Annotated in this window: 115 protein-coding genes, 3 tRNA genes and 2 pseudogenes (1 of these 120 only partly in view); 45 read left to right on the forward strand and 75 right to left on the reverse strand. The window is 53.0% G+C overall.

The window, feature by feature from the left end; translation table 11 throughout:
- The 10 genes from AB1K62_RS12730 to AB1K62_RS12775 form a co-directional block, all read right to left on the reverse strand.
- Positions 1 to 74 (reverse strand) — tRNA-Gly (locus AB1K62_RS12730).
- A gap of 268 nt (positions 75 to 342) precedes the next feature.
- Positions 343 to 927 carry a porin family protein gene (locus AB1K62_RS12735; RefSeq protein WP_367004062.1) on the reverse strand — a complete coding sequence of 195 codons (585 nt, stop codon included), beginning with the start codon at positions 925 to 927 and terminating at the stop codon, positions 343 to 345.
- 263 nt (positions 928 to 1,190) lie between these two features.
- Positions 1,191 to 2,723: a glycerol-3-phosphate dehydrogenase gene (gene glpD, locus AB1K62_RS12740; RefSeq protein ID WP_367004063.1), complete on the reverse strand. Its 1,533-nt coding sequence runs from the start codon at positions 2,721 to 2,723 to the stop codon at positions 1,191 to 1,193.
- Positions 2,724 to 2,874: 151 nt separating this feature from the next.
- Complete coding sequence (gene rplA, locus AB1K62_RS12745; RefSeq protein ID WP_367004064.1) at positions 2,875 to 3,576, reverse strand: 50S ribosomal protein L1; 702 nt, start codon at positions 3,574 to 3,576, stop codon at positions 2,875 to 2,877.
- A gap of 4 nt (positions 3,577 to 3,580) precedes the next feature.
- A complete protein-coding gene (gene rplK, locus AB1K62_RS12750) occupies positions 3,581 to 4,012 on the reverse strand; it encodes a 50S ribosomal protein L11 (protein ID WP_367004065.1) in 432 nt (143 codons plus the stop codon).
- 155 nt (positions 4,013 to 4,167) lie between these two features.
- Positions 4,168 to 4,701 carry a transcription termination/antitermination protein NusG gene (nusG, locus tag AB1K62_RS12755; RefSeq protein ID WP_332040943.1) on the reverse strand — a complete coding sequence of 178 codons (534 nt, stop codon included), beginning with the start codon at positions 4,699 to 4,701 and terminating at the stop codon, positions 4,168 to 4,170.
- Positions 4,702 to 4,735: 34 nt separating this feature from the next.
- Positions 4,736 to 4,939 (reverse strand): preprotein translocase subunit SecE, encoded by a 204-nt coding sequence (secE, locus tag AB1K62_RS12760; RefSeq protein ID WP_109354996.1) that lies wholly within the window; start codon positions 4,937 to 4,939, stop codon positions 4,736 to 4,738.
- 220 nt (positions 4,940 to 5,159) lie between these two features.
- Positions 5,160 to 6,059 carry a phytanoyl-CoA dioxygenase family protein gene (locus AB1K62_RS12765; protein ID WP_367004066.1) on the reverse strand — a complete coding sequence of 300 codons (900 nt, stop codon included), beginning with the start codon at positions 6,057 to 6,059 and terminating at the stop codon, positions 5,160 to 5,162.
- 88 nt (positions 6,060 to 6,147) lie between these two features.
- A complete protein-coding gene (locus AB1K62_RS12770; RefSeq protein WP_367004068.1) occupies positions 6,148 to 6,537 on the reverse strand; it encodes a VOC family protein in 390 nt (129 codons plus the stop codon).
- A gap of 26 nt (positions 6,538 to 6,563) precedes the next feature.
- A tRNA-Trp gene (locus AB1K62_RS12775) sits at positions 6,564 to 6,639 on the reverse strand.
- A 212-nt stretch (positions 6,640 to 6,851) separates the two neighbouring features.
- Here AB1K62_RS12775 and AB1K62_RS12780 point away from each other — a divergent pair.
- Positions 6,852 to 7,217, forward strand: coding sequence for a PilZ domain-containing protein (locus AB1K62_RS12780; RefSeq protein ID WP_367004070.1), 366 nt, complete (start codon positions 6,852 to 6,854; stop codon positions 7,215 to 7,217).
- A 75-nt stretch (positions 7,218 to 7,292) separates the two neighbouring features.
- On the forward strand, positions 7,293 to 7,865 hold the full coding sequence (locus tag AB1K62_RS12785; RefSeq protein ID WP_367004072.1) for a cupin domain-containing protein: 573 nt from the start codon (positions 7,293 to 7,295) through the stop codon (positions 7,863 to 7,865).
- Positions 7,866 to 7,930: 65 nt separating this feature from the next.
- Here AB1K62_RS12785 and AB1K62_RS12790 read toward each other — a convergent pair whose 3' ends face one another.
- Positions 7,931 to 9,151 (reverse strand): aromatic ring-hydroxylating dioxygenase subunit alpha, encoded by a 1,221-nt coding sequence (locus tag AB1K62_RS12790; protein WP_367004074.1) that lies wholly within the window; start codon positions 9,149 to 9,151, stop codon positions 7,931 to 7,933.
- Positions 9,152 to 9,299: 148 nt separating this feature from the next.
- A pseudogene (locus AB1K62_RS12795) lies at positions 9,300 to 9,647 on the reverse strand (YbaN family protein); the annotation flags it as partial.
- Between the two features lie 397 nt (positions 9,648 to 10,044).
- On the opposite strand from AB1K62_RS12795, the gene AB1K62_RS12800 reads away from it, so the two are divergent.
- A complete protein-coding gene (locus AB1K62_RS12800; protein ID WP_367004075.1) occupies positions 10,045 to 10,974 on the forward strand; it encodes a hydrogen peroxide-inducible genes activator in 930 nt (309 codons plus the stop codon).
- A pseudogene (aat, locus tag AB1K62_RS12805) lies at positions 10,961 to 11,629 on the forward strand (leucyl/phenylalanyl-tRNA--protein transferase); the annotation flags it as partial. The gene AB1K62_RS12800 and the pseudogene aat, both read left to right, overlap by 14 nt.
- Here the strand turns inward: aat and AB1K62_RS12810 are convergent.
- The 5 genes from AB1K62_RS12810 to AB1K62_RS12830 form a co-directional block, all read right to left on the reverse strand.
- On the reverse strand, positions 11,551 to 12,372 hold the full coding sequence (locus tag AB1K62_RS12810) for a DUF2155 domain-containing protein (protein WP_367004077.1): 822 nt from the start codon (positions 12,370 to 12,372) through the stop codon (positions 11,551 to 11,553). The pseudogene aat and the gene AB1K62_RS12810 sit on opposite strands and share 79 nt — an antisense overlap.
- A complete protein-coding gene (locus tag AB1K62_RS12815; protein ID WP_367004078.1) occupies positions 12,369 to 12,770 on the reverse strand; it encodes an NADH:ubiquinone oxidoreductase subunit NDUFA12 in 402 nt (133 codons plus the stop codon). The genes AB1K62_RS12810 and AB1K62_RS12815 overlap by 4 nt, the downstream gene beginning before the upstream one ends.
- A gap of 81 nt (positions 12,771 to 12,851) precedes the next feature.
- Positions 12,852 to 13,364, reverse strand: coding sequence for a DUF192 domain-containing protein (locus AB1K62_RS12820; protein ID WP_367004080.1), 513 nt, complete (start codon positions 13,362 to 13,364; stop codon positions 12,852 to 12,854).
- A 12-nt stretch (positions 13,365 to 13,376) separates the two neighbouring features.
- A complete protein-coding gene (locus AB1K62_RS12825; protein WP_367004082.1) occupies positions 13,377 to 14,117 on the reverse strand; it encodes a cold shock domain-containing protein in 741 nt (246 codons plus the stop codon).
- 142 nt (positions 14,118 to 14,259) lie between these two features.
- Positions 14,260 to 14,841 carry a regulatory protein RecX gene (locus AB1K62_RS12830; RefSeq protein ID WP_367004084.1) on the reverse strand — a complete coding sequence of 194 codons (582 nt, stop codon included), beginning with the start codon at positions 14,839 to 14,841 and terminating at the stop codon, positions 14,260 to 14,262.
- Between the two features lie 171 nt (positions 14,842 to 15,012).
- Here AB1K62_RS12830 and AB1K62_RS12835 point away from each other — a divergent pair, with 171 nt between their 5' ends.
- Positions 15,013 to 16,743 (forward strand): fatty acyl-AMP ligase, encoded by a 1,731-nt coding sequence (locus AB1K62_RS12835; RefSeq protein ID WP_367004085.1) that lies wholly within the window; start codon positions 15,013 to 15,015, stop codon positions 16,741 to 16,743.
- A gap of 113 nt (positions 16,744 to 16,856) precedes the next feature.
- On the forward strand, positions 16,857 to 19,229 hold the full coding sequence (locus tag AB1K62_RS12840) for an EAL domain-containing protein (RefSeq protein WP_367004087.1): 2,373 nt from the start codon (positions 16,857 to 16,859) through the stop codon (positions 19,227 to 19,229).
- Between the two features lie 42 nt (positions 19,230 to 19,271).
- Here the strand turns inward: AB1K62_RS12840 and arsC are convergent, their stop codons facing one another.
- Positions 19,272 to 19,622 carry an arsenate reductase (glutaredoxin) gene (gene arsC, locus AB1K62_RS12845; RefSeq protein ID WP_367004089.1) on the reverse strand — a complete coding sequence of 117 codons (351 nt, stop codon included), beginning with the start codon at positions 19,620 to 19,622 and terminating at the stop codon, positions 19,272 to 19,274.
- Between the two features lie 164 nt (positions 19,623 to 19,786).
- Here arsC and AB1K62_RS12850 point away from each other — a divergent pair, with 164 nt between their 5' ends.
- Positions 19,787 to 21,973 carry a TonB-dependent siderophore receptor gene (locus AB1K62_RS12850; RefSeq protein WP_367004091.1) on the forward strand — a complete coding sequence of 729 codons (2,187 nt, stop codon included), beginning with the start codon at positions 19,787 to 19,789 and terminating at the stop codon, positions 21,971 to 21,973.
- Between the two features lie 89 nt (positions 21,974 to 22,062).
- On the opposite strand, the gene AB1K62_RS12855 is transcribed toward AB1K62_RS12850, so the two are convergent.
- Positions 22,063 to 22,602, reverse strand: a complete 540-nt coding sequence (locus AB1K62_RS12855; RefSeq protein ID WP_367004092.1) for a (2Fe-2S)-binding protein — start codon at positions 22,600 to 22,602, stop codon at positions 22,063 to 22,065.
- Between the two features lie 429 nt (positions 22,603 to 23,031).
- The gene (locus AB1K62_RS12860; RefSeq protein WP_367004094.1) at positions 23,032 to 23,808 is read right to left on the reverse strand and encodes a class II aldolase/adducin family protein; all 777 of its coding nucleotides are present in this window, start codon (positions 23,806 to 23,808) and stop codon (positions 23,032 to 23,034) included.
- A 304-nt stretch (positions 23,809 to 24,112) separates the two neighbouring features.
- Here AB1K62_RS12860 and rpsU point away from each other — a divergent pair, with 304 nt between their 5' ends.
- Entirely contained in the window at positions 24,113 to 24,319 is a 207-nt protein-coding gene (gene rpsU, locus AB1K62_RS12865) for a 30S ribosomal protein S21 (RefSeq protein ID WP_367004096.1), read from the forward strand.
- A 95-nt stretch (positions 24,320 to 24,414) separates the two neighbouring features.
- The gene (locus AB1K62_RS12870; RefSeq protein ID WP_367004098.1) at positions 24,415 to 24,987 is read left to right on the forward strand and encodes an FKBP-type peptidyl-prolyl cis-trans isomerase; all 573 of its coding nucleotides are present in this window, start codon (positions 24,415 to 24,417) and stop codon (positions 24,985 to 24,987) included.
- 197 nt (positions 24,988 to 25,184) lie between these two features.
- On the opposite strand, the gene AB1K62_RS12875 is transcribed toward AB1K62_RS12870, so the two are convergent.
- Entirely contained in the window at positions 25,185 to 27,278 is a 2,094-nt protein-coding gene (locus AB1K62_RS12875; RefSeq protein ID WP_367004099.1) for a bifunctional (p)ppGpp synthetase/guanosine-3',5'-bis(diphosphate) 3'-pyrophosphohydrolase, read from the reverse strand.
- A 254-nt stretch (positions 27,279 to 27,532) separates the two neighbouring features.
- Between AB1K62_RS12875 and AB1K62_RS12880 the strand changes: the two genes are divergently transcribed.
- Positions 27,533 to 28,084: a helix-turn-helix domain-containing protein gene (locus AB1K62_RS12880; protein WP_367004100.1), complete on the forward strand. Its 552-nt coding sequence runs from the start codon at positions 27,533 to 27,535 to the stop codon at positions 28,082 to 28,084.
- Between the two features lie 29 nt (positions 28,085 to 28,113).
- Here AB1K62_RS12880 and AB1K62_RS12885 read toward each other — a convergent pair whose 3' ends face one another.
- Positions 28,114 to 28,695 carry an HD domain-containing protein gene (locus AB1K62_RS12885; protein WP_367004101.1) on the reverse strand — a complete coding sequence of 194 codons (582 nt, stop codon included), beginning with the start codon at positions 28,693 to 28,695 and terminating at the stop codon, positions 28,114 to 28,116.
- Between the two features lie 99 nt (positions 28,696 to 28,794).
- On the opposite strand from AB1K62_RS12885, the gene AB1K62_RS12890 reads away from it, so the two are divergent.
- Together AB1K62_RS12890 and AB1K62_RS12895 are read left to right on the forward strand one after the other, a co-directional pair.
- Positions 28,795 to 30,024 (forward strand): histidine kinase, encoded by a 1,230-nt coding sequence (locus tag AB1K62_RS12890; RefSeq protein ID WP_367004103.1) that lies wholly within the window; start codon positions 28,795 to 28,797, stop codon positions 30,022 to 30,024.
- On the forward strand, positions 30,021 to 30,821 hold the full coding sequence (locus AB1K62_RS12895) for a LytTR family DNA-binding domain-containing protein (protein WP_367004105.1): 801 nt from the start codon (positions 30,021 to 30,023) through the stop codon (positions 30,819 to 30,821). Before AB1K62_RS12890 ends, AB1K62_RS12895 begins: the two co-directional genes overlap by 4 nt.
- Positions 30,822 to 30,838: 17 nt before the next feature.
- On the opposite strand, the gene tadA is transcribed toward AB1K62_RS12895, so the two are convergent.
- Together tadA and AB1K62_RS12905 are read right to left on the reverse strand one after the other, a co-directional pair.
- Complete coding sequence (gene tadA, locus AB1K62_RS12900) at positions 30,839 to 31,291, reverse strand: tRNA adenosine(34) deaminase TadA (protein WP_367004106.1); 453 nt, start codon at positions 31,289 to 31,291, stop codon at positions 30,839 to 30,841.
- 57 nt (positions 31,292 to 31,348) lie between these two features.
- Positions 31,349 to 31,522: a YqaE/Pmp3 family membrane protein gene (locus AB1K62_RS12905; RefSeq protein WP_367004108.1), complete on the reverse strand. Its 174-nt coding sequence runs from the start codon at positions 31,520 to 31,522 to the stop codon at positions 31,349 to 31,351.
- Positions 31,523 to 31,684: 162 nt separating this feature from the next.
- Here AB1K62_RS12905 and rpmB point away from each other — a divergent pair, with 162 nt between their 5' ends.
- On the forward strand, positions 31,685 to 31,972 hold the full coding sequence (gene rpmB / locus AB1K62_RS12910) for a 50S ribosomal protein L28 (protein ID WP_367004110.1): 288 nt from the start codon (positions 31,685 to 31,687) through the stop codon (positions 31,970 to 31,972).
- 18 nt (positions 31,973 to 31,990) lie between these two features.
- On the opposite strand, the gene AB1K62_RS12915 is transcribed toward rpmB, so the two are convergent.
- Positions 31,991 to 33,079: an esterase-like activity of phytase family protein gene (locus tag AB1K62_RS12915; RefSeq protein WP_367004112.1), complete on the reverse strand. Its 1,089-nt coding sequence runs from the start codon at positions 33,077 to 33,079 to the stop codon at positions 31,991 to 31,993.
- Positions 33,080 to 33,180: 101 nt separating this feature from the next.
- Between AB1K62_RS12915 and AB1K62_RS12920 the strand changes: the two genes are divergently transcribed.
- From AB1K62_RS12920 to AB1K62_RS12935, 4 genes are all read left to right on the forward strand, one after another.
- Complete coding sequence (locus tag AB1K62_RS12920; RefSeq protein ID WP_367004114.1) at positions 33,181 to 33,888, forward strand: CoA transferase subunit A; 708 nt, start codon at positions 33,181 to 33,183, stop codon at positions 33,886 to 33,888.
- Complete coding sequence (locus AB1K62_RS12925; protein WP_367004116.1) at positions 33,885 to 34,538, forward strand: CoA transferase subunit B; 654 nt, start codon at positions 33,885 to 33,887, stop codon at positions 34,536 to 34,538. The genes AB1K62_RS12920 and AB1K62_RS12925 overlap by 4 nt, the downstream gene beginning before the upstream one ends.
- Positions 34,539 to 34,795: 257 nt before the next feature.
- On the forward strand, positions 34,796 to 35,197 hold the full coding sequence (locus tag AB1K62_RS12930) for a MucR family transcriptional regulator (protein WP_367004117.1): 402 nt from the start codon (positions 34,796 to 34,798) through the stop codon (positions 35,195 to 35,197).
- A 125-nt stretch (positions 35,198 to 35,322) separates the two neighbouring features.
- Complete coding sequence (locus AB1K62_RS12935) at positions 35,323 to 36,561, forward strand: MFS transporter (protein WP_367004119.1); 1,239 nt, start codon at positions 35,323 to 35,325, stop codon at positions 36,559 to 36,561.
- Here AB1K62_RS12935 and AB1K62_RS12940 read toward each other — a convergent pair.
- From AB1K62_RS12940 to AB1K62_RS12960, 5 genes are all read right to left on the reverse strand, one after another.
- On the reverse strand, positions 36,551 to 37,555 hold the full coding sequence (locus AB1K62_RS12940) for an NADP-dependent oxidoreductase (RefSeq protein ID WP_367004121.1): 1,005 nt from the start codon (positions 37,553 to 37,555) through the stop codon (positions 36,551 to 36,553). The two genes, AB1K62_RS12935 and AB1K62_RS12940, sit on opposite strands and share 11 nt — an antisense overlap.
- A gap of 30 nt (positions 37,556 to 37,585) precedes the next feature.
- Complete coding sequence (locus AB1K62_RS12945) at positions 37,586 to 38,713, reverse strand: MBL fold metallo-hydrolase (RefSeq protein WP_367004123.1); 1,128 nt, start codon at positions 38,711 to 38,713, stop codon at positions 37,586 to 37,588.
- 64 nt (positions 38,714 to 38,777) lie between these two features.
- Entirely contained in the window at positions 38,778 to 40,628 is a 1,851-nt protein-coding gene (locus AB1K62_RS12950; RefSeq protein ID WP_367004125.1) for a DUF885 domain-containing protein, read from the reverse strand.
- Positions 40,629 to 40,779: 151 nt separating this feature from the next.
- Positions 40,780 to 42,435, reverse strand: coding sequence for a chaperonin GroEL (groL, locus tag AB1K62_RS12955; protein WP_367004127.1), 1,656 nt, complete (start codon positions 42,433 to 42,435; stop codon positions 40,780 to 40,782).
- Positions 42,436 to 42,583: 148 nt separating this feature from the next.
- Positions 42,584 to 42,871 (reverse strand): co-chaperone GroES, encoded by a 288-nt coding sequence (locus AB1K62_RS12960; RefSeq protein ID WP_367004128.1) that lies wholly within the window; start codon positions 42,869 to 42,871, stop codon positions 42,584 to 42,586.
- Positions 42,872 to 43,264: 393 nt separating this feature from the next.
- On the opposite strand from AB1K62_RS12960, the gene sppA reads away from it, so the two are divergent.
- Positions 43,265 to 45,157, forward strand: a complete 1,893-nt coding sequence (sppA, locus tag AB1K62_RS12965; protein WP_367004129.1) for a signal peptide peptidase SppA — start codon at positions 43,265 to 43,267, stop codon at positions 45,155 to 45,157.
- On the opposite strand, the gene AB1K62_RS12970 is transcribed toward sppA, so the two are convergent.
- From AB1K62_RS12970 to mdh, 7 genes are all read right to left on the reverse strand, one after another.
- Positions 45,130 to 45,762 (reverse strand): trimeric intracellular cation channel family protein, encoded by a 633-nt coding sequence (locus tag AB1K62_RS12970; protein WP_367004130.1) that lies wholly within the window; start codon positions 45,760 to 45,762, stop codon positions 45,130 to 45,132. The two genes, sppA and AB1K62_RS12970, sit on opposite strands and share 28 nt — an antisense overlap.
- Positions 45,763 to 45,876: 114 nt before the next feature.
- Complete coding sequence (gene lpdA / locus AB1K62_RS12975) at positions 45,877 to 47,283, reverse strand: dihydrolipoyl dehydrogenase (protein WP_367004132.1); 1,407 nt, start codon at positions 47,281 to 47,283, stop codon at positions 45,877 to 45,879.
- Between the two features lie 48 nt (positions 47,284 to 47,331).
- The gene (locus tag AB1K62_RS12980) at positions 47,332 to 47,619 is read right to left on the reverse strand and encodes a GIY-YIG nuclease family protein (protein ID WP_367004133.1); all 288 of its coding nucleotides are present in this window, start codon (positions 47,617 to 47,619) and stop codon (positions 47,332 to 47,334) included.
- A 92-nt stretch (positions 47,620 to 47,711) separates the two neighbouring features.
- The gene (gene odhB / locus AB1K62_RS12985; RefSeq protein ID WP_367004135.1) at positions 47,712 to 48,974 is read right to left on the reverse strand and encodes a 2-oxoglutarate dehydrogenase complex dihydrolipoyllysine-residue succinyltransferase; all 1,263 of its coding nucleotides are present in this window, start codon (positions 48,972 to 48,974) and stop codon (positions 47,712 to 47,714) included.
- A 51-nt stretch (positions 48,975 to 49,025) separates the two neighbouring features.
- Positions 49,026 to 51,803, reverse strand: a complete 2,778-nt coding sequence (locus tag AB1K62_RS12990) for a 2-oxoglutarate dehydrogenase E1 component (protein ID WP_367004137.1) — start codon at positions 51,801 to 51,803, stop codon at positions 49,026 to 49,028.
- 57 nt (positions 51,804 to 51,860) lie between these two features.
- Positions 51,861 to 52,751, reverse strand: a complete 891-nt coding sequence (gene sucD, locus AB1K62_RS12995; RefSeq protein WP_367004139.1) for a succinate--CoA ligase subunit alpha — start codon at positions 52,749 to 52,751, stop codon at positions 51,861 to 51,863.
- A 50-nt stretch (positions 52,752 to 52,801) separates the two neighbouring features.
- Positions 52,802 to 53,764: a malate dehydrogenase gene (gene mdh / locus AB1K62_RS13000; protein ID WP_367004141.1), complete on the reverse strand. Its 963-nt coding sequence runs from the start codon at positions 53,762 to 53,764 to the stop codon at positions 52,802 to 52,804.
- Positions 53,765 to 54,348: 584 nt separating this feature from the next.
- Here mdh and AB1K62_RS13005 point away from each other — a divergent pair.
- The gene (locus AB1K62_RS13005) at positions 54,349 to 55,461 is read left to right on the forward strand and encodes a hypothetical protein (protein WP_367004143.1); all 1,113 of its coding nucleotides are present in this window, start codon (positions 54,349 to 54,351) and stop codon (positions 55,459 to 55,461) included.
- Positions 55,458 to 56,510, forward strand: a complete 1,053-nt coding sequence (locus AB1K62_RS13010) for a phosphotransferase (RefSeq protein ID WP_367004145.1) — start codon at positions 55,458 to 55,460, stop codon at positions 56,508 to 56,510. The genes AB1K62_RS13005 and AB1K62_RS13010 overlap by 4 nt, the downstream gene beginning before the upstream one ends.
- On the opposite strand, the gene zapE is transcribed toward AB1K62_RS13010, so the two are convergent.
- Genes zapE through AB1K62_RS13025 form a run of 3 tightly spaced genes read right to left on the reverse strand, consistent with a single transcriptional unit; the run spans position 56,507 to position 58,953 of the window.
- Complete coding sequence (gene zapE / locus AB1K62_RS13015) at positions 56,507 to 57,652, reverse strand: cell division protein ZapE (protein ID WP_367004146.1); 1,146 nt, start codon at positions 57,650 to 57,652, stop codon at positions 56,507 to 56,509. The two genes, AB1K62_RS13010 and zapE, sit on opposite strands and share 4 nt — an antisense overlap.
- Complete coding sequence (locus tag AB1K62_RS13020) at positions 57,649 to 58,167, reverse strand: PaaI family thioesterase (protein WP_367004147.1); 519 nt, start codon at positions 58,165 to 58,167, stop codon at positions 57,649 to 57,651. The genes zapE and AB1K62_RS13020 overlap by 4 nt, the downstream gene beginning before the upstream one ends.
- A gap of 3 nt (positions 58,168 to 58,170) precedes the next feature.
- A complete protein-coding gene (locus AB1K62_RS13025) occupies positions 58,171 to 58,953 on the reverse strand; it encodes a succinate dehydrogenase iron-sulfur subunit (protein ID WP_367004149.1) in 783 nt (260 codons plus the stop codon).
- Positions 58,954 to 59,176: 223 nt separating this feature from the next.
- Here AB1K62_RS13025 and AB1K62_RS13030 point away from each other — a divergent pair, with 223 nt between their 5' ends.
- A complete protein-coding gene (locus AB1K62_RS13030; protein WP_367004151.1) occupies positions 59,177 to 60,271 on the forward strand; it encodes a CDP-alcohol phosphatidyltransferase family protein in 1,095 nt (364 codons plus the stop codon).
- Here the strand turns inward: AB1K62_RS13030 and AB1K62_RS13035 are convergent.
- Both AB1K62_RS13035 and AB1K62_RS13040 read right to left on the reverse strand, forming a co-directional pair.
- Positions 60,268 to 61,437 carry a hypothetical protein gene (locus AB1K62_RS13035; protein ID WP_367004153.1) on the reverse strand — a complete coding sequence of 390 codons (1,170 nt, stop codon included), beginning with the start codon at positions 61,435 to 61,437 and terminating at the stop codon, positions 60,268 to 60,270. The genes AB1K62_RS13030 and AB1K62_RS13035 overlap by 4 nt on opposite strands.
- A complete protein-coding gene (locus AB1K62_RS13040) occupies positions 61,430 to 62,137 on the reverse strand; it encodes a phosphocholine cytidylyltransferase family protein (RefSeq protein WP_367004154.1) in 708 nt (235 codons plus the stop codon). The genes AB1K62_RS13035 and AB1K62_RS13040 overlap by 8 nt, the downstream gene beginning before the upstream one ends.
- 260 nt (positions 62,138 to 62,397) lie before the next feature.
- On the opposite strand from AB1K62_RS13040, the gene AB1K62_RS13045 reads away from it, so the two are divergent.
- Positions 62,398 to 63,729, forward strand: coding sequence for an oligosaccharide flippase family protein (locus AB1K62_RS13045; RefSeq protein ID WP_367004156.1), 1,332 nt, complete (start codon positions 62,398 to 62,400; stop codon positions 63,727 to 63,729).
- On the opposite strand, the gene AB1K62_RS13050 is transcribed toward AB1K62_RS13045, so the two are convergent.
- The 8 genes from AB1K62_RS13050 to AB1K62_RS13085 form a co-directional block, all read right to left on the reverse strand.
- Positions 63,726 to 64,520, reverse strand: coding sequence for an NTP transferase domain-containing protein (locus AB1K62_RS13050; RefSeq protein WP_367004158.1), 795 nt, complete (start codon positions 64,518 to 64,520; stop codon positions 63,726 to 63,728). The genes AB1K62_RS13045 and AB1K62_RS13050 overlap by 4 nt on opposite strands.
- On the reverse strand, positions 64,517 to 65,512 hold the full coding sequence (locus tag AB1K62_RS13055) for an alpha/beta hydrolase (RefSeq protein ID WP_367004160.1): 996 nt from the start codon (positions 65,510 to 65,512) through the stop codon (positions 64,517 to 64,519). Before AB1K62_RS13055 ends, AB1K62_RS13050 begins: the two co-directional genes overlap by 4 nt.
- Before the next feature lie 7 nt (positions 65,513 to 65,519).
- Positions 65,520 to 66,314 (reverse strand): hypothetical protein, encoded by a 795-nt coding sequence (locus AB1K62_RS13060; protein ID WP_367004162.1) that lies wholly within the window; start codon positions 66,312 to 66,314, stop codon positions 65,520 to 65,522.
- Between the two features lie 119 nt (positions 66,315 to 66,433).
- Positions 66,434 to 68,182 (reverse strand): amidohydrolase, encoded by a 1,749-nt coding sequence (locus AB1K62_RS13065; protein WP_367004163.1) that lies wholly within the window; start codon positions 68,180 to 68,182, stop codon positions 66,434 to 66,436.
- 189 nt (positions 68,183 to 68,371) lie between these two features.
- Positions 68,372 to 68,926: a 30S ribosomal protein S9 gene (rpsI, locus tag AB1K62_RS13070; protein WP_367004164.1), complete on the reverse strand. Its 555-nt coding sequence runs from the start codon at positions 68,924 to 68,926 to the stop codon at positions 68,372 to 68,374.
- Positions 68,926 to 69,405, reverse strand: coding sequence for a 50S ribosomal protein L13 (rplM, locus tag AB1K62_RS13075; protein WP_367004166.1), 480 nt, complete (start codon positions 69,403 to 69,405; stop codon positions 68,926 to 68,928). The genes rpsI and rplM overlap by 1 nt, the downstream gene beginning before the upstream one ends.
- Before the next feature lie 157 nt (positions 69,406 to 69,562).
- Complete coding sequence (cutA, locus tag AB1K62_RS13080; RefSeq protein WP_367004167.1) at positions 69,563 to 69,901, reverse strand: divalent-cation tolerance protein CutA; 339 nt, start codon at positions 69,899 to 69,901, stop codon at positions 69,563 to 69,565.
- Between the two features lie 30 nt (positions 69,902 to 69,931).
- Positions 69,932 to 71,002, reverse strand: a complete 1,071-nt coding sequence (locus tag AB1K62_RS13085; protein WP_367004169.1) for a COX15/CtaA family protein — start codon at positions 71,000 to 71,002, stop codon at positions 69,932 to 69,934.
- Positions 71,003 to 71,143: 141 nt separating this feature from the next.
- Here AB1K62_RS13085 and AB1K62_RS13090 point away from each other — a divergent pair, with 141 nt between their 5' ends.
- The 5 genes from AB1K62_RS13090 (at position 71,144) to dapD (ending at position 76,229) form a co-directional block, all read left to right on the forward strand.
- Positions 71,144 to 71,551 (forward strand): MerC domain-containing protein, encoded by a 408-nt coding sequence (locus AB1K62_RS13090; protein ID WP_367004171.1) that lies wholly within the window; start codon positions 71,144 to 71,146, stop codon positions 71,549 to 71,551.
- A 592-nt stretch (positions 71,552 to 72,143) separates the two neighbouring features.
- Positions 72,144 to 72,602 (forward strand): transcriptional repressor, encoded by a 459-nt coding sequence (locus tag AB1K62_RS13095; protein ID WP_367004172.1) that lies wholly within the window; start codon positions 72,144 to 72,146, stop codon positions 72,600 to 72,602.
- Positions 72,603 to 72,673: 71 nt separating this feature from the next.
- Positions 72,674 to 74,617 (forward strand): 1-deoxy-D-xylulose-5-phosphate synthase, encoded by a 1,944-nt coding sequence (gene dxs, locus AB1K62_RS13100; RefSeq protein WP_367004174.1) that lies wholly within the window; start codon positions 72,674 to 72,676, stop codon positions 74,615 to 74,617.
- An 86-nt stretch (positions 74,618 to 74,703) separates the two neighbouring features.
- The gene (locus AB1K62_RS13105; protein WP_367004175.1) at positions 74,704 to 75,396 is read left to right on the forward strand and encodes a pyrimidine 5'-nucleotidase; all 693 of its coding nucleotides are present in this window, start codon (positions 74,704 to 74,706) and stop codon (positions 75,394 to 75,396) included.
- Positions 75,393 to 76,229, forward strand: coding sequence for a 2,3,4,5-tetrahydropyridine-2,6-dicarboxylate N-succinyltransferase (gene dapD, locus AB1K62_RS13110; RefSeq protein WP_367004177.1), 837 nt, complete (start codon positions 75,393 to 75,395; stop codon positions 76,227 to 76,229). Before AB1K62_RS13105 ends, dapD begins: the two co-directional genes overlap by 4 nt.
- A gap of 44 nt (positions 76,230 to 76,273) precedes the next feature.
- On the opposite strand, the gene ruvB is transcribed toward dapD, so the two are convergent.
- The 8 genes from ruvB to AB1K62_RS13150 form a co-directional block, all read right to left on the reverse strand.
- Complete coding sequence (ruvB, locus tag AB1K62_RS13115; protein WP_367004178.1) at positions 76,274 to 77,314, reverse strand: Holliday junction branch migration DNA helicase RuvB; 1,041 nt, start codon at positions 77,312 to 77,314, stop codon at positions 76,274 to 76,276.
- 115 nt (positions 77,315 to 77,429) lie between these two features.
- Entirely contained in the window at positions 77,430 to 77,831 is a 402-nt protein-coding gene (locus AB1K62_RS13120; RefSeq protein ID WP_367004179.1) for a GFA family protein, read from the reverse strand.
- On the reverse strand, positions 77,828 to 78,430 hold the full coding sequence (ruvA, locus tag AB1K62_RS13125) for a Holliday junction branch migration protein RuvA (RefSeq protein WP_367004180.1): 603 nt from the start codon (positions 78,428 to 78,430) through the stop codon (positions 77,828 to 77,830). The genes AB1K62_RS13120 and ruvA overlap by 4 nt, the downstream gene beginning before the upstream one ends.
- Before the next feature lie 641 nt (positions 78,431 to 79,071).
- On the reverse strand, positions 79,072 to 79,539 hold the full coding sequence (gene ruvC / locus AB1K62_RS13130; RefSeq protein ID WP_367004181.1) for a crossover junction endodeoxyribonuclease RuvC: 468 nt from the start codon (positions 79,537 to 79,539) through the stop codon (positions 79,072 to 79,074).
- 106 nt (positions 79,540 to 79,645) lie between these two features.
- Positions 79,646 to 80,389 carry a YebC/PmpR family DNA-binding transcriptional regulator gene (locus AB1K62_RS13135; protein ID WP_367004183.1) on the reverse strand — a complete coding sequence of 248 codons (744 nt, stop codon included), beginning with the start codon at positions 80,387 to 80,389 and terminating at the stop codon, positions 79,646 to 79,648.
- A 36-nt stretch (positions 80,390 to 80,425) separates the two neighbouring features.
- Entirely contained in the window at positions 80,426 to 80,746 is a 321-nt protein-coding gene (locus tag AB1K62_RS13140; RefSeq protein ID WP_367004373.1) for a heavy metal-binding domain-containing protein, read from the reverse strand.
- 52 nt (positions 80,747 to 80,798) lie between these two features.
- On the reverse strand, positions 80,799 to 81,041 hold the full coding sequence (locus AB1K62_RS13145) for a DUF2312 domain-containing protein (protein ID WP_367004185.1): 243 nt from the start codon (positions 81,039 to 81,041) through the stop codon (positions 80,799 to 80,801).
- 48 nt (positions 81,042 to 81,089) lie between these two features.
- Positions 81,090 to 81,401, reverse strand: a complete 312-nt coding sequence (locus tag AB1K62_RS13150; RefSeq protein WP_367004186.1) for a DUF1244 domain-containing protein — start codon at positions 81,399 to 81,401, stop codon at positions 81,090 to 81,092.
- A 91-nt stretch (positions 81,402 to 81,492) separates the two neighbouring features.
- On the opposite strand from AB1K62_RS13150, the gene pyk reads away from it, so the two are divergent.
- Positions 81,493 to 82,944, forward strand: a complete 1,452-nt coding sequence (pyk, locus tag AB1K62_RS13155; RefSeq protein ID WP_367004188.1) for a pyruvate kinase — start codon at positions 81,493 to 81,495, stop codon at positions 82,942 to 82,944.
- 26 nt (positions 82,945 to 82,970) lie between these two features.
- Here the strand turns inward: pyk and AB1K62_RS13160 are convergent, their stop codons facing one another.
- Both AB1K62_RS13160 and AB1K62_RS13165 read right to left on the reverse strand, forming a co-directional pair.
- Entirely contained in the window at positions 82,971 to 84,356 is a 1,386-nt protein-coding gene (locus tag AB1K62_RS13160) for a putative O-glycosylation ligase, exosortase A system-associated (RefSeq protein ID WP_367004189.1), read from the reverse strand.
- Positions 84,349 to 84,540, reverse strand: a complete 192-nt coding sequence (locus AB1K62_RS13165) for a hypothetical protein (protein ID WP_367004190.1) — start codon at positions 84,538 to 84,540, stop codon at positions 84,349 to 84,351. Before AB1K62_RS13165 ends, AB1K62_RS13160 begins: the two co-directional genes overlap by 8 nt.
- A gap of 118 nt (positions 84,541 to 84,658) precedes the next feature.
- On the opposite strand from AB1K62_RS13165, the gene AB1K62_RS13170 reads away from it, so the two are divergent.
- Positions 84,659 to 85,888, forward strand: coding sequence for a TIGR04063 family PEP-CTERM/XrtA system glycosyltransferase (locus AB1K62_RS13170; protein WP_367004191.1), 1,230 nt, complete (start codon positions 84,659 to 84,661; stop codon positions 85,886 to 85,888).
- A 16-nt stretch (positions 85,889 to 85,904) separates the two neighbouring features.
- Positions 85,905 to 87,080, forward strand: a complete 1,176-nt coding sequence (locus tag AB1K62_RS13175) for a hypothetical protein (protein ID WP_367004192.1) — start codon at positions 85,905 to 85,907, stop codon at positions 87,078 to 87,080.
- Positions 87,081 to 87,108: 28 nt separating this feature from the next.
- Here AB1K62_RS13175 and AB1K62_RS13180 read toward each other — a convergent pair whose 3' ends face one another.
- Positions 87,109 to 87,498: a hypothetical protein gene (locus tag AB1K62_RS13180; protein WP_367004194.1), complete on the reverse strand. Its 390-nt coding sequence runs from the start codon at positions 87,496 to 87,498 to the stop codon at positions 87,109 to 87,111.
- On the reverse strand, positions 87,488 to 87,676 hold the full coding sequence (locus AB1K62_RS13185) for a hypothetical protein (protein ID WP_367004196.1): 189 nt from the start codon (positions 87,674 to 87,676) through the stop codon (positions 87,488 to 87,490). The genes AB1K62_RS13180 and AB1K62_RS13185 overlap by 11 nt, the downstream gene beginning before the upstream one ends.
- Positions 87,677 to 87,815: 139 nt before the next feature.
- On the opposite strand from AB1K62_RS13185, the gene AB1K62_RS13190 reads away from it, so the two are divergent.
- Positions 87,816 to 88,517 (forward strand): S24 family peptidase, encoded by a 702-nt coding sequence (locus AB1K62_RS13190; protein ID WP_367004198.1) that lies wholly within the window; start codon positions 87,816 to 87,818, stop codon positions 88,515 to 88,517.
- Between the two features lie 68 nt (positions 88,518 to 88,585).
- Positions 88,586 to 89,248, forward strand: a complete 663-nt coding sequence (locus AB1K62_RS13195) for an MBL fold metallo-hydrolase (RefSeq protein ID WP_367004200.1) — start codon at positions 88,586 to 88,588, stop codon at positions 89,246 to 89,248.
- A 21-nt stretch (positions 89,249 to 89,269) separates the two neighbouring features.
- On the opposite strand, the gene AB1K62_RS13200 is transcribed toward AB1K62_RS13195, so the two are convergent.
- From AB1K62_RS13200 to hisC, 3 genes are all read right to left on the reverse strand, one after another.
- Positions 89,270 to 89,416 (reverse strand): hypothetical protein, encoded by a 147-nt coding sequence (locus tag AB1K62_RS13200; RefSeq protein WP_367004201.1) that lies wholly within the window; start codon positions 89,414 to 89,416, stop codon positions 89,270 to 89,272.
- Positions 89,417 to 89,519: 103 nt separating this feature from the next.
- Positions 89,520 to 90,428 (reverse strand): prephenate/arogenate dehydrogenase family protein, encoded by a 909-nt coding sequence (locus AB1K62_RS13205; RefSeq protein WP_367004202.1) that lies wholly within the window; start codon positions 90,426 to 90,428, stop codon positions 89,520 to 89,522.
- Positions 90,428 to 91,534: a histidinol-phosphate transaminase gene (gene hisC, locus AB1K62_RS13210; RefSeq protein ID WP_367004203.1), complete on the reverse strand. Its 1,107-nt coding sequence runs from the start codon at positions 91,532 to 91,534 to the stop codon at positions 90,428 to 90,430. Before hisC ends, AB1K62_RS13205 begins: the two co-directional genes overlap by 1 nt.
- Before the next feature lie 123 nt (positions 91,535 to 91,657).
- Between hisC and AB1K62_RS13215 the strand changes: the two genes are divergently transcribed.
- Genes AB1K62_RS13215 through AB1K62_RS13230 form a run of 4 tightly spaced genes read left to right on the forward strand, consistent with a single transcriptional unit; the run spans position 91,658 to position 93,918 of the window.
- Positions 91,658 to 92,782 (forward strand): homoserine O-acetyltransferase, encoded by a 1,125-nt coding sequence (locus tag AB1K62_RS13215; protein WP_367004205.1) that lies wholly within the window; start codon positions 91,658 to 91,660, stop codon positions 92,780 to 92,782.
- The gene (metW, locus tag AB1K62_RS13220; protein WP_367004207.1) at positions 92,779 to 93,369 is read left to right on the forward strand and encodes a methionine biosynthesis protein MetW; all 591 of its coding nucleotides are present in this window, start codon (positions 92,779 to 92,781) and stop codon (positions 93,367 to 93,369) included. The genes AB1K62_RS13215 and metW overlap by 4 nt, the downstream gene beginning before the upstream one ends.
- Before the next feature lie 37 nt (positions 93,370 to 93,406).
- Complete coding sequence (locus AB1K62_RS13225; protein ID WP_367004208.1) at positions 93,407 to 93,655, forward strand: type II toxin-antitoxin system prevent-host-death family antitoxin; 249 nt, start codon at positions 93,407 to 93,409, stop codon at positions 93,653 to 93,655.
- Positions 93,652 to 93,918: a Txe/YoeB family addiction module toxin gene (locus AB1K62_RS13230; RefSeq protein WP_367004209.1), complete on the forward strand. Its 267-nt coding sequence runs from the start codon at positions 93,652 to 93,654 to the stop codon at positions 93,916 to 93,918. Before AB1K62_RS13225 ends, AB1K62_RS13230 begins: the two co-directional genes overlap by 4 nt.
- A gap of 61 nt (positions 93,919 to 93,979) precedes the next feature.
- Here AB1K62_RS13230 and AB1K62_RS13235 read toward each other — a convergent pair whose 3' ends face one another.
- The 7 genes from AB1K62_RS13235 to AB1K62_RS13265 form a co-directional block, all read right to left on the reverse strand.
- Positions 93,980 to 95,548 (reverse strand): peptide chain release factor 3, encoded by a 1,569-nt coding sequence (locus AB1K62_RS13235; RefSeq protein WP_367004210.1) that lies wholly within the window; start codon positions 95,546 to 95,548, stop codon positions 93,980 to 93,982.
- 36 nt (positions 95,549 to 95,584) lie between these two features.
- On the reverse strand, positions 95,585 to 97,975 hold the full coding sequence (gene pheT / locus AB1K62_RS13240) for a phenylalanine--tRNA ligase subunit beta (RefSeq protein WP_367004211.1): 2,391 nt from the start codon (positions 97,973 to 97,975) through the stop codon (positions 95,585 to 95,587).
- Positions 97,972 to 99,087, reverse strand: a complete 1,116-nt coding sequence (pheS, locus tag AB1K62_RS13245) for a phenylalanine--tRNA ligase subunit alpha (protein WP_367004213.1) — start codon at positions 99,085 to 99,087, stop codon at positions 97,972 to 97,974. Before pheS ends, pheT begins: the two co-directional genes overlap by 4 nt.
- Positions 99,088 to 99,225: 138 nt before the next feature.
- Positions 99,226 to 99,588 (reverse strand): 50S ribosomal protein L20, encoded by a 363-nt coding sequence (rplT, locus tag AB1K62_RS13250; protein WP_367004214.1) that lies wholly within the window; start codon positions 99,586 to 99,588, stop codon positions 99,226 to 99,228.
- A 36-nt stretch (positions 99,589 to 99,624) separates the two neighbouring features.
- Positions 99,625 to 99,828 carry a 50S ribosomal protein L35 gene (gene rpmI, locus AB1K62_RS13255; protein ID WP_066741203.1) on the reverse strand — a complete coding sequence of 68 codons (204 nt, stop codon included), beginning with the start codon at positions 99,826 to 99,828 and terminating at the stop codon, positions 99,625 to 99,627.
- Between the two features lie 129 nt (positions 99,829 to 99,957).
- The gene (hisN, locus tag AB1K62_RS13260; protein ID WP_367004215.1) at positions 99,958 to 100,737 is read right to left on the reverse strand and encodes a histidinol-phosphatase; all 780 of its coding nucleotides are present in this window, start codon (positions 100,735 to 100,737) and stop codon (positions 99,958 to 99,960) included.
- A gap of 28 nt (positions 100,738 to 100,765) precedes the next feature.
- Positions 100,766 to 101,701, reverse strand: a complete 936-nt coding sequence (locus AB1K62_RS13265; protein ID WP_367004217.1) for a ribose-phosphate pyrophosphokinase — start codon at positions 101,699 to 101,701, stop codon at positions 100,766 to 100,768.
- Between the two features lie 251 nt (positions 101,702 to 101,952).
- On the opposite strand from AB1K62_RS13265, the gene AB1K62_RS13270 reads away from it, so the two are divergent.
- The 5 genes from AB1K62_RS13270 to AB1K62_RS13290 all read left to right on the forward strand — a co-directional run bounded on the left by AB1K62_RS13270 (position 101,953) and on the right by AB1K62_RS13290 (position 107,128).
- Complete coding sequence (locus AB1K62_RS13270) at positions 101,953 to 103,620, forward strand: NAD+ synthase (protein WP_367004218.1); 1,668 nt, start codon at positions 101,953 to 101,955, stop codon at positions 103,618 to 103,620.
- Positions 103,621 to 103,649: 29 nt separating this feature from the next.
- A complete protein-coding gene (gltX, locus tag AB1K62_RS13275; RefSeq protein WP_367004219.1) occupies positions 103,650 to 104,987 on the forward strand; it encodes a glutamate--tRNA ligase in 1,338 nt (445 codons plus the stop codon).
- 105 nt (positions 104,988 to 105,092) lie between these two features.
- Positions 105,093 to 105,503, forward strand: a complete 411-nt coding sequence (locus AB1K62_RS13280; RefSeq protein ID WP_367004220.1) for a hypothetical protein — start codon at positions 105,093 to 105,095, stop codon at positions 105,501 to 105,503.
- Positions 105,497 to 106,474, forward strand: a complete 978-nt coding sequence (gene ribD, locus AB1K62_RS13285) for a bifunctional diaminohydroxyphosphoribosylaminopyrimidine deaminase/5-amino-6-(5-phosphoribosylamino)uracil reductase RibD (protein ID WP_367004221.1) — start codon at positions 105,497 to 105,499, stop codon at positions 106,472 to 106,474. Before AB1K62_RS13280 ends, ribD begins: the two co-directional genes overlap by 7 nt.
- Positions 106,475 to 106,516: 42 nt before the next feature.
- Positions 106,517 to 107,128 carry a riboflavin synthase gene (locus AB1K62_RS13290; RefSeq protein WP_367004223.1) on the forward strand — a complete coding sequence of 204 codons (612 nt, stop codon included), beginning with the start codon at positions 106,517 to 106,519 and terminating at the stop codon, positions 107,126 to 107,128.
- A gap of 146 nt (positions 107,129 to 107,274) precedes the next feature.
- Here AB1K62_RS13290 and AB1K62_RS13295 read toward each other — a convergent pair whose 3' ends face one another.
- Positions 107,275 to 108,126, reverse strand: a complete 852-nt coding sequence (locus AB1K62_RS13295) for a DUF1134 domain-containing protein (protein ID WP_367004375.1) — start codon at positions 108,124 to 108,126, stop codon at positions 107,275 to 107,277.
- Between the two features lie 307 nt (positions 108,127 to 108,433).
- Here AB1K62_RS13295 and AB1K62_RS13300 point away from each other — a divergent pair.
- Positions 108,434 to 108,525 (forward strand) — tRNA-Ser (locus AB1K62_RS13300).
- Positions 108,526 to 108,713: 188 nt separating this feature from the next.
- Here AB1K62_RS13300 and AB1K62_RS13305 read toward each other — a convergent pair.
- Positions 108,714 to 109,148, reverse strand: coding sequence for a thioesterase family protein (locus AB1K62_RS13305; RefSeq protein WP_367004224.1), 435 nt, complete (start codon positions 109,146 to 109,148; stop codon positions 108,714 to 108,716).
- A 66-nt stretch (positions 109,149 to 109,214) separates the two neighbouring features.
- The gene (locus tag AB1K62_RS13310; protein WP_367004225.1) at positions 109,215 to 110,348 is read right to left on the reverse strand and encodes a zinc-dependent alcohol dehydrogenase family protein; all 1,134 of its coding nucleotides are present in this window, start codon (positions 110,346 to 110,348) and stop codon (positions 109,215 to 109,217) included.
- 467 nt (positions 110,349 to 110,815) lie between these two features.
- On the opposite strand from AB1K62_RS13310, the gene AB1K62_RS13315 reads away from it, so the two are divergent.
- The 3 genes from AB1K62_RS13315 to AB1K62_RS13325 form a co-directional block, all read left to right on the forward strand.
- Positions 110,816 to 112,435 carry an FAD-dependent oxidoreductase gene (locus tag AB1K62_RS13315; RefSeq protein ID WP_367004227.1) on the forward strand — a complete coding sequence of 540 codons (1,620 nt, stop codon included), beginning with the start codon at positions 110,816 to 110,818 and terminating at the stop codon, positions 112,433 to 112,435.
- 44 nt (positions 112,436 to 112,479) lie between these two features.
- Positions 112,480 to 113,415 carry an NmrA family NAD(P)-binding protein gene (locus AB1K62_RS13320; RefSeq protein WP_367004228.1) on the forward strand — a complete coding sequence of 312 codons (936 nt, stop codon included), beginning with the start codon at positions 112,480 to 112,482 and terminating at the stop codon, positions 113,413 to 113,415.
- Positions 113,416 to 113,575: 160 nt separating this feature from the next.
- Positions 113,576 to 113,646, forward strand: the beginning of a protein-coding gene (locus AB1K62_RS13325) for a DUF1993 domain-containing protein (protein WP_367004229.1). It continues 454 nt past the right edge of the window; only the first 71 of its 525 coding nucleotides appear in the window; it begins with the start codon at positions 113,576 to 113,578; the stop codon falls past the right edge of the window.

Below are 113,646 nucleotides of genomic sequence, written 5' to 3' on the forward strand. Positions count from 1 at the left end.
TGGAGCGGGTGAAGGGAATCGAACCCTCGTCGTAAGCTTGGAAGGCTTCTGCTCTACCATTGAGCTACACCCGCAACACACTGAAAAACTAGAAATTTCTCTAATCAATCGGCTTGGTATACAGGTTGGCATAACCCCCCCTGTGCGATACGCTTGCCAAGTGCCACAATGATATGCACTTGGTCAACAGAGATTCGTATTATCTCCCATAGTTTCTCACAGAACCATCCTATAAACTTTTGGATTACCCAGTTTGCGGCGCGAATAGACGTTAAAGCTCTTTCCAAATAAAAAGGGCGACCCGTCTCCGGGCCGCCCTCATGTTCTCACAATAGGGAGAAATTAGAAGCGGAAAGCAACACCCGCTTTGATCTGGTTGTTTTTGATGACATCATCGTAATCTGCATAGTTATATTCCAAGCGAATGGACGCATTGGCTCCTACGCGGGTCTCGAGACCACCGCCCAGAACGAGCGCGTTCTCATGTGATGAGTCTTTGAAACCATTAAAGTTATATTTGAACCTGGTGTTCGCCCAGCCAGCTTTTGCATAAAGCCCTGTGCTGTCATTCAGCATCGCACCAAGGCGCGCGCTGGCACCATAGGTTTCTTTTGCCCGTACGGTAAGAGAATCCACGGTATTATCGTGGGTAGCCTTTGCACCGCTCAATGAAGCGTTGACTTCAACCCCAGCGAACATCGTGTCACCAAGAGGAATATCGTAGCCAGCATATACACCACCGACTGCACCGTTACCGCTGATACCATCATATTCATCACCTGTGACGAATAGGTCGGTATCTTGTCCTTCGTAATTGTCCAATCCCAATTGTACACCGACATATGGGCCTGAGAACGTTTGAGCGAGCGCAGGTGTAGCAGCTGTCATTGTGCCAAGAGCGGCGAGGGAGAGAATGATAGAACGCATTATACTAAATCCTTTATTAAATTACCCCGTCGTTGCGGGGACAAATCTTATTTAGGAAGCCGAACCTATCTCTTCTATGAACATAATCACACATTCAGAAATAGATAAAAAATGTGATATTTTTACAACAGATAGTATCACAGATAATCATGCAATTCATCAAACCCCAGCCTGGAGCAGGTATTAAGACCAGAAAACCAGTAATATATTGTCGAACTCACTGTGATTCATGCAACACAGCTATGACTATCCCCATGCGTTAATCAGGTCACACTACCTGTGGCTTTATCTTCAAGGGATTCTCTGCTGCTGCTATGAAATGAAAACCAATTCACGACCGCCTTCTGCTCTGTGTCGTTCATACGTAGACCCAGTTTAGTGCGCCGCCACAACACATCTTCAGCGCTGGTCGCGAATTCATGGGCAGCCAGCCATTGCAATTCGACTTCATAAAGCCCCGCACCAAAATATTGCCCCAGTTCCGTCCGGTCGCTGGCGTCGCCGAGCATATTTGCCGTGTCGGTTCCATAAGCCCGAACCAGCCGGATCATGAGTTCTTCATTAATAAACTTCCAGCGCTGCATATATTGCCCGACCAGCGTATCAAAACCATCCTCGGGAAAATCACCGCCCGGTAACGGCGCGTCTTTGGTCCAGTCCTCCGTTTCGACTTGCAATGCGGACTTCAGAGTCTTCATCGCCTGACGCGCCAGCACGCGATAGGTGGTTATTTTCCCGCCAAAAACCGATAATACTGGCGCTCCCTCGGTATCATTATAATCAAATACATAATCGCGGGTCACGGTTGATGCTGATTGGCTGTGGTCATCAAATAAAGGCCGCACCCCGGAATATGTCCACTGCACATCATCACGGGTTACGGCTTGGGCAAAATATTCGCTCGCCGCTGAGCAAAGATAGTCTATTTCATCGTCGCTAATCTTAGCCGGCCCCTCGTCATAGCGCCACGGTTGATCCGTCGTGCCGATTAAAGTGTGAGTGCCCTCATAAGGAATGGCAAACACGATCCGGCCATCCCTGTTTTGGAAAATATAGCTGTGATCGCCCTCATATTTGCGTGCAATGACAATATGACTACCTTTGACAAGGCGCAGTTTTGCGGAGCTGTCAGCATCGTACAGCGCCGTTACCGGGTCCACCCACGGACCGGCTGCATTGACCAATGTTTTGGCCTGTTCGCTCACCTCTTTGGCGCTAGAGCGCAATTGTAAAGTCCAGTGGTCCGCGCCACGATCAATAGCAACGCATTCAGTCTGCACCCGGATATCCGCCCCGCGCTGCTTGGCATCGCGTGCGGTCAATGACACAAGCCGTGCATCATCTACCCAACAATCGGAGTAGGCGAACCCTTTTTTGAGCCGCTTTTGCAGAGGATTTCCGCGAACATCGTATAACAGGTTAAGGCCTTTTGTCCCCGGCAATACAGAGCGCGGGCCAAGATGGTCATATAAAAACAGGCCAAGACGCAGGAACCACGCAGGGCGCATTCCTTCGTCCACCGGCAAAACAAACCGCATCGGCCAGATAATATGCGGCGCATTGCGTAGCAGCACTTCCCGCTCTTTCAACGCTTTTCGCACCAGAGCGAATTCATAATGTTCCAGATAACGTAAACCGCCATGGACCAGCTTAGTGCTGGCAGATGAGGTGTGTGATGCAAGATCGTCTTTCTCGACCAGCAGAACCTTCAGCCCCCTGCCCGCCGCGTCCCGCGCGATACCTACTCCGTTTATCCCGCCGCCGATAATTGCCAGATCATACATGGCCAATGTCATAAAGCTTCTGGCCGATTGTTCAATGCAGCGTCATCATATCGCTTTTGCTGATAGCGTCACATCATTGGATTTGGCACGCTAACAAAAAAGGCCGGGATTGCTCCCGGCCTTATTTTCTATAAATTCACACTCACCGCGGAGCAAAAGCGTCTTAGAGGCCTTCAACTTCGCTGAGATCGACTTTAAGGCCGGGGCCCATGGTCGTGCTCAGGCCGATTTTCCGGACATATTTGCCCTTCGCTCCGGCAGGCTTGGCTTTGATAACCGCATTCACAAGCGCATCGAAATTCTTGCGCAGATCTGCTTCCTTGAAGCTCACTTTGCCGATGCCATTGTGGATGATACCCGCTTTTTCAACACGATATTCGATCTGTCCGCCCTTGGCGTCCTTGACCGCTTGCGCGACATTCGGGGTAACCGTGCCAAGTTTCGGGTTAGGCATCAGGCCTTTGGGGCCAAGAACCTTACCAAGACGGCCTACAACACCCATCATATCAGGGGTCGCGATAACGCGGTCATAGTTCAGATCACCGCCCTGCATGGATTCCATCAGGTCTTCCGCACCAACAACATCTGCGCCGGCTTCTTTCGCTTCGTCTGCTTTTGCATCCTTGGCAAAAACGGCAACGCGGCTGTCTTTTCCGGTTCCGGAAGGCAGAGTGATCACACCGCGGACCATCTGGTCGGCATGGCGCGGATCAACACCAAGGTTAATCGCAACGTCCAGTGTTTCATCAAATTTGGAAGCAGATGCGAGGTCTTTCAGCGTCTTGATAGCTTCATCAATGCCGTACAGCTTTTCGCGATCAACTTTCTCGTTGATAGCCTGCATTTTTTTGGAGAGTTTAGCCATGTTCTTATCCCTCCACCACTTCGATGCCCATCGAACGGGCGCTGCCCGCGATGATTTTAAATGCTTGCTCAGGCGTGTTCGCGTTAAGGTCCGCCATTTTCATTTCGGCGATTTCCTTAACCTGCGACGATTTGATCGTGCCGACAGGCGATTTTCCCGGATCAGCAGACCCTTTTTTCAGCTTGGCAATTTTCTTGAGCAAATAGCTGGCTGGTGGTGATTTGGTTACAAAGGTAAAGCTGCGATCCGCATAGACCGTAATTTTGGTCGGGATCGGCGCGCCTTTTTCCAACTTGTCTGTAGCCGCGTTAAACGCCTTACAGAATTCCATAATATTAACGCCGCGCTGACCCAGTGCAGGGCCGATTGGCGGGGATGGATTTGCAATACCGGCTGGTACTTGCAAATTGATATAACCATCAATTTTCTTAGCCATTTGGCTGTCCTTTCATTCTTTCTCCGCCGCTGCATTTGCAATGACGGATCAAATTAAGCGGTCTAACAGAGGGCCCGAAGGCCATCCTCCCGCATTGGTGATCCAGAGGCTGAAAGCCGCTGGCCTATCCGGCAACCCGAAAGTTGCCAAATCTCTTACTTCGCGACTTCAACTTGTTCAAAATCAAGTTCGACAGGTGTCGCGCGGCCAAAGATAGATACCGAGACCTTGACGCGGTTTTTCTCGAAATCCAATTCTTCGACAATACCATTGAAACTTGCGAACGGGCCATCGAGAACCTTGATCTGGTCGCCGATTTCGTAATTGACCGTGATTCGTTGTTTCGGCGCGTTGGCAGCTTCTTCTTTGGTGTTGAGAATGCGCGCCGCTTCGGCTTCGCTAATCGGCTGTGGCTTGGTGGTGCCAAGGAAGCCGGTAACTTTAGGCTGATCTTTTACAAGGTGGTAAACATCATCGTTCATCGTCAGCTTGGCGAGTACGTAGCCGGGAAAGAATTTCCGCTCCGACTGCACTTTTTTACCGCGGCGTACTTCCGTAACGGTTTCGGTGGGAACTTCGATTTCCTCAACCAGCGCTTCCAGACCCAGACGCTTGGCATCCGCCTCAATGGCTTCCTTGACCTTATGCTCAAAGCCCGAATAAGCGTGAATGATATACCAGCGTGCCATGTAATAAACCTAATCTAAAATTGCGTTATGGATTTCAGCCGCCTTTGGCGAGACCAAGAAGCCAGCCGACGACACCGTTAAACACCGAATCAATCGCAAGGAAAAACAGCGCCAAAATCGTCGTCATGATTAACACCATTATCGCGGTGCGGACCGTATCGGGCCATGTCGGCCAGACAACTTTGCTGTTTTCGGCGCGGACCTGCCGCATGAATTCGCCGGGATTGACTTTCGCCATGGTTCGATTCCTAAATTTGCTTGTCCAAATCCGGCATAAACTCCGGGTGTCAGTCTGTCGACCGGGAACGGATATATGCATGATTGTGGAAAGAACGAGTCCTTTAGCCGCTGATTCTGTTTTTCGCAAGAAAAGAGTGTGCTTTCGGCCACATCCCGCCTGAAGCAATCATATGCGCCTAACGAGCCGCTAATTCTCGCCACACCGCTATAAAATATTGCTAATCCTCCAGCGCACGTGCCGGATGCATACCGTCGACATAGCCCATGAAGGGCTCGTGAATGGAATAGCCGAGCAGCTCCTGAACCCGTTTCGGCAATGCTACAGCTTTTTCCCGCGGAACTGCCAGTAACATGGTTTCCAGCGGACGCATCCATCCCGGACAATATTGCGGAGTCACGATCAACCTTGGGCTATCCGAACGGTTAGCACCCCCGCGATGCCATAAATTGCCTTTGGCAATCATTAACGAACCAGCAGGCATAATGGCTTTGACGGCATCGGGATGTGCACCCGGATCATCGTGCTGATGGCTGCTGTCTTTTGTAGAAAAATGCGTAAGATTATTCGCATTATTTAATTTTACTTTGCCCCATTTATGGCTGCCCGGAAGGATTTCGGTTGCGCCATTATCCTCTGTCATCGGATCAATAGCCCAAAAAGTGCTGACACCTAGAGCCTTGCGCGGAGAAGGCTGGCGGCAATGATCGTCATCCATGTGCCAGGGCTGCACCGTTTCGCCCGGATGCAGGTTAATCGCAAGGCAGGCTGACAACAGGAAAGAACGGCCCAATTCACGCTCCGCAAAAGCCAGTTGCAAAGGATGGGTAACAAGATCGGAAAATACCGGATCCTTACCCAACATCGCATATATGCGATTGGACTGCACACCCTCAAACACGTTGCGGCCACGTATATCGGCTTCGATAAAGGGATTTAATGCTGCGCGTTGGCGGTCCCGTTCTTGTGCAGACATAATGCCGGGAAAAATCACATAGCCATCGGCCTCATATTGCTCCCAGCATTGCTCAAAGCTTCTGCCGCCAAGATAAGGCTCCAATGCGGCTTCATCAGCCGCTGTAGATTTTGGCGATGTTTTCTGGGCTATATTCTGTTCCATAATCAGCTAATCATGGCAAAAAACAGCGCCTCTATCAACTTTTCGAAGTGACGCTACGGCCTTGCGGATCAAAGGCCACAAACGTTCATCAATGCCGCTCGACGAGCTCCCATTTGTTTCCAAAAGGGTCGCGGAATACGGCGAGCTTACCGACGCTTTCGATTCGGGGTTCTTCGATAATATCAATGCCCGCGCGCTCCATCAGGGCAATATCCGTATCAAAATCGAAAGTTTCAAGGATCAGGAAAATCCGGTTACCGGCTTGCTCGCCAATCACCTCTTCCTGCGCCTCATTCTCTGGCAGCGTCAACAGAATCCGCGTTTCGGTGCTGCCTTGCGGCGCTACCAGAACCCGCCGTTCATCCTCAGAGATTTCGGTATCTTCGACAAGATCAAAGCCCAGAAGTCCGACATAAAAAGCAATAGCCTGATCATAATCGGGCACAATCAGCGCAAGTGCGGAAATAAATTGTGTCATGAATCACCAGTATTGCGGAAAAGAAATGGCAGGAGTGCACGGACTCGAACCGTGGGCCCTCGGTTTTGGAGACCGATGCTCTACCAACTGAGCTACACTCCTGCACAGGCTAATCAAATATTTTGATAAAAGCCGATGCGCGCGCATTAGCGTCATGTGCCGCCAAGGGCAAGCGTCATTGTGCGTCTTGACACAGAACAGGGTTAAGGTTCGCCCTGATCTTGTTCACTATGAAGGGCAACAGGCCATTTACCAAGTTGTGACATAAAGTGCTCAATAATGTTTTGGCGGTCCTCTTCGGGAAGGAGTTTCCTGTGAGTCATATTACGGATACAAAAAAGGATATGTCACGCATCGCCCCCGATGCAGTGCAGCCTTACGCCATTGCAGCACAGGAAGATCGCTGCGAGCCGCGCTATGAGGTCGCTGTGCCTGCAAAAATGCGATTTTCCGGTTGCAACAGCTTCGCCGTTGAAGTCACCAATTTATCACGAGCCGGCTTCGCCTGTGACGCATTGGTGCAGGCCCATCCCGGTACAAGATGCTGGCTGACCCTTCCCGGTCTGGCCCCGCTGGAAGCGGAAGTCGTGCATCGCAGCAACACCGGGATCGGTTGCGCGTTTCATACCATGCTGAATGCGGCAGTTCTGGATCGCTATATTACAGCCTATCCGGCATAAACATAAAACAGCCGCCGGTTTCCCCCGTGCATTTGTCCTGCTATATCGTGACTGCGGATTAACCCGGAGAATGACATGGCAGACACTAGCCCCTCAAAAGCAAACGCGCGTATAGATAGCGACGAGCCCAAACCCGAGCCTTTAAAAGTCTTGCGGATCTTTCGCAAAGACGATGCACAGGATTTTGATGACGCCGGCCATATGTCCTATGCCGATGATGCGCCCGTCATTCTTAATGGTATTTCTAAAATGGGGGACGAAGGCATAGCCGAGGGCTATAAAGGCACCTGCCTGTTCAGCGGCTTTGGATTCTCGCTCCACCATTTCTGGTTTAAGCCCGGCTATCCTTTACCCTTGCACAGCCATGACAGCGATTGCCTCTATTATATAATCGCCGGTGATATTCGCATGGGCACCGAGCATATGGGACCGGGCGACGGATTTTTTCTGCCAGCTGAAACACCTTATACCTATTATATAGGCGATAAAGGCGTCGAGATTCTGGAATTCAGGACGGCAGAGGATTTCAATATCCAGTTCAAGGGCAAGACCGAAGCCTATTGGGAACAGATGCTCGAAAAACTACGCAGCGAACGGCCCAAATGGCGAGAAGCCTTGCCGCCCAGCCGCGATTTCCGCAATGCATAGACTAATCTAATCTATCTCCGGTCTATTCCTTGCCTATTATTCACCTGCCTATTATCCAAGAAACGCTATTCCGCGGCCTGTAATTGCGGAGCAAAAATCCTGTTCAGTTCTTCCTCATCCGCTTCGACCAGTTTATTCACCCATTGGTGGAACGCCTGCCCGCCGCCTTCGTTTCGGCCAAACCAGACCTTGTCGATCAAACCGGATTGCAATGATTCATGCTGGCGTTTCCCGGTCTTGTAATCTTCTTCAGCCACAACTGTTTCCAAAAATGCAAATTGGTCATGTGCGCCTTGCCGCACGGCGTCGTCGGTAGGCTCATATTCCATCACGTAAAATTGTGTCGTGAAACTTTCGCTAACGGTCTTTCCGGGGAAAAGCTGTGATATCATCGCGCCGCGTCCGCCGCCGCCGTAGAAACTTGCGATAGAGATATGCGGGAAAATCGTCCAGACGCCTTGCATCAACGCGTCTATTGGCCAATCTTTTTCCTCCATTTCAGTCAGGTCAAGCTCTTCGTCACTGCCGGTTTTCTGAGCAAATTTCGATGGTGAAGCGAGCCGTTGATGTGGACCCCAGAAAAAATAATTCGCCCGGTTAAAAAAATCAGAGCCAAACGTATCTTTGTGCAGAACCGGCAAATGATAGAAATCCAGATAGCCATCATAGGCGGTTTTCCAATTGGGTCCGGGCAAAGTGCGCTGTTGAAACAGATGCCAGTCCTTGAACCCGAAATGGTCAAGCATCTCGTCATAACCACATAAATATGCTTCCATATCGAGTGTGCTTTGCGGATCAAGTGTCGCCCAAATCAGGCCGGCCCGCTCAAGAGTGGGAAACTTTTGCAAACAAAAAGCCGCTTTATCCACTTTGCCAAAATCTTTTGGCGAAGCGACTGCCAGCAAGTCGCCATCATTTTTAAACGTCCAGCCGTGATAGCCGCAGGTAAAACGGGTCGCCTTACCGCTGCCTTGTGCTACTGGATTACCGCGATGGGTGCAGCTATTCAGAAATGCCTGTGCGCTGCCATCTTTCTGACGGGTAACCAGAACCGGTATACCAGCGATGTCCATCGCTTTATAGCAGCCAGGCTCCGGCAATTCACAAGATGGTGCGACCATTAACGGTAGTCGCTTGAAGATACGTTCTTTTTCCTGCTCAAACCGGTCTTCATCAGTATAATCAGAAGCGGATACAGCCATCACTTCATCGACCAGTTCCATAGTGTCGGCCTTGCCATGCTCGACCAGCGAACGGGTCATTTCCAGCAATTTTTCTTGCGACATATCTCTCTCCATCTTTTGAGGACAGAATAACAAAATCGCGCTGGTAATATACTATCGTTTATACGTAGAGCTTTTATGCAGGCGGGTCTTTCGAGCAGGAGTCTGCGCCATTTACGGGGCTTGTGACAATATCATCCACCGTGTCCGGTTCGTTGCGGGTCCATATCCAAATCCCGCAGATCAGCGCGGCCGCTATCGGTATCAGGTTCCACGGCATTTTCAGGAATATCAGAGCCACCAATATACTAACGGCAAAAGCGGCAAGCGCGGACCGCTTTCCACGTTTGGTTATCGCCCGTTGGTTGCGCCAATTGCGAATATGCGAACCAAAAACATAGTGGTCCAGTAACCATGCCTCCAGCCGCGGACTACCGCGGGCAAAACAAAAGGCTGCAAGAATGACAAAAGGCACCGTGGGCAACAAAGGCAAAACAACTCCGATACTGCCCAGAGCCAATGCAATAAACCCTGCCGCAAGATAAAAATGCCGTATCATGGGCGTGCATTATCATACAAGCGACGTCGGGTAACGTAATTCGGTGCATCAATCCTATTACAGTGTTTCATAGCGAATAATCATATTGCCTAATATCACCGGGAAAATCCTAAAAAAAAAGGGGCAGCCATGGAAAGAGGGAAAACGGCTGCCCCAGTGTAGGCTAGAAATGCGGGTTCAGGACAGATTGAAAATCCTTCGCCTGAACGAACGACTAAAACCGGTAAGAAAACATGCTGCATGAGTGAAATTTTCATCACAGCGCTACATTTTTCTGGCCAGATTTTATCATATTTCCATTGGCTATACTTGATATTGCAGAATGTCAGTGATACTTACAATCAAATAAGAACTAGATATTTAATAGATAATATCTATTATCAATATAGGTATCAACATGCCGACTTTACGCCAGTTCCAATATCTTGTGGCCGTTGCCGATCATGGGCATTTTGGCCGTGCTGCACAAGCGGCAGGTGCTTCTCAACCCACATTGAGCCACCAGCTACGAACGCTGGAATCGCGACTGGGCGTGACATTGGTGGAACGGCGCACCCAAGGTGCCGAACTCTCCCCGATTGGCAGAGAGATAGCCGATCGGGCCAGACGGGTGCTGGTCGAAGTAAAGGACATTCGCGATTTGGCAGAGCGGGCGAGCGATAGCCTTGCCGGGACGCTGCGTTTTGGTGTGTCGCCGACTCTTGGCCCTTATTTGATGCCACCTGTTATTGCCGCCTTGCACAAAGAACGCCCTGATTTGCGCTTTTACATGCGGGAAGGAATACCCGATTTGCAGGCAATGGAACTGGTCAAGGGCGCGATAGACATGTTGCTTGGGCCATTGCCGATGGAAGGCGAGAATCTGACCATCGAGCCCCTGTTCCGTGAACCTTTAGTGCTGGTGGCACCGCCCGATCATCCGCTTGCCGGCCGCAAGAAAATCGACAAGGCGCAACTGTTTAACGCGCCGGTTCTCAGCCTGGACCGCCGTCACCATTTGCACCGGGATATCGCGGAGCAATGCCGTCTGCATCGTATGAACCTGCTTCAGGATTATGAGGGCACCAGTCTCGACAGTGTGCGTCAGATGGTTGCTTCTGGTCTAGGGTTGGGCCTTTTACCCGCGCTCTATATCCGGTCGGAAATTACCCATGGCGGCGATATTGCGCTACTGGACGTGGACGGCTGGAACGCAACGCGCAGCATCGGTATAGCATGGCGCAGCGGAGCCGGCTTCGCCGACGAATATCTCACTGTGGCGGGGCGGATTGCCGATGAAGCAAAGCTTTTGCTTAACTCAGCGTCCGGGAGCATTGATGGCGATTGACCTTGAACTGCTATTATCAGCCTATTCGTCCGGTATTTTCCCCATGGCCGATGCACGTGACGACCCTGAAACCTTCTGGGTAGAACCAAAAACACGCGCAGTGCTGCCACTTGACGGTTTTCATATGTCACGTTCGCTGCGTAAGACGATACGGTCTGACCGGTTTCAGGTGACGGCCGACCGGGCCTTTGCCGATGTGATTGCCATTTGCGCCGAATCTGCCGCTGACCGGCAAGAAACATGGATTAACAAGGAAATTGAAGAGGCGTTTTGTATTTTGCATGAGCACGGCCATGCCCATAGTGTGGAATGCTGGTCCATTGATGACAAACAGAACAAGACACTGGTCGGCGGCCTATACGGGCTAGCCGTCGGTGGTGCCTTTTGCGGAGAAAGCATGTTCTCCCGTGCCAACGACGCTTCTAAAGTAGCCCTCGCATGGCTGGTGGCGCGTTTGAAGGTCGGAGGATTCACGTTGCTGGACTGCCAGTTTATGACCGACCATTTGGCGTCACTGGGGGCGATTGAAATCCCTCAGGCCGAATATCTTGAAAAGCTGCGTGTGGCGCAGGGGCCTTATTCGCCAATATTTTCAGCGATTAATTCGTCAAGCGTTTCGACGGAATCCGGTTCAGTCTCCGGCGCAGCATCCGGAATAGCGTTGACCGCAGGAGGACTGACAGATCGCTCTGGCGTTGCAGGTGGAAGCGGGGCCGTCAGCAACGGTGCTTCGTCATCAGAACCATTACCCTCGCTTCCGTCATTTTCCGCACTTGATGCGCTATTGGCAAGATTGGATGCAGAAGATCGCGGTGCTGTCGGGTCAGTCGCATCACCCGGCGCGTTTTCTTCACCCGGAAAGCTCATTGCACAACTTTTGACCCAGACGTCGTAAATCGGATGTTCGACCACATTGATAGATGGCGATTCGCGGAACAGCCAGCCAGAGAACACGGATTGCCAGCGGTCCTTCCCCTGTTTTCCGATGGGCCTGTCGTTGACCAGTAATTGGACAAAAGCCCCCTGCTCGGGATGCAGTTCCCATGGCGCGGTGCGCTCGCAAGCGCGCAGTCGAACAATGGCGCGGCCTACGCGGATAGATTGTCCCGGTTTCAATTCCAGATCGCGGGTCAAACCGTTACGTTTGTTCAAAAAACCAAGCGTCGCGACCCGCTCTGCCATTGGCGTGCCAATCTGATCGCCCACTGGCTGGACCAGCTCTTCATCAGTAGCGGCTTCCAATTCGGCTTTTTCCGCCGGTTGGCCGCTACTCTCTTCGTCAAGACTATCGTCAAACCATCCGCAACCCGATAGCATAGCCGTGGAGAGGAACAGGCTGGCACAAACCGGTAGAAAGCGGCTTTTATTATAGGCGGAGGATTTGCGGCCCCGCATCATTCTGTGTCAGCCGGATTCCATGGTTCATAATCGCCGGTTGCCGCTGCCCTTATGCCACCCGATTCCAACGCACCCGCCGGACGATAAGCTCTCGCAGTACCGGTAAGATTTCCGGTTGGCCTTTTTTCCCAGATGCGCGGCTGTGGCAAATGGCTTTCAGGGACTTCGTCATAGCTTTTATGCAGCCAGCCATGCCATTCCGGTGGAACGCGGCTAGCGTCATTTGATCCGGAATAAATTACCCAGCGCCTGTCACCATCTTTGGCAAGATTTTTGGTTGCATAATATTTGTTACCAAAAATATCCTCGCCAACGAATTTGCCCTTGCGCGCGTTGTACCAATGGGTGCCAATGGTTGCACCATTCCACCACGTGAAAATTTTTGCTAATATTCCCATGACCGTCCGCTTAGCCCCACGAGAGGGGAGTTCGCAATTAAAAAATGCTTCGAAAACACAGCTGTTCGCCCCTGTGCGAGGTTATTGTTGCCACTTCACGATATCACCCGGCGCGATTGACAGTTCTGCGGCACGCCCACCTGCCAGTTCCAGCACAGCTACGACCGGCTCACCCGATTCGACCGGGTCCAGTGAATAGGGCGTTGTATTTGCAGCAATGGATTCAATTGTACCATCGGCGCGAATAAAAATAATATCGAGCGGGATGGGCGTATTTTTCATCCAGAAATTGGCCATCCGCTCTTGTGCAAAGGGGAAGATCATCCCTTTGTCAGGAGCCAGTTCCCGGCGGAACATTAGGCCGCGCGCCTGTTCTTCGGCTGTGCCTGCCAGCTCCACAGTAAAATCATGCTGCGAATCACCGGAAGATATAGTGAGCGGGACAAGTCGTAATCCGGCCTCTGACACATTCGTACTTTGTTTTAAGTGCTCCTGCGCGCTACCCTTATCGCCAGCCTGAGCATAACAGCCGGTTATGCCAGCACAGGAGAATATTATGACAGGCAATAGCGCCTGTTTGAAAAATCCGCTCATGATGAGAATCCATTATCTGGAGATTTGTTGGTCAACCTCTACCGCCAAATAGCCGCGATCACCAGCCTCTATACAGGCCCGTAACTTTTCGCCAGGCATGACTTCACCGATTCCGGCATTACGTAGAGTTTCCATGTGAATAAAAACATCTCCATCCACGCTGGTGGCAATAAGAAAACCATAGCCTTTCGTCCGGTTAAACCATTTTACTTCCGCTTCGACAAAAGCCGATTTATTTACCGCATCAGCAGCTTTGCGCTTCTCTTTGACGAGAGAGCGATGTGTTTTTTGAGTGCAATCGGTTTCGTCTACGTCCAATATTCTGGTCGCCTGCAACCCCTTGGCAGCATCAACATACTCGCATGTTACCCGCGCCATTTCCGGCAAATCTCTACGGCTCAGCGGCTCCAGCACAGTCCAGTGGACCAGAATATCCTGATCATCCGTCTGGTTTCCGACAATCCTGGTATCGGCGCTTCGGGCATCGGCGGCACCAGAGTCATCATCTATGTCGGGAATGATAAAACCAAAGCCGCGGTGCGAATCGAACCATTTGACATAGCCGGTCGTACGCAAAACCTGCGTAGACGGTGCTTCATCGTCGGCTACCAGGTGTTGATCAGGCTTTGGATTGCTGTGCCTGCCATCGCCAACGGCTGAATGTTTTTTGATGCTGGTATCATCGACCGAACGGTCATCGGTTGTCGCGGGCTCGTCGTACAAACTCGCGGGTTCTTTATATAAACTTGCCACAACAAATCTCCGAACACTGTTTCGAATCAGTGGCCGAACCAACGGCAGTTGAACCAAAAGAATCGAACAAATGAACTATAGCATATTTATTGCAAACTGACGATTCCTGTTGTTGAAAGCTATTTGATGCGCCCAAGTTGTTCTAGACATCTTCTTCAATTTCTTCTCCCGGTTTTGCAAAAACAAAGCGGGAGGCAATATCAAAGCCATGACCGGCTCGTAAAAAAGCCTGTAATTGTTTGCGGCATTTGTCTTGGTCAGCTGGCTCGGATGCATAGGGACCGATGGATTTCTTACGTGCATAGGTTCGCGCTGCATCCCACTGTCTGGCATCACTGAGATCCAGCGCTTGCCGGTCGTCGCCATCGGCTATTCCGGCCTGATACAAAGCCTGTGACACCCGTCTTTTTCCATAGCCCCGGTTGGTAAGGGCCGTCGCCTGGTTTTTGGCAAAAAGCGCATCGTCAATATAACCCAGTTCAGCAAAGCGTTCGACCAGTTCCTCCACGATATGCTCGGCTGTAGTCGGTGGCTCATCAAGGTCATATTGGTCTATATTTTCCGGCTCATCGCCAGCCCAGCCCCGTTCACGCAATTTACGGAAAAGATAGGCTTTTAATTTGTGTCGCGTCGTCGCATAGCGCCCGACATAGCGAAGGGCGAGCTCTTGTAGCTTATTCTGGTCCAACGCTTTGCCGCTATTTTTCAACGCCTCATCCTTCATGGAGAACCCCTGCCATTTTTGTGCCACAGTAGAGCCGAATTTTAAACGTCACTTCATACCATATAGGTGCGAACAGGGTTAAAATCGCCGACTGTCTATGGAAAATTGGCTGAATATCTTGGAAAATGACAATTTGTAAGAAGGCTGGACCTTCTGGAAAATGGATTTTGTATGACGAAGCTGACACCAACGCCAACCGCAGATGATCTGCCTCGCCGTTTCGCTGATTTCGAAACTGTTGGCGAAGCACTCGATTATGCCGCACAAGGCAATAGAGGCTTTAATTTCCATGATGCTCGGGCTTCGCTTGTGCGTGTCTATCCGTTTAAGGAACTACAGCTTGATGCTATGGATGCCGCACGCCGTCTGATCGGTTTTGGCGTGAAGCCGGGGGATCGCATTGCCCTGATTGCCGATACGGAGCCGCAGTTTTGTGCGCTGTTCTTTGGCGCCATTTATGCCGGTGCCTGGCCGGTGCCACTGCCGCTGCCAACATCATTTGGCGGCAAAGATAGCTATATTGACCAGATCGGTGTTCAGCTTGATAGCTGTGATCCGGCAATCCTGTTATATCCCGACGAAATTGAAGAACTTGGCGCTGCTGCCGGTGAATCGCGGAAAATCCCGGTTTTCGGTTGGGACAAATTTGCCGAGCGCGATGTGCCGGACTGTGACCTTCCGCAGGCAAAAAGCAGCGACATTGCCTATTTGCAATATTCCAGCGGATCGACACGCTTCCCGCATGGCGTCGCGGTGTCGCACAAAGCACTGCTTCACAATGTCGGGTCCCATTCCTACGGCATGAACGTCGGTGAGGGGGATCGCTGTATTTCGTGGCTGCCTTTTTATCACGACATGGGGCTGGTCGGCTGTTTCATTTCGATGGTCTGTAACCAGGTATCTACCGATTATCTGAAAACCGCCGATTTTGCGCGCCGCCCGCTATCATGGCTGGACCTGATTTCCCGTAACGAGGGCACATCATGCAGCTTCTCTCCGACTTTCGGCTATGAAATTTGCGCCCGCCGCGTCGGAAGCCAGACCAATGTCGCTGAACGGTTTGACCTGTCACGCTGGCGTCTAGCGGGGAACGGTGCGGACATGATTCGCCCCGATGTCATGCAGCGTTTTACCGATGCTTTTGCCCCCGCCAAATTTGATGCCAAAGCGTTTCTACCCAGCTATGGCCTTGCCGAAGCAACACTGGCGGTCACAATCATGCCGCCGGGCGAAGGCATGGAGGTCGAACTGGTCGAGGAAACCGAATTGGCCGGAGAAAAGCAAGCCGATGGCAGCCGTCCCAAACGCTATCGGGCGATTGTTAATTGCGGCAAGCCTGTTCGTGACACCCTTTTGGAGATCCGCGAAGAAAATGGCAGTATTCTGCCCGAAAAAGCTGTCGGTAAAGTCTGGATGCAAAGCCCGTCAGTCATGGAAGGCTATTACCGGGATCAGGAAGCCACAGATGCCTGCCTGATAGATGGCTGGCTCGATACCGGCGACATGGGATACTTGTCCGACGGTTATCTTTATATCGTTGGCCGCGCCAAAGATATGATCATCATCAATGGCAAAAACCACTGGCCGCAGGATATTGAATGGGCGGTGGAGCAATTGCCCGGATTCAAAGCCGGCGATATTGCTGCTTTTGCTATTACTACGCCAGGCGGTGATGAAACACCGGCGGTTCTGGTCCAGTGCCGGACATCCGATGAAGTCGAGCGGCTACGCCTGCGTGACGAGATCCGCGAAAAAGTGCGCGCGATTACCGGGATGAACTGTGTCATAGAGCTGGTTCCGCCGCGCACTTTGCCGCGCACCAGTTCCGGCAAGCTCAGCCGGGCAAAGGCCCGCAATCTTTATCTTTCGGGCGATATTCGCCCTTATGATGTGGCGGCCTGAGCATATCTCCGGTTCTGCGAAAGCTCTGTGCAAATCACGCGTAGGATCATCATAGAAGAAAAATATAGGCAGATGCTTACCATATGATAACGATTTCCCCATAAATGGGGGGAGTGGAAGAAGAACTGCCAACATCGTCCGGCCAACCGCAAGAAATACCGCTGAAGGTTCTCTTCGGTATCAGCGATCCTGTGGGCATAGACCGTAGCCGTCTTCTTGCGCTTCAATATGAAAGCGTACACGAACATAGCTTCTTCAGAATGTTCGGCGCAACTGTCTGTAGTTTGCTAGCAATTCAGGCGACCGTCGGTCTGGTCCATCCATTGCTGTTAGGCGGATGGGCCATCATGCTATGGGCCAATTATATTTATTTCTATACCAAAGGCCGCAAAGAGGCGCTCTGGGAACGCAAAAACCTCTCCCGTAGCGACAATATAAATATAATTTTACCCTCAATCGCAGGCGGAATATTCTGGTCGTTCGCGATTATTTTTCTGGGGCCATCCGGCGGTCTGAGTACCATGATCACTATATGGTCACTGGTTTTGTGCCTGATGGTCGGGGCCGTGATGCTTTTATCCACAGCACCGCTTGCCCATATGTCGTTCCTCGGATTTAACGGTCTGTCGTCAACCTATGCCTGGTATTCTATCGGAGAAACCAAAATGGCGTTGGCAGCCTTATCTCTTGCTCTATTGCTACTGGCAGCCGGTTTGATGAACGGACGATCTTTCATTAACCGAAAAATTGCCGAAGCGAATTTGAACGAGAAAGGAGAGGTGGTCAGCCTACTTCTGCGCGAATTTGAAGATACCGGCGCCGACTGGCTATGGCAAACAGACACATCCCGGCGCCTGTCCCATGTTTCACCGCGCTTTGCTCATGCGGTGGGCAAAACGGCAGAAGATATTGAAGGCAAACCGTTCCTGCAACTGGTTGCAGGTCAGGCATGGGATTCAGGAGATTTTCCGACAGCCTTGCATCAACTTGCCGAAAAGCTGAAACGCCGGGAAAGTTTTAGCAATATGGTTATTCCTGTAATGATCAACAATCAAACCCGCTGGTGGGAGCTTTCCGCTTCGCCCAAGCTCGATGAAAACGGTATTTTCCTTGGTTTCCGCGGTGTTGGTTCCGATGTGACTGTGCAGCGCGAAACTGCGGATAAAATCGCTCATATGGCGCGCTTCGACACGCTTACAGGTCTTCCCAACCGGTTGAACCTGACCGAAGCCCTTGGCGAGGCACAGCAAAGTTCCGACAAGTGGAAAACCCGCTGCGGCTTTATGATGATTGATCTCGACCGCTTCAAGGCGGTGAACGATACCTTGGGCCATCCTGTAGGGGACCGTCTGCTTGCGCGCGTAGCCGATCGTTTGCGCTCGATCATGACCGATAATGAACTATGTGGACGATTAGGCGGCGATGAATTCGCTATCGTCATCAAGGATGCCAGTGATTCGCAATATATGGATATGCTGGGCAAAAAGATTATCGATACCCTCGCTCGTCCCTATGAAGTTGACCAGCACACTTTATATATAGGCGCCAGTGTCGGAACCGCCATTGGGCCGCGTGACGGACGGACGGTTGAAATGCTGATGCGTAGCGCAGACCTGGCGCTCTACCGCTCAAAGGATCAGGGCGGCGGCGCGCACAACCATTATGAACCAAAGCTCCATATCCATGCCGAAGAACGCCGGGTCATGGAAATCGCCTTGCGTAAAGCATTGGATAAAGAAGAGTTCTCGCTCAACTATCAACCTGTGGTCAGCACGGATACCGGCAGCATATTGGGCTTTGAGGCCCTTTTGCGTTGGACCAATCCGGACATTGGAGTTGTCTCACCGGCAAAATTCATACCTCTGGCCGAGGATGCCCGTCTTATCGGTCCGATAGGAGAATGGGTGTTGCGAACGGCATGTAAAGAAGCGATGAAATGGCCCTCAACCATCAAGGTCGCCGTGAACGTTTCGGCTGATCAATTGGCCGATCCGAGCTTTCTGGACACGATCGTATCAGCTTTGCAAGACAGTAAACTTCCTGCCCGCCGATTGGAAATCGAAGTGACGGAAAGCATTTTTATGCGGGAAGGCACAGGCGCAGCACAGGCGCTGGACCAAATTATCGCACTGGGCGTAAACCTGTCTCTTGATGACTTCGGAACGGGCTATTCGTCGCTAGGCTATCTGCGTAAAACACGTTTCTCCACTATCAAGGTAGACCGCAGCTTTGTGAAGGGTGCTGCGAAAAATGCACCGGAAAGCCTAGCCATCATCCGCGCTGTTGTAGCCATGGCGGGTAGTCTGGGTATGGCCACAACCGCTGAAGGCGCAGAGACTGAAGAAGAGGTCAAGATGATCCAGCAACTGGGTTGCAGAAATATTCAGGGCTATTATTTTGGCCGCCCCATGTCTCCGGAAAATGTGATGAAACTGTTTGAACGATTTGACACAGGTAAAGGCGGGATTAGTGGCCGGGCCGCTTAAATTGAATCAGCCTGAACAGCAAAACGCCTAATCAAATCATAATCAAATAATTTCCTTCACGCGCTCTTGTGGACGGCACAATCGCACCCCCTTCTCCGTTTCTACCAGTGGCCGCTCGATCAGGATCGGTTCTGCCGCCATGGCATCAAGTATCTGGTCAGCCGTCGCGCCATCGTCCGTCAATCCCATTTCTTCAGCAGGAGAGCCCCGTGTCCGCAACCCCTCTTGCGGGGAAATGCCCGCATCGCGGTATAGCTGCTCCAGCTTGTCTCTGCTTGGCGGGTTTTTCAGATATTCAACAACCGTCACATCAACGCCCGGCGTTTCTTCCAGCAAGGCGAGAGTTTTGCGCGATGTGCCGCATTTGGGATTGTGCCAGATTGTCGCTTTCATGATGGTCTCCGTAATTTTGGACTTCTGTGACACATAAACACCACCTCACCTCTGGTTTCAAAGAAAATTTTCAAAATGCAGCAAAAGCAATTGATTATGAGAAGCGTTCTCATTAGCTGCGCAAACAATATTGAAAATGCTTCATGCAACAAAGGTAAATATCCATGAACTCACTGACTTCTCGTAGTAAGAAATATTTTTCCGTGACCAGCGTTCTGGCGCTGGCCATGCAGGCGAACGTCGCTTTCGCCGCAGATGAAGCTATGGCTGAGGCCAACTACGATGTTCAGAGCGAGATTATCGTTACGGGTGAAAAAGACGGCTATGTTGCCATCAGCAGTGCTGGCCTAAAAACCGGAACTGCTCTCTTGGACACCCCACAGACAGTTTCGGCTGTAACCCGCGAACAGCTTGATGATCAGGCTTTGCAAGATATTGGTGATATCCTGCGCTACACACCCGGCACATCTATCGGGCAGGGTGAAGGCAATCGCGATCAAATCACGATCAGAGGCCAGAACACAACGGCTGACTTTTTCGTCGACGGCATTCGTGACGACGTGCAATATTTTCGTCCGCTTTATAATCTGGAACGTGTCGAAATTCATAAAGGCCCCAATGCGATGATCTTTGGCCGTGGCGGCGGCGGCGGCGTTATTAACCGCGTGACAAAATCACCGATCAGCAATGAGAATTTTGGCGCGGCAACAGCCAGTGTCGACAGTTTCGGCGCATTTTACCTGAGCGGTGATGTCAATGCGGCCATTGCCGATAATGCAGCCTTACGCATCAACGGACTCTATGAAGAGTTTAATAATCACCGTGATTTTTTTGATGGCCGGCGCATCGCGATCAACCCGACAATTGGCGCAGAACTCAGCGACCAAAGCCGCATCCTGCTCTCTTATGAATATGTCGATGATGACCGCTCGGTTGATCGCGGCAATCCGGCTGAATTACGCGCAGCCAATAATATATGCTCATTTGCCAATCCCTGTGGCCCGTTAGAGGGATTTAGAGACACATTTTTTGGATTTGACGGCGTCAACAAAACAACCTTGCAAGCCCATATTCTAAAACTGCGGGTTGAACATGATTTCAGTGATACACTGTCATTCAACGCCACCACATTATATGCTCATTATGACAAGCTTTATCGCAACGTCTATCCGGTTGATGCCATACTCGCAGACCCGGTAAATGGTCCTTTAGTCGATTCGATCACGCTTGATGGCTATAATGACACCACCGACCGGGAAAATTTCATTACCCAGGGTAATCTTGTCTGGGCCGGTGAGACCGGCAGCATCGGTCACACATTATTGCTCGGCTATGAAATCGGCCAACAAAAATCGGCCAATGCCCGGAAGGACATATTATTTGCAGCCAGCAATGATGACAGAATTACCATTCCGCTCACCGATCCGATTGCCCGGCCAGCGTACAGCTTCCCGGCCTTCACCCGAAACCGGGCTTCGAACCTGAAATTCTATTCGCTATATCTACAGGACCAGATCAGCATCGGTGATCATTTCGAAATTGTCGGCGGAATCCGCTATGACAGCTTTGATATTGATGTGAATGACATCCAGAATGCAGTGCGTCTGAACCGGAAAGATGACAAATTTTCTCCACGTGTCGGCCTGATCTTCAAGCCGCAAGAAAATATCTCGATCTATACCAGCTATGCCAAAAGTTTCTTGCCACGTTCCGGCGACCAGTTCCTGACCTTGACGCCCACAGTTGGCAACACGCTCGGCACCGTCGATCTGGAACCCGAGAGCTTTGATAATTATGAAATCGGCGCGAAATGGGACATTACGCCGGGCCTTAGCCTCACTACGGCTCTGTTCCGGCTTGATCGTGACAATCAGGCCACCTTGCTGGACAATCAGGGCAATACGACCTTGTCCGGTTCTCGCACCGAGGGCTTTGAAATACAATTGGTTGGCCGTTTGACGGACAAACTTCAGGTCAATGCCGGTTACAGCTATCTTGATGGACAGCAGCGTAATAGTGCAACGGTTGCCGGACAGGACCTAAAGCTGTTTCAGGTGCCGGAACATATGGCGTCGCTATGGACGAAATATGATTTTACCGACCGGTTTTCTGCCGGTCTGGGTATCACCCATCAGTCCAGCCAATTTGCAAGAAATGATAACAGCGTCCGGATACCAGCCTTCACACGAGTGGACGCGGCGCTTTATTACCGGGTCAACGAACAGTTTAAGATCCAGTTTAACGTCGAGAATCTATTCGATGAAACCTATTTCCCTTCCGTGCATAACAATGACAATATTACTACGGGAGAACCCATCAATGGCCGCCTGACCGCGACATTTGGTTTCTAATAACAGGTGATTGTAACAGGATCGTGATGGACCTTTAGACTTTGTCCATCACGATCTTGCTTGTTTTTGCTGGATATATTCAAACAGCTTTATTTTTTAGGTGTCAGGGCAGGAACAGCCTTTGCCGCATCTGCCGGATCAATACCCGGCGGTGGCGCTACGCTTAACAGGCTCTCACCACGCGCAACCCGTGCGGCGCGTTGGATAGCCTCCCGAATACGCGGATAGGTTCCACAGCGGCATATATTGGTTATCGCTGCATCAATATCATCATTGGTCGGTTTGGGGTTTTTCTTTAGCAAGACTGCCGCTGCCATAATCATACCCGATTGGCAAAAACCGCATTGCGGCACATTTTCTGCAGCCCATGCCTGTTGCACAGGGTGGCTGCGGTCGCGGGACAATGCTTCGATAGTGGTGACGAACCGGCCTTCCAGCTCGCCAATTGTAACCAGACAGCTACGCAGCGCCTCTCCATCAACTTCAACTACACAAGCTCCGCAATCGCCCGTGCCGCAGCCATATTTCGTGCCCGTCAGGTTCGACGCATCGCGCAGTGCCCATAGCAGCGGCGTATCCGGATCCATCCGATATTGCACGGGCCGGTTGTTGACGGTGAACTTGGTCATGCGGGAAGAACCATAAACACAATCCGTTGGAATATTCGAAAACAGTCAAGTTGTTAAAACATGTTCCGGAAACAAATGCACCATTTTTCCCCTCCCTTTCAAGGGAGGGTTGGGGGGAGTTTTTTATTTAACCTCAAGCGCCGGGCGCGGGCATCCGCCCGCTTGGCTTTCCTCGCATAAGCTCGGGCGCGCGGTCGCGCTTGCCTCCGCTTCGCGTCGGAGGGGTGGCGGACTTCGGGTGTGCGGCTAGAGTTACGGGGATTCTTTATTTAAACTCAGGCGCCGGGCGCGGGCATCCGCCCGCTTGGCTTTCCTCGCATAAGCTCGGGCGCGCGGTCGCGCTTGCCTCCGCTTCGCGTCGGATTGGCGTGCTATTTCCAGGAAGTGTCATTTACCCCCCTTCCTTTTAAGGGAGCGAGAGAGCAGCTTCTACTCGCGCCAGCTTTGGTCTTGCCGGTCAATGATACGCACCATGGCGTCAAATTCGGGCACGCCCTGTTTCATGGGGTCAATCGAAGCTTGAGACAGATTGGCCAGATGTTTCTTCATCACATCTTCCCCAATCATGATCGGCTTACCCATGGAGAGGGTCTGCATCTGGATTTCACAGGCGCGTTGCAAGACCCAGTGGTTGAGGAATGCCTCTTCCAATGTCCGGCCCATCACCACCGGGCCATGGTTTTCCAAAAGCATCATCCGTTTCTTGCCAAGGCTCGCCAAAAAGCGTGGCCCTTCTTCGGCATGAACCGTAATCCCTTCAAACTTATGATAGGCAAGACGTGGCACCACTCCGGCAGCATAGAAATTCACCGGCTGCAAACCGCCTTCCAGTGACGCAACCGCCATGGTAGCGGTCGTATGGGTGTGAATGATCGCATGAACATCAGGCAGTTCGCGGTGGAACAGGCTATGCTGCGTAAAACCGGCCTTGTTCACCGGATAGGTTGATCCATCCAGCGTATTGCCATCAATATCCACCTTCACCAAAGTAGAAGCCGTTACCTCGCTGAAATGCAGGCCGTAGGGATTGATCAGAAATGCCCCATTATCATCAGCGCCTTCGCCCGGAACTTTCAGCGTCACATGATTGAAAATCATCTCGTCCCAGCCAAGATAGGCAAATATCCGGTAACAGGCGGCCAGCCGCTGACGCGCTTTCCACTCCTCTTCACTGCAAGTGGATCGGATATTGATTGCCGTTGCCATTTCCCGTCTCCTGATTCGCTTAAATTGCGCTTTGAAACTTATATGGCACAGCCATGAATAGGAATCAAAAGACATTCATGACGGCGATTGGCGCAGATTCAGGGAAAACCCACAATTAGGGCGTAGTAAAAATGCTAGCGCAATGAGTCGGAAATGCTTGAATGGAGGGAATTACCCTGTTAAGCGCGCTACATCTGCAGCTGAACGAATCATCTGCAAGCCCTTTTTTATGGCTTAAACAAATTTTTGGCCGAACATGCTATCATCGGCCCATAAACGATTTTGAACGGAGTTACTCAGTCTTATGCAAATCATGGTTCGCGATAATAATGTTGATCAAGCCCTTCGGGCGCTCAAAAAGAAATTGCAGCGTGAAGGCGTTTATCGCGAAATGAAATTGCGTCGGCATTATGAGAAGCCTTCCGAAAAGCGCGCCCGTGAAAAGGCCGCCGCTGTTCGCCGCGCCCGCAAAATGGAGCGCAAGCGGATGGAACGCGACGGAATTATTTAAATCCGTCCCATTGCATATTAGTCTGACATTGCCCGATACGGGTTTTTGATGCACAAATAGCTTTGAAATTGGCAGCTCTGAATAGGTAATCCGACATGTCTGTAACCACTGTTCCCATCCCGCCAATCAAAAAAGGGTCAATGACCAAATTGTGGGTCGGGCTTGTGCTGGTTCTTTTGTTTGCAGGCACGCTTGCTTATGCAGGCACACAATCTGCTGTGGAAACAGGGGCGAGTAACGAACAGTTTCTGGCCAATAATGCAGATGAAGACGGCGTCATTACGACCGATTCGGGCCTGCAATATAAAGTGCTGAAACCCGGCGAGGGCCCCTCACCGACCGCGACCGATACCGCATTGGTAAAATATGAAGGTTCGCTTCGTGATGGCACAATATTCGATGCCAACGAACAGGCCCCTATGCCAGTAGGCGGCGTGGTTCCCGGCTTTTCCGAAGCCTTGCAACTGATGCAAAAAGGCGGCGAATACCGGATATGGATACCGTCAGAGCTCGGCTACGGAGAGCAATCTCCCGGCCCTGAATTGCCTGCCAATTCTGTTTTGATCTTTGACGTGACGCTTATTGATTTTATCTCGGCGGAACAAATGCAGGAGCTGCAACAACAGATGCAGCAGATGCAGCAACAGGGCCAAATGCCCGGCCAGTAATAGCCGCAATTACATCAATAGCCGCCTCGATAATTGGCGATTATCCTAATCAAACATCCGCTAGCGGTGCGCCCGTCGAACCACGATATCGGGCGCAGTTTTAAATTATCACCCGTTCTTCCTACACCTGTCATTCCCGCTTTCGCGGAAATGGCGTGCAAGGCGGGCTGACCCCCGAATATCATGCTGCATCGGCGCTATAGCCGCTCGGCTTGCGCCACCGCTTCCGATGCCCGTAGCGCTGATAATATCCGCATCAGATGGTGGACATTATGCACTTCCAGATCAATCTCGAACGTATGGAACGGAGCGTCACGATTGGTCATACGCAACCGGAGAATATTGGCATTGTGAAAAGCAAATATTCCGGTAATTTCCGCTAATGTGCCGGGCTTGTTATGAATGACCACCATTAGCCGCGCCGCCGCGCCGTCGGTTTCCGTGCCCCAGCTTAAATCAACCCAGTCGGCATCAACGCCATCCGCCAGCTTGAAACAGTCAATCGCGTGCACTTCGACATTCGCGCCGCTCCGGCGCAGGCCGACTATCCGGTCGCCGGGAACCGGATGGCAGCATTCTGCCAGATCAAATGCCACGCCGGGGGTTAAGCCCTTAATAGAGATTGCCCTGTCCTGTTCCGGCCATTCGCGGTCATCATCATCGTCATTTGCGCTACCCGGCATTATCGCTTCCATAACTTCACGGTCGCTAATCTTGCGGGTGCCGATTGCAAGCATCAGATCGTCTTTATCCTCCAGATCAAGACGTTTCAGCGCCGCTTTCAATGCCTTGTCCCCGACCTTTCCGGGCAAACGCTGTATAATCTCTTCATATAATTTGGTGCCGATTTCGATTATCTCGTCCCGCTCTTTGTGACGCACGAACCGACGGATCGCAGCGCGGGCTTTGCCGGTTATGACAAAGGACAGCCAACCGGGCTGTGGTTCCTGACCATCGGATTTCAATATTTCAACAACATCGCCATTGGCAAGCTGGGTTCTCAGCGGCACATGGCGGCCATTGACCTTGGCCCCGACCGTCTGGTTGCCAAGGTCCGTGTGCACCGCATAGGCAAAATCAACAGTCGTCGCGCCGCGTGGCATCTGTAGCAATGTGCCTTTGGGCGTGAAGGCGAATATCCGGTCCTGATACATCGCCAGCCGCGTGTTTTCGAGCAGCTCTTCAGCATCCTCGGCATGATCCAATATTTCGATAAGATCACGGATCCACCCTGCCTGACCGTCTGGCCCGCTGCCTCCCTGTTTATAGGCCCAGTGCGCCGCCAGCCCGAATTCATTGTCATTATGCATACGCAACGAACGGATCTGTATTTCTACGCGCATATTATTGCCGTACATGATCGTGGTGTGCAGCGATTGGTAGCCGTTGCGCTTGGGCGTCGAGATATAATCTTTGAACCGGCCCGGAACCATTTTCCATTTCTGGTGCAATATGCCCAGCGCACGGTAACATTCCGAGCTATTGTCGGTAATCACCCGAAACGCCATGATGTCGGGCAATTGTTCAAAGCTGACGTGCCTCTCCTGCATTTTGCGCCAGATGGAATAGGGGTGTTTTTCCCTCCCGCTGATTTCCGCGGACAGCCCACCAGCAGCCAGCGCCTTTTCCAGTGAGCGGACAATTTTCTGGACTTGGCCCTCGTCGCCCTTTTTAATCGCATCTAACCGTCCGGAGATTGTCTCATAAGCCTCCGGCTCCAAATGGCTGAACGCCAGAAGCTGCATCTCGCGCATATATTCATACATGCCGATGCGCTCTGCCAGCGGCGCATATATATCCATGGTTTCATGGGCTATGCGCTTGCGCTTTTCTTCGCTTTTAATGAAATGCAGCGTCCGCATATTGTGCAGCCGGTCCGCCAGCTTGACCAACAGCACACGGATGTCATCGGACATGGCGAGCAGGAATTTGCGTAAATTTTCCGCTGCACGTTCATTATCTGTCTGTGCCTCGATTTTTGACAATTTGGTCACGCCATCCACCATCCGGGCTATGTCTGCCCCGAACAGTTTCTCGATCTCCTCAACAGTGGTCAGCGTATCTTCCACTGTGTCGTGCAGCAAAGCGGTTACAATCGTCTGCTGGTCCAGCTTGAGGTCGGTCATTAAACCGGCCACCTCGATAGGATGGCTAAAATAAGGGTCCCCGCTCGCGCGTTTCTGGCTGCCATGCTTCTGGACAGAAAATACATAAGCGCGGTTAAGCAGATCCTCATCCGCTTCCGGGTCATAGCTGCGTACGCGCTCTACAAGTTCATATTGTCTTAACACAGCTATAAACTGTCTGGCTTTGCGTGGCGGGGCAACAAAAAAATAGCGTTGAAGCAACGCTTTCTACGGGAAAGACAAAGCTTCAACGCTTTAGTGTGACCGGCTGACCCCTTTCGTGATCACCAAGGGGGAGGGAAGAACCGGTCATGGGGAATATAGGTTGCAATAGAATATCTAATTGATCTGAATATAGGTTGCAATCGGATACTTATATTTTTTTTTGGGTTTGAACAAAACTGGTCTAGATAAGAGTTATGGAAAAACTGACGGAAAATCTCGCCGAGCTTGGAACAGGCTGCTCCCTACCCATTTCGCTTGAGGTAATCGGGGAACGCTGGTGTTTCATGATATTGCGCGCATCGTTCAATGGCGTGCGCCATTTTGAGAATTTTCTATCGGAAATCGGCATTGCACGCAACATATTGGCCAATCGTCTGACCCGGCTGGTTGAGGCAGGCATTATGTCCCGCCGCCCCTGTGAGCATGACCGCCGCAAAGTCGAATATCGCCTGACTGAAAAAGGATCGGACTTGTTATCGGTGATAGTCGCCATTCGCCAATGGGGCGAGAAATGGGAGACCGGTGTGCCGTCAAATCCGGTATTGGCCGATGCCAAGGACCGTCAACCGATTGCCCGGATTTCTATCCGCGCCCATGATGACCGGATATTGGGTCTGGCTGATCTCTGCTGGATTGACGAGGCAGAGCTTAGAAACCATTCATCCGGCAAAGATGGCTGTTCTGCCGACCGTGGCGATATGGTGGTTCGCCCGTTAAAAGAACTGGGCGAACCATCCGCAGCCTGAAGGCGCTTCTCCGCGAGTGAAATATGCGCTTATTCCTTTACATAGATGCTGTTTAGCGGGCGGGCCATGACGCGCTTAACAATCGGCTCGAAAAACTCCAGCGGCGCGCTATCATAATTGGCGTCAAAAGCGGCCTGATCATATTTTTCACAAAATTCGGCGCAGTCTTCAAAATGTTCATGACCACGAAACTGTTCGCGTAGATCGCGGTCCTGCCCGAGATGATGGAAAAAATAATAGCCCTGGAATATGCCGTGTTTCTCGGTAATCCAGTGCAGTTTTTCACTGACAAAGGGCTTCAGGATCGCGGCGGCGACATCGGGATGATTAAACGTGCATAATGTATCGCCAATATCGTGCAGCAAAGCCATGACGACATAATCATCAGGTCGCCCGTCCCGATGCGCGCGGGTTGCGGTTTGCAGGCTGTGTTCCAGTCTATCGACCGGAAACCCGCCATAATCCCCGTCCAGCAAGCGCAGATGATCCAACACACGGTCCGCGACCTTGCTCGCAAAAGGCATATAATGGCCGCTGATAATGCTCCAGTCTTCCTCTGTGCCTTCTTCCATCGAAGAAAATTTTGCTCGTAATTCGTTGGGACCGCCCATATCTCTCTCCTTGCTCGCACATTTCTTTACGGTGCGTTTCACTAGACCAATGTTATGCGATTCTTTCCCAATCGGCAATGGCACGCTATAGAAAGGCCTATGGCCGTTATGGAAATCCGTCCCCAGCCCTTTTTCGGCAATAAAAACCGGGCATTCTGGAACCTGCAATCCGCGGGATGGGCCGGTGTTCTCGCGCTGCGCGCAATATCCGGCATAGCCAATGGGCAAGCGCTCAGCTTTCTGTTGCCGATCATTATTTCAACTATTGTCGGCTATTCGATTTCACTGCTTTTATCAGTGGTTTACCAGAATCTTATTCACAAAAAGCCGATTATAACGTGGGTCACGACTATCATCAGCCTGTTTATCGCAACGGCGATATTCGCCTTTATTGATGCATGGGTATTCATCATTCAAAACCCGTCAATCGAAGCCGGTTTTGCTACTTTGTTCATCGGCTATGTCTTTGTTGATCTGACTCTGCTCGGCGCGTGGTCAGCACTTTATTATGCCATCAATTTCTTTTTGCGGGTCGAGGAACAGAACGACCAGCTTTTGCGGCTGGAAACACAGGCTACCCGCGCGCAACTGGCTATGTTGCGTTATCAGCTTAACCCCCATTTCCTTTTTAACACGCTCAACAGTATTTCAACCTTGGTGCTGCTGAAACAGACTGAACCGGCCAATGCCATGTTATCGCGCCTGTCTTCTTTCCTGCGACATACGCTGGTCAATGAAGTGCATAGCCGTGTAACTTTGGCGCAAGAGGTGGAAACGCTCCATCTGTATCTCGATATTGAGAAAATGCGTTTTGAAGAACGGCTGCGGCCCAGTTTCGATATTGACCCAGCGGTTCGCAATGCGCTGTTGCCATCGCTTTTGTTACAACCGCTTGTCGAAAATGCGATTAAATATGCCGTCACTCCGATGGAGGAAGGCGCCGATATTTCGGTTTCCGCCCGGCTTAAAAACGGCAAAGTGAGGATAAAAGTATCCGATACCGGACCCGGAAAAAATAATATGCCCGGCCAATCAAGCGGTTCTACGGGTGTGGGATTGGGAAATATTCAGGAGAGATTAAACCAGGCTTATGGAGAAGCCCATACGTTCGAAACCAAATCATCTGCAGGGGGCGGCTTTTCTGTCACTATTTCATTGCCATTTGAGACAAGACAACAGATTGAAAGAGAAGCCGCGCAAGATAGTGCGACGATTGAGCAAATCAGGAACGAAGCCATATTTGGGGAGCATGCATCTGATAAAAACCAAGGGAATCTCGTCACGAACCCTGCCGCGGTTTTATCACACCAAAAGGACTTAAACTCATGACGATAAAAACGATATTGGTCGATGACGAAAAACTCGCCACTCAAGGCCTACAGATTCGTTTAGCCGAATTTGAAGATATCGAAGTTATCGATACTTGCAGCAATGGCCGCGAAGCGATTCGCAAGATCAAGACTTTGAAGCCCGATCTGGTCTTTCTCGATATCCAGATGCCGGGCTTTGACGGCTTTTCGGTGGTGCAGGGTATCATGGAAATCGAACCGCCCTTGTTTATTTTCGTGACAGCCTATGCCGATCATGCGGTCAGGGCTTTTGAAGCAGAAGCGATTGATTATCTAGTCAAACCTGTTGAACCGGACCGGCTGGCTGATGCGCTGGAACGGGTCCGTAACCGCCTCACCGAAAAACGCGGCGCCGAAGAGATCGAAAAGCTGAAAAATGTGCTTAGCGAAGTGGCTCCCGCTGCCATGGCCGATCTGGAGAATTCCGACGAACCAGCCGCGTCCAGCCGCTATGAAAAACTGATTAACGTCAAAGACCGTGGCCAGATTTTCCGGGTCGATGTTGATACGATTGAACGCATTGATGCTGCTGGCGATTATATGTGCATCTATACCGCCGATAATTCGCTGATCCTGCGCGAAACCATGAAAGATCTGGAAAAGCGGCTTGATCCCCGCAATTTTCAGCGGGTCCATCGCTCAACCATCGTCAATCTGGGTCAGGTCCGCGAAGTAAAACCGCATACCAATGGCGAATGTTTTCTGGTCCTTGGCTCTGGCGCACAAGTAAAGGTAAGCCGTAGTTACCGCGATGTCGTAGCGCGCTTTGTGCATTAAGCATGATATAGACGCGCTTAATCGCGGCGGTCTTTGAAAAATTCGCGCAGCAACGCAGTAGATTCGGCTTCTTCGAAACCGGAATAGACTTCGGGAGCATGGTGGCAGGTGGCGGCGGCAAAAAAATTAACGCCGCTATCCACCGCGCCGCCTTTTGGATCTGCTGCGCCATAATAAAGACGCCTGATCCGCGCATGGGCAATGGCTCCGGCACACATGGTACATGGTTCCAGCGTTACCCAAAGGTCGCAATCGGTCAGCCTGTCTGTTCCCAGCCTTGCCGCAGCAGCGCGCAGGGCAAGTATCTCTGCATGGGCGGTAGGGTCGCTGGTGCCGCGCGGCTGGTTATGGCTTTCGGCAATAATTTCACCTTTACGCACGACCACAGCTCCGACAGGCACTTCGCCAGCCGATGCCGCGTTACGCGCTTGCACAAGGGCGCGGTGCATATATGTCCGGGTCCGGTCCATCACCGCCCGCTTTAAGCCGGTTTGGCAAAGCGGGCCAGATGATTTATCAAAGGCTAATCAAACGCGTACAGAACCTTTGGCCAGCAAGATATACAGCGCAAAGATAATTCCCGGGATGTAACCAAGGAGAGTAAGGACCACACTGATCCAGAAATTACTGTTCAACCCTTCCTGAATAAAAACGCCCAGCGGCGGCAGAAGGATAGCGAGGATTATTTTTAAAATTATCATATTTTGCCTTTCTTCGTCTGGTGAATAAACGCAGCAACCCAGGTTTCGTTGCAATAAAGGAAAGTTTACGGGTGGCCGGTGCTTGACGGACAGACGAATTGCCGCTAATTGCGCTGTCTTTCCTGCGGGAATCACTCATTAATAAAAAATTGGACAGAAACGATGTCGCGGATTTGCGAATTGACAGGTAAAACTCGGCTGATAGGCAATAACGTGTCGCACGCCAAAAACCGTACGAAGAAAACTTTCTTGCCGAATCTGCAAAATGTGACCTTGTTGTCCGATGCTCTTGGCAAAGGTGTCAAACTGCGCGTTTCGACCCATGGTCTGCGTTCGGTAGAGCATGTTGGCGGACTGGATAACTGGCTGCTCAAAACCTCTGATGACAAATTGAGCCTGCGTGCGCGCCGTATCAAAAAAGAAATCAGCAAAAAACAGGTCGCTGCCTAAATTACTGTTTTACAGTATTTATTTAGAAATCACTGAAAAGCCGGGGCGTGCCTCGGCTTTTGGTTTTTTGCGGCTTGCTTGGCTTTTCCTTTTCTTCTTTACCGGCAGTAACCGGAACTTCATCAGCAGCGTCTCTTGAAACAGGTTGAAATTATCATCTGACGCTATCCAGATGATTGTATCATCTCCTTCAACAGTCGCGGCGATTGCTTCCATATTATCTACCCGCATCGGTGACTTAAGCGTAGCGATAGGTTCCCCGCTCCAGACTTCACCCGGCGTGATTTTTGCCGGATCACCAATAGAAACAATAGCGGAAATGCCTTCCAGCGGCCTGAACCGGCGGTGCAACAACACAGCCCGTCCATCCGGCAATAATGCCGCATCGGTGATGACATATCCCTTTGGCGGACGATAACCGAACAGTTTTGCCGCGCTCTCTTCCGCCGGATCGCTATCAAATATCAACGCCTGATAAGCACCCTCAGCAAAATCCGCCGATTCAGAGAAAACAAGAAATCGGCCCTGCTCTCCCGCTTTTCCAGCAATATGCAACATCGCTTCGGCACCGCCATTCAACGGCCAGTCCTGCATGGCCTTGACCTTATGCGCGGCCTCTTTGCGCGCAAAGGAAGGCCCATAACGCCAGATACTATGGGCATGTTCAAAACCGACCCAATATTGTCCCGTTTCAGGATCATGGACTATCGATTCCGCGTCCCAGTTTTTTTTCGCAAACTGACTCTCTGGCCGCGGTCCATCTGGTAAAGGCGCAATGAAGGGTCGCTTTGCTGTCCCGCTTTCTCCATCCCCATCTTGCTGCGATAATGTAAAGCCGATCAAGACACCGGCATCGCTCAACATGATAAAGCGATTGTCCGGCAAGGCGAGCATGGAAGACACACCGCCAAAGTCGGCATTATCGCTTTCCAGCCGCCATCCGCGCAAAAATTCAAGCCTGCCCGCCCTTGTGCGAGAACCTGAATCAAAAGACACCGGTTTCAAACGGATATATTGGTCATCATTTCTGTCCGGCACCGGTCCGTGCACATAAGTTACCGGAACAAGAAAGAAAAATAATGAAATACAGGCAAATATTCGGATCACGGCACGCCCATAACCGATAAATAACGGCAAATATATTCTATTCTGGACCTTAATCCGGATGATGGGCTAGAGATAGTTTCCATGATTGCGAAAGGCCTTGTATGAAAAAGATCTACCCTGACGCTGCTACTGCACTGAAAGACTTGTTATTTGACGGTATGCATCTGTGTGTTGGCGGTTTTGGCTTGTGCGGCATCCCCGAGCGGCTGATCGACGCTGTGCAGGATAGCGGGACAAAAGATCTTACCATCGCCTCTAACAACGCGGGAATTGATGGCGAAGGTCTGGGCAAATTGCTGCGCTCGCGTCAGGTGAAAAAGATGATTTCCTCCTATGTCGGCGAGAATAAGGAATTTGAACGCCAGTTTCTTTCAGGAGAATTGGAAGTCGAATTCTGTCCCCAAGGAACTTTGGCCGAACGCTGCCGCGCAGGGGGAGCCGGGATACCGGGCTTCTATACCAAGACAGGGGTCGGCACACAGGTCGCGGAGGGCAAAGAACACAAGGATTTCGACGGGCAAACCTATATAATGGAACGCGGCATCTACGCCGACCTATGCCTTATCAAAGGGTGGAAAGCCGATAAGGCCGGAAATCTGATATTCCGCAAAACTGCCCGCAATTTCAATGCTCCAATGGCTACAGCGGGGAAAATCTGCGTCGCCGAAGTGGAAGAGATTGTCGAAGTGGGGGACATTGACCCGGACCATGTGCATCTGCCCGGCATCTATGTAAAGCGGCTGATCGACGGCTCACCTTATGACAAGAAAATCGAATTCACAATGACACGTCAGCGGGAGACGACATGATGGCTGATGCTTCCAAGGGGTGGACCCGCGATCAAATGGCCGCACGCGCAGCACAAGAATTGAAAGACGGCTATTATGTCAATCTGGGCATTGGCATACCGACGCTCGTCGCCAATCATATTCCGGACGGGGTTGAGGTCACGCTGCAATCGGAAAACGGCATGCTGGGCATTGGCCCCTTCCCTTATGAAGGAGAGGAAGACCCCGACCTTATCAACGCTGGCAAGCAAACGATTAGCGAGCTTAAATCCTCCAGCTATTTCGGCAGTGCCGACAGTTTTGCGATGATCCGCGGCGGGCATATTGATCTTACGGTTCTGGGCGCGATGGAAGTCGCGCAAAATGGTGATATTGCCAACTGGATGATCCCGGGAAAAATGATCAAGGGCATGGGCGGGGCTATGGACCTTGTTGCGGGGGTCAAGAAAATCATCGTCGTGATGGATCATTGTGCCAAAGATGGCAGTCCCAAATTTATTCCGGAATGTACCCTGCCGCTTACCGGAACCAATGTGGTTGATATGATTGTTACGGACCTTTGTGTATTTCACCGCCCTGACCATGACAGTCCGTTCAAACTGGTCGAACTGGCACCGGGCGTCACTGCCGAAGAAGTCGCGGATAAAACAACCGCGAGGTACATTCAGTAAGAGCCTGTATCAAAGCATGAATGACTGGTGCGCTCATGAAAATCTGGCGCATGATGCACACCGCTCAACCGTCTTAAGACGATATTTGGACGATAATTGCCAAGTCGACTGCGAAATTCATGCCAGCTTGCTGAGGCGCTAATTATCTGGCCGGTTCATCGGTCGATAAAGACTTGATTTCTGCGCGTATAAAGCACATCTGATTATTACAACCATAATGGATGTAATTTTAACTTGGATGAAAATGCAGGACCAGAATGACAGAAGCTGATAATAGAATGAACGAAACACTAATTGCTTTGACCTCGCAGATTGTGGTGGCTCATCTCAACAATAATAGTGTTGCCGTTTCAGACCTGCCATTGCTGATCAACAATGTGCATGGTGCCATGGCGGAGCTTACTGACGGCGCTCCTGCAAAGACAAAGCAAGAGCCGGCTGTGCCGATTGAAGATTCCATCCAACCGGATTATATTGTCTGTCTGGAAGACGGCAAAAAGTTCAAAATGCTGAAGCGTCACCTGATGACAAGCTATAATATGACCCCTGAAGAATATCGTGCCAAATGGGGCCTTCCACCGGATTACCCCATGGTATCTGCAAACTATTCAAAAGTGCGTAGCGGTCTGGCAACCCAAATCGGTTTAGGCCGAAATTAGGACAGCCAGCGCTTACTGGCGCTTTTCTATATAATATGCTCAATTCACTGGTGAAGTGAGCTGATGCTAGCTAAACAGACAGATGATTTATAGTGCCGCCTTCTGGCAAGGCACTATAATATACTGTGAAAGCTGAACATCTGACCGAAGCCACCCGAACATTCACCAAATCCCAACCGCGCCGGATTAGCGAAACAAAATTGTTTCTTTTGGCCATGGCATGCGCCGTGGCGGTGGCAAATGGCTATTATATCCATCCACTGATCGCCCCGGTCGGAGCAGAATTTGGTGTTGACGGATCGCTACTCGGTCTGGTCCCTGCGCTTAACCAGATTGCTTTGGCTCTGGGTATATTATTATTGTTGCCGCTCGGCGACCGGGTCAACAACCGCAAGCTGGTCATGACATTTGCCGCTGGCCAGTTTGCCGCCTTATTGGCCATGGCTACGGCACAGAATTTCAGCCTTTTTGTCGCAGCATCATCACTGCTCGGTTTTGTAACCATCACCCCTTATCTGCTGCCTGCCTATGTAACCAAGCGTGTTCGCCCGGACCGGATCGGCCATGTTACCGGCATTATGACATCCGGTATCACCGTCGGTTTGCTTGGCAGCCGCGCGGGCGCAGGTGTGTTGGGGCATTATTTCGGCTGGCGGTCGGCTTATTGGGTAGGCACATTGTTGACCTTGGTTCTGCTCTTTATCTTGTCGCGCATCATGGAAAAGGATGAAAGATTCCGCGATGATGACGAACCACAAGAAAGCTATGGCGCTCTGATCGCTTCGCTCTGGCCGATTATAAAAGCCATGCCTGACCTGCTATTAGCAGGGTTGCTGCAAGCCTTGTCCTTTGGTCTGTTTCTCGCTCTATGGCTGGGTATCGGCCTGCACGTTACCAGCCCGCAAATGGGCTATGGTGTTGATGTCGTTGGCTATCTTGCGCTGCTGGCTGTAACCAATGTTATCGCGGCGCCATGGTCTGGCAGGCTGGCCGACCGCATTGGCCCGGAAAATGCCCGCGTCCTGTTTGCCATTGCCCAGGTAATTGGCGTAATTTTACTGATGTTCGCAAGCAATAACCTCTGGATGCTGATCCTGCCGATCATCGTTAACAGTTTTGGCGGAGCCTCCATGGATATTTCCAATCGCACGATTTTGTTTAACCGGGCACCGGAAATCCGCACTCGTTTAATGACCATCTATATCGTCATCATGTTTATCGGCGGCGGCCTTTCAAGCTGGCTGGGTACCTCGGTTTATGCATGGGGCGGGTGGAATGGCATAGTTACAATGTCGCTTATATTTGTCAGCCTGATCATGGGCCTTACGGTCTGGGGCTTGCGGTTTCGCAAAGCTAAAGCTTGACCAGAACCTTGCCGATATTACCGCCGCTGAATAATTTATCATAAGCAGATAGCACATTTTCAATTCCCTCTGTCACATCAAAGGGCGTATCGATCAGTCCCTGTTCCAGCCAATCCTTCAACTGCACGCTTAGCCGCTCCCCCTGATCCATAAAATCGGGAGAGAAAAATCCCTCGACCCGCAACCGCTTCATCAATATCTGGTCAAAATTTACCGGCCCCTGCCCGCGTCCGTCACCACTATATTGTGCAAGCAATCCGCACAAAGCGATTCGGCCATAAAGCGCCATATTCGGCAGCACAGCATCGAGAATCGGTCCACCGACATTATCGAAATAGGCATTGATACCGCCATCAACTTTCGCCAGTTCCTGCGCTATATCGTCATTTTTATAATCAATAGCCCTGGTTAGGCCCAGATCATTTTCCAGCCAGCGGCATTTATCCGGCCCACCCGCCAGACCATAGACATTAGCCCCCAGAATCTTGGCAATCTGACATGCCAGCACGCCCGTTGCGCCAGCCGCTGCCGAAACCAGAACATTGTCCCCTGCTTTTACTCCGGCAGTTTCCTGAATGCCCCAAAGAGCAGTCCAGCCATTGAAACCCAACACTCCGAAATGTTGTTTGATATCGCTGATACCCCCGTCAACCTTGACCAGTCCGGCAAGCTCCGGCTCGATAACGGAATAGCGCGCCCATTGACCAAAACCGCGCACTAGATCGCCCTCGGCAAAGTCCGCATGACGAGACCGAACAATATATCCCAATACCAGACCGACCATTTTCGTGCCCAGTTCCAGCGGCGGTTGATAGCCGTCCTCCCGCTCTGTCATCCACATGCGTGTGCCAGCATCCATCGACAAATAGGCGCTTTTGACCAGTATCTGACCGTCGGCAATTTCCGGCATGGCTTCAGTTTCCAGAGAGAGCGCACCGGCAACATCATCACCCTCTGGCCGTTTGTTCAATCGCCAATAGTAGTTCTGCGTCATTGTTCCTGTCCCTTGTTGTGGACGGACAATTTAGAGCAGTTTCCCCTGTTCGATACTATTCTTATTAGCGGGACTGCTCTTATTGGCGGGGCTGGTCTTATTGGCGGGGCTGGTCTTATTGGGTGGAAGCGTGAACAGCATACCGTCTTCGCCCAGCACAACCGGCCCGTCAAAAACATCATCAACCCCTTTAAGATAATAGGATTTCAGATAATCAACGGGAACCGCCGGAATGATGTGGGTGAGGACCAGCATCTTTGCCTTGGCCGTCTGCGCTGATCCCGCTGCTTGCACAGGCGTGGTGTGATAATCCGGAATATCTGCCATTATTTTTTCCGGACCAGATCGCCCTGCTTTTTTCATCGCTGTCTGCACAATGCCGACCATTTCGCTATTCAGCGCTTCATGCACCAATATGTCACAGCCATTACAGGCGTTTTCGATAGCGTTATTTTTGGATGTGTCCCCGCTGAACACAACGGATCGGCCCTTATAATCAAACCTGTAACCGACCGCCGGAATAACGGGTATATGATGAACAGGAAAAGCAGTAATCTTTATACCTTCGCGGTTATAAACCACTTGCTCAACGCCCTGTTCGGGCAAAGCAAATGGCACGGCAATGCCACCGGCACCTGATGGCGGCATGACCTTTTCCCCATGATGGGCAACGCGATATGTGACATCTGCGGCATAAGCGGCGTTAATGCCCTCCACGATTGGCTCAACGCCTTCTGGCGCTACCACAGGCAGAGGCTCTGTCCGGTTTCCACCGGCCCATCGTTGCAGCAATAATTCTCCCATGCCGTCAATATGGTCGCTGTGGAAATGCGTGAGTAACAGGGCTTCGGTTGCTCCGGGATTAAGGCCCATCAGCCCCATATTACGCACCGCGCCGCCGCCAATATCAACGACGAACATCTTGCCATCAATAATCACAGCCGAGCAAGGACCGGCCCGCGCTGCATCGGGGAGCGGCGATCCGGTTCCGCAAAGCACGACGTGCATGCCGTCTGGCAGATCACCGATAACATCACGCGTCACCATTTTATCGACGGCGCGGACAAATATTCTCTCGCCTATCTGTTCACGAAAAATGGCGCCCGCAGCCACAACCAGCAGCACAAGTGCGAGCAGCCCGACCCCGAGTTTTTTCATATCTCCCCCCGATATTGGCCCTATTATTCAGCAGACCACCGGGCCACCAGACCTGTTTCTTGCGTTATGACTTTTTCTTTTCCGCGATCCAGTGATCGACATTCTTCTCCAAAATATTGAGCGGCACCGATCCCCCGCCCAGAACAGTGTCATGGAAACCGCGAATGTCAAAATCATCGCCCAGTGCCTTTTCCGCTTTTGCGCGTAGCTCCAGAATCTTTAACATACCGATCTTATAGCTGGTGGCCTGCCCCGGCATGACCAGATAGCGGCGCACTTCCGACCGTACTGCTGTTTCGGGAATCGGTGAATTGGCGAGAAAATATTCCACCGCCTTTTCTTCGCTCCATCCCTTCGCATGTAGACCCGTGTCCACGACCAGCCGGATAGCGCGCCATATTTCAGTGGTTAACCGGCCAAAGTCGGAATAGGGGTCCGCATAAGCGCCCATTTCCTTTGCCAGCAGTTCCGAATAAAGCCCCCATCCTTCACCAAAGGCCGGGATATAACCGCCCTGCGCCCGGAATTTAGGAATCCCGGTCAGTTCCTGTGCTATCGAGCTTTGCATATGGTGGCCCGGATTACCTTCATGATAGGCAATGACTTCCAGGCTGTGGATCGGCATCGCCCGCATGTCGGACAAATGGGCATAATAGGTTCCGGGCCGTGTGCCATCCGGTGTGCCGGGCCGATAATGCTGGGCCGCGCCGTCCTGCTCACGGAAAGGCTCCACCCGCTTCACTTGCAGGTCGGCTTTCGGCAATATTCCGAAAAAGTCCGGAAGGCGTGTTTTAATGAACGCCAGATGTTTTTCGGCGGCATCAATATAATCCTGTGCGCCCTTGTCATCATTTGAGTAATAAAATTGATCATCCTCGCGCAGGAACGTGAAGAAGGCTTGCAGGTCGCCGTCAAATCCTACCTTGTTCTTGATTTCTTCCATCTCGCCGCGAATACGTGCAACCTCGGAAAGGCCGATATTATGTATCTGGTCAGCGGTCAGATCCGTGGTGGTCTGATTGGCAAGACGGTAATTATAATAGGCCTCGCCACCCGGCAATTCGGAGACGCCAAAGGGAGCTTCCTTCGTATTGGGCATATCCTGTTTGAACCACGCTATGATCCGCTCATAGGCCGGTTTCAGCGCCCCGGTGAGCGCTTGGCGCGCCTGTTCTTTCAATGCATCCGACCGGCTTTGGGTAATCTTTCCGGCTTTGACAAGCGAAGCCAGTTTGCTTTGCGTTGCTTCCCACAGGGCAGAGGGTTCGCCATCGTCAAAAGGCGCGCCGGTGGTGATTTTGCCGGACTGGTCGATGACGCCTTCATAGGCAAAGCGCGGCGGACGGGTTCCGGCCTTGGCATTGCTTTGCGCCCGCTCAAGCAGTTGGTCGAGTGCCCGCGCGCTTCCCTTTATTCGCTCTATAAAAGCCAGCATATCATCTTCACTGGCAACGCGATGCTGGTTGATTAGGAACGTCGGAAAAAATGACTGCTGCCCATTGAACTGGTGCAATACATAGGCATTTTTCCGGAATGGAACTCCTGCTTCCATTTGCCCCAGATTATATAGCCACATGTCCCAGGATATTTTCGCGTCTTGCGTCAATTTGTCATAATCAAATTCACGCTTCATTTCCGTCGTGGCATTTCTCATCCACTCTAACTGACGGTCTGCTGCCGCGACTGAAAAATCATCAATCTGGTCATAAGCCGTTTTACGGCCCAGAAAAGTCTGCCTGATCGGACTGAAAGCCAGTTGCTCTTCGAACTTTTTGTCAAACCAGATGTTAAGCCGCTCGGTTTCAGACTGCTGCGCCTCAGCACCGCTCTCGGTCGCTGCCACCTGCACCGGAGCAATCCCCGCACAGCCGGTCAGTGTTGTGGTTGCCAATATGAGTGTGAGAAATTTTGTCATGCAAACTGGTCCCTAAGAAAATATTTCAGTTGCAACTACATGACATAATCTAGTCTTTTTGCAAATATCCCTGAACAGATGAATAAAAAGGGGCCGGAAGTTTCCTTCCAGCCCCTGTTGTAATCAGCAAAAGCCGAATAGGTGGATTGGCTTAGAAGCCCATTCCGCCCATTCCGCCTCCCATGCCGCCCATGTCGGGCATACCGCCGCCAGCAGCTGGTTTTTCTTCTGGGACTTCAGCGATGGCCGCTTCTGTCGTGATCAACAGGCCAGCAACCGAAGAAGCGTCCTGCAATGCAGCGCGCACAACTTTGGTCGGGTCGATCACACCGGATTTGACAAGGTCTTCATAAACATCGGTTGATGCGTTGAAGCCAAATTCCTTGCTGTCCTGGTCGAGTAGTTTGCCAGCAACAACCGCACCGTCAAAGCCAGCATTTTCAGCAATCTGACGAACAGGTGCCTGAAGTGCTTTACGAACAATGTCGATACCGCGGGTCTGGTCGTCGTTGATACCCTCAAGGCCATCCAGAGCAGATGTTGCATAGAGAAGTGCAGCACCGCCGCCCGGGACAATACCTTCTTCAACAGCAGCGCGCGTTGCATGCAATGCATCGTCAACACGGTCTTTCTTCTCTTTCACTTCAACTTCGGTCGCACCGCCGACTTTGATCACGGCAACACCGCCAGCGAGTTTCGCCAAACGCTCTTGCAGTTTTTCTTTGTCATAGTCGGATGTGGTGTTTTCAATCTGTGCACGGATCGCTTCAACGCGAGCTTTAATGTCTTCCGATTTACCAGCACCGTCAACAATGGTGGTGTTGTCTTTATCGATTGTGACATTTTTCGCTTCACCGAGCATGTTCAGTGTAACGCTTTCGAGCTTGATACCCAGATCTTCGGAGATCATTTCACCTTTGGTGAGGATCGCGATATCTTCGAGCATTGCTTTACGGCGATCACCGAAACCAGGTGCTTTTACCGCAGCAATTTTCAGGCCACCGCGCAATTTGTTGACCACCAGAGTCGCCAGCGCTTCGCCTTCAATGTCTTCAGCGATAATCAAAAGCGGACGTCCAGCTTGCACAACAGCTTCCAGAATCGGGAGCATAGGCTGCAAGTTGGTCAGCTTTTTCTCGTGGATCAGGATGTAAGGATTTTCGAGGTCCGCAATCATCTTGTCCGGGTTGGTGATGAAATATGGAGACAGGTAGCCGCGGTCAAACTGCATGCCCTCAACCACGTCGAGTTCAAAGTCGAGACCTTTGGCTTCTTCAACCGTGATGACGCCTTCTTTGCCGACTTTTTCCATCGCTTCAGCAATTTTTTCGCCGACTTCTTTGTCACCATTGGCAGAAATGATACCAACCTGAGCGATTTCAGCGCTGCCTTTGACATTTTTCGAGCTCTTTTTGAGATCGCCTACAACTGCTTCAACAGCCTGATCGATACCGCGCTTCAAATCCATCGGGTTCATGCCGGCGGACACTGACTTCATGCCTTCCTTGACAATCGCCTGAGCCAAAACGGTCGCTGTGGTGGTGCCGTCACCAGCAATATCGTTGGTTTTCGATGCTACTTCGCGCAACATTTGTGCGCCCATATTTTCGAACTTGTCCTTCAGTTCGATGTCCTTGGCAACCGATACACCATCTTTGGTAATCCGCGGTGCGCCAAATGATTTGTCGAGCACCACGTTACGGCCTTTAGGGCCCAAGGTTACTTTTACGGCGTCAGCCAGCGTGTTTACACCGTTCAGGATGCGTTCGCGTGCATCACGCCCAAATTTTACATCTTTAGCAGCCATTTTCTACTTTCCTTTTTCTGTACTTCCAACGTGCTCAAACAAAGCTCGCCAGAGTATATTTGATTATCGTTCCGCCAGTTCATCGCTCAACAAATATAAGACGAACGAGAAAGCGAAATTCAAAAAAGCCGGATATTTTACCCAGATATTACTCAACGATGCCGAGAATATCGCTTTCTTTCATGATGATCAGTTCTTCACCGTCAACGGTGACTTCTGTTCCGGACCATTTGCCAAACAGAATGCGATCGCCCTTTTTAACATCAAGCGCAATTACGTCGCCATCGTCGTCTTTCAGACCATTGCCAACCGCGACAACTTCACCTTCGGACGGCTTTTCCTGTGCGCTATCTGGAATGATAATCCCGCCAGCGGTTTTGGTATCCGCCTCTACGCGGCGAACCAGTACACGATCATGTAGTGGACGAAATTTCATATATTTCCCTTTCTTGTCCAAAATTCCTTCCTGCGGCCCTGCTCTAATAGCTAGAGACATCAGGAATATATTCGATGGAGGATTAGCACTCAGTTAGGTCGAGTGCTAACCACGCCCATATGGGCTATAATTTTTTCGCGTCAAGACTTAGCAGAAAATATTGCGAAGGAATTTTTACAGTGATCTGTGTTCTTAATTTAAGCCTGAATATCAGCTCTTTTCCGCGCGCCATTCCAATGCTGTCCACGCTTCACAGAACATATTGTTCAACTGCATCTTATCTGCTGGTAATCTAATGCCCACATAACCATATCAAGTCGCATAAACTTATCGAAAAGTGGTAACCTCTGGAGAGCTGCCGCTTATTTATAGTGCCGCCTATCTGGGAGAATAATGAGAATGCAATTTGCGCGAGCAGCCTGGAAATTTCTGGTAGCAATTAAAGACGCTCTGGTATTGATTGCGATGCTATTGTTCTTTGCGGCGCTCTATGCGGCTTTATCCGCTCGCCCCAATGTCGCGACAGTCGGAGAGGGCGCACTTCTCTTGGATCTTAACGGCGTAATTGTTGAGCAGCCAGCCACATTGGGCTTTTTGTCAATGTTGACCGCCGATGAAAACTCCGTCCGTGAATATCGGTTACGCGATGTCATTCGCGCTATTGATGCCGCTGCGAAGGATGACCGGGTTAAAGCTATAGTGCTTGATCTCAGTAGTTTTATGGGCAGTGGCCAGACCAGCCTGACCGCCGTTGGCGAAGCACTGGACCGGGCAAAAAAATCAGACAAGCCGATTTATGCCTTTGCCAATTTTTACAGCGATGACAGTTATCAACTGGCGGCCCATGCCGATGAAATCTGGATGGATCCAATGGGCGGGATTGCAATTGCTGGACCGGGCGGCAATCGGCTCTATTATAAGAAGCTGATCGAGCAAATTGGCGTCACAGCCCATATCTATCGGGTCGGCACCTATAAAAGCGCGGTTGAACCCTATATGCGCGCTGACCAGTCCCCCGAAGCCAAGAAAGCATCCCAAGCATTATATTCCGTATTGTGGGATAGCTGGGTGGATGAAGTTCAAAAAGCGCGGCCACAAGCGGTCATCCGGCCCTATGCGAATGATCCGGCCCGTTTCATAAAGGCCGCTGGCGGCGATTTTACCAAGGTCGCGACTGAACAGAAATTGATCGACAAGATTGGCGACAAAATTGCCTTCTCCCGTTTTGTCGCCAGAAAAGTGGGAAAAGATAATAAACCCTCGCCCGACAGTTTCAAAAGCATAAACTATGATAGTTTTCTCGCCGCTCACCCGCTGGAAAAAAGCGGCAAGCCCATTGGCGTGATAACCGTCGCCGGTGAAATTGTTGGTGGTAAGGATGAACCTGGCATCGCGGCCAGTGGCCGTATATCCGAACAAATATACAAAGCGCTGGAGAAAGAGGAAATCAAGGCCCTGGTCGTACGGGTTGATTCACCCGGCGGTTCGGCCTTTGCCAGCGAGGAAATCCGACTGGCCCTGGTTGATATCAAGAAAGCAGGCATACCTATCGTCATTTCAATGGGCGATGTCGCAGCTAGCGGCGGCTATTGGGTCGCCGCCGCCGGTGATCATATCATGGCCGAACCCGATACGATTACCGGTTCGATCGGCGTGTTTGCCGTTTTGCCAAGCTTTGAAAAGCTTTTGGGCAAATGGGGTGTCACTGCTGACGGCGTACAGACAACACCGCTTTCGGGTGAACCGGATTTTGCCGGTGGATTTAGCGACGACCTTGATACGATCCTGCAATCCGGCGTTGAGCATAGCTATCAGAATTTTCTAAGTCTGGTTGGCAAAGCGCGGGGTAAAACCAATGCCCAAGTGGACGAAATTGGTCAGGGCCGCGTCTGGGATGGGGGCACTGCGCGACAATTGGGGCTGATCGACAGCTTTGGCGGCATGGACGACGCACTGGCCGAGGCTGCGAAACGGGCTGGTTTGAAAGAGGGGGAATATTATCCCAAATATCTTGAATCCACTTCAGCCTTCCAGTTTCTACCCCTGAACGGGCTACCCTTTGGCAAGGCCAAGCAGGCTCCTGTAACGGATATGGTCGGCTGGATCGCGCGTCAGCAAAAGACTATTTTTGCCGAAGCGCTAGCAACCGCACGCGGACTTATGGCGCGTGAAGATGTGCAGGCGCTATGTCTGGAATGCGGCGGTAACTGGCATCAGGTAAAAAGCGGGACGCCGGATCTGTTCATGCTGCTGAAAAGCTATTCACTATCTCCGGCGCCGCGATAAGGTGGCAAGGCTAACCCTTTCACAATCGCCAGACCGCGCAAAATGAAACCGGCAGAAAAGGCTATGATAGCAGCCACAAACCCGGTGACACCTATCTGGACCAGCCCGACGAAGGAAAAAGCAGCCAGCGCCCCTGCTGTGACGTAAAGTTCGGGGCGGATAATGATTGATGGCTCTCCGGCAATCAGGTCGCGGATTACGCCACCGACACAGCCGGTAAATATCCCCATGATAGCCGCAGGCACCGGATCAATGCCCAATTGCATGGCTTTGGCCGCGCCGAACACCGAATAGGCTGCCAGGCCGATCGCATCGAACCAGTCTACCGCTGCCGGACGCCATATCCGGACCGGCGTAACCCAAACGATCAGCGCAATGGCAAGACACAGCACCGGAACGCGGCTGTCCTGCACCCAAAACACTGGCGCTCCGATCAAAAGATCACGCACTGTTCCTCCGCCGACCCCCGTAACAAGAGTAAAAAACCCGAAGGTCACCAGAGTATGCCCGTGGCGAGCAGCGACCAATGCGCCCGAAATAGCGAATACGCCGATCCCCAGAAGGTCAAGCCATCCTAGTGCATTGAAGAGAATGGTAGCTTCCATATATTTCCCCGTGGCTCCGCCTGAAAAAGTTCCAGAACGGACAAGATACAGATTAGCAATAGGCGCAATGCCACGCTCAAACTATGGCTCTTAGGCTTTTGCCAACCAAGGAAATTAGATATGGATTGGCTTGCTTTGCACGGCCATCGCGGCTTCTTTAATCGCTTCGCTATGCGTTGGATGGGCGTGACAAGTATAGGCAATATCTTCGCTGGTCGCGCCAAATTCCATGGCCTGAGTGACCTGAGCAACCATTGTTCCAGCCAGCGACGAGATAATATGCGCGCCCAGCACCCGGTCGGTCTTTGCATCCGCAATGACCTTTACATAGCCATCGGTATCGCGGTTGGTTTTCGCACGGCTATTGCCCGCAAACGGGAATTTTCCGACCTTATACTCAACGCCGCTTTCTTTGACCTCTTCCTCGGTCTTGCCAATGCTGGCAATTTCAGGGTGGGTATAGACCACGCTGGGGATCAAGTCATGATTGACAATGCCCTGTTGCCCCGCAATAAATTCAGCCGCAGCAATCCCCTCATCCTCAGCCTTGTGAGCGAGCATCGGACCCGGCGTGACATCACCAATGGCATAGACGCCTTTTACCGCCGTCTGAAAATCATCACCGACTTCAATCTGTCCGCGATCATTGGTTTCCAGTCCGGCGTTATCAAGCGCAAGCCCATCGGTGTTTGGCCGACGACCAATTGCCACCAGCACCGCATCTGCTTCGATTGTTTCTGCATCTCCGCCTTTGGCCGGTTCTACGGTCAGAGTCGCTTTCTTGCCCTTGACTGTCACTCCGGTAACCTTGGCACCGGTTTTAATATCAAACCCCTGTTTTTTGAACAGGCGCGCGCTATCCTTGCGAATATCGCCATCCATCCCGGGTAATATCTGGTCCAGATATTCAACCACCGTGACTTTCGCGCCAAGACGCATCCATACACTGCCCAGTTCCAGCCCGATGACACCACCACCGATGACAACCATATGACCGGGCACTTTCGGCAGTTCCAGCGCGCCTGTACTGTCCACAACAATATGCTTGCTATTGTCGATTTCCACACCCGGCAGCGGTGTTACCGAAGACCCGGTTGCAATAATGATATTTTTCGCGGTGACTGTTTTATCACCAACCTTGACGCTGTTCGCGCTTTCAAATGCGCCGCGCCCTGTCAGCCATTCGACTTTGTTCTTTTTGAACAGAAACGCGATACCACCCGTCAGCTCTTCTACGGCTTTTGATTTTTCGGCGTGCATCTGTTTCAGGTCGAGCTTTGTCCCGCTCAGGTTGATGCCGAATTTCTCAAGCGCGCCGGAATGTGCTTCCTGATAGATTTCCGAAGCATGGAGCAATGCCTTTGAAGGAATACAGCCAACATTAAGACAGGTTCCACCCAGTGTTTCACGGCTTTCCACGCAGGCGGTTTTCAAACCGAGTTGCGCGGCGCGTATCGCAGCGACATAACCACCGGGGCCAGAGCCGATTACCAGAACGTCATAGTCGAAATTGTCGGTCATAATTCTCTCTTCGTTTGTATTCCTGCGAAGGCAGGAACCCAGGGTAAGCTATAACAAACTTTCAAATTTATCTTTCCACTGTGGATTCTCGTTTTCTATCAGCCTGAGTTTCCACGCCCGCTTCCATTTTTTCATCTGTAGTTCGCGTCGTCGCGCTTCTTGTATATCATCGTGAACCTCGAACCAAACCAGCAGCTTGCAATCATAGTCCTTTGAAAAACCGTCGATCAATCCGTTCCGATGCTGGTAAGCGCGCTGGGGCAGATTACTTGTGACACCCAGATAAATTGTTCCGTTGCGCTTATTCGCCATTAAATAGACAAAGCCCGGCCTCATGATTGCTTGTCATAATGATGCTGTATCTTGGTTCTCCGTTATTCTGTTCCATCCTGGGCTCCTGCATTCGCAGGAGCACAAGTTTCTATTGCCTACAAATCAATCAATAGCCGGGTCGGATCTTCAATCGCTTCCTTGATCCGCACGAGGAAGGTCACAGCTTCGCGGCCATCAATCAAACGGTGGTCATAACTCAAAGCCAGATACATCATCGGGCGCGCCTTTATTTCACCATCCGGCATGACAACGGCACGCTGCTCAATCCGGTGAAGGCCCAGAACCGCCGATTGCGGCGGATTGATAATCGGCGTTGACATAAGCGAACCAAATACGCCGCCGTTCGAGATGGTGAACGTGCCGCCTTTCATTTCCGCCATGGTCAAAGTGCCGTCTTGTGCGCGCTTGCCAAAGTCACCGATCGTATTCTCAACATCGGCAAAGCTCATATTTTCGGCATTGCGGATCACCGGCACGACCAGACCGTTCGGCGCGCTTACCGCCACCGAAATATCGACATAATCATGATAGACTATTTCATCGCCATCAATTTGCGCGTTGACCGATGGCACATCTTTCAGCGCAAGGCAGGCAGCCTTGGCAAAAAAGCCCATAAAGCCAAGTCTTACGCCGTGTTTCTTGGCAAATAGATCCTTATATTTGCTCCGCGCTTCCATCACGGCGGTCATGTCGACATCGTTAAATGTCGTCAGCAAAGCAGCCGTGTCCTGCGCTTCTTTCAGGCGTCTGGCTACGGTTTGGCGCAGACGGGTCATCCGTACACGCTCTTCTTTGCGGCTGCCCTGTTCGCTCTTAGCGTTGCCGCTGGCCGATCCAGAAGATGCCGACTGGGCCTCAGCGGCTTTTGCTGTCTCTTTTTCTGCGGCAGATTCTTGAGCGCCCGATTTTACATATTTCTCGACATCATCCTTGGTCAGGCGGCCATCTTTGCCCGTGCCCTTAATCTGGCTTGGGTCCACGCCATGCTCAAGCACCAGACGGCGGACCGCTGGTGACAAGGTAATCGAAGACGCAGGATCCTCGTCGGTGTTTTGTTCGGCTGAAGTCGTTGCCGTGGTTGATGCCGGTGCTGCTTTCGCTGAAGAAGCTACCGCGCCATCGCCCGCTTCGATAGAAGTGATGATCGTCCCCACCTCTACTGTATCGCCGACCGCAACCACATGCTCGCCCAGAACGCCAGCCACCGGAGCGGGAACTTCCAGTGCCACTTTATCGGTTTCCAGACTGGCTAAGGGTTCATCCGCCTCAACCGCATCGCCCGGCTGTTTGAGCCATTCACCCAAGGTCGCTTCGGTAATTGATTCGCCTAGTGCGGGGACCGTTACATCTGTTGCCATTGTCTTTTGCTCACTTTCATCGGCGGATCGCTCCGCGCTCAATCAATATTTTTAATGCCCCAAAGCTTCAGCAATCAACTTTTCCTGCTGCTCTTTGTGCCGCGAAGCCAGACCGGTTGCTGGTGAGGCAGAAGGTTCACGCCCGGCATATACCGGATTGGCAGGCCCGACGCCCGCTTCTTCCAGACATTCTTCCAGATATGAACGGACAAAATGCCAGCTGCCGTTATTTTGCGGTTCTTCCTGTGCCCATACCAGTGTTTCCAGATTCTTCATACGCTTCAAACGTACCACCAGCGGTTCCGACGGGAATGGGTAAAGCTGTTCAATCCGTACAATCGAGGTGTTTTTATCACCGGCAGCATCGCGTGCTTCGATAAGATCATAAGCAACCTTACCCGAACATAGGATCAGTCGTTTAATATCCTTGTCCGCAGGCGGGCTGGTATCGGACTTGATCCGCATGAAGTGGTGATCACCGAAAAATTCTTCAGCGCTCGACACCGCCAATTTGTGGCGAAGCAGCGATTTCGGCGTCATGATGATGAGCGGTTTACGGAAACTGCGTAGCATCTGACGGCGTAGAATATGGAAATAGTTGGCCGGTGTTGTGATGTTCGCTACCTGAATATTATCCTGCGCGCACAATTGCAAAAACCGCTCCAGCCGCGCCGAGCTATGCTCCGGTCCCTGCCCCTCATACCCGTGGGGTAACAGCATCACGAGACCGTTCGCACGCAACCATTTTGCTTCGCCAGAGGCAACAAACTGGTCAATCATGATTTGCGCGCCATTGGCAAAATCACCAAATTGCGCTTCCCATAATACCAGCGTTTTCGGATCAGCGCCGGCGTAACCATATTCAAAGCCCAGCACGCCATATTCGGAAAGCGGGCTATCGAGCACATCGAACCGGCCATGCGGAACCGTGTTTAACGGTACATATTCTTTTTCATTATCCTGATCGACCCAGACGGCATGACGCTGGCTGAATGTGCCGCGCCCGCTGTCCTGACCGGAAAGACGGACGTTATAGCCCTCGGAAAGCAGCGATCCAAAGGCCAGCGCCTCGCCCGTTGCCCAGTCGAAATTCTCACCCGTTTCAAACATCTTCGCCTTGGCGTCCAGAACGCGGGCCAGCGTTTTATGGATATTATGATCGTCAGGAACGGTGGTCAGAGTCCGGCCAAGGCTATCGAACAATTTTTTGTCAATCGCCGTTTCAACATTACGCCGCGCTGTTTCCGGATCAGCCGGAGCGTGAAGCCCCCGCCACCGGCCACCAAACCAGTCAGCCTTACCGGCTTTATAATGGGCCGCTTCCTTGAATTGCGTTTCCAGAAGCTCGGCAAATGCCTTACGCTTGGCCGCGCCCCAATCGGCGTCAATCAACCCTTCGTCAATCAACCGTTGTTCATAAATCTTGCTGACTTTGGGATGCTTTTTGATAGCATCATACATGATCGGCTGGGTAAAGCTCGGCTCGTCGCCTTCGTTATGGCCAAAACGGCGATAGCACCACATGTCGATTACAATATCGCGGCCAAAACGCTGGCGGAATTCAATCGCGATCTTGCAAGCAAAAGTTACTGCTTCAGGATCATCGCCATTTACATGGAAAATCGGCGCCTGCACCCCTTTGGCAACATCCGATGGATAAGGCGAAGAACGCGCAAATTTCGGGCTGGTCGTGAAACCGATTTGGTTGTTGATCACGAAATGGATACAGCCGCCGGTATTATAACCATGAATGCCGGAAAAGCCGAGACATTCCCAAACAATTCCTTGACCGGCAAAAGCCGCATCACCGTGGATCAGCACGGGCAAGACCTGATCATGTTTTTCCAGATCATCACGCGCCACTTGCTGCGCGCGAACTTTGCCCAGAACAACCGGGTCAACCGCTTCCAGATGAGATGGATTGGGAACAAGGCTCATATGCACATTGATACCGTCAAACTCACGGTCGGTGGATGTCCCCAGATGATATTTCACATCACCCGAACCGCCCACATCTTCCGGATTAGCAGAGCCGCCGTGGAATTCGTGGAAGATAACCTTATACGGTTTGGCCATGACGTTGGCGAGAATGTTCAAACGCCCGCGGTGGGCCATGCCGTATACAATATCGCGCACGCCGACCTGACCACCATATTTGATGATATTTTCAAGCGCGGGCAGCATGGATTCGCCGCCATCCAGACCAAAACGCTTGGTCCCGACATATTTCTTGCCGAGGAAATTTTCATATTCCTCACCCTCAATCACCTTGTTGAGGATCGCTTTCTTGCCTTCGGGTGTGAAGTGGATTTCTGCGTCCTTGCCTTCAAAACGGTCCTGCAGAAAACGCCGTTCCTCGACATCGGCAATATGCATATATTCAAGGCCGACATGCCCGCAATAATTGGCGCGCAGCACGGCTTCGATTTCGCGGATCGAAGCCGTTTCAAAACCCAGAACACCGCCCAGATAAACCGGCTTGTCCATTTCATCCGCGGTAATACCATGAAACTCCGGCGTCAGATCAGCCGGTTCATCCAGCTTTGACAGGCCCAGAGGATCAAGATTGGCGCCCAGATGGCCACGCACCCTGAATGTCCGGATCAGCATCATCGCGCGGATAGAATTTTCCGCCGCTTCCGCCACTTCGGCATCAGACATGGTCTTGCCGGATTTTTCGGCAGCAGCTTTAATCTCGATACCCATTTTCGTGGGGTCGAGCGCACTGTTCAACTCATCCGCATCATCAATCGGCCAATGCTTTTTTTGCCAGCTTGGCCCTGTTTCCTTTGCGGAACTATCTATAAATTCACGACCTTCAAGTCCCATGATCAATTCCTTGGGGAGAGGGTATTGACCCTCTGCACACGCAGAGGGTCACATAATCTAGACTGTTTCTTTCAGCATCGCATCAAGTGTCGTGCCAAGTTCAGATGGACTTGGTGACACACGGATACCGGCTGCCTCCATCGCCGCGATCTTGTCTTCCGCGCCGCCCTGGCCGCCCGAAACAATCGCACCGGCATGGCCCATGCGGCGTCCCGGAGGCGCTGTAAGACCAGCAATGAAACCAACCATTGGCTTGCTGCGGCCTTTTTTCGCTTCATCAGCGATAAATTGCGCCGCTTCTTCTTCTGCGCTGCCGCCGATTTCACCGATCATGATGATCGACTTGGTTTCATCATCAGCAAGAAACAGCTCCAGCACGTCGATGAAATTGGTGCCGTTAACCGGATCGCCGCCAATGCCAACCGCTGTGGTCTGGCCAAGGCCGACCGCCGTAGTCTGATGCACCGCTTCATAGGTGAGCGTGCCGGACCGTGAGACCACACCGACCGACCCTTTTTTGAAAATGCTGCCGGGCATAATGCCGATCTTGCATTCATCAGGGGTCAGAACGCCGGGGCAGTTGGGGCCGATGAGGCGCGATTTGCTGCCTTGCAGCGCGCGCTTGACACGCACCATGTCGAGCACGGGAACGCCCTCGGTAATCGCAACGATCAGCTCAATCTCTGCATCAATCGCTTCAAGGATCGAATCCGCTGCAAATGGCGGCGGAACATATACCACGCTGGCAGTCGCGCCGGTGGCTTCCTTGGCCTCGGCAACCGTGTCATAATTTGGCAGGCCGATATGGCTGGTGCCACCCTTACCCGGCGTCACACCCGCAACCATCTGCGTGCCATAGGCCAACGCCTGTTCGGTATGGAACGTGCCGGTATTGCCGGTCATACCTTGCGTAATAACTTTGGTATTCTTGTCGATCAAAATGGACATATTCTTACTGGCTCCTTCGTCATTCCGGAAAACCGGAACGATTATTTGTTTTATGCGAGGCTTGGGTCCAGACCTTTACACGCTTCCAGCAATTCCTTCACCGCATCAACCGATACGTTGAAATTGCCCTGTGCTTCGTCGCTCAATTCAATTTCGATGACTTTTTCGACACCGTCTTTACCGATGATGCATGGAACGCCGACATACAGGTCATCCACACCATATTCGCCGGTCAGATGCGCCGCAGCAGGCAGCACGCGGCGTTTATCTTTCAAATAGCTTTCCGCCATCATGATCGCGCTGGTCGCCGGAGCATAATAAGCTGAACCGTTTCCAAGAAGGCCGACAATCTCGCCGCCGCCCTTACGTGTACGTTCAACGATCGCGTCGATATTTTCCTGTGTCGTCCAACCCATTTTGATAAGGTCGGGAATCGGGATGCCTGCAACAGTTGAATAAGCAGGAACCGGAACCATGGTATCGCCATGACCACCCAGAACAAAAGCGGTGACATCCTCGACCGAGACTTTGAATTCGTCAGCAAGGAAGTGACGGAAACGCGCACTGTCCAAAACGCCGGCCATGCCGACGACCTTGTTATGCGGCAGTCCGGAAAATTCACGCAGCGCCCATACCATCGCGTCGAGCGGGTTAGTGATACAGATAACAAAAGCATCCGGAGCGTTCGCTTTAATGCCTTCACCCACAGCTTTCATGACTTTCAGGTTGATACCGAGCAAGTCATCACGGCTCATGCCGGGCTTGCGCGGAACACCGGCAGTTACGATGATGACATCAGCGCCAGCAATATCGGCATAATCACTTGTGCCCTTCAAATTGCTGTCAAACCCGTCTACCGGCCCGGCTTGTGCAAGGTCCAGCGCCTTACCAGCAGGCATGCCTTCGGCAATATCGAACAGGACGACATCGCCCATTTCCTTGGAAGCGGCGAGGTGAGCAAGCGTGCCACCAATCATGCCTGCGCCGATCAGCGCTATTTTATTACGGGCCATTGAGAAGATTCTCCTGAAATCAGATTCGTAGAAATACGTATTTGATGGATTAGGCCTATCCACAAGCAATTTCAACCGCTGAAAACACCATTTTCCCCGCTTTCTTTGCAAATGGTTCGCACTATCATTAGCAGTGCATTGCACCTTGGCGTATTCAGGATATCTGCGGGCAACCCGACCCACCGTCATTCCCGCGCAGGCGGGAATGACGAGTTTGTTTGAGCTTAGAAACGTGGTTTGACTGGCCCAGCACCAGCGAAAACCGCTTTCCTACAATATTCCCGTCATGATAGGCTGCCCTTCATTCCCTCACCCGCTCTTTCTCATCTTTGAATATGCCTTTTTTGCATCTGCCGCGCGCCCGATTCTTTTTCGCGATCCGGGCCTCTTTGCCGGAATCGGCAGGCGCGTGGCCGGAAATGTTAAATCCTGAGCGGATGAGCGCGTGATTTGTGTGAACTTTGACGGGAAACCGCAGCTCCTTGGTGTGAACTTACTGAACTTAGCGATTACAAGCATCTTTTGATTTGCCAAACACAGAGCCTCTTGCCAAGATGAGCGATAATAAAAGAGAGGACTTTCATATGCTTAGTAAGGGCGATGAGTATCCATTGCACCAGACACCGGAACCCATGGCGGTATCGGGCGGCAATCGTAATTTTTACGACCGCTATTTCTTCAACGGCTACAGCACCGATGGCAGCATATTTTTTGCTGCTGCGCTAGGGGTCTATCCCCAGCTTGATATTATGGATGCCGCCTTTTGCGTGTCGATAGACGGTAAGCAGCATAATCTGCGAGCGTCCAAACGCATGGGTAGCGAGCGGCTTGACCTTAGCGTCGGCCCGATCACTATTGAAATAGTTGAGCCCTTGCAGACATTGCGCCTGATTATCAGCGATGATGACAAACCGTCAGACTGTCCTATCACCGCCGATATCAGCTTCACCGCTCGCCACACACCCATTGAAGAGCCCCGCTTTATCCGGCGTGAAGGGCCGCGCTTGCTTATGGATTACACCCGTCTTACGCAAAATGGCGGTTGGACGGGGACCATTAACATAGATGGAAAAACCATCCGCTTATCCCCCGAAACGCACCCGGGAACGCGGGACCGCAGCTGGGGCATACGGGCGATTGGCGCACCGGAATCCCAGCCGCCGCCAGCGGGGAGTTTACCGCAATTCTGGTGGTTATGGACGCCGCTCAACTTCGCGGGCCATGCCTGTTTCTTTCACAGCAATGATGATGGTGAGGGCGTAACCTGGAACCGCCGCGGAGTCGTCGATGCTATTGACGGCGCCCGTCGGGAATTTGAACCGGACCAGTTTGACCTTAGCTATCATTCGGGCACACGGCGGGTGAAGCAACTGGACCTGCAAACAGCAGATGGCACGCTGTCCGTCACTCCGCGCACCGGCGATGCCACACGCACATTCTACATGTCCGGTCTTGGCTATCTGCATCCGGTCTGGGGCCACGGAATGGATCATGGGCCGCTTGAAACGGCTTATGATGTTATTGATCTGGCCAATGTGCCGGACAATGACATGCTCTACATCCATATTCAGGCCTTGAGCGATGCAGTTCTAACCGACGGTGATGGCCGGCATGAAGGCGTTGGCGTTGTCGAACAACTATTTGTCGGACCACATGGGACCAGCGGGCTAACCGACCTGCTGCATCCGCACCCATGAGCGCCGGATTCCCGCTCCGTCCCGAGGAGTTTGAAACACGCTGGGTCGAAGACATATTTGGTGCGCCATCGGGGGCGTTGCTATCATTGACCCACAAGCCGGTAGGCACCGGACAGGTCTGTGACAGCTATCGCTTCATATGTGATTGGCGGGAAGGGGATTTCCCCGCCAGTTTTATTGCTAAATGTCCCAGCTCAGACCCTGTTAGCCGGGGGGCCGCAGCTCTGTTTCACCTCTATGACATGGAGGTCGGCTGGTATCGTGATGTTGCGGGTCGTTCCGATGTTGGATGCCCGCGCTCTTACCATGCTGCCATTGGGGATGATGAGACACAGTTCGCTCTATTGCTGGAAGACATGGCCCCCGCAAGCCAGGGCGATCAACTAGCTGGAGGTACATTAACCCAAGTAAGATCAGCTATCCGCGAAGCTGCTGCTCTGCACAGCTATCGTCCGGAATCCGGCACATTGGATCAATATAGCTGGCTACTCCACGGGACGAAAAACAAAGAATATTTACAGCAATCCCTGCCCGCTATTTATCCGGAGTTCTGCAAACGTTTCGCCGGGCGGCTCAGCGCCGATATATTGGAAATGGGCGCTGAACTTATCGAGAAGATGAGTAGCTATCTTGATCCGGAACCCTTTGATCCTTGTATCACCCATAGCGATATGCGCCTCGACAATATTCTTTTCGATGAAAGCGGGGAAAAAGCAGTTCTGGTAGACTGGCAAACTGCAACACTGGGTTCTGGCGCTAGTGATGTTGCTTATCTGGTGGGAACCAGCTTTGCTGATCCGGTCGAGCGTGCCGCGCAGGAAAAAGCTTTAATTGCGGACTATCTGGCACAAATGGCAGACCGCGGCATTGATCGGGACGCTGATAAATTTTGGCATGATTACCGACGCTATGCCTTTTCCGGTTTCATCATGGCCATCAACGCTTCTGTCCATGTCGAGCAAACAGAAAGAGGAGATGAAATGTTCGCTTTAATGGCGGAGCGCCCGGCACAAATGGCGCTTGATCTTGATAGTTTAACTTTGCTCTAGTTCCGTGGTGAACCCGCCGTTTCGGTTTGCTCACGTTCCCCGTGGCCAAGGGCAAGATAATCATCGGACTGCATTTCGATTAGCCGGGACGCTGTCCGTTCAAACTCGAACGATCCATCCCCTTCGGGATAAAGCGCATCCGGCTCGGCATCGGCACTGGCGAGCAGTTTGACGCGATATTCGTACAGGGCGTCGATCAATGTCACAAACCGGGCCGCTTCGTTGCGGTTTTCTTTGGAAAGCACAGGTATACCGACAATGATCACACTATGAAAATGCCGTGCAATAGCCAGATAATCCTGCGCGCCGCGCGGTTGCCCGCAAAGCCGTTTGAACGAGAAAACCGCGACGCCCTTTAACGCCTTTGGCACATGCAGGCTACGCCCGCCCTGCACTGGCAATTCCTCGGTCGGAACATGGGCGCGGTCTTCCGGGGGGTAATCGGTCAGGCGGAAAAAGGCCTCGCTAAGTGCCTTGGTTGCCGCTTCGCCATTAGGGACATGCCACAGCGACACACCGCCCAATCGCTCACGGCGATAATCGGTGGGACCATTAAGTGAAATCACATCCAGCCGGTTTTCCAGCAAGTCGATGAAAGGAAGGAAATGCTCACGGTTAAGACCGTTTTTGTAAAGATCAACCGGTGGACGGTTGGAGGTCGCGATCAAGGTCACGCCCGCTTCGACCAAACCGGTAAACAGGCGCGACATAATCATCGCGTCAGCACTGTTATTTACCACCATTTCGTCAAAGGCCAGAAAACGGGCTTCCGCAGCCAGTGCAGCGACAACCGGCAACACCGGGTCGCCCTGCTCCTTCTTGCGCTCTGCGTTCAAGCGTGCATGGACATCCAGCATAAACTCATGAAAATGCGCGCGTTTCTTGCGATTGATTTGAAGGCTGTCGTAAAACAGATCCATCAACATGGATTTTCCGCGCCCTACTCCACCCCACATATAGACGCCGCGCGGCGGCTGAGGCTTTTTCCCGAACATACGCCACAAAACGCTGCCCCGGGGCGGCACGTCTTCCAATTCATCCTGCAATATTGCAAGCCGCTTCGCGCATGCTTCCTGATCGGCATCAGGCTTCAATTCGCCATTAGCGATCAGCGCTTGGTAACGCGTGTAAAATTTGGTCATTTCGGTGCCGGAGCTTGCCGTGATACCTGCGAAGAAGCTTTTTTAACAATGGCAGAAAAGGATGCCACATTTTCACTATCATCGCCCTGCACCACTAATCCGCGAAGGAACAGAAAACGTCCCGTTTCGCGCGTTACCTCGACTTGCGCTTCTAGCGGTTCAAATAGCCGCGCCGCACCAATGAAATGGGTCTGCAATTCCATTGTAACAGCATATCCGGACGGACCAATTTCCAAAACCCGCATAGCCGCAAATAGCGCACAATCTATAAAGCCCATCATTGTTCCGCCATGAACAACATCGCCTAGATTGCGGTGCTTGCGCTCAGGCAACATACGGACACGGGCAATATTATCGGCAAGACCATCTCCGCCCCGCCGCACCTTTATCGGTCCCAAAAAGCTATTATAACAATCGGGATCCCGCAGAACCCATTGATACCAGCCGGGATACTCCGGATCTGGTTCACTGTTCAGAAAAATAGGATCAGCTTCAGCCGTCACTTCAACGGACAATTATCAAACCTCTCGCGACGCAGCCATTTTCTTAATCTCTGCAATAGCTTTAGCTGGCGAAAGACCTTTAGGACAAGCATTTGAGCAATTCATGATCGTATGACAGCGATACAGACGAAACGGATCTTCCAGTTCATCGAGCCGTTCTCCGGTCATTTCATCGCGGCTATCGGCAAGCCAGCGATAAGCCTGAAGCAAAATGGCTGGACCAAGGAACTTATCCGAATTCCACCAGTAGCTAGGGCAACTGGTTTGGCAGCAAGCGCATAATATGCACTCATACAGGCCATCAAGCTTTGAACGGTCTTCCGGTGATTGCAGGCGTTCTTTACCGGACGGAGTTGGCGTCACCGTTTTTAGCCATGGTTGAATAGAGGCATATTGTGCATAAAAATGTGAGAAATCAGGCACGAGATCCTTGATAACTTCCATGTGCGGCAATGGCGTAATTTTTATTACTTTGCTGCAATCTTCAATCGCAGTGGTGCAGGCCAGCCCGTTTTTACCGTCAATATTCATGGCACAGGATCCACAAATCCCTTCGCGGCACGACCGGCGGAAAGTCAAAGTCGGATCCTGATCGCTTTTCATTTTGATCAACGCATCCAGCACCATTGGACCGCAATCATCCGTATCAATTTTGAAGGTATCATAACGCGGATTTTCACCCGTATCCGGGTCATAACGATAGACTTTGAATGCGCGCGCTTTTCCACCGCCCAATGCTTCATGGACTTCGCCAGTCTTGCGGATTTTACTATTTTTCGGGAGGGTGAATGTTGCCATTGGGTTTTCTCTTGCTATTGGCGAAATGGTTATTTCGCATTTCCTATTGTGGACAGACGCCTTGCATAATTTGCTTTCCTCCCGAATTCAATGGCAGAATTATCAGTCTGTTCCCACGATTGTCATTGTAAAACAGATGAATCGATACAGCAGCACTGGAATAAGCAGTAGATTCGGCTAAAGCCGCAGCACAAATCGAAAACAATCGACAGGAATACGAGATATGCTGACCGACAACGGCATCACGCTATCCCTTCACGGGGTAAATGACACCCTGATCTGGGGCATGAGCAACGCGGTCCGCACAGAGAGACTAGCAGCCAAGCTGAATGTAACAAAGCCATGCATAATATGGGTCAACATCGCCTATGCTTTCGATCCGCAATGGATGCGTTATATTAGTGAACATCCTGGCGTTGTTCTGACCATAGACGGCACTCCTGTACTGGCACATGCTCGAACCGAAACGGAACTCGCAACTCTTGGTAATCTAGATATCCCCGTTGAGATGACGGCGATGGAATATCGCGACGGTCCGCAAATTCATAATCATGAACTGCGTAAACTGGACACCCCCTTCGTCAGTCTCCTTGATTCCAGAACGGTAAAAACGGTCGAGCGTGCGAGCTATTTTGGCGCTTATAAAGGTGTCACCGATATTCTAACCAAATATCTCTGGCCGGAGCTGGCGTTGATCCTGACCCGGATTGCCGCAAAGATCGGGCTGACACCTAATATGGTAACATCCATTGGCGCAGTCGGCTGTGTCACAGCGACGATATTATTCTATTACGGTCATTACTGGGCCGGTTGCGCGATCGGTTTCATATTCATGGTTTTGGATACAGTCGATGGGAAGCTGGCGCGTTGCACGATTACATCTTCTTGGTGGGGCAATATTTTTGACCATGGCATTGATCTCGTCCATCCGCCCTTTTGGTATTGGGCCTGGGCAGTCGGCTTAAGCTTTTGGGGACAGGCTTATAACAGCCAAACATGGTGGTGGGTTCTCGGTATAGTCTGGGGCGGCTATGTTCTCCAAAGACTGGTCGAAGGGGAATTTATCCGCCGCTACGGTATTCATATCCATGTCTGGCAGAAATTTGACAGCGATTTTCGCCTGATAACGGCACGGCGCAACCCCAATATGGTCTTGCTGGTAGCGAGCCTGCTTTTCATGCGGCCTGATCTTGGCCTGATAGCCGTTGCCATCTGGACCGGACTGTCATGCCTGATCCATATTATCCGGCTCTTTCAAGCTATGGCGCTACAAGCGCGGGGCAAAAGGATCGAAAGCTGGTTTCTGGGAGCGGGTTAAACGCCAGACCTGTCTGCGAACCCCGCAACGATTTCTGCTGCACGGTACGCGGCATCCGGCCCGGTTTGCCCGAGCGCAGAGTCTGCAAATGCCTTTTGAGCTTCTTTATACGCGGCGAATTTTTCTGGTGCTTCGGCAATCGCATCCAAAATCCTGCTGGCATCAGTGACCGTCTCACCTAAGACATTATAGCCCGCTTTTTGTGCGTAAAGATGCGTCATGGCCGGCGGCTGCAACAATACGACCGGACGCGAGCTGATCAGGAACTCGACGACCTGGCTTGAACTGTCACCAAGATACACATCAGCCATGCGTGTATAGCTGCCGTCGACCATCGCGAAACTGTCCAGATCGACATGCAGATTGTCATGCTTTCCAAAGTTACGGAGAAAACTTACAAGCTGATCATCGGTTTCAACAATCCGCTGGTGCGGCGCAAAAATAATATTCCAGCGGCCATCTGTAACAAGCTGCTTTAGCACCTCCCGTCCCCATTGCGGCCAGGATGATCGTGCCGGTTGCCAATGCGGACTGTATAATATTATCGGCCGGTTCTCGCAAAACAGGTTTCGGTTCACCGTGACCTGACGAAAAGCGGATTTTGCATAGCCGGTAATTTCGACCCGGTCTTCTGCCATGCCCAGATCACGCAGCTCCTGACATAATATTTCATTGCAAACCAACGCCTTGCTTGCACTTAATAATCTCTTCCAGCGGCCATGAGCTATCGGTCCAATGCCATGAATCGTAAAAATAAATGGTGGGATCAAGCGTGTAAACCGACCCAATAGTTTCGGCAGCCACAGGCTGGTCTGCTCTGCCACAACAACAGCCTTATAACCGGCTATATAAGGAAGTAGCGAAAGCAGCATCGGTAACTTGGCCGGTGATTCGATATTTTGCCCCAAGCCCGCTGAGGGCACATCCCGAAACAAGCGTGAGCGCCGCAGACGGATATTGGAATAGCGCTCGACATTCCAGCTTTTCAGCAGCGCCTCATGCGCAGATGTGCTCGTCCAAATATCAATCTGTATATCGCGGCGCGCCTCTGCCAGCGCTTCGATTATCGGCCACATATGCGGAATCAGCAATGTCTCGCCGAGCCACAGAAAAGCGATATCTCCCTGCTCACGGGAACGGTGCTCTTCAGCTGGTTTCTTATTCAACAAGGTCTTCTGGCCGATCTATTTCCTGCCACGTTCCGCTATGGCTTTCGATCGCGTGGACCTTTTGCAAGCCGGCCAGGCGATTTATAATCTCGTGATGATATTGCAAATGGCCGTTGCTGCACGCCATGACCTCGTCAAGCATCCGGCGATAGGCACCGCCATCGCTGCGACCGAATATCACACCCAATGATCGGTGAGTGGCTGCTTCGCGGGACAATGTTTTGGCAGCAGCCATGACCCTGCCATCTTGGACTTTGACCAGCATGTCGTCTTCGGTATTTTCCGCTAGCGGCTCGACCAGCAGGCTGGTTCCCGGCTTTGCCATCCCAGCGGCCTTTTTCAGTATTGCGGCATCATATACCGTATCGCCGTTCATAACCATATAGTTGCTGCTCAGATAGTCGCGCGCTGCCATCACACTGGCAATCGAGCTGCTTTCCGCCCAGTCCGGGTTGGCAATCGTGCGGATCTTCTCACCATAGCGCGAGACATTATTGGCAATATGATCGGTTATCATCTCTCCCCGATAGCCTGTGACAATGATGATTTCGTCAAGGTCCAGCGGCAGCAATGCCTCAATCTGATGGTCCAATATTGCCTTGCCCCGAAATTCGATCAGGCATTTGGGGCGCTCTGATGTGAGCGGCAAAAGACGAGAGCCTTTACCGGCGTTTAATATGATGGCCCGCTCTGTCATGTTACCTGCCTGCAAAATAAGATCGAATATGAAGTGCCATATTGGCTAGAAAACGGACTAGACCTGCACCATTTCCGCCGCAAAGCGGGGGGAATAGCGAAACATCGAGAAAGCATATTCGGGCAATGATAATAGTTTATCGATCATATTGGCAATTTGTCTTTCTCGGGATAGAAATGCTGCGTAAGAAACCTAGAACGATGCTCGTAAAAGCTCAATAGTTTAACCGCCAGTGACACCGGCCATCGAAATAGTACCGCGTGGCTGAGGAGGCCCTCATCGAATCAGCAAAAGCCAGCGGCAAGAAAACCGGAATAAGGCGCATCATTGCCAATACCGGCTGGTTGCTGGGCGGCAAGGGCTTTGGCGGCTTGTTGAGCCTGTTCTATCTGGCAATCCTGACCAGAACCCTTGGCGTAACCGGCTTTGGCCAATTTGCGCTGATTACCGGAGCGGCTCAGGCTATTCTGGCTATCGTTACGTTCCAGACATGGCAAGTCGTCGTGCGCTATGGTGCGAGCTATGTTGACGGCACGGATAACCGGCAAAAATTTGGCCGGTTGATTGGCCTGTGCACTTTGCTCGACCTTGCCGGGGCGCTGGTGGGCTGCGCCCTTGCGGTGGTCGGCATTCGCGCACTTGCCCCTTATTTTGGCTGGGATCAGGAGCTTGCCGATAGCGCTCTGGTCTTTGCTCTTGTTGTCCTCCTTTTCTTCAAATCGACCCCTGTGGGTATCTTGCGTGTCTTGGACCGTTTTGATCTGTCGGCCTTTGCCGAAGCGATTATTCCGATGGTTCGCCTGATCGGAACGGTGATTGTTTGGCTTACCGGGCCCAGCCTGATCAACTTTCTTATCGTCTGGGCCTTGTCAGAGGCCGCCTGTACCATTGCCTATTGGCTGCTTTCCGCGTGGCAGAGCCGGGGGGCAATGGCGCCCCGCAACCTGTTTGGCGCACGACAAGCCTTGCGGGAGAATCAGCGCATTGGTGAATTTCTGCTTATCACCAATTTGGGATCGACCTTTGCCGGACTGTCGCAGAATATGGCGCTTTTGATCGTCGGCTATTTTGTCGGTCCTACCGCCGCGGGGCTTTACCGGCTGGCTAGCCAGATCAGCGTTGCCATGACGAAAATGTCTGTCCTCCTTTCCCGGACAATATTTGCCGAGGTCAATTTTATCCGCACGCAGCAAGGCGCAGAGGCCATAAAAACCCTGTTCCGCAAAGCCACCCGGATGTTGTTCATGACAGGTGGCACGGTCATCCTCATCGTCATCCTGCTCGGCAAACCCGCGATATTATATATATCGGGAGAGGCGTTTCTGCCCGCTTACCCGCTTTTGATCCTGCTCGCGAGCGCCGCGTCGATTGACCTTGCCGGGGCCATATATGAACCCACATTATTGTCCGGCAACAGCGCGCGCACTGCCTTAAAGCTTCAGGCCACTATTGCTACGTTGTTCATCATCATACTCCTTACAGGGCTTCATTTTTATGGCGCTGTCGGCGCGGCGAGCGCGATGGTCATTACCGCGGTTATCCGCCTCATCCTGTTTGGCGGCGCGGCGCGGCGCAGCCTGACCAAAATCTAGTCCCCCGCCCGCTCAGCGATAATCTGCTCGGCCAGTTGCAGATCACTGTCCTTGTCAACATCAATGCACGCTTCTGGCTGACGCATGGACACGATCTTTACAGTCAGCCCCAGTTTCTTGCCCACCCGGCTGGCAAGCTGGTCAATCGTAATCATTCTGGTAACAGCCAAAAACAACAACCAGGGCCCGAAAATTGTCAATAATTTCCAACCCTTTTTGCGGTCCTGCTCCACCTCTGCCCAATATTCCAATAGCCGGCGCGCTTCGGGGCTACCGAAACAGAACAAATTGGCTCCGCTATACTGCCCCCCGCGCAATTTTATCCATGTCCGCCGTGACGCGGGGTAGCGGCGCAGCAATGTCCGTTTCTCCACCACCGCAATCGCAATATCCGCCGATCTGGCCGCGCTAAGGAAATCGTCAATCATCTGCGCGTTCAACAACACATTATCCGCCGTGGTTATCAGCGCCGGATAAGCTACATCGTCCAGCACCCCGTCCAGCGACGCGGCAATCGTGGCATTGCTTGTTTGTGCATGAACCCGCCCGTCTGTTTGTAGCGCAGCGACATCCTTGTCCTGCCAGAAGGGTCCAAAATCCTGCGCCATCAGATAAAGCCTGTCAATCGCATCATGAGCGAGCAAAACCTCTGCAACATGGGCCAGCATCGCCTTTCCCGCCACCGGGATCAATGCCTTGGCTGCAATGCCGCGTGCCTGCGCCATCGGATCACCTGCCGGACGGCTGCCGGCCAATATGATTGCGCAGGTTGATCTTAGAGGTATTTTCATTTCCGGCTTTCAAAAAACGCGATCATGTCATCAAGCACCGGGCCTTTGCGTCGAAACGGTTTGGCAACAGCCATGATGATTTCCAGATGGTCCATATCGGGATATTCGACATATTGTGCTTCACCGCCCGCTGCGATTATTTTATCATGCAAGATCCGGCTGTTTCTTGGCTTCACCAGCGTGTCATTACCGCCGGTAGAGAGCCAGAGCGGCGGAGCATCCGCGCGGGCAAAATTAACCGGCTGGGTCATTTCAGGCCTATGCCATGAACCAAAGCTATTCTTGCTGCTTTCCCTTTCGAACGGATAGAAATCATACGGTCCGGCCAGCGCCGCCACCCCTTTAATCATATCAGGTGTCTGGCCCAGCCGCCCCAGCCACTGCCGGTCCAGCGCCAGCATCACCGCATTATAGGCGCCTGCCGATTGCCCCGACAGGAATATCCGGCCCGGATCACCGCCAAGCGCGGCAATATTATCATGCACCCAGACCACCGCTTTGGCACTATCTTCCAGAAAGTCCGGAAATTTGACCGTGGGATAGAGCCTGTAATCGGCCAGCACCGTCATATATCCGCGATTGGCCAGCGCCCGGCCCGCAAAACCGTAATCATCCTTTGACCCGCTGTTCCAGCCACCACCATAAAGAAATATAACCACCGGAAGCGGCCTGTCTGATGCTTTGCCCGGTGCATCCTTTGGAGTCCATATATCGAGCGCAAGCCCAAGCTCATCATCATAAACTTCGTTTTTTATCAATAGCCTGGCATCGCGCTCGCCGGGCCAGAGATTGTTGAGCCTATCAAGCTGGCGCGGCCCCGATTGCGAGAGGAACCAATAAGCAAAACCAGCCGCAGCAACCGCCACAATCGCGAAAGTGATAAGCCATTTCATCACCCATGCCTTAGCCAGCCGATGAACTACTGGCAATGGCGGCAATGCTATGGATGTTTCTTCACGCAGTTTTACTGCGGCTAGCCATCCAAAGTTCACATAATTCTCACTCCTTTTCGCTCCGCTCGATCTCGTCTTGCGCTGGGCTATCCAGCATCCCGCTGCTCTTTAGCAATCCGCTCCGGTCGGCGCGTTCCCAGTCCAGATCGCTCCAGCTTTCACTTTGCGTCACATCCAGATCCGAGACATCAATATCCTCTGGCGCCATGGCGTAAATTTGCTTCATTTCCACCTGCCGTTCAAGCACCGCCATCAACTCCGCATCGGATCGCCCGGACAAATCGTCTTGATCATCATCCTCAAATGATTCCGCAGTCGCGTCGATTTTTTCGACCAGATCCCCGCAATCATCGCCTTGCGCTATACCGCGCATCAGTTCGTCAAAATTCTCCGCCGCCGCGCGTGCGGGATTACCGGCCATATCCAGCCCGTCCGCCATCCGATCCAGCCGCCCCAGCGCAGCAAGGAACAGCGGTGCGCTCCATCTCTCGCGCATGCCGACTTCTTCGCCTTGATGCCAGACGGCTTCGTCCCAGCCGTTCAGCCCGCGTTCGAGCAGTTCATCCTGAAACACGTCACGGGCATGGATAAGCGCCGCATCCCACGCCCGCGCAAAGGCACGGGCATCGGGGCGGCGGCGCAATTTATAGGCGCTTTCCCGCGACAATCCGGCATAAAGTGCCGATGCCTTTACATTGCCGGTTCGCGCCAAGGCCTCAAGAAACACCACTTGCCGGTCGGGCGACCAGCCATCATGGCGCTCTTGTGGCTGTGCCAGATCACTTTTGAGCGGTATTTCTGTGAAATCGGATGACGGGAAAATGGGCTGTAATGCGGTCATAAGATTCTCCTTGGTAAAAGGTAAAATGCTTATTTAACCTATTTGGCACTTTGTAGGAAAGAGGCTATTCTGTTGGATATATCCCATTGCCCAGATCCCGTTGGGCAAGCTGCTCCCTGTCAGTCGAGCGACCCGTAAATCGTCTTTCCGTCTTTCACCGTCGCCAGCACTTTTATGTCAGCGATTTTCGCCGGGTCCACGGAGAGCGGATTAGCGTCGAGCATTACGAAATCGGCCCGCTTGCCGGGGGCGATGCTGCCCTTGTCATCATCCTCATGAATTTGCCACGCAGCATTGATCGTCACCATTTTCAGCGCATCATAAGCAGATACCCGCTCCAGCGGTCCCAAAATATCGCCCGACTGGGTGCGACGGTTCACCGCCGACCAGACAAGCCGCATCATATCGGGCGGCGTGACGGGCGTATCATTGTGGATTGTCGGCCGCAAACCAACCGCCAGCGCAGAGGCGAGCGGAGAGATAAAGTCAGCGCGTTTTGGCCCCAATGCAACATCGCGGTGCCAATCGCCCCAGAAATAGGTGTGGCTGACAAAGAAACTGGGCTGAATATCCAGCTCTTTCATCTCGCGGAGCTGTTCAAGCGTTGTCACCTGATTGTGAATGGCGATCGTGCGTTTTCCGGCCAGTCCGTTGGCCCGCACCCCGTCAATCAATTGCTGGGCCGCAGCATCGCCGTTGACATGGGCAAAAACCTGCCAATCATTTTCAGCCGCTTCTTTAAGGATCGGATAAAGCTCGTCTTGTGTGAACGACGGATAGCCGTGATACCCTGCTTCGGCACCTTTTGGCGGAACGGGAACCGGATCTTTAAGCCATGCCGTGCGCCCCTGCGGACTGCCATCAAGTGACAATTTGATCCCGGCGATACGCAGGCGGTTTTTATAATCGCCGCCTATCTGCTGCCGGACCTCGTCCGACCATTTCCTCTCCCCGCCAAGCAGGACCACTGTATCAACCGGCAATTTCCTCTGATCAGCCGCCATCACAAGGTTCGGCCACGCACTGGGTTCGACGCGGCCGTCCTGAACCGTGGTAACACCAAATTCTATATAGCCCTGCGCGCCGCGCTCAATCGGGCGAAGTGCCGCCTCGCCGCCCTTGGGAGCCAGCATGGCCGTGATGTTAAAGAGGGCGTTTTCTTCCAACACGCCATTGGGAGTTTTCCCGTCAGCTTCGCGGCGAATAATTCCGCCCTCTGGATTTTTGGTATCTGCGGTAATCCTGGCCAGCTTCAACATCGCGCTGTTCATCACCGCAAGATGGCCACTGGTATGGGTAATCAACATCGGACGACCACCGCTGACCACATCAAGATCGGACCGGGTGGGATGACGTTTTTCAGCTAGTTGCGAATCATCATAGCCAAAACCGATGACCGGCTGTCCCTCAGGTAGATCATTTTCCTCGATATAGGCTTTGAGCGCCACCTGTAACGCGGCAATAGAATCAACCGTGCCCAGTGGCGGCGGTGATAATTTTGCCCAACTGGCGGCCAGCCCGTAAAACGACAAATGCCCGTGCGCATCAATAAATCCCGGCAGCATCGTGCGGCCTTTCAGGTCAACCTGCCTGACAGAAGCAGCCGGTGCCATGTTTGCAGCCCTTGCCTTCAAGGTTTTTTCATCACCGACGGCGATAATCTGTCCATTGCGAACCAGAACAGCCTCCGCCATTTGCGGGGTATCACCTTCCATCGTGATGATTGTCCCGCCGGAGTAAAGTGACGCCCCATCCTGGGCCGAAGCCGGAGCACAAAGGGCGCAAAAGGTCATCAGCAAGCCGGTCAGAAACAGGAATGTCCGGCGGCCACAGGACTGTATACTGGGAATTATTGCGCTGATTTTCATTTCTATCACCTGATTCTATTCTTTGGCCGGAACATATTTTTCCGTCATATGGCTCTGTTTTTAATTCTATATCACAGGGTTGCAAGCATAGATGTCGTAAATACGGAATCACTCACAGGGGCATGCCCGGTAGCCAATAAAAAAGGCGACCTGTGATGGCCGCCTTTTGTAATTTCGATAATGGCTCGTTTAGCGCTTGGAGAACTGGAAGCTCTTACGCGCTTTGGCCCGGCCATATTTCTTACGCTCAACCTTACGGCTATCGCGGGTCAGGAAGCCGGCTGATTTGACCGTTGAACGCAAGGCTGGTTCATATTTGGTCAAAGCCTGTGAAATACCGTGCTTTACAGCGCCAGCCTGTCCCGACAGACCGCCGCCTTTGACCGTAACGTCCACATCATATTGCCCTTCACGATCGGTGATCGCAAAAACCTGGTTGATGACGAGGCGCAGAGTCGGACGAGCAAAATATACTGCCTGATCGCGGCCATTGACTGTGATCTTGCCTTTGCCGGGTTTTACCCAGACACGGGCAACCGCATCTTTACGACGGCCCGTTGCATAGGCACGGCCATATTGGTCCAGCTCCTGCTCACGCAGCGGCGTGGTTGAGACAGGCGGTTCTGCGGTTTCGGTCGCTGCGCCTTCGCTTGCAGGGGCAGGCGCGGCTACAACAGCATCACCGGCAATGTCTTTAAGATCAGCGAGATCGGTCTTTACGCCTTCTTTATTATCAGTCGCCATTATACGCTCACCTTGTTTTTGCGGTTCATGGAAGCCACATCGAGCGGCTGTGGATTTTGACCGGCATAAGGATGCTCGGTTCCGTTAAAAAGGTGCAGGGCGCGCATCTGTGCAAAGCCGAGCGGACCTTTTGGAATCATGCGTTCAACCGCTTTTTCCAATACACGCTCAGGGAACTGGCCATCGAGCACTTTTTCCGCTGTGCGTTCTTTCAAGCCGCCGGGATAGCCGGTGTGCTTGTAATAGATTTTCTGTTTCAGCTTGTTGCCGGTGAACTTTACCTTGTCGGCATTGATGACGATGACATGGTCACCGCAATCGACATGCGGGGTAAAACTTGGCTTGTGCTTGCCGCGTAAAATGCTGGCAATGATCGTGGCAACACGACCGACGACCAGATTTTCGGCATCAATGATATGCCATTTCTTTTCGACATCAGCCGGTTTGATCGACTGGGTCTGTTTGGTGATAGCCTTCATGGGCTTAACTCCCTTTGGAGCTCTCCACTATGGAGAGGGAACGAATCAATGTGATAAAAGCCGGACTTATGTCCAGCCAGGTGAGGCGCTATTGACTATGTTTTCACGCCAAGTCAAGCAAAAGCGCGGCTTTGCTGACGGGTATAATGATACCCCATCACTTTTGATGGCGTGGTTTCGTGATTTGCCCGGACAGCCATTTGGCATAATCCCTATCGCTATAATCGGTGGTCCAGCAAAGGATTGCGGGCGTGTCATAGCTGTGCAGAGAGCGCAGTCGCGCCATCGTCGCTTGCGCCCGTGTTTCGGTGGTTTTTAACAGGACCGGATATTCCCGATCCTCGCAAAATGTGCCTTCCCAGATATATTGCGAAGTTGCAGGTGCCAGATGATTGGCACAGGCCACCAGCCTTTCGTCAATCAATATTCTGGCGGTCCGCTTCGCCTCTTCGTCGGACTCGAATGTGGTATAGATCAGAGTGGGGGCGCCCGTCATGATATTTGGCCCGTCATGGTCTTTGGCCCGTCATGACCTTATGTTGCGGCGGTTTAGCTGGCCCAGTTCGTGCACGCCCCATGCCGTCGCCGCAACCACCAGCGCGCCGACCCCTTGATGCAGGACAGCCAGAACGATGTTCATCCCTGTCATTACAGTTGCGATGCCAAGCAATATCTGGGTGCCAAAAGCAATATGGATCGCCACCGATGCCATGCGCGATTGCTGGCGGATTCTTCGGGCCAACACGACCAGAAAGCCGACCACAACCCACGCCCACCAGCGATGGATGAAATGGATCAGAAAAGGATCATAGTTGATCGCCGTCCACAGGCCATAACTATAATCTACACCCTCTGGCACCAAATGGCCATTCATCAGCGGCCATGTGCTTGATACATATCCGGCATTCAGTCCGGCAACATAAGCGCCGAACAAAAGCTGTAAAAACAACACTATAGTGACAATAAAGCCAAAGCCGGTCATCCGTGCAGGCTTGGCTACGCCGCCAGAGCTGTTTTGAATATCAAGCGCGGTCCAGACAAGGCAAGCCAGTATGAACAGCGCCAACAGCAAATGGACCGCCAAGCGGAAATGGCTGACATCGGTTTGCTGGGCAAGGCCGGACGTCACCATCCACCAGCCGATCACCCCTTGCAAACCGCCCAAAGCCAGTAATCCGGTCAAACGCCAGCCAAATCCCTTTGGAATGGCGCGTTTGACGGCAAAATAAACAAAGGGCACCGCAAAGGCGAGGCCGATCACACGGCCCAGCAAACGGTGGATCCATTCCCAGAAATAGATGAATTTGAAATCCGCCAGCGTCATGCCCGCCGGGCCGGTAATTTCGATATATTCGGGTATCTGCTTGTATTTTTCAAATTCGGACAGCCAATCCGCTTCATTAAGCGGCGGGATCGCGCCCATGATCGGCTTCCACTCGGTAATTGAAAGACCTGATTCGGTCAGCCGCGTTATGCCGCCGACAATCACCATGATAAATACCAGAAAAGCTACGGATAACAGCCAATTTACAATGGCAATAGGGCGCTGCGTAGAGGCGCTGTCAATGGGCAAAATGGTTCGGGCTAGCTTGTTCATGGGCGGCAATGTGATGACTAAAACCGGGCCTGACAAGAGAAATAGCGGTAAAATCCGGTAATATCCAAAATGATATGTTGTATCTTAACATGATGGGGATTATAACGCGGTCAGCAAATCAAAATAACGGAAGAATATATAGTGCCCCCAACGCCGAAACTTTGGAACAAAGGCGACCTTTTGGCCAAAGACGGTCTGTGGGACCGTATCGCAGTGCTCATTTCCGGCCTGTGTCTGGTCCATTGTGTTTCGACGCTCATTCTGGTGGCGCTGATTTCATCTGCGGCGGGCGTTCTTCTGGACCCGATTATCCATGAAATAGGCATTTGTATCGCAATCATACTCGGGCTGATTGCGCTGGGGCGCGGTATAATGGACCATGGCTTTCTTGTACCCGCGATCATCGGCGGACTGGGCCTAGCCATCATGGCCGCTGCGATTACGATCGGACATCAGGAAAACCATGGCAGCACAGAGATATTTCTCACGATGGCCGGTGTCGGGATATTGGCGATAGGACATAATCTGAATTACCGCGCCGGGCGTTAAGTTTTACCTCAAGCGCCGGGCGGGCGCATCCGCGCCCTTGGCTACGCGCCATAAGGCGCGGCGGCCGGTCGGCCTTGCCTCCGCTTCGCGTCGGTGAGTGGCGGACTGTGGGTGTGTGTCTAGTGTTGCGGAGATTCTTTTTTAGACCTCAAGCGCCGGGCGCGGGCATCCGCCCGCTTGGCTACGCGCCATAAGGCGCGGCGGCCGGTCGGCCTTGCCTCGCTGCGCTCGGATTGGTGACGGACTTTGGGTGTGTGTCTAGAGTTGAGGGGAGTTTTTATTAGACCTCAAGCGCCGGGCGGGCGCATCCGCCCGCTTGGCTACGCGCCATAAGGCGCGGCGGCCGGTCGGCCTTGCCTCGCTACGCTCGGAGAGGTGATTCCCATCTAGGTTGCGCTCAGGTGCGCCATTTCGAGGGAGCGCTGAACCGACGCGAAGCGGAGGCAAGCGCGACCGCGCGCCCGAGCTTATGCGAGGAAAGCCAAGCGGGCGGATGCCCGCGCCCGGCGCTTGAGGTTAAATAAAAAACACTCCCCGGCGCCTGAGGTCCAATAAACTTGCCCTCCTTCCCGATCATCCCTAAATTACATTCATGGGACAACATGATCATCATGAGCATCACGGCGAATCTCTCGCCGATGCCGCGCGTCATTTTCTTGAGGAAGCGGGCGAGAAGTGGACAGATACGCGCGCCGCTATATTTGACGCGCTTTCAGGATTTTCCCGGCCAGCGTCGGCCTATGACATAGCCGAACTTGTTTCCGCAACGCGGGGCAAGCGGGTGGCGCCGAACAGTGTTTATCGGATTCTTGACCTATTTGTGGCCACCAATCTTGCCATGCGAGTGGAAACCGCTAATGCCTATCTTGCGAACAGCCATCCGGGCTGTGAGCATGATTGTATATTCCTTGTCTGTGATACGTGCGGAGAGGCGACCCATATTGATGATGATACCCTCTCGGCCAAGGTGCGCGGCGTGGCGAAAGAACAAGGCTTTAATTCTGTCCGTCCGGTAATCGAAGTGCGGGGCATTTGCCAGAAATGCGTTTGATACCGTGTTCGCGGTAACGTTCGACATAACAGGGCAATAACGCTAATATCAGGATGACAGAAGGAGACACTATGGCAGGTCCAAAAACACCGCTTCTGGATAAAATATCCTTGCCAGCGGATTTGCGCCAGTTGAAAGCAGAGCAATTACGCCAATTTGCCGATGAATTACGTGCCGAAGTGATCGACACGGTTTCGGTAACCGGCGGTCATCTGGGCGCGGGACTCGGCGTTGTCGAGCTGACCACAGCCATCCATTATGTGTTTAACACGCCGGAAGACCGCCTGATCTGGGATGTCGGCCATCAATGCTATCCGCACAAGATTATCACCGGCCGCCGCGACCGTATCCGCACCCTTCGTCAGGGGGGCGGGCTGTCCGGTTTTACCAAGCGCAGCGAAAGCGAATATGATCCATTTGGCGCGGCGCATAGCTCTACCTCGATCAGCGCGGCACTGGGTTTTGCGGTTGCCAATAAAATGTCGGGTGCACCGGGACGCGGAATCGCCGTTATCGGTGACGGCGCGATGAGCGCGGGCATGGCCTATGAAGCCATGAACAATGCCACCGCGGCGGGAAACCGGCTGGTTGTTATCCTCAACGACAATGACATGTCGATCGCACCGCCGGTTGGCGGTCTATCGGCCTATCTGGCGCGGATTGTATCCAGCCGCGAATTTCTGGGCATTAGGGAACTGGCCCGGCGCATTGCCCGCAAATTACCGAAATCGCTTTATGACGCGGCCCGCAAAACCGACGAATATGCACGCGGCATGACCATGGGCGGGACATTATTTGAAGAATTGGGCTTCTATTATGTCGGCCCGATTGACGGCCATAATCTAGATCACCTGATTCCGGTGCTGGAAAATGTCCGCGATGCCGCTGAAGGCCCCTGCCTGATCCATGTTGTGACCGAAAAAGGCAAAGGCTATAAATTTGCCGAGGAAGCCGCCGACAAATATCACGGCGTGGCGAAATTCGATGTCATATCCGGCAAACAGGACAAGGGACCGGGCGGCGGTCCTCCCGCTTATCAGAACGTCTTTGGCGAAACGCTGGCAAAACTCGCTGATAGCGATCCGCGCATCTGTGCGATTACCGCCGCCATGCCGTCAGGTACCGGCGTGGACAAATTTGCCAAGGCCCACCCCGACCGCGCGTTTGATGTCGGCATTGCCGAACAACATGGTGTGACCTTTGCCGCTGGCCTCGCTGCACAGGGAATGCGCCCTTTTGCTGCGATATATTCAACCTTTCTTCAGCGCGCCTATGATCAGGTCGTGCATGATGTCGCGATCCAGAATCTGCCCGTGCGTTTTGCGATTGACCGGGCCGGACTGGTCGGCGCGGATGGCAGCACCCATGCCGGCAGCTTTGACGTCACTTATCTTGCGACCTTGCCCAATATGGTCGTGATGGCCGCCGCTGATGAAGCGGAGCTGGCGCATATGACCTATACCGCTGCACAATATGATGACGGGCCGATTGCCTTTCGCTATCCGCGCGGAAGCGGAACGGGCGTGCCCATTCCCGAAAAACTCGAAAAGCTGGAAATTGGCAAGGGCCGCATTGTCCGCGAAGGCAGCAAGGTAGCGATTCTCTCGCTCGGCACGCGTCTAGGCGAAGCCATGAAAGCCGCAGATCGTCTGGATGCCAAAGGGCTGAGCACGACAGTCGCGGACTTGCGCTTTGCCAAACCGCTGGACGAGAAACTGATCCGCAAATTGCTGGCAACGCATGAGGTCGCCGTGACCATTGAAGAAGCGGCTATTGGCGGGCTTGGCGCACATGTGCTGACGCTGGCGTCGGATGAGGGGCTTACCGACGCGGGGTTGAAAATCCGCACGATGCGCTTGCCGGACATGTTCCAGGATCAGGACAAACCGGACGCGCAATATGCCGAAGCGGGGCTGGATGCCGACGGCATTGTCGATACGGTCCTAAAGGCGTTGCGCCACAATAGCACAGGCGTTGAGGATAGCAGCGTCGGGGATACGGGCGCGCGGGCATAACCGGAGTGCGGGATATTCTCCCGTGATGATATTATAGCTACGATCAGCGCTTGCCGTAATGCGGCGGAGTGATTAGGCGTTCTCCCATGCTACCGGAATTTGCCCATATTGATCACTGGATATTTGATCTTGATAACGTCCTTTATCCGGCGGAATGTGATTTATTCGCTCTGATCGACATTAAAATGGGCGAATATATTGAACGGGCGCTAAATTGCGATCCGGTCGAGGCCCGGCGGATACAGAAAAGCTATTTTTATGATCATGGCACCACCCTTGCCGGGTTGATGCACCATCATGGAACCGATCCGCAGGATTTTCTGGATTATGTCCATGATGTTGACATGAGCCGCCTCTCCCCGGCACCGGAGCTGCGAAACGCGATTGCCGCCCTGCCGGGGGACAAGCTGGTTTTTACCAATGCGGACCTGCCTTATGCGAAGCGCGTATTGGAGCATCGCGGGCTTGACGGCCTGTTTGACCGGATTCACGACCTTAACGCCACCGACATGATCCCCAAGCCCCAAACAGAAGCCTATCACAGCCTGATCGATGCAACCGCTATTGACCCCGCACGCGCTTTATTTGTCGAAGATTCAGCGCGGAATTTGCGTCCGGCAAAAGATTTGGGCATGACGACCATCTGGCTTAATACCGGCTCGCAATGGGGCGCTCGCGACCATGCACCGGATTATATTGACCATGAAATTACCAATTTGGAAAGCTGGGTTTCTACTTTTGAACCCGATAAACATAATAAGGAAAACGCACCGTTATGACTGCCGATTTAATTGCCACGATTGAAGCCGCCTGGGAAAAGCGCGATACGTTGAATGTCAGCACCGAAGGCCCCGAGCGCGTTGCGGTAAACGCTGCACTCACCAAACTGGATAATGGCAGCGCCCGTGTCGCAGAGAAACAGGGCGATAAATGGGTGGTCAACCAATGGCTGAAAAAAGCGGTGCTGCTTTCTTTCCGGTTGAACGATAACCAGATTATCGAAGGCCCCGGCGGCGCAAACCATTGGGACAAGGTTCCCAGCAAATTTGCCGGTTGGGACGAGGGTCGTTTCCGTGAAGCCGGTTTTCGTGCTGTTCCCGGCGCGGTTGTCCGTCATGGCTCCCACATTGGCCGCAACGCTGTGTTGATGCCCAGTTTCGTCAATATCGGGGCTTTTGTCGATGAAGGCGCGATGATTGACACATGGGCGACAGTGGGAAGCTGCGCGCAAATTGGCAAGAACGTCCATATTTCCGGCGGCGCAGGCATTGGCGGTGTGCTGGAACCGCTACAGGCCGGACCAGTGATTATCGAGGACGGCGCTTTTATCGGCGCGCGCAGCGAAGTGGCCGAAGGCGTCCGTGTTGGCGAAGGCGCAGTGCTTTCCATGGGTGTATATCTGGGCGCTTCAACCAAGATTATCGACCGTGTGACCGGCAAAGTCCATATCGGTGAAGTTCCGCCCTATGCCGTGGTTGTCCCCGGCACGACTCCCCCCAAAGCCAATATTGACGGTGTGCCCGGTCCGTCGCTCTATTGCGCCGTCATCGTGAAAACTGTCGATGCACAGACCCGTTCCAAAACCTCGATTAACGAACTGCTACGCGACTAAAACTATTCTCAAGCCCTCTCCCCTTCAGGGGAGAGGATTATGGATCAATCGAACAGGTCGCCATCCACTTCTTTGCCCGCAGGCGGCTTCAGCCCCAGATGTTGCCAGCCGCGATCATTGAGCGCGCGGCCCCGCGCCGTGCGCGCAACCAGACCCAATTGGATAAGATAAGGCTCGATCACTTCCTCGATCGTATCACGCGGTTCGGACAGACCGGCAGCCAGCGTTTCAACCCCAACCGGCCCACCTTTATATATATCGGCAATCATATGGAGATAGCGGCGGTCCATGGCGTCAAGACCGATGCTGTCCACCTCCAGCCGGGTGAGCGATGTATCGGCAGTTTCCCGGTCCACTATCGCTGATCCTGCAACATTGGCAAAATCACGCACCCGGCGCAAAAGCCGCCCCGCAATCCGCGGCGTTCCCCGTGCACGGCGGGCAACTTCAGTCGCGCCATCGGGCGCAATATCAAGGCTAAGCAAACGGGCGGCGCGGTGGACGACCTTTTCCAGCTCCTCGACGCTGTAAAAATTCAAGCGCACCGGAATACCAAAACGGTCACGCAACGGCGTGGTCAACAGGCCTTGCCGCGTGGTCGCCCCGATCAGCGTAAATTGCGGCAGATCAATCCGCACACTGCGCGCCGACGGGCCTTCTCCAATGATCAGGTCCAGCGCGCGGTCCTCCATCGCCGGATAAAGCACTTCCTCAACCACGGGATTCAGCCGGTGAATCTCGTCAATGAACAGGACATCACCCTCTTCCAGATTGGTCAAAAGTGCTGCCAGATCACCGGATTTGGCAATGACCGGACCAGATGTAGCGCGAAACCCGACACCCAGTTCACGCGCAATAATCTGCGCCAGCGTGGTCTTGCCAAGGCCCGGCGGCCCGAAAAACAACACATGGTCCAGCGCCTCGCTTCGCCCGCGCGCCGCCTCGATAAACACCCGCAAATTAGACCGCGCCGCCTCTTGCCCGATAAATTCATCAAGCGATTTGGGGCGCAGAGCGGCGTCGATGTCTTCGACCTTGCGTTCACCCGACATCATCCGGTCGCCATCTATTGCTTCATTCGTCATGCTGAACTCGTTTCAGCATCTCGTGCCGATTGGCAAGGGGTGATGGTACAATAAGATACAGCGCAACAAGACGGCAGAAGAGAAACGGGTTTCGAAGAACGGATTATGTGTTTCATCAATCAATATTTTTCATGCCACTGGCTGACAGTTGAACCCACTTATGACGACGCGTTTCATATATCGAAACAGATGGTTCGGGAAAATTAGGATCAGCAAATGCGCCCACGGGTATCGCTATCATTCCGGGGAAAGGGCCCGCCTGATAATATACCGTTGAACCGCATTTCCCGCAAAAATTATAGATTGCGGGAGTTTCGGTTTCCGTTTGGCGTTCCCAAGTTTTTGACTCTCCATATATTGTGACATTCTCAGATAAAAAACGGGCTTGAACGGCAAAAGCGCTTCCCGTGCGTTTCTGACATTCCAAACAATGGCAAGCCGACACTCTTACCGGTTCACCCCTGCATTCAGCACGCAATTGCCCGCACCGGCAACTTGCTGTTCTTGACTGGCTCACTTCGCCGCCTTCTTCAATGCTAGCCGCACCAGCGCGTCCAATGTTACGCCGTCCCCCGCTTCCGCATCAGCCGCAGCAACCGCTGCGCTGGCTTCTGCTGGTTTGAAGCCCAGATTTTGCAGCGCGCTTACTGCGTCGGCGCTGTTGGATGATGCCTGGTGGATAACGCCGCCAGCCCCCGTGGGGTCAGCCGCGACCCCGCCGACTTTATCTTTCAGCTCGTTGACAATCCGCAGGCCGAGTTTCGGCCCGACGCCGTTAGCCCGCGTGATCATCGCTTTGTCCCCGGTCGTCACGGCGCGGGAAATTTCGCCCGGTTCAAGGGCAGAGAGGATCGCCAATGCCACCTTGCCGCCAACGCCCTGCACCGACACCAGAAGCCGGAACCAGTCGCGTTCCGACGCGCTGGCAAAGCCCATCAGGCGCATGTCCGTTTCCGAAACCTGCATCTCGGTATAAATGGTCGCGCCGTCGCCCACCCCGCCTATTGCGGAAATGGTGCGCGACGAAGCAAAGACCAGATAGCCGACGCCCTGCACACCCAGCACGATATTGTCGGTGCCGATTTCGTCGATAATGCCAGTGAGTTTTGCGATCATGGTTTCTGTTACCCAAAAGCACTCTGTCATTCCAGCGAAAGCTGGAAAGGGGTCGGGAGGGGGGGGATTCTTTTTTAGACCTCAAGCGCCGGGCGCGGGCATCCGCCCGCTTGGCTTTCCTCGCATAAGCTCGGGCGCGCGGTCGCGCTTGCCGACGCGGTGCGTCGGGGGGTGGCGGACTGTGGGTGTGTGTCTAGAGTTGAGGTGATTCTTTTTTAGACCTCAAGCGCCGGGCGCGGGCATCCGCCCGCTTGGCTTTCCTCGCATAAGCTCGGGCGCGCGGTCGCGCTTGCCGACGCGGTGCGTCGGGGGGGTGGCGGACTGTGGGTGTGTGTCTAGAGTTGAGGTGATTCTTTTTTAGACCTCAAGCGCCGGGCGCGGGCATCCGCCCGCTTGGCTTCCCTCGCATAAGCTCGGGCGCGCGGTCGCGCTTGCCTCCGCTTCGCGTCGGTTCAGCGCTCCCTCGAGGTGGCGCACCAGAGCGCAACCTAAATGGAAATCACCTCTCCGAGCGCAGCGAGGCAAGGCCGACCGGCCGCCGCGCCTTATGGCGCGTAGCCAAGGGCGCGGATGCGCCCGCCCGGCGCTTGAGGTTAAATAAAAAAACTCCCGGCGCTTGAGGTCTAATGTAAAAACCTTCATCACCCCCGGTGGTGAGCATGCGTGATTGCAACCGCCAGCGCGTCGGCGGCATCGGCTCCGGTCAGTTTCACGCCGGGCAACAGGATTTTTATCATCGCCTGCACCTGGTTTTTGTCTGCTTTGCCTACGCCGACCACGGATTTTTTTACCGACCGCGCAGCATATTCACCGACCTTTATGCCTGTGCGTGATGCGCCGAGCAAAACAACGCCGCGCGCTTGCCCCAGTTTCAATGTGCTTTGCGGATTGGAGTTTACATAAACCTCCTCGACCGCCGCCGCATCGGGTTTATATTCCAGCAACAGATCCGTTAGCTCCAGATCAATCTGTAGCAAGCGGCTGGCCAGCGCCATTTTCGAATCGGTTTTTATCTGTCCATTGGCGATGTGCGACAGCCGGTTACCCTCGGCGCTAATCACACCCCAGCCGGTTGTGCCCAGACCGGGGTCAAGACCCAATATAATCATTATTCCCCATTTCCTTCGGGGAAGGGGGCCAGGGGGTGGGGAACTATGTCATGACCGTTTTGATATGCCCCGCCCCAACCCCTCCCCTGAAGGGGAGGGGCTATGGTCATCCTAATTTCTCCATAATTTCGTCTGACACGCTGTAATTGCCGTGAACGGCCTGCACATCATCATCATCTTCCAGAGCGTCGATCAGGCCCAGCAGCGTTTCCGCCTGTGCTTCATCGACTTCAACCTCGACCGAAGGTTTCCACGCAAGTTTCACGCTTTCCGCTTCGCCCAGGGATTTTTCCAGAGCGCCGGAAACTTCGTGCAGATCTTCCATTGCAGTCCAGATGTCGTGACCGTCTTCATCGGAAGATATATCCTCGGCGCCTGCTTCCATCGCGGCTTCCAGAACCTTGTCCTCGCTGCCCGCCTCGGCCGGATAGCGGATATAGCCGACCCGTTCGAAACCATGGGACACTGATCCGCTTTCCCCCATATTACCGCCATTGCGGGAAAAGATCGTGCGGACATTGGTCACGGTGCGGTTGGTATTGTCAGTCAATGTTTCGACGATTAACGAGACACCGCCGGGGCCGAAACCTTCATAGCGCACTTCGTTATAATCATCGCCTTCATTGGCAGAGGCTTTGTCAATTGCGCGCTGGATGCCGTCTTTTGGCATGGATACCGCTTTGGCGTTGTTGACCGCCAGCCGCAATCGCGGGTTCATATCGGGATCAGGCAGGCCCGATTTTGCTGCTACGGTAATTTCGCGGCTGAGTTTTGAAAACATTGCCGAGCGTTTTTTGTCCTGTGCACCCTTGCGGTGCTTGATGTTATTAAATTTACTATGGCCTGCCATCTGTTCTTAAACTTCCCATCTATTCATTCCGCAGTCTTACCCCGCAGTCACGGCGGTTCCGGATGCGGATACCATCAACATTGATCCTTTGTCGCCGACGACCTCATAGTCAAGATCCACGCCAACCACGGCATTGGCACCCAGTTTCTCGGCTTCTGCCTGTAATTCGGTCAAGGCTTCGTCACGGGCGCGTTTCAGGACAGTTTCATATTTTCCCGAACGTCCGCCGACAATGTCTGTGATACTGGCAAACAGATCGCGGAAAAGATTGGCGCCGACAATGACTTCGCCGACTACAATACCATGATAATCGCGTATCATATGCCCTTCAATAGTCGGGGTTGTAGTGACGATCATCTTTGGCATATTTTGGCTCCCGCCGCGTAAAGAGAATATAATAGCCTATAGATCAGCCCAAACCAAGTGCCGACTTATAGGTATCGAGTATCGCTTCCATTTCCTGGCGGTCGTGGGTTTCCATTTTGCGCAGGCGGACGATCTGCCGCATGATTTTTGCATCATAACCTTGTGATTTCGCTTCGGAATACACATCACGAATATCGTCAGCTATGCCTTTTTTTTCTTCTTCCAGTCGTTCGATACGCTCAATAAACAGACGCAATTGGTCTGCGGCAACATTGCCTTCGCTCATTATTTCATTCCCTAGTAATATTTGAAACTCTATATTCGGAGCATGTCTTTAGGATGCGGATGCGTTTTTGGCTATGCTTTCCTTCATCCGTTGCAGCTTTTGCGGAGTGGCTTCGGTCTGGTATTTCCTCTTCCATTCCGATGATGGCATGCCGTGTATCGCCTCACGCGCCTGTTCCTTGGTCATCGCTTCATTGCCCCCTTCATTAGTAGCTTCCATGACCCAGTCGGCAAGGCAATTGCGGCAGAAGCCGGCAAGCCCCATCAGGTCGATATTTTCGGCATCATGGCGGTGCTGCAAATGGGTGACGAGGCGACGAAATGCGGCTGCGGCTGCGGCATCAGAGATTTCTACAGTCATGTAAATGGCTTCCGTTGCTTTTTGTTTTTATCCTGTCATGGTTTCAGGCTAACAGGCACATATTCAAAATGCCGTCAGACAGGAATTTTCAATGGTATCGCATATGGTCCCCCGCGACCGCAAAGTAAAGGTTCTAGCGACCCTTGGCCCGGCCAGCGGAAGCCCCGAAATGATCGAAAAACTCTACCGGGCCGGGGTTGATGCCTTTCGCATGAATATGAGCCACGGCGAGCACAGCGCACATGCCGAAAATGTCAAATCCATCCGCTCTCTGGAGAAGAAAGTCGGGCGGCCCATAACCATATTAGCCGACTTGCAGGGACCGAAACTACGCATAGGCACTTTTGCAAAAGCGCCAGTAACCTTGAAAACCGGCGCGACATTCACGCTGGACCTGAACAAGGCAAAGGGCGATGTAAATCGTGTCGGCTTGCCCCATCCGGAAATTATCGAAACCTTACAGCCGGGGCACAGCCTGTTGCTTGATGACGGGAAAATCCGGCTGGAAGTCATCAAGACAGACGGCAAATCGGTTGAAACGAAGGTCATCGTCGGCGGCCCTATATCGGATCGCAAAGGCGTGAACGTCCCCGAGGTCGTGCTTCCGGTCAGTTCGCTGACAAAGAAGGACCACAAGGATCTCACCTTTGCCCTGCAACAGGATGTCGACTGGATTGCGCTGAGTTTCGTGCAGCGCCCAGAAGATGTAGCCGAGGCCCGCCGCCTGATTGGCGGCAAGGCGGCATTGCTGGCGAAAATTGAAAAGCCGGCAGCGATTGACCGGCTGGATGAAATATTGGAACTGTCCGATGCCGTCATGGTGGCACGCGGTGATCTGGGCGTTGAGCTGCTACCCGAACAGGTGCCGCCGCTGCAAAAACGCATTGTTGCTGCGGCCCGCAACCTCGGTCGGCCCGTTGTTGTGGCGACCCAAATGCTGGAATCCATGATTACATCGCCAACTCCCACACGCGCAGAAGTGTCCGACGTGGCCACCGCCATTTATGACGGCGCTGATGCAATTATGTTGTCGGCGGAATCAGCGGTAGGCAAATGGCCGATCGAAGCCGCAACGATGATGGACCGGATTGCGATGCAGGTGGAAAGCGATCCCTCTTATACCGAGCGGGTTCATTTTACCGAAACACTGCCCGATGCAACCACCGCCGATGCGCTAGCCGCGGCCAGCTTTAACATCGCCCGCACCATCCCGACATCAGCCATAGTCTGCTTCACCAAATCCGGTTCGACCGCGCGGCGCATGGCCCGAGAGCGCCCCTCTGTGCCGCTACTCGTGCTGACGCCCGACCGGCATACAGCCCGGCGTATCGGCCTGTTGTGGGGCGCACATGCCGTTGTCACCCGCGATGTCCGCGACTTTGAAGAAATGGTTGCCAAATCCAAACGCATGGCCCTGCGCCACCAACTGGGTGAAGCAGGATCGCGCATCATCATCAGCGCAGGTGTCCCCTTTGGCACACCGGGATCAACCAATCTCTTACATGTTGTACGGTTGAGCGGGGATGAGTTGAAAAACAAATAAGCGGATAGCCGGTTTTATGTAGATCATCACAAAGTCGCGCCGGACAATCTGCTTGCCGGAATCTGCCGGCCAATGGGAATGGTTGCCGCTTCTTTCGCGCGACGGGTCATATAGGTATCCAGCCCGATTTGCAGCGCGACCAGCATATAGACAAAGGGTTGAAACGCGATGCCGACAAACAGCGACCCGGCCATATAGATGATATGTGCATGTTGCAGCGCGATGGCCAGCGGAGCGACCCATTCCTGCGCCGCTTTCTGCGTGTTGCGATAACGTCGCCGCAACACCTCCATGCGCCAGATACCGCCCAGATGGATGAACAGCCACATGGCAAGGCCGGGATAGCCTTGTTCGCCCAGCATCTCGAAATAGCTGCTGTGGAAAGCGCGGCCCTCGTCGATAATTTCAATCGGCCCCTCATCCTGCGTGTAATCATAATTTGGCTCACGCTCGTTCTGGTCCGGGGCCAGCTCGTAACGTAATTTGTTGAGACGATAGACATTAAACCCGCCCCCCATCGGGTTGGCATTGGCATATTCTATCGTCCACTCCCATACCGCGATACGGGTAGAGGCGGATTCATCGGCTTTGTAATTCTGGATTGTTTCCATCCGTTCGGTAAATGCTTGCGGCAGGAACGGGATCGCCATCAAACCCACCATCACGGCCATACCGGCATATAGAAAACGGTATCTGACAAAGCGCAATTGCAGCACCGCCAACACGCCAATGCAGATCAATCCGGTGCGTGCCTGTGTGCCTACGGGGATCAGCAAAGCAGCAAAAACCAGAGCCAGGGTGAAATATCTGACTCGCCAGTCGGGGGGGAAAATCGTGCCATGTTTAGACAACCAGAGCATCAGCGGAATGATCGCAATCGCCACCATAGAAATGATGGAGCCTTCATAAAGCCCGGCATTATCGTCAACCAACAGCACGAGCGCACCATATCCGCCGCCCGAACCAAGCGTCTTGATCCCGCCCGTAATTATCAGCGTGGCCGCGCATAGCACCATGAACAGGGTCAGCGCCTCGATCCGCAGCTTTGTGCGGAGCGTCAACGGCAGGAATATCGCAAAGACCAGCGCCTTCCAGACCCAGTCCCATTTTTCCATCGCATCTTCGGGCAAAGCGCCCTGAAACGAAGTATATCCGCAATAGAGCAGCAGCAAGGCCATTACTCCCTGACGCACCGAAAAGCGGCTGTCCTGTTTATCATCCGCGATCACATAACCCAGAAACGCCATGCCAAAGACAATCAGCGACAATGGCACCGAATTGAGCAGAAAATAGCTGAGCCGCTGGGGCGCTACTATGTCGATATAAGCGTAAATCAGCGTAAAAATAAAAGGCCGCTTGAACGCCAGAAGCATGAGCGCAAGCAGATAGCCGACGAAAATCAGATCACGCATGATGTGATTCCGGTGTTTGTTCCGGTCCGTTAGTCCGCGACTCGCCCCGCTGGCTATAAAATCCGCCAGACGGCTGATCCGGCTCGGGCGGGTCTTCATGGTCCAGATCGGGACGCTGGATCAACCGCCACACCGCGATAAACAACAAGCCATGTGTCAGAGCGATGGAGAAATTATCGATCATACGCAGGCTGCCTCATGTTGGTGCATCAATTTCATACCGGCTCATGCGCGATACCCGGTTCTCGATACCCACTTAGGGTTGACGGGACGTTAATCCTTTTCGGGCAAGCCCCTGCGCCATGACGCGGATATTACACATATTGGACCATAGCCTGCCCCTGCACAGCGGATATTGTTTCCGCACCCGGGCGATCATGAAAGCGCAAATCGCCAGCGGGGTGCATGTCGCCGGTGTCACCGGCGTGCGCCAGGATCAGCACGGCGTGAGGGCAAAAACGCCATTGGAGCATGTTGACGGACTGGACTTCTTCCGCACAGTAACGGCGGTCAACGGCCCTTCTCCCTTGCGCGAATGGCGCGAAATAGCGGCACTTGCTGAGCGGATTACTCAAGTCATCAAAACATGGCAGCCGGATGTGCTTCATGCCCATTCACCCGCGCTTAACGGGCTTGCGGCTCTACGCGCTGCGCGGAAGGCTGGTCTGCCGCTGCTTTACGAAATCCGGGCATTCTGGGAAGATGCAGCGGTTGGCAATGGCACGGGCCGCGAGAATAGCCCGCGGTACTGGCTGACCCGGCAATTGGAAAACCATGTGATCCATGGCGCCGATGCGGTGGCCGTCATCTGCGAAGGATTGAAATCTGATCTTATATCGCGCGGCATCGCGCCTGAGAAAATTACCGTGTCACCCAATGGCGTGGATATGGCCCTGTTCGGCCAGCCGCCCGCTCCGGACGAAAAGTTGCGGCGCGAACTGGGGCTGGCGGGTAAATCCGTGCTCGGCTTTATCGGCAGCTTCTATGATTATGAAGGGCTGGACGATCTGATCGCCGCTATGCCGCTTCTCCTAAAGCGTAATCCGCACACGCATCTTTTGCTGGTCGGTGGCGGGCCGATGGAAGAGGCGCTGAAACGACAGGCCGAATCGGTCGCTGCATCCGCCATCACATTTACCGGCCGCGTGCCCCATGACGAGGTGGAACGCTATTACGGATTGATGGATGTCATGGTCTATCCGCGCAAATCAATGCGGCTGACCGAATTGGTGACGCCGCTAAAACCGCTGGAAGCGATGGCCCAGGGGCGAATCGTCGCCGCCTCGGATATTGGCGGCCACCGCGAGCTAATCAAAGACGGCGAGACAGGGACATTATTTCCCGCCGGATCACCCGAAAAAATAGCCGAAAAATTGGACATAACACTCAAAAATCGCAGTCAATGGCCCCAAACCATTGAAACAGCACGAAAATTTATTGAGGCGGATCGTAACTGGTCGTCAAACATTTTAGGTTACCATCCTGTTTACCAAAGGTTGATCGCCCATAAAACGAGTCGGCGGGCAGCCTGAAATGGTGGAGAATGATGTGAACGATATGAAACAGGATAGCGCCCAGTTGAAACAGTCAATGATGTTGAAACAGGCCATGATAATGCCGGCCATGGCGGCTCTAGCTGGCTTGGTTGCTGCATTGGTGGTTATAACTTTACCCGTCGTCTATCTGGAGAATATCATCGGGGCGACCGGGCTGCCGGAATTTGTGCCCGCGACAGCGCCGCCGCTGGGCGATACAGCGCGTGGCCTGATTGCTGTGCTTGCCTGTCTGGTATCTGCATCTGCCGTATATTTACTTCTAAATCGCAAAGGGGACTCCGAAATGGGCGTTGCACTTCGAGAAAAAATACATGCTGCAAATTCTGTTGAATCGGGCAATCAAAGCCTTACGCTCACAAGAAAGCGGCGTTTTGGCTTGCCGAAATTTGATCCCAGATCGCTGACCCGCTTCCTTAAAAAGCCAAAGAAAAACAATGCCCGAATCATGGATCTGGCAGATTTGCCCCAATTGCGTAAATTAGATGCTCAATCTACTGCTGTAAGCACCGCTGGCACCGGGGCTGACATGGAACGCGAAGCTATAGCAGCCGAAACAGCTGCGCCCGCGCCTCTACAGGCAGCAGAAGTTTCAGCTGATGCGCTGACGAATGATAATATAGCTATCGAAAAGCCAGAGCCAGCCGCAATGCCGGTTGAAGAAATGCAAGCAGAAGAGTTCCCGGTAGAAAATCTGGCGCCTGAAGATGAAGCCGGGGCAGACATGCTCGCCGCTGATAATGAAACGCAGGTTGAAGAGACTCTGGCGACAGAGATATTGGAAAACGAAGCACCAGTTGATGATCTGGCAGATTTGAATATCGCGCAGCTCGCTGATCGTCTGGAGGCGGGACTGAAGCGCTTGAAGCAGCTTGAAACCGAAATTATCACAGCTCAAAATGTCCGAACCCAGAATGTCACAGCCGATCTGGCCGATGATATGATGACACCCGTTGCTGCGGCCCGGTCAACCGATGCAACGCCAACCAGCTCTTCTGTTGACGAAGCATCAACACCTCCTTTCGTTAGCGAAGCGCCAACCATGACGCGGCCACAAAATGATCTCCGCCATGAACCACAGGGAAATATGGCCACTCCCCGTCACGCAGACATGGATGCGGCATTGAAAGCAGCTTTGGGAACGCTGGAGAGAATGTCAGCCCAGCGATAGGGTCTCGATGGCCGATATGCCCCGATAGCTATGATGCCACCGGATCAATAATCGTCAGTATTTCGACGATAATGCTATGGTCCTGCTCTGGCCGATCATCAACCACAATATCGGCCACAAAATGACCCGGCAGGTCAAATATATGGTCGGTGATTGTTGCAGCCAATGATCGCGACATATCCTGCGCCACGGACGTCGGCTGGCGACTAATCAATATTTTGTGCCGGACTCCCGAAAAACTAATACTGGCCCAACGCCTTTCACGGATCATCTTTATATTATGCCCCGCTCCGGCCAGCGCGCTGAGCTGCTCGATCAATAGCGCTCCCGTATCACGACGTTTTTTTGGCTTGCGACTATTTTTTGCGTGGTGATTTTTTTCTGGTGCACAATATCTTGTTCCGCGCTTATCCTGCATGGTCACTCCGCCATTTGCTCATGAAATGTTCCGCTTTTTGTGAAATTTTTTTACCCGGTTCACGGCCATTTCTAAGATCTTCCACAAAACGGGGATCGCGAACGGACAAGCGGCCAAATTTTGTCCATGGCATCCCGGTTTCACGCATGAATTTTTCAATTTCCCTCAGTAAATGCATCAAATATCTCCATCCATAGTTGCAAGGGCGTTGCAGCCGACTCACTTGAAATAGGTATATTCCTATTTGAAATGCGATTTCCTACATGTCTAGGATTTTTCCTATTGTCTTTTCCGGCCAATAGTTCTAGGATGTGGCCATGGCCCAGAAATCCTCTATTTCGAATGCAGACTCTCTTGGCGGGGATGCGCGCGCCAATCTGGAACAGTTGATCCGCAACAATCGTGACGATTTTTCCTCAATCTCGCGAATGCTCGGCAAAAATCCTGCTTATATCCAACAATATATAAAGCGCGGGACACCCAAGAAACTGGATGAGGAAGACCGCCGGAAGCTGGCGGAATATTACGCGGTGGATGAACGGATTTTGGGCGCGGGCAAAGCGGCAAAAACGCCGTCTACCGGCGCGGCCATAGGCAAAAACATGATCCAGATCAAACAGTTGGAGCTAGGCGCTTCTGCTGGCCCCGGTTCCTTAGCTGATGATGGACCCAATGGCGCAGGCCATAGCAGCATGGCTTTCGGGGCAAAGTGGCTCAAACAGCTTGGCACCAATCCGGAAAAACTGTCGATGATTACGGTCGATGGCGATTCGATGGACCCGACGCTTTGTGACGGCGATGATATAATGGTCGATCATAGCGCTGCCGAACGGCCATTGCGTGAAGGGATCTATGTTTTGCGGATGGACGATGTTCTGCTGGTCAAACGGCTGGCGCTGCTTCCGTCGGGGAAATTGTCGATCCGCAGTGATAATATACGCTATCCCAGTTGGGATGATATTGAACCGCAAGACGTGACATTCATTGGCCGTGTGGTGTGGACCGGACGACGGCTGTAAACGCTTCGCGAGGAAAGAAGCCATCTCAACCCTTGCAACTTACACCCCGCACCGCCAAATAGCTGTCTATGACAGACGCTCCTTTAAAGGCCGTGATTATTCCGGTCACTCCACTTCAGCAGAATTGCACGCTCTTATGGTGTACCAAAACCAACAAAGCGGCGCTTAGCGATCCCGGCGGGGATCTGCCGCGGCTAAAAGCTGCGGTGGCGGAACATGGTGTTGAACTGGAAAAAATTATCATCACCCACGGACATCTTGACCATTGCGGACAGGCCGGAATGCTTGCCGAAGAATTGGGCCTGCCGATTGAAGGGCCACATAAAGACGATCTGTTCTGGATAGAGCAGCTTGACGGCGATGGCGCGCGCTTTGGCATGGAGGCGAAAAGCTTTGTGCCGGACCGCTGGCTTGAAGATGGGGATCAAGTGACCGTCGGTGATCTGGTGCTGGATGTCATTCACTGTCCCGGACATACGCCCGGCCATGTTATTTTCTATCACCAGCCGTCCAGACTGGCCGTGGTGGGGGATGTGCTGTTTCAAGGGTCCATTGGCCGCACCGATTTTCCGCGCGGCAACCATCAGGACCTGATTGATGCGATTACCCAGAAATTATGGCCGCTTGGCGATGATGTAACCTTCATCCCCGGCCACGGGCCGACCAGCCAATTTGGCCACGAACGCAAAACCAATGCTTTTGTCGCGGATGACGTGCTAGCGGCGCGTTAAGCGGATTAAAACAGCGGCTATTTATTCACGCGGTTCGCTTCTGCGTTCTTTTTTCCGACGTTCTTCCTTGCGGCGTTCGGAGCCTTTATAATTAGGATCGTCCGCTAAACGGCGGTCCCCCTTACGTCTATCCTGTCCTTGGTCGTGCTGATCCTTATTATCTGACACTTCCGCATCCTCCATTAATTGCGTGACCCGGCAGACAATCTATAATGTAATTACTAATAGGCAATGTAGAAACAACATTTGGTTGTTTTGATACTGTGCGGCGCTACTCGTGACTGCGGCCAAAATCGGGAGCGGCATCGTCCTGCCCCTCTTCGATAATCCGGCGGCGGATGGCGCGGGTTTTGGTGAACAGATCGAACAGCTCGTCCCCCTTGTCCCAGCGGATCGCCCGTTGCAGCGCGGTCAAATCCTCTGAAAAACGCTGAAGCATTTCCAGAACAGCTTCTTTATTGGACAAGAAGACATCACGCCACATCGTCGGGTCCGAAGCCGCTATCCGGGTGAAATCACGAAAACCGCCAGCGGAATATTTAATCACTTCGCTGCGCGTGACATGTTCCAGATCCGATGCGGTTCCGACAATGGTATAGGCAATCAGATGGGGCAGGTGGCTGGTCACGGCCAGCACCAGATCATGATGTTTGGCCCCCATGATTTCGATGTTCGCGCCCAGCTTTTCCCAAAAAGCACGCACAAGCGCAATATCCGCTTCCTGTGCATCATCGGGCGGGGTCAATATGCACCAGCGATCATGGAATAATGTCGCAAAGCCCGCGTCAGGCCCGCTATGTTCGGTTCCGGCGACAGGATGGGCCGGTATGATCCGTGCGCCCGGTAATGCAGTGGAAAGAGCCTCGATGACCCGGCTTTTTGAAGAACCGACATCACTGATAATCGCATCTTGTGGCAAATCATCGGCAATATCCGTTGCAATTGACGCCATAGCGCCAACCGGCACGCACAGCAAAACAAGGTCGGTATCAATGACCGCTGCGCCGGCGCTATCGGCAAGATCATCGCAGAAACCCAATTCCTGCACGCGGGCGCGAACCGCCGGATCGGCATCATAGCCTGTAACCCGAACAGATGGCATGCTCGCCTTTACAGCGTGCGCGATCGACGAACCGATCAGTCCCAGACCGATAATGGTGATATTAGCAAATGGCAGCATCAATCCGCATCTTCCAATATAGCGCGCAAAGCATCAATAAAGCCGCGAGTCTCCTGCTCTGTACCGACTGTAATCCTCAGGCCGTTGGCCAGTCCCTGCCCCGGTAGCCAGCGCACGACATAGCCTTTATCCATCAATGCTTCATTGGCTTCCTTTGCAGATAACTCGCCTTCAAACAGGACGAGCAGGAAATTGGTATGCGAGGGTATGACCCGCAGCCCATGATTGCCAAGCGCCGCAATTTCACGCGTCATCCAGTCACGCCATTTCCGGTTATGGGCGCGGCTGCTTTCGACAAAGGCGTCATCTGCCAATGCTTCCAATGCCGCGTGCTGACCGGCGGTCGTCACGTTAAACGGTTGGCGGATACGGTTCATCGCATCAATAATATCTGCCGAGGCATAGCCCCATCCGATACGTTCCGCGGCCAGTCCGTGAATCTTGGAAAAAGTACGAGTGACCAGAACATTGGAAGCCATTTTGGCCAAGTCCAGTGCGCCGTCATCCTCATCCGTTTCCAGATATTCGGCATAGGCACCGTCCAGCACCAACACGACATTACCGGGCAGCGCATCATGCAGACGTTTAATCTCGCCCGCGCTGGATAATGTTCCGGTCGGATTATTGGGGTTGGCCAAATAGATCAGCTTTGTACGGTCTGTAACCTTGGCAATTATCGCATCAACGTCCGTGCCGTAATCCTTGTCATCGGCAACAACCGGAGTGCCGCCATAGCGTCTTGCCGCAATTTCATAGACCGCAAAGCCATAGCGCACATGGATGATTTCATCGCCCGGTCCGGTAAAAGCATTGGCAACCAGTTGCAGCACATCATCCGATCCGGTCCCGCAGATAATTCGTGCCGGATCAAGATCATATTTCGCGCCAATCGCGTCGCGCAAGGCGTTGGAGCCGCCATCGGGATAGCGATCAACAGTGGCAGCGGCAGCCTTCATCGCGTTGGCAGCAGAGGGGCTGCATCCCAAAGGATTTTCATTGGCTGACAGTTTTATTAGCTTTTTACCATCCTCGGTCCCCGCCTTTCCGGGAATATAGGCGGCAATATCCATGATCCATTCTTTTGGCTGTGGTGTAAGATTTCCCATAAGAGGCTCTCGATTGATATCAAAATATCTGGCCGGACTAACCCCCACAGCCCATCAGTCAACTGCAATATCGTTTGACCGGCGGCAAATCCCGCCTTAGCCCTTAAAATTATGAGTGGAATTATGAGTCAAGACGCACGTTTCGGGTTAGATAAAAAGGTCCGTCTGCTTGGACCGCTGCCGCTGGAAAGCGGCGGCGAGCTGACGCCTGTCGAAATTGCTTATGAAACCTATGGCACGTTGAATGCCGATGCCAGCAATGCGGTGCTGGTCTGTCATGCGTTGACCGGCGATCAATATGTTGCCTCAACCCACCCCGCGACCGGCAAAGATGGCTGGTGGACGCGCATGGTCGGACCGGGCAAGCCGGTTGATACCGACCGGTATTTCGTTATCTGTGCCAATGTAATCGGTAGCTGCATGGGATCTTCCGGCCCAGCGACAATCAATCCGGCTAATAATAAACCATGGGGCATGGATTTTCCGATGCTGACCATTGCCGATATGGTGCGGGCACAGGCGCTACTCCTTGATTATCTTGACATTGTGCGGCTTCATGCCGTCATCGGTGGGTCTATGGGCGGGATGCAGGCGATAAGCTGGACCACACTTTATCCTGACCGGGTTAAATCAGCAGTCATCATCGCCTCTGCTGCGCGGCACTCGGCACAGAATATCGCTTTCCATGAAGTAGGCCGACAGGCGATTATGGCTGACGCGCGGTGGCGGGGCGGAGCCTATTATGCCGATGACGACCCGCCGAGCAGCGGCCTTGCCGTTGCGCGCATGGCCGCCCATATCACCTATTTATCGGAAGCGGGCCTGACCGAGAAGTTCGGACGGCGGTTGCAGGACCGTGACAGCAAGACTTTCGGCTTTGACGCCGATTTTCAGGTGGAAAGCTATTTGCGCTATCAGGGGATTACCTTTGTTGATCGCTTTGATGCCAACAGCTATCTCTATATTACGCGGGCTATGGATTATTTTGACCTGGCCGAAGCGCATGGCGGCACATTGGCCCATGCTTTCACAGGCTCAAAAACGCGGTTCTGCCTGATCAGTTTTGACACGGACTGGCTGTATCCGACAAGTGAATCGCGACGGATTGTCCATGCGCTGAACGCGGCGGGCGCGGCGGTGAGTTTTGTCGAATTGTCCAGCGCCTTTGGCCATGACAGCTTTCTGCTCGAAAATCCGGAAATGAACCGGATTGTTGACGGATTCCTGAAAGCAGGAGATGCCCGGTGACAAAATTGCGCCCCGATCTTCAGATTATTGCCGATAATATCCATCCTAAGTCTCGCGTCCTTGATATTGGATGCGGTGACGGCGCGTTAATGGCGGCCTTGCGCGACCAGAAACAGGCCGACGCGCGCGGTTTGGAAATCAACCCGGCCAATGTCGCCGCCGCCGTTAGCAAAGGGCTGTCGGTCGTTCAGGGCAATGCCGACACCGACCTGTCTGCTTATCCCGACGGCAGTTTCGATTATGCCGTTCTTAGCCAGACCCTGCAAACCACCCACCGCCCCGATGTGATGATTAAAGAGTTGCTGCGTATCGGCAAACAGGCGTTCGTCAGCTTTCCCAATTTCGCTCATTGGCGCGTGCGTATGGCGCTGTTCTTTGGTGGCCATATGCCAGTCACACGTCTGTTACCGGAACGCTGGTATGATACGCCCAACATCCACCATGTCACGATAGACGATTTTCGCGCACTGGTCCGCGACGGCAATTATACGCAGGAACAACAATGGTTTCTAAGCGGTGACAAACAGACCGGCCACGCGATGGCCAACCTGCTGGCCGAACATGCGGTGTTTTTGTTGAAAACTTGACATTGTACTATATATCGTACATATCCGACGCATGCTGATGGAAAACTTCTCAAACGCCCGCGCCAATCTAAAGGCGTTGATGGACCGTGTCGTTGCCGACCGTGCGCCTATGAAAATCACGCGCCAGCGCGGCGAAGCGGTTGTCATGATATCCGAAAGCGAATGGGCGGGGATGGAAGAAACCATTCATTTATTATCATCTCCCGAAAATGCACGCCGCTTGATGGGGTCAATAAAACAGCTCGATGCCGACGAAGGAACGGAACGAGAGCTTATTGATTCGTGAAGATCGTCTTTTCGGATCAAGGCTGGAACGATTACCGCCATTGGCAGGATGCGGACCGCAAAACACTGAAACGTATAAACACATTAATTGAAGAATGCCGCCGCTCGCCATTCAAAGGCACCGGCAAACCCGAACCCTTGCGCGGACAATTAAAAGGCTGGTGGTCGCGACGGATTACACAGGAACACCGGCTGGTCTATCGTATGCGGGGAGAGGGTGATTTACAGGCGCTGGAAATTGCACAGTGCCGGTATCATTATTGAAAATATAGCTGATCCGTACTAGCCGACTTTTCTAGAAACATATTTAGCAAGATAATCTGGATCACCGCTCCCGCGTCGCGCTGAATTTGATTTCCGGATTGCGCTCTTGCTGATAATTTACGTCCCATTCTGATTTGGCCATGAACACCAGATTGTCATCGCGGTCGCGGGCCAGACTAGAGCGGTTGATATTGGCAAAGGCCTCCAGCACATCCTCGTCACCGCTGATCCAGCGGGCGGTTTCAAAGGGCGCAGGTTCCAGGCTGGCTTCTACTTTATATTCCGCCGACAAGCGGCTGATCAGCACTTCAAGCTGCAATTGCCCGACCACGCCGGTAATCCAGTTCGCACCGATTTCGGGATAGAAAACCTGCACAACGCCCTCCTCCGCCAGATCATCAAGTGCCTTGCGGAGCTTTTTGGTCTGGGTCGGGTCTTTCAGAATCACGCGGCGCAGGATTTCCGGCGCGAAATTGGGCAGGCCAGTGATACGCACCTGATTTTTCTCGGACAATGTATCGCCAACCCGCAATGTTCCGTGATTGGGAATACCGATTATATCACCCGGTTCAGCCGTAGCGGCAATCTCGCGGTCCTGCGCGAAAAACAGGATTGGTGAATGGATCGCAATCGGCTTGCCAAGTGCCGAGGGGATTAATTTCATCCCGCGTTTGAACTGGCCGGAGCAAAGCCGCATAAAGGCAATCCGGTCACGGTGCTGCGGGTCCATATTGGCCTGAATCTTGAAAACAAAGCCGGTGACATCCGGGCTGTCCGGTTCAATCGGAGCAGGCTCGGCAGGTTGTGGCCGCGGGCTGGGTGCATAATCGGCAATCGCCTCGATCAATTCCTCTACCCCGAACTGTTTTAGCGCAGAACCAAAATATACCGGCGTGAGATCCCCGTTCTGATAAGCCTTTAGGTCAAAATCGCTATAGCCGCCCTGTGCAAGCTCACCCTCGCTGGTCAGCCGCTCATGCGCCTCATCGCTCAATACATCGGCTAGCCGTGGATCATCCAGCCCGTCAAAATCCTGAACCTTGCCATCATATTGTTTGCTCTCGCCCTCTGGCTGGTGAAGCTGGTTGCGGTAGAGATCGTAAACCCCTTCAAACTGTCCGCCCATGCCGGTGGGCCAGCTCATCGGGCAAACGTCGAGAGCCAGCTTGTCCGCCACTTCGTCGAGCAATTCAAACGGATCGCGGCCTTCACGGTCCACCTTGTTGATAAAGGTAATGATCGGCACATTGCGAAGACGGCACACTTCAAACAGTTTCAGTGTCTGTGCTTCAATCCCGCTGGCTGCATCAATCACCATGATCGCGCTATCAACAGCGGTGAGCGTGCGATAGGTATCTTCGGAGAAATCCTCGTGCCCCGGTGTGTCGAGCAGGTTAAATATGATACCGTTGCGTTCAAAGGTCATCACCGAACTGGTCACGGAAATCCCGCGTTGCTGCTCGATCTTCATCCAGTCGGAACGTGCCCGCCGGTTATCACCACGCGCTTTGACCTCCCCCGCCAAATGGATCGCGCCGCCCTTCAAAAGCAGCTTTTCGGTCAGCGTTGTCTTACCCGCATCGGGGTGGGAAATAATCGCAAACGTGCGGCGGGGGTTGGTCTTGGTCATAATCTCACAATCTCGTCAGGGAAAATACAGCGAATATTATCCCCGCAATTCCGCCCCTAATTTTCCGGCGCTTGCCACTACCTTCTCCGAAACGGCTTTCAAATCCTCTTCGGTCAGGGTCGCATCCACTGGTTGCAAAGTGATTTCCACCGCCAGTGATTTTTTGCCTTCACCCACACTCGGCCCCTCGAACAGGTCAAACAGCCGCGCATCGGTAATCAGTTTCTTGTCCGCAGTTTTGACGGCGCGTACCAGATCACCGGCGGGTAAATCCGCGTCAACGATGAAAGCAAAGTCACGGTTCACCGCTTGCAATGCTGGCGGTGCATAAGCATCACGCATATGGCCTTTGGCTTTTTTGACCGGAATGGCATCAAGGAATATCTCCGCGGCAACCGCAGCGCCTTTCAAGCCCATCGCCTTTGTTACCGCGGGGTGCAACACGCCATAAGCGGCCAATATCTTCTTTGGCCCAAGGCGCAATGTGCCCGATTGGCCGGGGTGATAATGATCGCCCGCCTCACCAAAATCCATCAGCTTGTCCGTCGGCGCGCCGGCGGCTTCCAATATGCCAAGCACTTCTGCTTTCGCGTCGAAAGCGTCATATTTGGTCGCTGCTCCGCTTTGCCAGCTGCGCGTGCGGTTCTCACCTGTCAGCACCAGTCCGATGGTCGGATGTTCGCTCTTTTCCAGATAGCGGCGACCCACTTCAAACAGACGGATGGAAGATGCACCGCGATCGGCATTACGCTGCGCTGCGGCGATCAGGCCGGGCAAGAGCGAAGGACGCATGACTTTCAGGTCTTCGCTGATCGGATTAGCGAGTGACCATATACCGCCGCCAAAGGGCGCGGCCTCTTTCTCTGATATGAAGCTCCACGTTACCGTTTCGTTCAGACCGCGCGCTGCTGCTGCCCGGCGGGCCTTGCGCTCGGCAAGCTGCTGCGGTGATGCGGTTGGCCGCGCTACACCCGGCTTGCGCGGCAAAGGCGTGGAGGGAATGGAGTCCAAACCGTTGATCCGGACTATCTCCTCGACCAGATCCTGCCAGCCGGTGACGTCACGGCGCCAGCTTGGGACCGTGACCTGCCAGTTGTCATCAACCGCAAAGCCCAGCGCTTCGAGTATCGCTTTCTGCTTCTCTGCGGGGACATCAACTCCGCCTAAATCCTTGGATTTCTGCGGGTTATAGCTGATAGAACGGCTCTCCACCGGCGGGCTTCCGGCGCGTGTCACCTCGCTGGGCGTGCCGCCGCAATGCTCGGTAATCAACCATGTCGCGACCGCCAATCCTTCGTCAAGAAAAGTAGCATCAACACCGCGTTCAAACCGCTGGCGCGCATCGGAAGTCAGCATCAGCTTCTGGCCGGTGCGCGCAATGGAGGCAGGATCGAAATAAGCACATTCAATAAGCACATCGCTCGTATCATCAGCCGCGCCTGTGGCCGCCCCGCCCATGATACCGCCAATATCATGTGCGCCATTATCATCGGCAATCACGGTCATGCTCTCGTCGAGCGTATATTCCTTGTCATTCAGTGCGGTGAGCTTCTCCCCCGCCTTGGCCTTTCTGGCAACCTGCGCCCCGCTCAGCTTGGCGACATCATAGACATGCAACGGCCTACCCAGATCGAGCATGACAAAATTGGTGATATCGACCAGCATATTGATCGGTTTTTGCCCTGCCGATTTCAAATGGCGCTGCATCCAGTCTGGCGAAGCACCATTGGTCACGCCGCTTACGGTGCGGGCATAAAAGGCCGGACAGCCTTCCGGATCATCGGTGCGGACATCGGGACCGCTGCCTTCGCCGGCAATATCAAGATTTGCATCATGATAGGCTTCGCTAAGCGGTTTCAGCGTCCCCATTCCTGCCGCCGCCAGATCGCGGGCAATGCCGCGCACACCCATGCAATCCTGACGATTGGGGGTGATCGAGACATCCAGAACCGGATCATCCAGCCCGGCATAATCGGCATAGCTTTGCCCCACTGCGCCCACCGCATCGGAGGGCAGCTCGATAATCCCGTCATGATCATCGCCCAATTCCAGCTCGCGGGCGCTGCACATCATGCCGAAACTCTCGACATCACGGATTTTTGCAGGCTTCAACGTAAAATCGCTGCCGGGAATATAGGTGCCGGGCGGGCCAAAAACGCCGATCATATCCTTTCGCGCATTGGGCGCACCGCACACGACCTGCCATGGCTCATCCGAACCATCGTCAACCTTTAACAGTTGCAGCTTGTCGGCATTGGGGTGCGGCCCCGCTTCGATCACTTTGGCAACGCGAAACGGTTTTACCGCATCGGCCGGATTTTCGATTCCCTCCATCTCCAAGCCGATATCGGTCAGCTTGTCGGTGATTTGGGTGAGGGTTGCATCTGTATCAAGATGCGCCTTGAGCCATGAGAGTGAGAATTTCATGCGCCGACTCCTCCGCTTAATGTCGGCACGTCGAGCGCGCCAAATCCATAATGTTCGGCCCAGCGAAGATCGCCATCAAAAAAGGCCCGCAGATCATCCATGCCATATTTCAGCATCGCCAGCCGGTCGATACCACAGCCAAAGGCAAAGCCCTGCCAGACATCCGGGTCCAGTCCGCAATTGCGGATGACATTGGGATGAACCATGCCGGAACCCAGAATCTCCATCCAGCCGCCCTCGTCACTATGTGCATCACCGCCAATGATCCGGCGGCCCTTTTCGACCGAGAAACCGACATCAACTTCGGCAGATGGTTCGGTAAACGGGAAATAGCTGGGCCGCAGACGCAATTCGATATCGTCGCGTTCAAAAAATGCGCGAACAAAGGTTTCGAGCGTCCATTTCAGGTGGCCCATATGAATATTCTTGTCGATCACCAGCCCTTCGACCTGATGGAACATCGGCGTATGGGTGGCATCGCTGTCACTGCGATAGGTGCGCCCCGGTGCGATCAGATAGATTGGCTCGCCTTTGCCGCCGGTTTGCTTGGCAACGTCCATCATCGTGCGGATTTGCACAGGCGACGTATGGGTACGCAGCAATTTGGGCATGCCGTTTTCATCCACTTGCGGGAAATAAAATGTGTCGTGCATGGCCCGTGCCGGATGGGTTTCGGGGATATTCAGCGCGGTAAAATTATGCCAGTCGTCCTCAATCTCTGGTCCGGTAGCGACAGAGAAACCAAGGTCCGCGAATATTTCCGCCAGCTCGTCCATCACTTGGCTGACCGGATGGATGCTCCCCTTCGGCGCACTGGGCGGCGGCAAGGTCATATCGAGTTTTTCGGTAGCAAGACGGGCGTTCAATGCCTCTGTTTCCATGGCTTCCTTGCGCGCGGCAATGGCATCGGCCACGGCTTGACGGGCGCCGTTGATTTTCGGGCCTTCGCTCTGGCGTTCCTCCGGCGTCATTTTGCCGAGTGTTTTAAGCAGCAGCGAAATCTCGCCCTTCTTGCCAAGTGCAGCCACCCGGATTGCTTCCAGAGCATCGCCGTCGGAGGCAGATTCTATCTGGTCCAGATATTTATTTTTGATCGTTTCGATGTCGCTCATCGTCCTACCTTATTACTACTGGCCTGTTTACTGGTCCGCTTTTATCCGCTGTCGGTTTAGGCAGGCTTTGTCAAAAATCCCAATAAAAAAGCGCCGCGAGATTGCTCTCCGGCGCTTCTTTGAAATTCATGAAGAGCTTCAGGCTTTCGCCAGAGCATCCTGCGCCTGTTTGATGATACCGCTAAATATAGCAGGTTCATTCATCGCCAGATCAGCCATGACTTTACGGTCCAGCTCAATTCCGGCCAGCTTGGTGCCGTGAATGAATGTGCCATAGGTCATGCCTTCGGCGCGGACAGCAGCGTTGATACGCTGAATCCAGAGAGCGCGGAAAGCCCGCTTTTTAACTTTACGGTCGCGATACGCATATTGGCCGGCTTTTTCGACAGCCTGCCGCGCGATGCGGATGGTATTTTTGCGGCGGCCATAATAACCTTTGGCCTGCTCTAATAATCTCTTATGTTTTGTACGAGTGGTCGTACCCCGTTTTACACGTGCCATTTTCTATATCCTTGTAATTTCTGCCAGTCGCCGGGGTTAACCCAGGCCGTATGGCGCCCATTTTTTCACTGTCCGAGCATCGGCATCACATAGCTTCTTGGTGCCGCGGTTCTGACGGATATATTTGCTGTTATGGCTCATCAAACGGTGGCGTTTGCCGGCTACGCCGTGCTTTACCTTACCGGTTGCAGTGATTTTGAAGCGTTTCTTCACACCGCTTTTGGTTTTCAACTTGGGCATTTTGGTCTCCTTTAAGAAAGTACCGTTACAGACACATGTGGCAGCCCAACACTGGCCAGTGCGTCACATCGGAAGGGCGGCAATAGCTAGATTCACCGGAAATGCAAGAAATATTACCACAAACAGGCTTTAATGATGACAGGCAATGGCCTCCAGCACATCATCCACCCGTGCCTGATCTCCCATGGCGAGAACATGGCCGTCCGATTCTGCATGGAGCGGTTCCCCGTTCCAGTCGCACATCATCCCGCCCGCGCCGTCAATAATCGGCACAAGAGCCGCGAAATCATGGAGCTGCAGGCCCGCTTCGCAGACCAGATCGACATGACCGCTGGCAACCAAACCATAATTATAGCAATCACCGCCATAGATAATCTTGCGCGGCGCAACTTTACTGGCCAGCGCCATGAAATGTTCGGCATCATGCTCGTCAAACAGATGCGGACTGGTAGTGGCAAGCACCGCGTCCTTCAATTCGCGGCACCGCGCGGATTTGGCAGGCGCCCCGTTAAACATCGTCGGCCTTCCCACAACACCGACCCAGCGTTCCCGCGCGATCGGCTGGTCAATAATCCCGATAACCGGCCAGCCGTCCTGCATCAGCGAAATCAGCGTGCCGAAAATCGGGCGTCCGGCAATGAAGCTGGTCGTGCCGTCAATCGGGTCCAGCACCCATTGGCGCGAGGCACCTTCGTTGATCGTGCCATATTCCTCACCGATAATGCCGTCTTCGGGGTTGGTTGTTTCGATAATCTTACGCATCGCGGCTTCGGCGGCGCGGTCCGCCTCGGTAACCGGGGTAGAATCGCTTTTTGATTCCTCGTCAAAAGGTGCGCGGAAAAACGGACGGATTGCCTCTCCGGCTGCATCGGCAAGCTGTTCGGCAAGGGCAATATCTTTGGGGGTCATAATATCTCGATTGGCAGAAAGCCTCTATTTAGTCCCACAAACTCGAAACGCTGGTTTCATCGGCAATCCGCTTGATCGCTTCACCCAATAGGGGTGCAATGGTCAGATGCCGTATCTTGTCCGAATCCTTCACAGCTTCGGTCGCGCCAATGGAATCAGTAATCACCAGCTCTTTCAGCACGCTGTCATTGATCCGCGCCACCGCGCCGCCAGACAAAACGCCATGGGTAATATAGGCCACAACCTCGGTCGCGCCCTTGTCTTTCAGCGCCTGTGCCGCATTGCAAAGCGTGCCGCCCGAATCGACTATATCGTCAATCAGGATACAAAAGCGCCCCGCAACGTCACCGATAATATTCATGACTTCCGATTCGCCCGCACGCTCACGACGTTTATCGACAATCGCAAGCGGAGCGTTGTCGAGTCGCTTGGCCAAAGCGCGCGCCCGGACCACGCCGCCGACATCGGGCGATACAATCATCAATTCATGCCCCGCGAAACGCGCCTGTATATCAGCAGACATCACCGGCGCACCGAAAAGATTGTCTGTCGGAATATCGAAAAAGCCCTGAATCTGGCCCGCATGCAGGTCAACGGATAGAACACGGTCCGCGCCCGCTTCGGTAATCAGATTCGCCACTAGCTTGGCAGAAATCGGTGTGCGCGGCCCCGGCTTCCTATCCTGACGCGCATATCCGAAATAAGGGATAACCGCCGTAATACGCTTGGCAGAGGCCCGGCGCAGCGCATCAATCCCGATTAGCAGTTCCATCAGATGGTCATTGGCAGGATGGCTGGTCGATTGCATGATGAACACATCTTCGCCGCGGACATTTTCGTGAATTTCGACAAAAATCTCATCATCCGCGAAACGCTTAACACTGGCATCGGTCAGCTTGATATCCAGATAATCGGCTATGGATTGGGCGAGCGGCAAATTGCTATTGCCGGACATGAGTTTCATTGAGTGGCTTCCCCTGAAAGCAGGCCAGCTATTGTATCAGAATCGCGGGCACTATGGAAATGTTTCAAGCCCCTGTTAAACAGGTGCATCAAGAATCTAAAGTGCCTTTTGTGCAATCCCGGCCAGATTATTGCAACTTTATGACACAGGAGAAGGAAACTATCGTCACAGTCTGACCCGGGCAGGGATTACAGGCAATCATTTGCCACAATTCATTTGCCCAGCGCTGCGCGGCTTTCTATCAGGGCAAAATGAACGCACAGCTTACGATCACCCTTGCCCAGATGACCCAGAGAGTTGGCGATTTGCGCGGCAATGCCGACGCGATGATCGCGGTATATCAATCAAGGCCCGATAGCGACCTGATCGTTTTTCCCGAATTGCAACTGATCGGCTATCCACCAGAGGATCTGGTGCTCAAACCGGCGGTGCAAAGACGGGCGCAGGAGGAATTACAGCGGCTGGCAGAGGCAACGGCAGGACACGGACCGGCCATGCTCGTCGGGTCGATTTTCCGCGAGGATGACAAGCTATTTAACGGTATCGCGCTGCTCGAAGAGGGCCGGATCAAGGCTGTGCGCTATAAGGTAGAACTCCCCAATTACGGCACATTTGACGAAAAACGGATATTCAGCGCCGGCCCCCTGCCCGAACCCGTTGATTTTCGCGGCTGCAAGATCGGCCTGCCGATTTGCGAAGATGTCTGGTTGCCCGCTGTGTGCAATTACCTGAAAACACAGGGCGCGGAAATGATGATCTCGGTCCATGGCAGCCCCTATGAAATCGAGAAAGACGACCACCGTCTGGGTCAGGTGGCGACGCAGCGCGTGCGCGAAACCGGACTGCCGCTGATCTTTCTCAACCGCATTGGCGGTCAGGATGAAATCGTGTTTGATGGCGCGAGCTTTGTTCTGAACGGCGATACCAGCGTCATGCATCAGCTACCCGATTGGGACGAAGCGATTGTCGACACGCATTGGACGAAGGAAGAATCGGGAGAGCAATCCGGCTGGCGCTGCGCCGCGGGGGATATACACCGGCTCGACGATCATCCCGCCGATATTTATAACGCCATGATAGTTGGCTTGCGCGACTATGTGAATACCAACGGATTTCCGGGCGTGATACTGGGCCTGTCAGGCGGTATCGACAGCGCCTTGTCTGCGGCAGTGGCGGTAGATGCGCTGGGCGCGGACAGGGTGAAATGTGTGATGATGCCCTCGCGCTTTACCAGTCAGGAGAGCCTTGATGATGCGGCAGGATGCGCTGAAATGCTGGGCACGCAGCTAGATACAATCTCGATCATTCCGGCGGTTGAGGGCTTTGACGCAATGCTGGAGGACAGCTTTGCCGACAATCAGGTCGATATTACCGAAGAGAATATCCAGTCCCGGATTCGCGGCGTCACGTTAATGGCTTTATCGAACAAATTTGGTCATATGCTGCTGACCACCGGCAACAAGAGCGAGATGAGCGTCGGCTATGCAACCATTTATGGCGATATGGCGGGTGGATATTCGGTGCTGAAAGACGCTTATAAATTGACCGTATTCCGCTTGTCGGAATGGCGCAATCGTAACAAGCCTTCGCTGGGCTTGGGGCCGGACGGGCCGGTCATGCCCGATATTGTGATTACCAAACCGCCCAGTGCAGAGTTGCGCGACGATCAAAAAGACAGCGATAGCCTGCCCGATTACGAGATACTTGATCCCCTGCTCCACGGGCTGGTCGAGGAAGAATTATCGGTTGCCGATCTGGTCGAGCGCGGTTTTGACCGTGACCTTGTGATCCGGATAGAGAAGCTGCTCTATACTGCCGAATATAAACGGCGTCAGGCTCCGCCCGGTGTCAAACTCGGTTCACGCAATTTTGGCCGTGACCGCCGCTACCCGATTACCAATGCATTCAGGGCCACCTGAACCGCAATTTCAGCAGATAAGAGAATATTATGACCATTAAAACCCGTTTTGCCCCATCGCCCACCGGGCATCTTCATGTCGGCAATATTCGCACCGCACTCCACAACTGGATGTTCGCCAAGAAACATGGCGGTGAATTTCTGTTGCGACTGGACGACACGGATGAGGCACGTTCCAAAGAAGAATATGTCACTGCCATTCGGGCTGATCTGGGATGGCTGGGCATAAACCCCGACAGCGAAGAACGGCAATCGGCCCGCTTTGACCGCTATGAGGAGCGTTTTGAGGAACTGAAAGCCGCTGGCCATGTCTATCCCGCCTATGAAACCGCGCAGGAACTGGACCTGAAACGCAAAGTGCAATTGAGCCGGGGCAAACCGCCGACCTATGACCGCGGGGCGCTGGAACTGACCGAGGCTGATATTGCCGGGCTTGAAGCGGCAGGTCGCAAAGCCCATTGGCGGTTCAAACTGGATCATGACACACCAATTACATGGACCGACCTGATCCGCGGGGACCAGCATTTTGACCCGGCCCTGCTGTCCGATCCTGTCATCCGCCGCGAAGATGGCAGCTGGCTTTATATGTTGCCATCGACCATTGATGATATTGATATGGGCATTACCCATGTCGTGCGCGGCGAAGATCATGTCGCCAATACCGCAGTGCAAATCCAGATGTTTCATGCCCTTGGCGCAGATACACCCGATTTTGCCCATGAGGCCTTGCTTGTCGGCACAGAGGGCAAGCTCTCCAAGCGGCTCGGTTCACTGGGCGTCGGCGGTTTTCGGGAGCGCAACATCGAACCACAGTCCATCATCGCGCTGCTAGCACGCATTGGCACTAGCGATCCGGTGGAACCGATTGCTGATATTATGACACTAGTGGACGGTTTTGACTTTTCGCGTTTTGGCCGTGCACCGGCCCGTTTTGATGATGATGAACTCGCTCAGCTTAATCAGAAAATTGTTCATTTGCTGGACTATTCCGCCGTCAAGGACCGCTTGCCCGACGGAATGACCGCTACGGCATGGGAGGCTATCCGCCCGAATCTGCATGATATGGGCGAGCTGGATCATTGGTGGCAGGTCGTTACCGGCCCTGTAACCACTTGCGAACTGACAGCTGACGACCGTGAATTTGTCAATCAGGCCCATGATGCACTGAACGACCTGCCGTGGTCGGAAACAATCTGGAAAGAATGGACCACGGCGCTCAAACAAAGCACGGGCCGGAAGGGCAAGCCATTGTTCATGCCGCTGCGTCAGGCATTGACCGGATTGGATCACGGCCCGGATATGGGCGCTTTGTTGCCGCTGATTGGCCGTGATGCGGCTTTGGAGCGCCTTCAAAATGCCTCTGCATAAATCCGCGTCGGCGGGCTAGAGGATCCAGCAGGTCGATAATGCCGCTGTGCAGTATCTACTGCATCGGGGCTGGTCATAGCTGCATTTGCTCCCTATTTAGCGCTTATGAAAATGTTAAAAGATGTTTCCGTTGGCGGCGGCCTGAAGGATCTGGTCACCCTGCTACGCCGCCATCCCAGAGAGCAGGCTATGCCAGCATTGCTGGCTTTTGCCTGTTCGGGCTTTATTTTCTTTCTGTTCATCATTGACCCGAAGATCAATACTGACATGCCGAAAACACAAGAAATCATATATGTTGAAAATTGGTCGCTGGACCGGACCGATGAAGAAATATTGAAAGATCGCTGGGCTGTGCAATGCCTGAAAGACAAACGCGACGCCAAACGGCGCGAGGCCATGAAAACATTGGGCCGGATGTCTGGCATGGATGTCGAGGCTATTGAACGCGAGGCCGAGGCGGAGAGGCTGGCGCGCGGCGATGTAGAGGTTGAACGACCCGCCGGTATGACATGCTAACAAATAAACATGATGCCCATTATATGGCAGCGGCCATTGCCTTGTCAGAGCGCGCGCGTGGACGGACGGGGGATAATCCCAATGTCGGCTGTATCGTCGTCAAGGACGGAACGGTCATTGGCCGCGGCTGGACCCAGCCGGGCGGGCGACCCCATGCCGAAGCCATGGCTCTGGCGCAAGCGGGCGCAGCGGCCAAAGGCGCGGATATATATGTCACCCTTGAACCGTGCGCGCATAAAAGCGAGCGTGGCCCCACATGTGCCGATCTTGTGAAAGACGCAGCCCCGGCGCGGGTGATTGTCGCCACGCTGGATATTGACGAGAGAACCCGGCGGCACGGCATTGACCGGCTGGGCGATGCGGGCATATCGGTATCGGTCGGCGTGCTGGAACAACAGGCGCACCGCGCTATGGCGGGTTTTTTCACACGCATGGAAAAAGGACGCCCACATGTGACGCTGAAACTCGCCATGTCGCTGGATGGCTGCATTGCCATGGGGAACGGCACCAGCCAGTGGATTACCGGAGAACAGGCCCGCGCCCATGCCCATCTCGAACGCGCCCGCTGTGATGCCATATTGGTTGGCGCCGGCACGGCTACGACCGACAGGCCCGGTCTTGATGTGCGGCTGGCCGGACTTGCCGACCGGTCCCCGCGTCCGGTGGTACTGGGCAAGGCAGAGGTAGCGGATCACTGGACAGAAATATCCGAGCCACAGGCCATTACAGAGCTTGAGCAGGTCAATTGGTTGCTGGTGGAGGGCGGCGCGGCGACAGCGGCCTCTTTCCTGAAAGCCGATATGGTTGACAGATTATTGCTCTATCGCGCGCCGATTATCATTGGTGGCGGATTATCGGGCGTTGCGGATATTGGCCTTGAGAGCCTCGACAGCGCTCACGGCCAATGGCACCGGCTGGACCGGCGCACTTTGGGTGAGGATGTGCTTGAGATATATGAACGCGCCGCCTAGGTTCGCTATTCGATTTTGCCCCGCACTTTATAAAGGCTTTTCATGTTTACAGGCATAGTTTCCGATATCGGCACAATTACCAAAGTGGAAGAACGCGGCGACCTGCGGCTGACCATATCCTGTAGCTATGACATGAGCAGCGTCGATATTGGCGCTTCTATCGCGTGTTCGGGGGCTTGTTTGACCGTGGTGGACAAAGGCGCAGACTGGTTCGCAGTTGATATTTCGGCAGAGAGTATTTCCAAGACAGCCGGGTCCATGTGGCAGGAGGGTCGCAAGCTCAATCTGGAACGCGCCCTGAAAGTTGGTGATGAACTGGGCGGACATATTGTTACCGGCCATGTCGATGCCGTGGGTGAAGTTGTCAGCATAGAGACCGAGGGCGATTCGCACCCGGTCCGTATCCATGCGCCTGCTGAAATCGCGCCCTATCTTGCGCCGAAAGGGTCCATAACGGTCGATGGAATCTCTTTAACCGTCAATACCGTCGAGGATCAGGCGGACGGCAGCACGATTTTCGGGCTTAATATCATCCCGCATACGGCCAGCGTCACGACCTTTGCCGACCTGAAAGCCGGAGATCAGGTCAATCTCGAGATTGATATACTGGCGCGCTATTTGTCACGGATGCAAAAATTGCGTGCTATAGCTTAACAGTTTGTGGCTATTTGGATACTTATCTGGACCGTTAACCCTGAGCTTGTCGAAGGGTGCTTGTGGTCTTGATGCCACGCTTGATCTGGAGACATGCTTCGACAGGCTCAGCACTAACGTGACAAAAACCCTTTTTTGACGCCCGCTTAAAACGGCAACCATCTCTGCTTTTTGCTGAATTTCATATAACCGATATTCGCGCCTAGACGCAGGCCCGCTCCCAATCGCACCGGGATCAGCACCTTATCGCCGCTACGCAAATAGCTCACATGGAAACCGCCGACAAAATAGGCCGCGCCCTCTCCGGCGGGGAAACGCTGAAAAAGTTCTTCTGTATCATAAAGATTATAAACCAGCACAAAAGTATTGGCCGCATTGGCACCAATATCAAATCCGACAGACGGGCCGGTCCAGTAAACAGGGCGGCTGCCCTCAATCTTGTGGTGCAGTTCACCCGATCCATAACGCAGCCCGACAACAAAAGCGCCCGATGCCTCGCGCCCGGCGATATAGGCATTGGGCCGACCCTGTTTCTGCAGGATGTCCTCGATCACACCGGCAAGCCCCTTGGCACCTTTACCAAAAACGCCCTCTGCCGCTCCGATCAGGTCATCATCCTGATAGGTTGAATTATCCTGTGCACTGGCGACCGCTGTATTATTCCCGGATTGAACCGTGCCCGTTTGGCCCGTGCCATATTGCGCCGAACCATTTTGGCTATAACCGTCCTGATCATAGCTGTTTTCGTTCATCGCATCATAGCTTGTGCTATTATCTACCGGCGCACTCTGGGCATTATCGGGACCAGACGATGGAGCCTGATAGCTTTCGTTATAGCCAGGATTATTCAGATCCGCATCAATCGCATCATTGGGATCAATCGTTTGCACCTGAGCATAAGCCGGCGACAAGCCGGGCGCCGATGCAAGCGCGAAAACGGCAAACAAGCCTAATAATTTCCGGCCGATAGTCTCGCGGGGATATTTTTTCACAGACATTTCCTTTGGACACGACTTCGTCATGGGTAAACTCCTTCCCATACCAGCCACTCACGACCTTGGCGCTTCGTGATGACTGTGCAATGAACGGACGACGATCCGAGTCGATTTTGCGGTCTGTTGAGTATGATTTTACATTTTTGGCCCGCAAAGCATGATCTGCATGCTCCTGATAAGCGCGAATAAGCGTCGCGTAGCCACATTTTTTACCGGCTTGGAATATACACGCACAATATCAGGCACTTTACCCATTGCAGCCAGTGCAATGCCCCGTTATAGCGCTTGGTCTTGGCCAAGCCAGTCATGCGGACACGTGGGTGAGCGGCTGAAACCACCTCCCTGCTAAGGAGGCAAGGGCCTCACGGTCCTTCGAGGGTTCGAATCCCTCCGTGTCCGCCATTTTCTTATCCAGACGGTTGATACCCAGTACCGTAATAAAGCCCAGAGTTTTTCAGTGTATCTATTTCAGGGTTGCCTCACGGGCATCAGCATTGATTAGAGAGCGGTGGCTTGAATATCCTTAACTTGCTAGGGATGAGTGCCTCGCGATATGTAGCATGCGGGCACATCCTATCGCTCTGCTTCGTTCATTCCAGCGAACTTAAAAATTCTTTCAGTTCCGGCTTAAGCGGCTGCGGACGGTTGGTTTGTCTATCGACATAGACATGGGTGAAGTTACCAAACGCAGACAGAGCGCTGTCGTCATTGCGGAAAATGGCAATTTCATAGGTGACGCTGGTGCGGCCAAGTTTCCCGACCCGCACGCCTACATGCACGACGTCGGGAAAAGCGACCGGAGCGTAATAGTTGCACTGGGAACTTACGACCAGACCGATGGTATCGCCATGCTCGATATCCAGCAGACTCTCTTCGAGGAGCATCTGGTTTACCGCTGTGTCGAACAGCGAATAGTAAACGACATTATTGACATGGCGATAAGCGTCGTTGTCCATCCAGCGCGTTGTGATTGTAACAAAGCGTTTAAAGGCGCTTCGTGCAGGGAGGTCAGTTTTTTTGGTCATGATATAATGTGCTCCTCGCTGCTATCATCAATAACCATGAAAGCTGCATTGCTCGCCCTTCTGGACTCAATTGTGATCGAATGTGATGATCTGGCGCACGGCCGTTCCGGCTTGAAGACGGTCAAAGCCAGCATTAATCTCGTCCAGTTCAAGATAGCCGCTGAGCAAACGGTCTACGGGCAGTTTTCCTGCTTTATACATTTCAACATAACGCGGTATATCGCGGACAGGAACGCAGCTTCCGATATAACTGCCCTTGATTGTGCGTTCTTCGGCGACAAGACTGACCACATTCACCAGCAAATTCTGATCTGGTGGCGGCAAGCCGGCAGTAACGGTCATGCCCCCGCGCCGCGTCATTGCCACGGCGTTTTCCAGCGCAAGAATTGATCCCGCCATCTCAAAAGCAACATCCGCGCCCCCGCTAGTAATCTCGCGCACTTGTTCTACCGCATCGGCATCGGAAGCATTGACCACATGAGTCGCGCCGATGGACTTTGCCAGTTCCTGTTTTTCAGGTGAAAGATCGACAGCAATCAGCTTGGATACGCCCGCCGACAAGCAGCCAATGACGGTTGCCAGCCCAACCCCACCAAGACCGATAATCACCGCACTTTGTCCCATGCGAATGGCAGCAGTGTTAATTGCCGCGCCAACACCGGTCAGCACCGCACATCCAAATAATGCAGCCTCTTCAAGCGAAAGATTCTTGTCTACCTTTACTAGAGAGCGACGCGAAACCACCGCATAGTCGGCAAAGGCCGAGCAACCGAGATGATGGTTTATCATGTCACCGTCCTGGGTAAGCCGCCGCCCACCAGAGAGCAATTCGCCTGCGCCATTGGCCGCGGCTCCCGGTTCACACAGTGCTGGCCGTCCTTCTGCACAAGGCAGGCAGTGGCCGCAGCTTGGCATGAATGTCATCACCACATGGTCGCCAATAGCCAGATCGTTTATGCCCTCGCCAAGTGCGGCAACAATGCCCGCTGCTTCATGGCCCAAAGCCATTGGCATAGGACGCGGGCGGTCGCCATTGATTACTGAGAGGTCTGAATGGCACAATCCAGCGGCAGCAATTTTCACCATAACCTCATCGTTGCCGGGCGGAGCCAGTTCAACCGTTTTTATCTGTAATGGCTGCGACTTTTCATAAGGGGCCTGTGCACCCATTTCAGACAGGACAGCCGCTCTAATTTTCATGGGTAGCACTTTCTCTCCAATTGGCGGAGGATATTACAGACTTTCAAAGCATAACATTGCCGCATGTATGTTGATCGCGCAATTCGCATTTTTCAGTATTTTTTCAGTTGTGCTGCACGGAAATCTAACAGTTTCACGTCCGCTGGTCGCTGCAATGCACCAGGATGCTCGAGCCATGCCGTGATAATCGGTAATCCGCTTGGTCCGCAGCTCAGCATAACGCTTTTGAGCGCAGCAGAAAACGGAGCGGACGCACAGTATCCCGCAAAAACCAAGTTCAAGTTTGTTTCCCGTCAGCACCTATGTCGCAAAATTCATGCGATAGGTTAGCTTGCTCCAAGGCTATAATCTGTTTGATAAATACTGAAAGCAAGCATGAGATGATTAGTTTGCCCACCCAAAAGTAACAGTAGTTTGGATCATCCGAACCACTTTACACTCCCTGACATTAGGGGAAATTCATCGTGATGAAAACGGATGTTCTGATTATCGGTGCCGGCGCAGCGGGTCTTAGCGCAGCGCTCGCCGCGCATGAAGGCGGCTCCACCGTAACAATAATCGAAAAACAGCCCAAGCTGGGCGGCACAGCCGCGATTTCTGGCGGCATTGTCTGGATAGCTGACAACCGGCAGATGCAGATCCACGGTATAGAAGATAGCCGTGAGGATGCCCTCGCCTATTTCCGTTCGCTGGATCAGGGAGACATAGATGATGTCTCATTATCCGCCTTTATCGAAGAAGGACCGCACGCTCTCGCTTTTCTTGAACAAATGGATGCGGCGCGGTTCACTATGCTAGAGGGGTATCCCGATTATTATCTCGACCGACCGGGAGCAAAACCGGACGGTGGCCGCGCCCTCGACAATGATCTTTTTGATTTTTCCACATTGGGAGATTGGACCGAGAAAATTTTCAACCATGGTCCGGCACCGCGGATGATGCTGCGCGAAACGCCGCTGGGCGGTGGTAGCGGGCAGGTTGATCCAGCGGAAATGGCCAACCGCGAAGCCGGCGATCTGCGCGGCTGGGGTCAGGCGTTAATAGGCCGCTTGCTCAAAGCCTGCCTCGACCGGGAAATTAAGCCTTTGCTGGATGTTGGCGGTTATCGCTTGATCCTCGATAATGGCCGGGTGACAGGGGCGACTGTACGCCGTGATGGCGAGGATGTGACGATAGAAGCCGCGCAAGGCGTAATTCTCGCTACTGGTGGTTTTGAGTGGAACGAAGAATTGAAACAAGCCTTCCTGCGCGGCCCGCTAACGGCTCCCGCTTCGCCGCCGGGCAATAAGGGTGATGGCCTGAAAATGGCGATGGCAGCAGGTGCAAGCCTTGGCAATATGACCAGCGCCTGGTGGGTGCCGACCATTTCTGTGCCGGATGTCAAATGGGAGGGCGGCGAACAACGCTCGATGCCGGTGCTGATCGAACGGACGTTGCCCCATACGATAATGGTCAACCGTTCGGGTAAGCGCTTTTGCAATGAAGCAAATAATTATTCTGCCCTAGCAGGCGCTTTTCACCAGCTTGATCCGGCGACATATTCCTATCCCAATTTGCCCGCCTATCTGATCTTTGATCAGCAATATCTCTCTCGTTATCCGCTTGCCTCGGTCATGCCGGGCGATGATGTTCCAGAATGGATTACCAGCGCCGATACACTGGAAAATCTTGGTACTGCGATAGATATTGATGGAACCAGCCTAGCAGAGACCGTCAAACGCTTTAACAGCCATGCGATCAAGGGCAATGATCCTGATTTTTCCCGCGGGGAAAGTGCTTATGACCGTTTTTATGGTGATCGCTCTCGGGACGGGGCCGCGGCTACACTGGGTCCGATTTCTACCGGGCCTTTTTATGCAGTAGAGATTAAAATGGGCACGCTCGGCACCAATGGCGGGGCTAAAACCGATGGTTCGGCGCAGGTTCTGGACCTTGACGGTAAACCGATCCCCGGTCTGTTCGCTGCCGGGAATGTTATCAGCTGTCCGACCGGTGGCGTATATGCAGGCGCGGGGGGAACCTTGGGACCTGCCCTGACCTTTGGATATATAGCGGGGCGCTCGGCGGCGCGCCGGAAAAATAGCTGACTTTAATCAGCGTAACAAAAGAAGAGGATAGAACCATCAAAATATTGACCATCGGCGCGACCGGCGACCAAGGCCATCCTTTGCTACAAAGATTATTGGATGCCGATATGCATCCAGTTGCAGCTCTGCGTAATCCGTCGGCGCTGGCCAATACGCCTTTTGCCGATGTCGAGACGATTTCAGCCGATCTGTATGACGAGCAATCATTGATAGCAGCGGCGCAGGGCATGGATGCCATCGCAATGCATCTCCCGTTTGTTTTCGATCTCGAGAAAGCGGCCCAATTGGGCGCTAATATCGCAGCAGCCGCCAAAGCCAGCAGTGTCCGGAAAATTGTGTTCAATACGAGCTGCTATGTTGCCGATGAAGATATTGGTAATCCGGCCCACGACGGACGAAGAGCGATTGAACAGGCTATTATTGACAGCGGTGTCAGCTATGCGATTTTTGAAACCAAGGTCTTCATGGACAATATGATCCGCAGTTGGAACAAACCGTCCATCGTCAACAGTTCGATATTTGCTTATCCAGCCAAACCGGACCTGAAAATATCATGGATTTGCCTCGACGATGTCGCAACTTTCATGGTTGAAGCGCTCCAGAATGACGATCTACCCAGCGGGCGTTATGCCATTGGCGGTCCACAGGCACTGGTCGGTGATGAGGTCGCAGCGATACTCAGTGAGGTGATTGGCAAACCCGTCACATTCAAAAGCCTGTCGCCTGATGATTTTGCATCCGCCATGAGCCTTCTCGTCACCGGATCAGCCACTGTCCAGCCCGAATCGATTTACAGCGGTATGGCGAGCTTTTACAGTTTTTATAATGAGCAGCCCGTGTCGCCGCTGATTGCCGATACCGAAGAAATGGCAAAATATTTTAAGACCAGACCCACCCCGCTGGCGCAATGGGCCGCACGACAAGACTGGACCGACCCGACTGATCCTGCTCTGGCCATAAGGATGGCGGGCGCGAAATAGCAAGCCCATTAACAGATTACCGGCTTATGACCTGCCCCTTCAAGCATCTGCAGCAGCAGTCAGAAGCAGACCCGGAGAAACACGGACATAAAGGACTGCCATGCCAATAATATAAGCCCTGAAATATCTTTACCGAAGAATTTGCCAAAATTGGAGTATTATGATGACGCTGTCCCTTTATGATGTGATCATTCCGGCCTATCAACAGACCCTTGGTTCGATGGCCGTGCT

This window comes from Parasphingorhabdus sp. JC815, from assembly GCF_040717415.1.
Taxonomy (GTDB): Bacteria; Pseudomonadota; Alphaproteobacteria; order Sphingomonadales; family Sphingomonadaceae; genus Parasphingorhabdus.

Coding starts and splice junctions, on each gene's coding strand:
- AB1K62_RS12735 (WP_367004062.1), bottom strand. CDS start 927: ATGCGTTCTATCATTCTCTCCCTCGCCGCTCTTGGCACAATGACAGCT.
- glpD (WP_367004063.1), bottom strand. CDS start 2,723: ATGACATTGGCCATGTATGATCTGGCAATTATCGGCGGCGGGATAAAC.
- rplA (WP_367004064.1), bottom strand. CDS start 3,576: ATGGCTAAACTCTCCAAAAAAATGCAGGCTATCAACGAGAAAGTTGAT.
- rplK (WP_367004065.1), bottom strand. CDS start 4,012: ATGGCTAAGAAAATTGATGGTTATATCAATTTGCAAGTACCAGCCGGT.
- nusG (WP_332040943.1), bottom strand. CDS start 4,701: ATGGCACGCTGGTATATCATTCACGCTTATTCGGGCTTTGAGCATAAG.
- secE (WP_109354996.1), bottom strand. CDS start 4,939: ATGGCGAAAGTCAATCCCGGCGAATTCATGCGGCAGGTCCGCGCCGAA.
- AB1K62_RS12765 (WP_367004066.1), bottom strand. CDS start 6,059: ATGGAACAGAATATAGCCCAGAAAACATCGCCAAAATCTACAGCGGCT.
- AB1K62_RS12770 (WP_367004068.1), bottom strand. CDS start 6,537: ATGACACAATTTATTTCCGCACTTGCGCTGATTGTGCCCGATTATGAT.
- AB1K62_RS12785 (WP_367004072.1), top strand. CDS start 7,293: ATGGCAGACACTAGCCCCTCAAAAGCAAACGCGCGTATAGATAGCGAC.
- AB1K62_RS12790 (WP_367004074.1), bottom strand. CDS start 9,151: ATGTCGCAAGAAAAATTGCTGGAAATGACCCGTTCGCTGGTCGAGCAT.
- AB1K62_RS12800 (WP_367004075.1), top strand. CDS start 10,045: ATGCCGACTTTACGCCAGTTCCAATATCTTGTGGCCGTTGCCGATCAT.
- AB1K62_RS12810 (WP_367004077.1), bottom strand. CDS start 12,372: ATGATGCGGGGCCGCAAATCCTCCGCCTATAATAAAAGCCGCTTTCTA.
- AB1K62_RS12815 (WP_367004078.1), bottom strand. CDS start 12,770: ATGGGAATATTAGCAAAAATTTTCACGTGGTGGAATGGTGCAACCATT.
- AB1K62_RS12820 (WP_367004080.1), bottom strand. CDS start 13,364: ATGAGCGGATTTTTCAAACAGGCGCTATTGCCTGTCATAATATTCTCC.
- AB1K62_RS12830 (WP_367004084.1), bottom strand. CDS start 14,841: ATGAAGGATGAGGCGTTGAAAAATAGCGGCAAAGCGTTGGACCAGAAT.
- AB1K62_RS12835 (WP_367004085.1), top strand. CDS start 15,013: ATGACGAAGCTGACACCAACGCCAACCGCAGATGATCTGCCTCGCCGT.
- arsC (WP_367004089.1), bottom strand. CDS start 19,622: ATGAAAGCGACAATCTGGCACAATCCCAAATGCGGCACATCGCGCAAA.
- AB1K62_RS12850 (WP_367004091.1), top strand. CDS start 19,787: ATGAACTCACTGACTTCTCGTAGTAAGAAATATTTTTCCGTGACCAGC.
- AB1K62_RS12855 (WP_367004092.1), bottom strand. CDS start 22,602: ATGACCAAGTTCACCGTCAACAACCGGCCCGTGCAATATCGGATGGAT.
- AB1K62_RS12860 (WP_367004094.1), bottom strand. CDS start 23,808: ATGGCAACGGCAATCAATATCCGATCCACTTGCAGTGAAGAGGAGTGG.
- rpsU (WP_367004096.1), top strand. CDS start 24,113: ATGCAAATCATGGTTCGCGATAATAATGTTGATCAAGCCCTTCGGGCG.
- AB1K62_RS12870 (WP_367004098.1), top strand. CDS start 24,415: ATGTCTGTAACCACTGTTCCCATCCCGCCAATCAAAAAAGGGTCAATG.
- AB1K62_RS12880 (WP_367004100.1), top strand. CDS start 27,533: ATGGAAAAACTGACGGAAAATCTCGCCGAGCTTGGAACAGGCTGCTCC.
- AB1K62_RS12885 (WP_367004101.1), bottom strand. CDS start 28,695: ATGGGCGGTCCCAACGAATTACGAGCAAAATTTTCTTCGATGGAAGAA.
- AB1K62_RS12890 (WP_367004103.1), top strand. CDS start 28,795: ATGGCCGTTATGGAAATCCGTCCCCAGCCCTTTTTCGGCAATAAAAAC.
- AB1K62_RS12895 (WP_367004105.1), top strand. CDS start 30,021: ATGACGATAAAAACGATATTGGTCGATGACGAAAAACTCGCCACTCAA.
- tadA (WP_367004106.1), bottom strand. CDS start 31,291: ATGGACCGGACCCGGACATATATGCACCGCGCCCTTGTGCAAGCGCGT.
- AB1K62_RS12905 (WP_367004108.1), bottom strand. CDS start 31,522: ATGATAATTTTAAAAATAATCCTCGCTATCCTTCTGCCGCCGCTGGGC.
- rpmB (WP_367004110.1), top strand. CDS start 31,685: ATGTCGCGGATTTGCGAATTGACAGGTAAAACTCGGCTGATAGGCAAT.
- AB1K62_RS12920 (WP_367004114.1), top strand. CDS start 33,181: ATGAAAAAGATCTACCCTGACGCTGCTACTGCACTGAAAGACTTGTTA.
- AB1K62_RS12925 (WP_367004116.1), top strand. CDS start 33,885: ATGATGGCTGATGCTTCCAAGGGGTGGACCCGCGATCAAATGGCCGCA.
- AB1K62_RS12930 (WP_367004117.1), top strand. CDS start 34,796: ATGACAGAAGCTGATAATAGAATGAACGAAACACTAATTGCTTTGACC.
- AB1K62_RS12940 (WP_367004121.1), bottom strand. CDS start 37,555: ATGACGCAGAACTACTATTGGCGATTGAACAAACGGCCAGAGGGTGAT.
- AB1K62_RS12945 (WP_367004123.1), bottom strand. CDS start 38,713: ATGAAAAAACTCGGGGTCGGGCTGCTCGCACTTGTGCTGCTGGTTGTG.
- AB1K62_RS12950 (WP_367004125.1), bottom strand. CDS start 40,628: ATGACAAAATTTCTCACACTCATATTGGCAACCACAACACTGACCGGC.
- groL (WP_367004127.1), bottom strand. CDS start 42,435: ATGGCTGCTAAAGATGTAAAATTTGGGCGTGATGCACGCGAACGCATC.
- AB1K62_RS12960 (WP_367004128.1), bottom strand. CDS start 42,871: ATGAAATTTCGTCCACTACATGATCGTGTACTGGTTCGCCGCGTAGAG.
- sppA (WP_367004129.1), top strand. CDS start 43,265: ATGAGAATGCAATTTGCGCGAGCAGCCTGGAAATTTCTGGTAGCAATT.
- AB1K62_RS12970 (WP_367004130.1), bottom strand. CDS start 45,762: ATGGAAGCTACCATTCTCTTCAATGCACTAGGATGGCTTGACCTTCTG.
- lpdA (WP_367004132.1), bottom strand. CDS start 47,283: ATGACCGACAATTTCGACTATGACGTTCTGGTAATCGGCTCTGGCCCC.
- AB1K62_RS12980 (WP_367004133.1), bottom strand. CDS start 47,619: ATGAGGCCGGGCTTTGTCTATTTAATGGCGAATAAGCGCAACGGAACA.
- odhB (WP_367004135.1), bottom strand. CDS start 48,974: ATGGCAACAGATGTAACGGTCCCCGCACTAGGCGAATCAATTACCGAA.
- AB1K62_RS12990 (WP_367004137.1), bottom strand. CDS start 51,803: ATGGGACTTGAAGGTCGTGAATTTATAGATAGTTCCGCAAAGGAAACA.
- sucD (WP_367004139.1), bottom strand. CDS start 52,751: ATGTCCATTTTGATCGACAAGAATACCAAAGTTATTACGCAAGGTATG.
- mdh (WP_367004141.1), bottom strand. CDS start 53,764: ATGGCCCGTAATAAAATAGCGCTGATCGGCGCAGGCATGATTGGTGGC.
- AB1K62_RS13005 (WP_367004143.1), top strand. CDS start 54,349: ATGCTTAGTAAGGGCGATGAGTATCCATTGCACCAGACACCGGAACCC.
- AB1K62_RS13010 (WP_367004145.1), top strand. CDS start 55,458: ATGAGCGCCGGATTCCCGCTCCGTCCCGAGGAGTTTGAAACACGCTGG.
- zapE (WP_367004146.1), bottom strand. CDS start 57,652: ATGACCAAATTTTACACGCGTTACCAAGCGCTGATCGCTAATGGCGAA.
- AB1K62_RS13025 (WP_367004149.1), bottom strand. CDS start 58,953: ATGGCAACATTCACCCTCCCGAAAAATAGTAAAATCCGCAAGACTGGC.
- AB1K62_RS13030 (WP_367004151.1), top strand. CDS start 59,177: ATGCTGACCGACAACGGCATCACGCTATCCCTTCACGGGGTAAATGAC.
- AB1K62_RS13040 (WP_367004154.1), bottom strand. CDS start 62,137: ATGACAGAGCGGGCCATCATATTAAACGCCGGTAAAGGCTCTCGTCTT.
- AB1K62_RS13050 (WP_367004158.1), bottom strand. CDS start 64,520: ATGAAAATACCTCTAAGATCAACCTGCGCAATCATATTGGCCGGCAGC.
- AB1K62_RS13060 (WP_367004162.1), bottom strand. CDS start 66,314: ATGACCGCATTACAGCCCATTTTCCCGTCATCCGATTTCACAGAAATA.
- AB1K62_RS13065 (WP_367004163.1), bottom strand. CDS start 68,182: ATGAAAATCAGCGCAATAATTCCCAGTATACAGTCCTGTGGCCGCCGG.
- rpsI (WP_367004164.1), bottom strand. CDS start 68,926: ATGGCGACTGATAATAAAGAAGGCGTAAAGACCGATCTCGCTGATCTT.
- rplM (WP_367004166.1), bottom strand. CDS start 69,405: ATGAAGGCTATCACCAAACAGACCCAGTCGATCAAACCGGCTGATGTC.
- cutA (WP_367004167.1), bottom strand. CDS start 69,901: ATGACGGGCGCCCCCACTCTGATCTATACCACATTCGAGTCCGACGAA.
- AB1K62_RS13085 (WP_367004169.1), bottom strand. CDS start 71,002: ATGAACAAGCTAGCCCGAACCATTTTGCCCATTGACAGCGCCTCTACG.
- AB1K62_RS13095 (WP_367004172.1), top strand. CDS start 72,144: ATGGGACAACATGATCATCATGAGCATCACGGCGAATCTCTCGCCGAT.
- dxs (WP_367004174.1), top strand. CDS start 72,674: ATGGCAGGTCCAAAAACACCGCTTCTGGATAAAATATCCTTGCCAGCG.
- AB1K62_RS13105 (WP_367004175.1), top strand. CDS start 74,704: ATGCTACCGGAATTTGCCCATATTGATCACTGGATATTTGATCTTGAT.
- dapD (WP_367004177.1), top strand. CDS start 75,393: ATGACTGCCGATTTAATTGCCACGATTGAAGCCGCCTGGGAAAAGCGC.
- ruvB (WP_367004178.1), bottom strand. CDS start 77,314: ATGACGAATGAAGCAATAGATGGCGACCGGATGATGTCGGGTGAACGC.
- ruvA (WP_367004180.1), bottom strand. CDS start 78,430: ATGATCGCAAAACTCACTGGCATTATCGACGAAATCGGCACCGACAAT.
- ruvC (WP_367004181.1), bottom strand. CDS start 79,539: ATGATTATATTGGGTCTTGACCCCGGTCTGGGCACAACCGGCTGGGGT.
- AB1K62_RS13135 (WP_367004183.1), bottom strand. CDS start 80,389: ATGGCAGGCCATAGTAAATTTAATAACATCAAGCACCGCAAGGGTGCA.
- AB1K62_RS13140 (WP_367004373.1), bottom strand. CDS start 80,746: ATGATCGTCACTACAACCCCGACTATTGAAGGGCATATGATACGCGAT.
- AB1K62_RS13145 (WP_367004185.1), bottom strand. CDS start 81,041: ATGAGCGAAGGCAATGTTGCCGCAGACCAATTGCGTCTGTTTATTGAG.
- AB1K62_RS13150 (WP_367004186.1), bottom strand. CDS start 81,401: ATGACTGTAGAAATCTCTGATGCCGCAGCCGCAGCCGCATTTCGTCGC.
- pyk (WP_367004188.1), top strand. CDS start 81,493: ATGGTATCGCATATGGTCCCCCGCGACCGCAAAGTAAAGGTTCTAGCG.
- AB1K62_RS13160 (WP_367004189.1), bottom strand. CDS start 84,356: ATGCGTGATCTGATTTTCGTCGGCTATCTGCTTGCGCTCATGCTTCTG.
- AB1K62_RS13165 (WP_367004190.1), bottom strand. CDS start 84,540: ATGATCGATAATTTCTCCATCGCTCTGACACATGGCTTGTTGTTTATC.
- AB1K62_RS13170 (WP_367004191.1), top strand. CDS start 84,659: ATGACGCGGATATTACACATATTGGACCATAGCCTGCCCCTGCACAGC.
- AB1K62_RS13180 (WP_367004194.1), bottom strand. CDS start 87,498: ATGCAGGATAAGCGCGGAACAAGATATTGTGCACCAGAAAAAAATCAC.
- AB1K62_RS13185 (WP_367004196.1), bottom strand. CDS start 87,676: ATGCATTTACTGAGGGAAATTGAAAAATTCATGCGTGAAACCGGGATG.
- AB1K62_RS13190 (WP_367004198.1), top strand. CDS start 87,816: ATGGCCCAGAAATCCTCTATTTCGAATGCAGACTCTCTTGGCGGGGAT.
- AB1K62_RS13195 (WP_367004200.1), top strand. CDS start 88,586: ATGACAGACGCTCCTTTAAAGGCCGTGATTATTCCGGTCACTCCACTT.
- AB1K62_RS13205 (WP_367004202.1), bottom strand. CDS start 90,428: ATGCTGCCATTTGCTAATATCACCATTATCGGTCTGGGACTGATCGGT.
- hisC (WP_367004203.1), bottom strand. CDS start 91,534: ATGGGAAATCTTACACCACAGCCAAAAGAATGGATCATGGATATTGCC.
- AB1K62_RS13215 (WP_367004205.1), top strand. CDS start 91,658: ATGAGTCAAGACGCACGTTTCGGGTTAGATAAAAAGGTCCGTCTGCTT.
- AB1K62_RS13225 (WP_367004208.1), top strand. CDS start 93,407: ATGGAAAACTTCTCAAACGCCCGCGCCAATCTAAAGGCGTTGATGGAC.
- AB1K62_RS13235 (WP_367004210.1), bottom strand. CDS start 95,548: ATGACCAAGACCAACCCCCGCCGCACGTTTGCGATTATTTCCCACCCC.
- pheT (WP_367004211.1), bottom strand. CDS start 97,975: ATGAAATTCTCACTCTCATGGCTCAAGGCGCATCTTGATACAGATGCA.
- pheS (WP_367004213.1), bottom strand. CDS start 99,087: ATGAGCGACATCGAAACGATCAAAAATAAATATCTGGACCAGATAGAA.
- rplT (WP_367004214.1), bottom strand. CDS start 99,588: ATGGCACGTGTAAAACGGGGTACGACCACTCGTACAAAACATAAGAGA.
- rpmI (WP_066741203.1), bottom strand. CDS start 99,828: ATGCCCAAGTTGAAAACCAAAAGCGGTGTGAAGAAACGCTTCAAAATC.
- hisN (WP_367004215.1), bottom strand. CDS start 100,737: ATGACCCCCAAAGATATTGCCCTTGCCGAACAGCTTGCCGATGCAGCC.
- AB1K62_RS13265 (WP_367004217.1), bottom strand. CDS start 101,701: ATGAAACTCATGTCCGGCAATAGCAATTTGCCGCTCGCCCAATCCATA.
- AB1K62_RS13270 (WP_367004218.1), top strand. CDS start 101,953: ATGAACGCACAGCTTACGATCACCCTTGCCCAGATGACCCAGAGAGTT.
- gltX (WP_367004219.1), top strand. CDS start 103,650: ATGACCATTAAAACCCGTTTTGCCCCATCGCCCACCGGGCATCTTCAT.
- AB1K62_RS13280 (WP_367004220.1), top strand. CDS start 105,093: ATGAAAATGTTAAAAGATGTTTCCGTTGGCGGCGGCCTGAAGGATCTG.
- ribD (WP_367004221.1), top strand. CDS start 105,497: ATGCTAACAAATAAACATGATGCCCATTATATGGCAGCGGCCATTGCC.
- AB1K62_RS13290 (WP_367004223.1), top strand. CDS start 106,517: ATGTTTACAGGCATAGTTTCCGATATCGGCACAATTACCAAAGTGGAA.
- AB1K62_RS13295 (WP_367004375.1), bottom strand. CDS start 108,126: ATGTCTGTGAAAAAATATCCCCGCGAGACTATCGGCCGGAAATTATTA.
- AB1K62_RS13305 (WP_367004224.1), bottom strand. CDS start 109,148: ATGACCAAAAAAACTGACCTCCCTGCACGAAGCGCCTTTAAACGCTTT.
- AB1K62_RS13310 (WP_367004225.1), bottom strand. CDS start 110,348: ATGAAAATTAGAGCGGCTGTCCTGTCTGAAATGGGTGCACAGGCCCCT.
- AB1K62_RS13315 (WP_367004227.1), top strand. CDS start 110,816: ATGAAAACGGATGTTCTGATTATCGGTGCCGGCGCAGCGGGTCTTAGC.